89 protein-coding genes (1 of these 89 running past the window's edge) are annotated in these 115,343 nt (G+C 72.6%); 29 read left to right on the forward strand and 60 right to left on the reverse strand.

Going from position 1 to position 115,343, the window contains the following annotated elements; translation table 11 throughout:
• Positions 1–407: 407 nt before the first annotated feature.
• Both ACFZAX_RS27620 and ptsP read left to right on the forward strand, forming a co-directional pair.
• Positions 408–857: a PTS glucose transporter subunit IIA gene (locus ACFZAX_RS27620; RefSeq protein WP_390964984.1), complete on the forward strand. Its 450-nt coding sequence runs from the start codon at positions 408–410 to the stop codon at positions 855–857.
• Positions 858–930: 73 nt separating this feature from the next.
• Positions 931–2,601, forward strand: coding sequence for a phosphoenolpyruvate--protein phosphotransferase (gene ptsP / locus ACFZAX_RS27625; protein ID WP_390964985.1), 1,671 nt, complete (start codon positions 931–933; stop codon positions 2,599–2,601).
• 145 nt (positions 2,602–2,746) lie between these two features.
• On the opposite strand, the gene ACFZAX_RS27630 is transcribed toward ptsP, so the two are convergent.
• Positions 2,747–3,709: a hypothetical protein gene (locus ACFZAX_RS27630; RefSeq protein ID WP_390964986.1), complete on the reverse strand. Its 963-nt coding sequence runs from the start codon at positions 3,707–3,709 to the stop codon at positions 2,747–2,749.
• Positions 3,710–3,857: 148 nt separating this feature from the next.
• Positions 3,858–5,834 (reverse strand): acetoacetate--CoA ligase, encoded by a 1,977-nt coding sequence (locus tag ACFZAX_RS27635; protein ID WP_390964987.1) that lies wholly within the window; start codon positions 5,832–5,834, stop codon positions 3,858–3,860.
• Positions 5,835–6,088: 254 nt separating this feature from the next.
• Between ACFZAX_RS27635 and ACFZAX_RS27640 the strand changes: the two genes are divergently transcribed.
• A complete protein-coding gene (locus ACFZAX_RS27640; RefSeq protein ID WP_390964988.1) occupies positions 6,089–7,816 on the forward strand; it encodes a TIM-barrel domain-containing protein in 1,728 nt (575 codons plus the stop codon).
• A 46-nt stretch (positions 7,817–7,862) separates the two neighbouring features.
• Here ACFZAX_RS27640 and ACFZAX_RS27645 read toward each other — a convergent pair whose 3' ends face one another.
• Positions 7,863–8,399 carry an NUDIX domain-containing protein gene (locus ACFZAX_RS27645; RefSeq protein ID WP_390964989.1) on the reverse strand — a complete coding sequence of 179 codons (537 nt, stop codon included), beginning with the start codon at positions 8,397–8,399 and terminating at the stop codon, positions 7,863–7,865.
• A gap of 59 nt (positions 8,400–8,458) precedes the next feature.
• On the opposite strand from ACFZAX_RS27645, the gene ACFZAX_RS27650 reads away from it, so the two are divergent.
• Positions 8,459–9,277 carry a M15 family metallopeptidase gene (locus tag ACFZAX_RS27650; RefSeq protein ID WP_390964990.1) on the forward strand — a complete coding sequence of 273 codons (819 nt, stop codon included), beginning with the start codon at positions 8,459–8,461 and terminating at the stop codon, positions 9,275–9,277.
• A gap of 101 nt (positions 9,278–9,378) precedes the next feature.
• The gene (locus tag ACFZAX_RS27655) at positions 9,379–9,744 is read left to right on the forward strand and encodes an Mpo1-like protein (protein WP_390964991.1); all 366 of its coding nucleotides are present in this window, start codon (positions 9,379–9,381) and stop codon (positions 9,742–9,744) included.
• A gap of 17 nt (positions 9,745–9,761) precedes the next feature.
• Here the strand turns inward: ACFZAX_RS27655 and ACFZAX_RS27660 are convergent, their stop codons facing one another.
• Genes ACFZAX_RS27660 through ACFZAX_RS27675 form a run of 4 tightly spaced genes read right to left on the reverse strand, consistent with a single transcriptional unit; the run spans position 9,762 to position 13,958 of the window.
• A complete protein-coding gene (locus ACFZAX_RS27660) occupies positions 9,762–10,367 on the reverse strand; it encodes an ATP/GTP-binding protein (RefSeq protein WP_390964992.1) in 606 nt (201 codons plus the stop codon).
• Entirely contained in the window at positions 10,348–10,785 is a 438-nt protein-coding gene (locus ACFZAX_RS27665) for a DUF742 domain-containing protein (RefSeq protein WP_390964993.1), read from the reverse strand. Before ACFZAX_RS27665 ends, ACFZAX_RS27660 begins: the two co-directional genes overlap by 20 nt.
• 9 nt (positions 10,786–10,794) lie before the next feature.
• A complete protein-coding gene (locus ACFZAX_RS27670) occupies positions 10,795–11,238 on the reverse strand; it encodes a roadblock/LC7 domain-containing protein (RefSeq protein ID WP_390964994.1) in 444 nt (147 codons plus the stop codon).
• A complete protein-coding gene (locus ACFZAX_RS27675; RefSeq protein WP_390964995.1) occupies positions 11,235–13,958 on the reverse strand; it encodes a nitrate- and nitrite sensing domain-containing protein in 2,724 nt (907 codons plus the stop codon). Before ACFZAX_RS27675 ends, ACFZAX_RS27670 begins: the two co-directional genes overlap by 4 nt.
• A 514-nt stretch (positions 13,959–14,472) precedes the next feature.
• Here ACFZAX_RS27675 and ACFZAX_RS27680 point away from each other — a divergent pair.
• Positions 14,473–14,895, forward strand: coding sequence for a hypothetical protein (locus ACFZAX_RS27680; RefSeq protein WP_390964996.1), 423 nt, complete (start codon positions 14,473–14,475; stop codon positions 14,893–14,895).
• A gap of 107 nt (positions 14,896–15,002) precedes the next feature.
• On the opposite strand, the gene ACFZAX_RS27685 is transcribed toward ACFZAX_RS27680, so the two are convergent.
• From ACFZAX_RS27685 to ACFZAX_RS27705, 5 genes are all read right to left on the reverse strand, one after another.
• The gene (locus ACFZAX_RS27685) at positions 15,003–19,724 is read right to left on the reverse strand and encodes a hypothetical protein (protein ID WP_390964997.1); all 4,722 of its coding nucleotides are present in this window, start codon (positions 19,722–19,724) and stop codon (positions 15,003–15,005) included.
• A 75-nt stretch (positions 19,725–19,799) separates the two neighbouring features.
• Positions 19,800–20,711, reverse strand: coding sequence for a hypothetical protein (locus ACFZAX_RS27690; protein WP_390964998.1), 912 nt, complete (start codon positions 20,709–20,711; stop codon positions 19,800–19,802).
• Positions 20,712–20,799: 88 nt separating this feature from the next.
• Positions 20,800–22,335: a hypothetical protein gene (locus ACFZAX_RS27695; RefSeq protein ID WP_390964999.1), complete on the reverse strand. Its 1,536-nt coding sequence runs from the start codon at positions 22,333–22,335 to the stop codon at positions 20,800–20,802.
• Positions 22,336–22,699: 364 nt separating this feature from the next.
• Positions 22,700–24,118 (reverse strand): HEAT repeat domain-containing protein, encoded by a 1,419-nt coding sequence (locus ACFZAX_RS27700; protein ID WP_390965000.1) that lies wholly within the window; start codon positions 24,116–24,118, stop codon positions 22,700–22,702.
• A gap of 450 nt (positions 24,119–24,568) precedes the next feature.
• Positions 24,569–24,961: an ankyrin repeat domain-containing protein gene (locus ACFZAX_RS27705; protein WP_390965001.1), complete on the reverse strand. Its 393-nt coding sequence runs from the start codon at positions 24,959–24,961 to the stop codon at positions 24,569–24,571.
• 380 nt (positions 24,962–25,341) lie between these two features.
• Here ACFZAX_RS27705 and ACFZAX_RS27710 point away from each other — a divergent pair, with 380 nt between their 5' ends.
• Both ACFZAX_RS27710 and ACFZAX_RS27715 read left to right on the forward strand, forming a co-directional pair.
• The gene (locus tag ACFZAX_RS27710; RefSeq protein WP_073722514.1) at positions 25,342–25,536 is read left to right on the forward strand and encodes a hypothetical protein; all 195 of its coding nucleotides are present in this window, start codon (positions 25,342–25,344) and stop codon (positions 25,534–25,536) included.
• Positions 25,537–25,575: 39 nt separating this feature from the next.
• Complete coding sequence (locus ACFZAX_RS27715) at positions 25,576–27,180, forward strand: hypothetical protein (RefSeq protein WP_390965002.1); 1,605 nt, start codon at positions 25,576–25,578, stop codon at positions 27,178–27,180.
• A gap of 67 nt (positions 27,181–27,247) precedes the next feature.
• Here ACFZAX_RS27715 and ACFZAX_RS27720 read toward each other — a convergent pair whose 3' ends face one another.
• Positions 27,248–28,747 carry an aminotransferase class I/II-fold pyridoxal phosphate-dependent enzyme gene (locus ACFZAX_RS27720; RefSeq protein ID WP_390965003.1) on the reverse strand — a complete coding sequence of 500 codons (1,500 nt, stop codon included), beginning with the start codon at positions 28,745–28,747 and terminating at the stop codon, positions 27,248–27,250.
• A gap of 101 nt (positions 28,748–28,848) precedes the next feature.
• On the opposite strand from ACFZAX_RS27720, the gene ACFZAX_RS27725 reads away from it, so the two are divergent.
• The 4 genes from ACFZAX_RS27725 (at position 28,849) to ACFZAX_RS27740 (ending at position 32,347) form a co-directional block, all read left to right on the forward strand.
• Positions 28,849–29,514 (forward strand): YitT family protein, encoded by a 666-nt coding sequence (locus ACFZAX_RS27725; protein ID WP_390965004.1) that lies wholly within the window; start codon positions 28,849–28,851, stop codon positions 29,512–29,514.
• Positions 29,511–30,275, forward strand: coding sequence for a glycerophosphodiester phosphodiesterase family protein (locus ACFZAX_RS27730; RefSeq protein WP_390965005.1), 765 nt, complete (start codon positions 29,511–29,513; stop codon positions 30,273–30,275). Before ACFZAX_RS27725 ends, ACFZAX_RS27730 begins: the two co-directional genes overlap by 4 nt.
• 49 nt (positions 30,276–30,324) lie before the next feature.
• On the forward strand, positions 30,325–31,707 hold the full coding sequence (locus ACFZAX_RS27735; protein ID WP_390965006.1) for an MFS transporter: 1,383 nt from the start codon (positions 30,325–30,327) through the stop codon (positions 31,705–31,707).
• A 265-nt stretch (positions 31,708–31,972) separates the two neighbouring features.
• The gene (locus tag ACFZAX_RS27740; protein WP_007262928.1) at positions 31,973–32,347 is read left to right on the forward strand and encodes an RNA polymerase-binding protein RbpA; all 375 of its coding nucleotides are present in this window, start codon (positions 31,973–31,975) and stop codon (positions 32,345–32,347) included.
• A gap of 168 nt (positions 32,348–32,515) precedes the next feature.
• Here the strand turns inward: ACFZAX_RS27740 and fxsA are convergent, their stop codons facing one another.
• From fxsA to ACFZAX_RS27760, 4 genes are all read right to left on the reverse strand, one after another.
• Complete coding sequence (gene fxsA, locus ACFZAX_RS27745; protein WP_390965007.1) at positions 32,516–33,115, reverse strand: FxsA family membrane protein; 600 nt, start codon at positions 33,113–33,115, stop codon at positions 32,516–32,518.
• A gap of 130 nt (positions 33,116–33,245) precedes the next feature.
• Positions 33,246–34,178 (reverse strand): glycosyltransferase, encoded by a 933-nt coding sequence (locus ACFZAX_RS27750; RefSeq protein ID WP_390965008.1) that lies wholly within the window; start codon positions 34,176–34,178, stop codon positions 33,246–33,248.
• Between the two features lie 608 nt (positions 34,179–34,786).
• Positions 34,787–36,433 (reverse strand): amidohydrolase family protein, encoded by a 1,647-nt coding sequence (locus tag ACFZAX_RS27755; protein WP_390965009.1) that lies wholly within the window; start codon positions 36,431–36,433, stop codon positions 34,787–34,789.
• Between the two features lie 144 nt (positions 36,434–36,577).
• Positions 36,578–37,018: an Lrp/AsnC family transcriptional regulator gene (locus ACFZAX_RS27760; protein WP_327174629.1), complete on the reverse strand. Its 441-nt coding sequence runs from the start codon at positions 37,016–37,018 to the stop codon at positions 36,578–36,580.
• A gap of 379 nt (positions 37,019–37,397) precedes the next feature.
• On the opposite strand from ACFZAX_RS27760, the gene ACFZAX_RS27765 reads away from it, so the two are divergent.
• Entirely contained in the window at positions 37,398–37,793 is a 396-nt protein-coding gene (locus tag ACFZAX_RS27765; RefSeq protein WP_390965010.1) for a hypothetical protein, read from the forward strand.
• Positions 37,794–38,274: 481 nt separating this feature from the next.
• Here the strand turns inward: ACFZAX_RS27765 and ACFZAX_RS27770 are convergent, their stop codons facing one another.
• The 4 genes from ACFZAX_RS27770 to ACFZAX_RS27785 form a co-directional block, all read right to left on the reverse strand.
• A complete protein-coding gene (locus tag ACFZAX_RS27770) occupies positions 38,275–39,447 on the reverse strand; it encodes an acyl-CoA dehydrogenase family protein (RefSeq protein ID WP_390965011.1) in 1,173 nt (390 codons plus the stop codon).
• Between the two features lie 292 nt (positions 39,448–39,739).
• Positions 39,740–39,907: an SCO1431 family membrane protein gene (locus ACFZAX_RS27775; RefSeq protein WP_390965012.1), complete on the reverse strand. Its 168-nt coding sequence runs from the start codon at positions 39,905–39,907 to the stop codon at positions 39,740–39,742.
• Positions 39,908–40,158: 251 nt separating this feature from the next.
• The gene (locus ACFZAX_RS27780) at positions 40,159–40,881 is read right to left on the reverse strand and encodes a TetR family transcriptional regulator (RefSeq protein WP_390965013.1); all 723 of its coding nucleotides are present in this window, start codon (positions 40,879–40,881) and stop codon (positions 40,159–40,161) included.
• A 9-nt stretch (positions 40,882–40,890) separates the two neighbouring features.
• On the reverse strand, positions 40,891–42,909 hold the full coding sequence (locus ACFZAX_RS27785; RefSeq protein ID WP_390965014.1) for an NAD-binding lipoprotein: 2,019 nt from the start codon (positions 42,907–42,909) through the stop codon (positions 40,891–40,893).
• Between the two features lie 965 nt (positions 42,910–43,874).
• Here ACFZAX_RS27785 and ACFZAX_RS27790 point away from each other — a divergent pair.
• The 4 genes from ACFZAX_RS27790 to ACFZAX_RS27805 all read left to right on the forward strand — a co-directional run bounded on the left by ACFZAX_RS27790 (position 43,875) and on the right by ACFZAX_RS27805 (position 49,180).
• A complete protein-coding gene (locus tag ACFZAX_RS27790; RefSeq protein WP_390965015.1) occupies positions 43,875–44,537 on the forward strand; it encodes an SDR family NAD(P)-dependent oxidoreductase in 663 nt (220 codons plus the stop codon).
• Between the two features lie 863 nt (positions 44,538–45,400).
• Entirely contained in the window at positions 45,401–46,390 is a 990-nt protein-coding gene (locus tag ACFZAX_RS27795; protein WP_390965016.1) for a helix-turn-helix domain-containing protein, read from the forward strand.
• A 278-nt stretch (positions 46,391–46,668) separates the two neighbouring features.
• Positions 46,669–48,204, forward strand: coding sequence for an FAD/NAD(P)-binding protein (locus tag ACFZAX_RS27800; RefSeq protein ID WP_390965018.1), 1,536 nt, complete (start codon positions 46,669–46,671; stop codon positions 48,202–48,204).
• Between the two features lie 163 nt (positions 48,205–48,367).
• Positions 48,368–49,180: a class II aldolase/adducin family protein gene (locus ACFZAX_RS27805; protein ID WP_390965019.1), complete on the forward strand. Its 813-nt coding sequence runs from the start codon at positions 48,368–48,370 to the stop codon at positions 49,178–49,180.
• A gap of 169 nt (positions 49,181–49,349) precedes the next feature.
• On the opposite strand, the gene ACFZAX_RS27810 is transcribed toward ACFZAX_RS27805, so the two are convergent.
• A complete protein-coding gene (locus ACFZAX_RS27810) occupies positions 49,350–50,897 on the reverse strand; it encodes an MFS transporter (RefSeq protein WP_390965020.1) in 1,548 nt (515 codons plus the stop codon).
• Positions 50,898–51,084: 187 nt separating this feature from the next.
• Here ACFZAX_RS27810 and ACFZAX_RS27815 point away from each other — a divergent pair, with 187 nt between their 5' ends.
• From ACFZAX_RS27815 to ACFZAX_RS27825, 3 genes are all read left to right on the forward strand, one after another.
• Complete coding sequence (locus ACFZAX_RS27815) at positions 51,085–51,711, forward strand: TetR family transcriptional regulator (protein WP_390965021.1); 627 nt, start codon at positions 51,085–51,087, stop codon at positions 51,709–51,711.
• A gap of 188 nt (positions 51,712–51,899) precedes the next feature.
• On the forward strand, positions 51,900–53,018 hold the full coding sequence (locus tag ACFZAX_RS27820) for an LLM class flavin-dependent oxidoreductase (protein ID WP_390965022.1): 1,119 nt from the start codon (positions 51,900–51,902) through the stop codon (positions 53,016–53,018).
• A 2-nt stretch (positions 53,019–53,020) separates the two neighbouring features.
• On the forward strand, positions 53,021–54,400 hold the full coding sequence (locus tag ACFZAX_RS27825; RefSeq protein WP_390965023.1) for an NtaA/DmoA family FMN-dependent monooxygenase: 1,380 nt from the start codon (positions 53,021–53,023) through the stop codon (positions 54,398–54,400).
• A gap of 103 nt (positions 54,401–54,503) precedes the next feature.
• On the opposite strand, the gene ACFZAX_RS27830 is transcribed toward ACFZAX_RS27825, so the two are convergent.
• The 7 genes from ACFZAX_RS27830 to ACFZAX_RS27860 form a co-directional block, all read right to left on the reverse strand.
• Positions 54,504–55,733 (reverse strand): styrene monooxygenase/indole monooxygenase family protein, encoded by a 1,230-nt coding sequence (locus ACFZAX_RS27830; RefSeq protein ID WP_390965024.1) that lies wholly within the window; start codon positions 55,731–55,733, stop codon positions 54,504–54,506.
• Positions 55,734–55,780: 47 nt separating this feature from the next.
• Positions 55,781–56,767 (reverse strand): LLM class flavin-dependent oxidoreductase, encoded by a 987-nt coding sequence (locus tag ACFZAX_RS27835; protein WP_390965025.1) that lies wholly within the window; start codon positions 56,765–56,767, stop codon positions 55,781–55,783.
• Between the two features lie 92 nt (positions 56,768–56,859).
• Entirely contained in the window at positions 56,860–57,351 is a 492-nt protein-coding gene (locus ACFZAX_RS27840) for a flavin reductase (protein WP_390965026.1), read from the reverse strand.
• Between the two features lie 60 nt (positions 57,352–57,411).
• Positions 57,412–59,001 carry an AMP-binding protein gene (locus ACFZAX_RS27845; protein ID WP_390965027.1) on the reverse strand — a complete coding sequence of 530 codons (1,590 nt, stop codon included), beginning with the start codon at positions 58,999–59,001 and terminating at the stop codon, positions 57,412–57,414.
• Positions 58,998–60,215 carry an acyl-CoA dehydrogenase family protein gene (locus ACFZAX_RS27850; protein WP_390965028.1) on the reverse strand — a complete coding sequence of 406 codons (1,218 nt, stop codon included), beginning with the start codon at positions 60,213–60,215 and terminating at the stop codon, positions 58,998–59,000. The genes ACFZAX_RS27845 and ACFZAX_RS27850 overlap by 4 nt, the downstream gene beginning before the upstream one ends.
• 41 nt (positions 60,216–60,256) lie before the next feature.
• Positions 60,257–61,786 (reverse strand): FAD-binding protein, encoded by a 1,530-nt coding sequence (locus ACFZAX_RS27855; protein ID WP_390965029.1) that lies wholly within the window; start codon positions 61,784–61,786, stop codon positions 60,257–60,259.
• Positions 61,787–62,159: 373 nt separating this feature from the next.
• Positions 62,160–62,663 (reverse strand): flavin reductase, encoded by a 504-nt coding sequence (locus ACFZAX_RS27860; RefSeq protein ID WP_390965030.1) that lies wholly within the window; start codon positions 62,661–62,663, stop codon positions 62,160–62,162.
• Positions 62,664–63,122: 459 nt separating this feature from the next.
• On the opposite strand from ACFZAX_RS27860, the gene ACFZAX_RS27865 reads away from it, so the two are divergent.
• Complete coding sequence (locus ACFZAX_RS27865) at positions 63,123–64,265, forward strand: prephenate dehydrogenase (protein WP_390965031.1); 1,143 nt, start codon at positions 63,123–63,125, stop codon at positions 64,263–64,265.
• Between the two features lie 76 nt (positions 64,266–64,341).
• Here ACFZAX_RS27865 and ACFZAX_RS27870 read toward each other — a convergent pair whose 3' ends face one another.
• From ACFZAX_RS27870 to ACFZAX_RS27910, 9 genes are all read right to left on the reverse strand, one after another.
• The gene (locus ACFZAX_RS27870; RefSeq protein ID WP_390965032.1) at positions 64,342–65,415 is read right to left on the reverse strand and encodes an MsnO8 family LLM class oxidoreductase; all 1,074 of its coding nucleotides are present in this window, start codon (positions 65,413–65,415) and stop codon (positions 64,342–64,344) included.
• A 420-nt stretch (positions 65,416–65,835) separates the two neighbouring features.
• A complete protein-coding gene (locus ACFZAX_RS27875) occupies positions 65,836–68,202 on the reverse strand; it encodes a discoidin domain-containing protein (protein WP_390965033.1) in 2,367 nt (788 codons plus the stop codon).
• Positions 68,199–69,218, reverse strand: a complete 1,020-nt coding sequence (locus ACFZAX_RS27880; RefSeq protein ID WP_390965034.1) for a peptidyl-prolyl cis-trans isomerase — start codon at positions 69,216–69,218, stop codon at positions 68,199–68,201. Before ACFZAX_RS27880 ends, ACFZAX_RS27875 begins: the two co-directional genes overlap by 4 nt.
• A 164-nt stretch (positions 69,219–69,382) precedes the next feature.
• Positions 69,383–70,810, reverse strand: a complete 1,428-nt coding sequence (locus ACFZAX_RS27885; RefSeq protein WP_390965035.1) for an alpha-L-fucosidase — start codon at positions 70,808–70,810, stop codon at positions 69,383–69,385.
• On the reverse strand, positions 70,807–70,986 hold the full coding sequence (locus ACFZAX_RS27890) for a DUF6903 family protein (protein ID WP_390965036.1): 180 nt from the start codon (positions 70,984–70,986) through the stop codon (positions 70,807–70,809). Before ACFZAX_RS27890 ends, ACFZAX_RS27885 begins: the two co-directional genes overlap by 4 nt.
• Before the next feature lie 66 nt (positions 70,987–71,052).
• Positions 71,053–71,946, reverse strand: coding sequence for an ABC transporter permease subunit (locus ACFZAX_RS27895; protein ID WP_390965037.1), 894 nt, complete (start codon positions 71,944–71,946; stop codon positions 71,053–71,055).
• 11 nt (positions 71,947–71,957) lie between these two features.
• On the reverse strand, positions 71,958–72,818 hold the full coding sequence (locus tag ACFZAX_RS27900; RefSeq protein ID WP_390965038.1) for an ABC transporter permease subunit: 861 nt from the start codon (positions 72,816–72,818) through the stop codon (positions 71,958–71,960).
• A gap of 283 nt (positions 72,819–73,101) precedes the next feature.
• Positions 73,102–74,427: a carbohydrate ABC transporter substrate-binding protein gene (locus ACFZAX_RS27905; RefSeq protein ID WP_390965040.1), complete on the reverse strand. Its 1,326-nt coding sequence runs from the start codon at positions 74,425–74,427 to the stop codon at positions 73,102–73,104.
• A 651-nt stretch (positions 74,428–75,078) separates the two neighbouring features.
• The gene (locus ACFZAX_RS27910) at positions 75,079–76,095 is read right to left on the reverse strand and encodes a substrate-binding domain-containing protein (protein ID WP_390965041.1); all 1,017 of its coding nucleotides are present in this window, start codon (positions 76,093–76,095) and stop codon (positions 75,079–75,081) included.
• A gap of 95 nt (positions 76,096–76,190) precedes the next feature.
• Here ACFZAX_RS27910 and ACFZAX_RS27915 point away from each other — a divergent pair, with 95 nt between their 5' ends.
• On the forward strand, positions 76,191–78,053 hold the full coding sequence (locus ACFZAX_RS27915) for a beta-galactosidase (RefSeq protein ID WP_390965043.1): 1,863 nt from the start codon (positions 76,191–76,193) through the stop codon (positions 78,051–78,053).
• A gap of 187 nt (positions 78,054–78,240) precedes the next feature.
• Here the strand turns inward: ACFZAX_RS27915 and ACFZAX_RS27920 are convergent, their stop codons facing one another.
• Entirely contained in the window at positions 78,241–79,101 is an 861-nt protein-coding gene (locus tag ACFZAX_RS27920; protein ID WP_390965044.1) for a DUF429 domain-containing protein, read from the reverse strand.
• 1,106 nt (positions 79,102–80,207) lie between these two features.
• On the reverse strand, positions 80,208–81,497 hold the full coding sequence (locus ACFZAX_RS27925) for an ARMT1-like domain-containing protein (RefSeq protein WP_390965045.1): 1,290 nt from the start codon (positions 81,495–81,497) through the stop codon (positions 80,208–80,210).
• A gap of 892 nt (positions 81,498–82,389) precedes the next feature.
• Here ACFZAX_RS27925 and ACFZAX_RS27930 point away from each other — a divergent pair.
• The 3 genes from ACFZAX_RS27930 (at position 82,390) to ACFZAX_RS27940 (ending at position 89,573) form a co-directional block, all read left to right on the forward strand.
• Positions 82,390–83,943 (forward strand): endo-1,4-beta-xylanase, encoded by a 1,554-nt coding sequence (locus ACFZAX_RS27930; RefSeq protein WP_390965046.1) that lies wholly within the window; start codon positions 82,390–82,392, stop codon positions 83,941–83,943.
• 166 nt (positions 83,944–84,109) lie between these two features.
• Positions 84,110–86,881, forward strand: coding sequence for a glycoside hydrolase family 48 protein (locus ACFZAX_RS27935; protein WP_390965105.1), 2,772 nt, complete (start codon positions 84,110–84,112; stop codon positions 86,879–86,881).
• A gap of 274 nt (positions 86,882–87,155) precedes the next feature.
• Positions 87,156–89,573, forward strand: coding sequence for a glycoside hydrolase family 6 protein (locus ACFZAX_RS27940; RefSeq protein WP_390965047.1), 2,418 nt, complete (start codon positions 87,156–87,158; stop codon positions 89,571–89,573).
• A gap of 148 nt (positions 89,574–89,721) precedes the next feature.
• On the opposite strand, the gene ACFZAX_RS27945 is transcribed toward ACFZAX_RS27940, so the two are convergent.
• The 10 genes from ACFZAX_RS27945 to ACFZAX_RS27990 all read right to left on the reverse strand — a co-directional run bounded on the left by ACFZAX_RS27945 (position 89,722) and on the right by ACFZAX_RS27990 (position 100,610).
• Positions 89,722–90,606 carry a branched-chain amino acid aminotransferase gene (locus ACFZAX_RS27945; RefSeq protein ID WP_390965048.1) on the reverse strand — a complete coding sequence of 295 codons (885 nt, stop codon included), beginning with the start codon at positions 90,604–90,606 and terminating at the stop codon, positions 89,722–89,724.
• A complete protein-coding gene (locus tag ACFZAX_RS27950; RefSeq protein WP_390965049.1) occupies positions 90,603–91,925 on the reverse strand; it encodes an ATP-grasp domain-containing protein in 1,323 nt (440 codons plus the stop codon). The genes ACFZAX_RS27945 and ACFZAX_RS27950 overlap by 4 nt, the downstream gene beginning before the upstream one ends.
• A gap of 28 nt (positions 91,926–91,953) precedes the next feature.
• Positions 91,954–92,925 (reverse strand): EamA family transporter, encoded by a 972-nt coding sequence (locus ACFZAX_RS27955; RefSeq protein ID WP_390965050.1) that lies wholly within the window; start codon positions 92,923–92,925, stop codon positions 91,954–91,956.
• A gap of 38 nt (positions 92,926–92,963) precedes the next feature.
• Positions 92,964–94,259 (reverse strand): DUF6421 family protein, encoded by a 1,296-nt coding sequence (locus ACFZAX_RS27960; RefSeq protein WP_390965051.1) that lies wholly within the window; start codon positions 94,257–94,259, stop codon positions 92,964–92,966.
• On the reverse strand, positions 94,256–94,834 hold the full coding sequence (locus ACFZAX_RS27965; protein WP_390965052.1) for a bacilysin biosynthesis protein BacA: 579 nt from the start codon (positions 94,832–94,834) through the stop codon (positions 94,256–94,258). Before ACFZAX_RS27965 ends, ACFZAX_RS27960 begins: the two co-directional genes overlap by 4 nt.
• Before the next feature lie 621 nt (positions 94,835–95,455).
• Positions 95,456–95,596 (reverse strand): hypothetical protein, encoded by a 141-nt coding sequence (locus ACFZAX_RS27970; protein WP_390965053.1) that lies wholly within the window; start codon positions 95,594–95,596, stop codon positions 95,456–95,458.
• Positions 95,597–95,768: 172 nt separating this feature from the next.
• Positions 95,769–97,001, reverse strand: a complete 1,233-nt coding sequence (locus tag ACFZAX_RS27975; protein ID WP_390965054.1) for a cytochrome P450 — start codon at positions 96,999–97,001, stop codon at positions 95,769–95,771.
• A gap of 8 nt (positions 97,002–97,009) precedes the next feature.
• The gene (locus tag ACFZAX_RS27980) at positions 97,010–97,795 is read right to left on the reverse strand and encodes an alpha/beta fold hydrolase (RefSeq protein ID WP_390965055.1); all 786 of its coding nucleotides are present in this window, start codon (positions 97,793–97,795) and stop codon (positions 97,010–97,012) included.
• Positions 97,795–98,826 carry a methyltransferase gene (locus tag ACFZAX_RS27985; protein WP_390965056.1) on the reverse strand — a complete coding sequence of 344 codons (1,032 nt, stop codon included), beginning with the start codon at positions 98,824–98,826 and terminating at the stop codon, positions 97,795–97,797. The genes ACFZAX_RS27980 and ACFZAX_RS27985 overlap by 1 nt, the downstream gene beginning before the upstream one ends.
• Before the next feature lie 32 nt (positions 98,827–98,858).
• Positions 98,859–100,610, reverse strand: a complete 1,752-nt coding sequence (locus tag ACFZAX_RS27990; RefSeq protein ID WP_390965057.1) for an amino acid adenylation domain-containing protein — start codon at positions 100,608–100,610, stop codon at positions 98,859–98,861.
• A gap of 550 nt (positions 100,611–101,160) precedes the next feature.
• Here ACFZAX_RS27990 and ACFZAX_RS27995 point away from each other — a divergent pair.
• Both ACFZAX_RS27995 and ACFZAX_RS28000 read left to right on the forward strand, forming a co-directional pair.
• On the forward strand, positions 101,161–101,838 hold the full coding sequence (locus ACFZAX_RS27995) for a 2OG-Fe dioxygenase family protein (RefSeq protein WP_390965058.1): 678 nt from the start codon (positions 101,161–101,163) through the stop codon (positions 101,836–101,838).
• A complete protein-coding gene (locus ACFZAX_RS28000; protein WP_390965059.1) occupies positions 101,832–103,145 on the forward strand; it encodes an ATP-grasp domain-containing protein in 1,314 nt (437 codons plus the stop codon). The genes ACFZAX_RS27995 and ACFZAX_RS28000 overlap by 7 nt, the downstream gene beginning before the upstream one ends.
• 107 nt (positions 103,146–103,252) lie before the next feature.
• On the opposite strand, the gene ACFZAX_RS28005 is transcribed toward ACFZAX_RS28000, so the two are convergent.
• Complete coding sequence (locus ACFZAX_RS28005; protein ID WP_390965060.1) at positions 103,253–104,644, reverse strand: C39 family peptidase; 1,392 nt, start codon at positions 104,642–104,644, stop codon at positions 103,253–103,255.
• Positions 104,645–104,975: 331 nt separating this feature from the next.
• Here ACFZAX_RS28005 and ACFZAX_RS28010 point away from each other — a divergent pair, with 331 nt between their 5' ends.
• Both ACFZAX_RS28010 and ACFZAX_RS28015 read left to right on the forward strand, forming a co-directional pair.
• On the forward strand, positions 104,976–105,605 hold the full coding sequence (locus ACFZAX_RS28010; protein ID WP_390965061.1) for a uridine kinase: 630 nt from the start codon (positions 104,976–104,978) through the stop codon (positions 105,603–105,605).
• A gap of 297 nt (positions 105,606–105,902) precedes the next feature.
• Positions 105,903–107,861, forward strand: a complete 1,959-nt coding sequence (locus ACFZAX_RS28015) for an AAA family ATPase (protein ID WP_390965107.1) — start codon at positions 105,903–105,905, stop codon at positions 107,859–107,861.
• 77 nt (positions 107,862–107,938) lie between these two features.
• Here ACFZAX_RS28015 and ACFZAX_RS28020 read toward each other — a convergent pair whose 3' ends face one another.
• The 9 genes from ACFZAX_RS28020 to ACFZAX_RS28060 all read right to left on the reverse strand — a co-directional run.
• A complete protein-coding gene (locus ACFZAX_RS28020) occupies positions 107,939–109,051 on the reverse strand; it encodes a CNNM domain-containing protein (protein WP_390965062.1) in 1,113 nt (370 codons plus the stop codon).
• Entirely contained in the window at positions 109,048–110,457 is a 1,410-nt protein-coding gene (locus ACFZAX_RS28025) for a CNNM domain-containing protein (RefSeq protein ID WP_390965063.1), read from the reverse strand. The genes ACFZAX_RS28020 and ACFZAX_RS28025 overlap by 4 nt, the downstream gene beginning before the upstream one ends.
• Positions 110,458–110,717: 260 nt before the next feature.
• Positions 110,718–111,179 carry a PH domain-containing protein gene (locus tag ACFZAX_RS28030; protein ID WP_390965064.1) on the reverse strand — a complete coding sequence of 154 codons (462 nt, stop codon included), beginning with the start codon at positions 111,177–111,179 and terminating at the stop codon, positions 110,718–110,720.
• Positions 111,180–111,228: 49 nt separating this feature from the next.
• Positions 111,229–112,077, reverse strand: coding sequence for an ATP phosphoribosyltransferase (gene hisG / locus ACFZAX_RS28035; protein WP_390965065.1), 849 nt, complete (start codon positions 112,075–112,077; stop codon positions 111,229–111,231).
• Between the two features lie 97 nt (positions 112,078–112,174).
• Complete coding sequence (locus tag ACFZAX_RS28040) at positions 112,175–112,447, reverse strand: phosphoribosyl-ATP diphosphatase (RefSeq protein ID WP_266702246.1); 273 nt, start codon at positions 112,445–112,447, stop codon at positions 112,175–112,177.
• A 34-nt stretch (positions 112,448–112,481) separates the two neighbouring features.
• Entirely contained in the window at positions 112,482–112,967 is a 486-nt protein-coding gene (gene ribH / locus ACFZAX_RS28045) for a 6,7-dimethyl-8-ribityllumazine synthase (protein WP_390965066.1), read from the reverse strand.
• 45 nt (positions 112,968–113,012) lie between these two features.
• Positions 113,013–114,299: a bifunctional 3,4-dihydroxy-2-butanone-4-phosphate synthase/GTP cyclohydrolase II gene (locus tag ACFZAX_RS28050; RefSeq protein WP_390965067.1), complete on the reverse strand. Its 1,287-nt coding sequence runs from the start codon at positions 114,297–114,299 to the stop codon at positions 113,013–113,015.
• Positions 114,296–114,940, reverse strand: coding sequence for a nicotinamide riboside transporter PnuC (pnuC, locus tag ACFZAX_RS28055; RefSeq protein ID WP_390965068.1), 645 nt, complete (start codon positions 114,938–114,940; stop codon positions 114,296–114,298). Before pnuC ends, ACFZAX_RS28050 begins: the two co-directional genes overlap by 4 nt.
• A protein-coding gene (locus ACFZAX_RS28060; protein WP_390965069.1) for a riboflavin synthase crosses the window boundary here: on the reverse strand, positions 114,937–115,343 show its 3' portion. Its footprint extends 247 nt past the window's final position; 407 of the gene's 654 nt are visible here — the last part of the coding sequence; its start codon lies off the right edge, out of view; the stop codon is at positions 114,937–114,939. Before ACFZAX_RS28060 ends, pnuC begins: the two co-directional genes overlap by 4 nt.

Raw genomic sequence — 115,343 nt, forward strand, 5'->3', positions numbered from 1 at the left:
ATCTGTCCGATTCCCGGTCGAAGCGGGTCAAGCAATTTTCGCTTTCCAGTTCTTCGCTTTCGCGTTTCCCTTTCCGGCGAGTCCGACTCTATCAGGCAATTCCTTGCCCTCCGACCAGGCCGCCGCAGGCATGCGGAAGCCCGAATTCGGGCAGAGTTTCGCAGGAGAGTCGCCACCGACCCCGGGACCAGAAGTCGCGGTGGGGCCAGGCAGATCTACGACAGTACAGCCTCGTCGGGAGACGAGGCAAATCGTTCGCGGTGCACTTCTACGTCAGCCAAACGGGACATCTCGCGCGGAATCGTGACTTCCCATGACTTACGCTGCTGAGGAGTGCGCCGCCCCGCGACACCGGGGGATGGCCATCCAGCAGCCAGGCTCCCCAGCTCCACTTCCCGGAGGCATCCATGACCCACGTGACGTCCCCCCTCAGCGGACAGGCCATCGGGCTGGCCGCGGTCCCCGACCCGGTCTTCTCGGGAGCGATGGTGGGGCCCGGCACGGCCATCGACCCCGTCCGGGAGCCAGGCGAGGCGGTCTCGCCGGTCGACGGCGTCGTGGTCTCCCTGCACCCGCATGCGTTCGTGGTGGTCGACAGCGAGGGGCACGGTGTCCTGACGCACCTGGGGATCGACACCGTCCAGCTCAACGGCGAAGGGTTCCAGCTCCTCATCAACAAGGGGGACACCGTGACCCGCGGGCAGGGAATCGTGCGGTGGAACCCGGTCGAGGTCGAGGCGGCGGGGAAGTCCCCGATCTGTCCCGTCGTGGCCCTGGAGGCCACGGCCGACTCCCTCTCGGACGTCCAGGAGTCGGGTGACGTGAAAGCGGGAGGCACCCTCTTCGGCTGGCAGTGACCCTGCCCTTCCGTCACGAGCCAGTCGGACATCCACCGCGGGGGTTCCCGCCGCACAAACGGAGACGGGTGACATGGAGACAACGCTGCGAGGCGTCGGTGTGAGCCACGGGGTGGCCATCGGCGAGGTCCGGCACATGGGGACGGCGGTCCTTGAGCCGCCGGTCAGGCAGATCCCCCCGGAGGAGGCGACGCGGGAGCAGGGACGCGCCCGGCAAGCGGTGGAGGCCGTCGCGGCCGACCTGATCGCGCGCGGGAACCTCGCCGGCGGTGAGGCGCAGGGGGTGCTGGAAGCGCAGGCCATGATGGCGCAGGACCCGGAGCTGATGGCCGACGTGGAGCGCCGCATCGCTGAGGGGAGTACCGCCGAGCGCGGTCTCTACGACGCCTTCGCCGCGTACCGCACGCTGCTGGCCAATGCCGGGGAGTACCTCGCCGGGCGGGTCGCCGATCTCGACGACGTACGCAACCGGATCGTGGCCAGGCTGCTCGGGGTGCCGATGCCGGGGGTGCCGGACAGCGACCATCCGTACGTGCTGATCGCGCGGGATCTGGCTCCTGCGGACACCGCGCTGCTCGATCCGGCGCTGGTGCTCGGCTTCGTCACCGAGGAGGGCGGGCCGACCAGCCACAGCGCGATCCTGGCGCGCGCCCTCGGGGTGCCGGCCGTGGTCGCGCTGCCCGGCGCCGGTGAGCTGGCCGAGGGCGTGGTCGTGGCCGTCGACGGCGGCACCGGCGAGGTGTTCGTCGAACCCAGCACGGAGAAGCGGGCCGCGCTGGAGGGCGCTGCTGCCGCGCGCGAGGCGGCGCTCGCCGCCTCCAGTGGGCCGGGCGCCACCTCGGACGGGCACAAGGTGCCGCTCCTGGCCAACATCGGCGGTCCGGGGGACGTGCCGGCGGCGGTGGAGGCGGGCGCGGAGGGCGTCGGGCTCTTCCGTACGGAGTTCCTGTTCCTGGACGACAGTGAGCAGGCGCCTTCCGAGGAGAAGCAGGTAGCGGCGTACCGCGCCGTGCTGGAAGCCTTTCCCGAGGGCCGGGTCGTCGTCCGGGTGCTCGACGCCGGAGCGGACAAGCCGCTGGCCTTCCTCACCCCGGCCGACGAGCCGAACCCCGCGCTCGGAGTGCGGGGGCTGCGCAGCCTGCTGGACCACCCGGACGTCCTGCGCACCCAGCTGACCGCTCTGGCCAAGGCTGCCGAAGGGCAGCCGGCGCAGTTGGAGGTCATGGCGCCGATGGTCGCCGACCGGGCCGATGCGAAGGACTTCGCCGACGCCTGCCGCGAGGCGGGGCTGTGGGCGAAGGTGGGGGCGATGGTGGAGATCCCGTCGGCCGCCCTGCGGGCGCGCTCGGTGCTGCAGGAAGTGGAGTTCCTCTCGCTCGGTACCAACGACCTCGCGCAGTACACCTTCGCCGCCGACCGGCAGGTGGGCGCGGTGTCCCGGTTGCAGGATCCGTGGCAGCCGGCGCTCCTGGACCTGGTGGCGCTGTCGGCGGACGGGGCGCGCGCCGAGGGAGCGAGCTGTGGGGTCTGCGGTGAGGCGGCGGCCGATCCGCTGCTCGCCTGTGTATTGACCGGGCTCGGGGTCACCTCCCTGTCGATGGGCGCGGCCTCGCTCCCCTACGTACGGGCGATGCTCGCGCAGTACACACTGGCGCAGTGCGAGCGGGCCGCCGCGGCGGCCCGCGCCGCGGACTCCGCGGAGGACGCGCGGAGCGCGGCCCGGGCGGTGCTGGAGGGCGCGTAGCCGCGCCCACTTGCCGGGCGACCTGACGCAGGGGCTCCCCGCAGTGGTCGCGGGGAGCCCCTGCGCGTGCGCGCCCGGTGCGTGGGCCCGGTGCGTTGGCCTGGGGCGTGGGCCTGGGGCGTGGGGCTCCGGGTATGGAGGCGGGTCAGTGGTGGGGCCGGGGCTCCTCCGCTCCGATGTCGAAGCCGGCGCGGTAGTCCACGCCCGGTTCGGGGCCGACCGGCTCGCCGGTGCCGGCGTCGGTGCAGTAGGCGGAGAACACCTCTCCCGCGGTCAGGGGGAGCAGGCTGCCCCGGTCGAGCCGCCAGCCGTGGACCCGGTCCGGGGCGTCGGGGGTGGTGGTGCGCAGGACGACGCCTCCGGGGGCCTCCAGCGCGACGCCCACCGCGAGCACGGTCGCCAGCTCCGTCCCTTCGGCGGCTGAGAGAACGGGCGGGCGTCCCCCGTCCTGGCGGGTGTGGAGGACGGCGAGGAGCCGGTCGTCGGTGGAGCGGATGGAGCAGACGACGTGGTGCGTACCGGTGCCGGCGGTCTCCAGGAGCCGGAGCAGAAGGTGCGAGGCCCGGTCGAAGGCGGCCCCGCCGATGTCCTGGCCGCAGTCCGCGCAGGCCCCGAGGTCCGCCAGGAGCACGGTGGCGTATTCCCAGGTGGCACGGCGTACGACGCGGGAGACGAGAAGCGGGAGAATCCGGTCGAGCGGCTGCCCGGTGTAGGGGACCGTGACGCCGGCGGTCGCGATCTCGGCGGTGAAGCGGGTGCGGGCGTCGGCGCTGTCGGGGTCGAGCCGGTGCTCCGCGCAGAACTCGCCGAACTCCGACGGGTCGAAGAGCGCGAGGCTGGTGTGGAGCCCCTCGGCCTCGAAGCCTTTCAGCAGGCCCTCGACCTCGTGGAGATAGGCGGCGTGGTCCTCGAAGGGGAAGGTGCGGTAGGCACGCATCGCCGCGAAGTCCTGGGGGTCGACCAGGACGCCGACGGTGCCGGGGACTTCGCGGCGCAGCGCTCGGCGGGTGGACCGGGGCCGCCGGTCCGGCGGGGCCCCGGTGCGGCGGGCGCGGCGGGTCGGGTCGGTCGCGCGGTCGGTGCGTCCGTTGCGTCCGGTGCGGTTCATGAGCGGTGCTCCCCCTGAGTACGGCGGTCTGGTACGGCGGTCTGGTACGGCGGTCCGCGCGCGTTCGGCTCGCGGAGACGTACGGTCGATCTGTGCCTACTCAGCGTAATCAGGGGGTCTGACAACGGCCTGCCCGCCGCGGTCCGTCTCAGTGGCGGGTGCGGGCCAGCTCGGCGTAGTGGCGGAGAAGGCCGACGTCGTCGATGGAGCCGGCGTTGACCGCCTGGTCCAGGGGGGTCCCCTGGAGGAGGCGCTTGACGGGGACCTCGATGCGCTTGCCGGTGAGGGTGTGGGGGATGCCGGGGACCTGGATGACCTCGTCGGGTACATGGCGGGGCGAGAGGTTCTCGCGGAGCGTGCGCGTGATCGCGGTGCGCAGGTCGTCGTCGAGTACGGCTCCGTCGGCGAGGTGCACGAAGAGCGGCATCCAGTAGCCGCCGTCGGGCTCTTCGATGCCCACGACGAGGGATTCGCGGATCTGCGGCAGCCGCTCGACGGCCTCGTAGATGTCGGCGGAACCCATGCGCACACCCTGGCGGTTGAGGGTGGAGTCGGAGCGGCCGTGGATGATCACCGACCCGCGTCCGGTGAGGGTGATCCAGTCGCCGTGGCGCCAGACGCCGGGATACGTGGCGAAGTAGCTGTCGTGGTAGCGGCTGCCGTCCGGGTCGTTCCAGAACCGCAGCGGCATGGAGGGCATGGGCGCGGTGACGACGAGTTCGCCGACCTCCCCCAGGTGCGGCGTGCCGTCGGCGTCCCAGGACTGGAGGTCGGTGCCCAGGCACGGGGCCTGGAGCTCCCCGATGTGGACGGGGAGCGTGGCCACGGCGCCCGCGAAGCAGCTGCAGACGTCGGTGCCGCCGCTGACCGAGGCGATCCACAGGTCGTCGGTGACCTCGTCGTGCAGCCAGCGGAAGCCGTCCGGGGGCAGCGGCGAGCCGGTGGTGGCCACGCACTGCACGCGGCTGAGGTCGAAGTCGCGCCCCGGGTGGGCGCCCGCTTTGCGGCAGGCCATGACGTAGGCGGCCGAGGTGCCGAAGAAGGTGGCTCCGGTCTGTTCGGCGACGCGCCACTGGGCGCTGATGTCGGGGTGTCCGGGGCTGCCGTCGTACAGCACGACGGTAGTGCCGGTGAGGAGGCTGGAGACGAGGAAGTTCCACATCATCCAGCCGGTGGACGTGTACCAGAAGAAACGGTCCTCCGGGCCGAGGTCGCAGTGGAGCCCGAGCTGCTTGTAGTGCTCCAGCAGGATGCCGCCCTGGGACTGCACGATCGCCTTGGGCAGTCCGGTGGTGCCGGAGGAGTAGAGGACCCAGAGCGGATGGGCGAAGGGGACGTGCTCGAAGCGGGGTTCGGTGTCGGCGGCGGTGACGTCGGCCCAGGCGAGGGCCCCTTCCGGGGCGGGGGTACCGAGCAGCGGAACGTGGACGACGGCGCGCAGGGTGGGGAGTTCGCGGCGGAGTTCGGTGACGGTGGCGGTCCGGTCGTGCTCCTTGCCGCCGTAGCGGTATCCGTCGACCGTGAACAGGACGACCGGCTCCACCTGCTGGAAACGGTCGAGGACGCTGCGGGCGCCGAAGTCGGGGGCGCAGGAGGTCCAGACCCCGCCGACGGCGGCGGTGGCGAGGAAGGCGACGACGGCCTGCGGGATGTTCGGGAGGTAGCCGCTGACCCGGTCGCCCGGGGTGACGCCGAGGGCGCGCAGTTCCGCCGCGAGGGAGCCGACCTGACGGCGGAGTTCGGACCAGCTCATGACCGCCTGGGCCTGCGTCTCGTCGACGTGGAAGAGCGCGGGGGCGTCGGCGCGGAGCGGGTCCTCGGCGGTACGCAGGGCGTGTTCGGCGTAGTTGAGGGTGGCGCCGGGGAACCACTCGGCGCCGGGCATGGCGCGGCTCGCGAGCACGGTCTCGTACGGGGTGGAGAACCGGATGTCGAACCATTCGGCGACCGCCTGCCAGAACGTGTCGAGCTCCTCGACGGACCAGCGGTGCAGTGCCGGGTATCCCCCCTCGGCGGGCGCGCCGTGGCGTTCGGCCGCCCAGCTCTGGAAGCGGGTGACGGCCGCGGCGGCGACGCGTTCGGGGCCGGGCTGCCAGAGGGGTGTGTCGTCGGCTGCTGAGGTCATCGGGCGGCTCCTGGCTGACGGGTGCGCGGGGTGGGCGTCGACGCGCACGTGCAGGGGGTGGTGCGCGCGAGCACTGAGGACGATGCCATGTGATCGTCCGCCGCACCAGGGTCGGCCGGGCGGGTCCCGGCGTGGCGGCCGTCGGGCCGTCGCGGCGCTCGGTGCGGTGGGGTTCGTGTACGCCTGCCGGGGCCCGGGTGAACGGAGGTTGAACGAAACGCCCGTCAGGTTCGGCTGGTGGCAAGGTGTGCGCCATGGACGGTCATGGCCTGGTGCGCTCGGTGAAGTTGATGGGTTCGGTCGGTGGCATGCGGACGGCCTGGCGGTCGTGGCGCGGGGACTCGTGGGTGTCGCCGCAGCGCGGTCCGGAGCTGGCCAGGGTGCCCGGGGCGTTGCTGGGGGCAGAACCCGGGCCGGGGGGCGGCGTGGTGCGGTTCGCCCGTTCGGAGCTGAGCATCCGGGTGGCGGCGGGCGGAGCGGTGTTCTGGTCGTGGGACGGGGCCGGGGGGCGCCCTTCGCACGGTCTCCCGGGGACGGAGCCGGCGCCCGATCCCCGCGCGCGTCTGGAGCCCGGCACGGACGGTGGCTGGCAGGTGGTGTCGGAGCGTCTGACGGTGTCGGTGTCGCGCGTCGGGGCGGTGGAGCTGCGGACGCCGGGCGGCGTCCGGTTGCGGCGGGAGCTGCCGCCGCGCTGGTGGGAGGCGGCCGGCGGGGGCCCCGCCCGGTGGGTGCAGCGGTCGCAACTCCCTGCGGACGCGCGGTTCTTCGGGCTGGGCGGGCCGCCGTCGGGCCCTCGGTTGCGGAGCGGTGCGTACCCGCTGGTCGTCGCCACGGATGCGGGGCGGTACGGCCGGGGCGGCGGGGCGGGCGGCCCGTCGGCGCCGGTGCTGCCGGTGCAGTTCGTGGTCTCGGACGCGGGAACGCACCTGGTGTTCTACGACAGCACCGGGACGGGGCGGATGACCATCCGGGAGGGTGAGGAGGGCGCGGGTTCGGGGCACGACCGGCCGGGCGGCAGCGAGGTCCGGATGGACGGCGGGCCGTTGCGGTGCTGGGCGGTGGCGGGGACGCCGGCCCGGGTGCTGCGCGGCTGGACCGGGCTTGCGGGTGCTCCGGCGCTGCCGCCGCCGGGGGCGCCGGAGCCCCGGCACGCGGTGGAGGGCGGGGTGGGCGGGGAGCGTGAACGGGACGTGCGGCGGATCGTGTCCGGAGGTGCGGCGGACGGCTGGCCGGGGTTGCGCGCGGCGCTGGCCACCGTCATCGGGCTCGGCCTGTGCGGGGTGCCGTACTCGGGGCCGGAGCTGAGCGCGTTCGGGGACGTGGACTCGTCCGAGCTGTATCTGCGGTGGCTTCAACTGGGTGCGCGGCTGCCGTTGTTCCGCACCGGGGCCGTGGCCCGGAACGGTACCGGGGAGGAGATGCCGGCCTACGGGAGAGCGGCGTTGCTGGAGCGGGAGCGGCTGGGCCCGTACTTCCTGACGCTGGCGCACGTGGCGCGGCTGACGGGCGCGCCGTACGTACGGCCCCTCTGGTGGGACGCTCCCCGTGACCGGGCGCTGCGGGACTGCGAGGACGCGTTCCTGCTGGGCGACGGGTTGCTGGTGGCGCCGGTGCTGGAGCCGGGAACGGTCCGGCGGACGGTTCGGCTGCCGCGGGGGCGCTGGTACGACACGGGGACGGGCCGGTCGTACGAGGGGCCGGGGCGGGTGACGGTGGAGGCGCCGTTGTCGCGGATTCCGGTGCTGGCGCGGGCGGGCGTGGTGATTCCGGTGCGGGGCGACGACGGCGGGACGGAGCTGGAGGCATGGGCGCCGCGGCCGGGGCGGCGGGGCGGCGGGGTGCTGGTGCGGGGCGCCGGCACGGGGCGGGAAAAGCCGGTGGTGGAGCGTTTCCGCACGCGGTGGGAGGACGGGCGGGTGGTGGTGGAACGGGACGGCCACGCCGGGCCGGTGCCGTACCCGGTGCGGGTGCGGGGGGTGTGACCTGGGGCCGCGTGCTGGTGGCCGGTGTCCCGGCGTCCGCCGGGCCTCAGGCGTAACGGCCCCCGAACCAGGCGCGGGCGGCCTCGGTGTGCAGCGGGAACGCCAGCTCCCGGGGTGCGCGCAGCACGTCGTACCCGGCGGTCTCATCGGTCGGTACGGACGGCGGGAGCCGGTCGGCGGGACGGGTGGGAAGGAGGCCGAAGAGGAGGAGGTGACCGTCTCGGGAGCTGAGCGCGTCGGCGAGGGTCACCTCGTCGACGGCGGCCTCGATGCCGGTTTCCTCGCGGAGTTCGCGGACGACGGCGTGCCGCCAGTCCTCCCCGTGGTCGATGAACCCGCCGGGCAGGGCGAGTCCGCCGCGCCGGGGTGCGATGGTCCGGGTGATGACGACCAGGCCGCCGCCCGCGTCGTCGGTGACCGGGAGCAGGGCGACGGCCACCGGGAGCGGGTTGCGGTAGGCGGTCGTGCCGCAGGCGGCGCAGGGACGGGGCCATGCGCCGGCGCGGACAACGGATGCGGCGTACGGGGCTCCGCAGGCGGCGCAGTGGGAGTCGCGTACGGGCGTAGCGAGGGGCTCGGACACGGGCGGACTGTATCCGATCACGCTTCCCCGGGGGGCCGGAACCTGATAGCGATGTGCCCATGACAACAACGACCGCCGCATCCGGTTCCGTGCTCCGCGCCCTCACCGTCGTCGTCGCCGCCCTGCTCGCCGCCACCGTATCCATCCCCTCGGCGCGGGCCCGGCCGGAGCCGAAGGCGCCGGACGGCTTCGTCGCGCTGCGCTCCGTGGACCCCACCATCATCGAGGAGATCCGGTACGCCACGCCGCACACCTTCATGGGCGTCCCGGTGGACGGCTACCGGAAGCCGGTGTGCCTCGTGACCCGCCCCGCCGCCGAAGCCCTGCACCGGGCACAGACCGCATTGCGACACGAGGGCTACTCCCTGAAGGTGTACGACTGTTACCGGCCCCAGCGGGCGGTGGACCACTTCGTGCGCTGGGCGACGGACCTCGACGACCAGACCATGAAGGACGAGTTCTATCCCCGCGTCGACAAGACGCGGCTGTTCGAGGACGGTTACATCGCGGAGAAGTCCGGACACAGCCGGGGCAGCACGGTCGACCTGACCCTGGTGAGGCTGCCCGCCGTACCGACGAGGGCGTACCGGCCGGGCGAGCCGCTCGCCCCCTGCTACGGGCCCCGGGACGCGCGGTTCCCCGACAACTCGGTGGACATGGGTACGGGCTACGACTGCTTCGACACGCTCGCGCACACCGACGATCCGCGGATCCAGGGCGCCCAGCGGGCAAACCGGCAGTTGCTCAGGGGGACGCTCGCCGGTCTCGGGTTCGTCAACCTGGCCGAGGAGTGGTGGCACTACACCTTCACGCCGGAACTCTTCCCGGACACCTACTTCGACTTCCCGGTGGACGGGCGCTCGGTGCGCGGCCTCTGACGGCGCCGGGCGGACGGCACAGGACGGTCCCGGCGGCCGCTCCCCCGCATCTGGCGGGCGGGACCGTTTCCCGGCGGGGCGGGAGCCGATACCTTGCCCCCATGACGCAGCAGACGTTCGATTCGTACGAGGAGTTCTGGCCCTACTACGTCGCGATGCACTCCAGGGCCGCGACCCGCTGGGTCCATCTGACCGGGACCCTGACCGGGCTCGCGATCACCGCCTACGGGCTGGCGCGCGGCCGGAAGCGGTACGCGGCGGCGCTGCCACTCATCGGGTACGGGACGGCCTGGCCGGCGCATTTCCTGATCGAGGGGAACAACCCGGCCACCTTCGGCCACCCCGCCTGGTCGCTGCGCGGGGACGCGCAGATGATCCTGACCATGCTCGCCGGGCGCGACGCCGAGCTGGCGGAGACCGCCGCGAAGTGGCTGGCGGAGAACGCGGACCGGCCCGCCGCCGGGTGACGGCGCGGACGAACCCCTCAGGTGCCGGCCGGCTCCCGGAGCCGCCCGGTCCGGGTCAGCGCGTGTTCGACCAGCTCGACCAGGACGTCCCGGACCGAGGACCGTTCGCGGGCGTCGCACAGCAGGACCGGGATGTCCGGCCCGAGGTCGAGGGCGGCCCGCACGATGCCGGTGGGGTAGGTCTCGGCGCCCTCGAAGCAGTTGACGGCCACCGCGAACGGGATCGCCCGGCGTTCGAAGTAGTCGACGGCCGAGAAGCACTCCTCCAGGCGGCGGGTGTCCGCGAGGACGACCGCGCCCAGGGAGCCCTGGGCCAGTTCGTCCCAGAGGAACCAGAAACGTTCCTGCCCGGGAGTGCCGAAGAGGTAGAGCACCAGCTCCTCGCGGAGGGTGATGCGCCCGAAGTCCATCGCCACGGTGGTGGTCCGCTTGGTCTCCATCCCGGAGACGTCGTCGACGGGCCGCCCCGCCTCGGTGAGGTGCTCCTCGGTGCGCAGCGGTCTGATCTCGCTGACCGCGCCCACCAGCGTCGTCTTGCCCACGCCGAAACCGCCCGCCACCAGGATCTTCAGGGTGACGGGCGCGACGGCCCGCTTGCGGCGGCTAGAGCGCCCGAAGGCCATTGATCACCTCGCGCAGAAGGTTCACGTCCGGCAGTTCGGCCGGCGGAACGGGTCGGGTCACCTGCACCAGCTCCTCCTCGACGAGATCGGCCACCAGGACCCGTACCACTCCCACCGGGAGGTCCAGGCCGGCGGCGAGCTCGGCGATCGACTGGGGCACGGCGCAGCAGAGTTCGACGATCTCCACGTGCTCCGGGGAGAGGGTCGCGTCCCTGTCGGGGTCGTCGGCGGCGGGCTCGGGGACGACGACCGCTATCAGGTCGAGCCGGAGGCTGACCGCGCCGCCGGTGCGCCCGCGGGTCATCGCGTACGGGCGTACGACCGGCCCCGCGTCCGCGTCGAACCAGGGCAGGGGCCGGACGCCGGGGGCGGCGCCCGGCGATCCGGGGACGGTGTCGCGGGCCGGTTCTGCGCTCATGCCATCCCCTCACCCTCCTGCGGACGTACCGGACGTACGGGGCACGTTGACCAGGTGGGCCCCCACGCGCTTGACCATGAGTGTCATCTCGTACGCCACCTGGCCCACGTCGGAGTCCGCGTCGGCCAGTACGGCGAGACAGCTCCCGTCGCCGGCCGCGGTGACGAAGAGGAACGCCTCGTCGAGCTCCACGACGGTCTGGCGGACCTGGCCGGCGTCGAAGTGACGGCCCACGCCCTTGGCCAGGCTGTGGAAGCCTGAGGCGACGGCGGCGAGGTGTTCACCGTCCTCGCGGCTCAGGTCCCGGGAGGTGCCGGTGGCGAGGCCGTCCCTGGACAGAACCAGGGCCTGGCGGATGCTGGACACGCGGTCCACGAGTTCGTCGAGCAGCCAGTTGAGTTCGCCGGACCCCCTGCGTTCGGAGTCGTGTGCGGCGGCGTGCGGTGCGGTCATCGACCGTCCCCTCCCGGTGGTGTTCCTGGGTCTGAGTCGCCCGTGTCGGTCGTCTCGCCTGCGTTCTGCCGGCGTCCGCGCTGCCAGCCGCGCTGGAGCGAGGCCATGCGGTCACGGACGTGTTCGGCCTCGCGCTGGATGTCGTCGCGTTCGATGGCGGGGGGCTCCGGCTCGGTGCGGGCCTCCGTCTCCTCGCGGAGCTGCGGTACGAGGCTCGCCTGGCGGATGCGCCGGGGCAGGCCGCCGACGGTGTCGACGGACCGGATCGTCACCGGCTCGGCGTCCGGCTGCGGGAGCGCGGGCGCCGGGACCGGGGCCGGTGCGGGGACGGGTGCCGGTGCGGGTGCCGGTGCGGGGACCGAGCGGGTCGGTCCGCCGGAGCGGGGGGCGCCGATGCGTCGGCCCTGCTCGGCGACGAGCGCCGGGGGTGTGCGGCGGGGCAGCGGCGCGGGTCCGTCGAACCGCATCGGGCGGACCGGTGACACCGGGCCCTCGTGTTCGTCGCCCGCCTGCTGGTGCTGCTCCGGTCCGTCGCCCCGGCGCGTGTCGCGGGCGCGGAAGAGGCCGCCGCGCTCGCTGTCGCTGTCCTCCAGGTCGCCGAGGCTGCCGAGGACGGGGGCGAGAGCCGGGTCGAGCGCCCGGTCGCGGTCGCGTTCGAAGGCCGCGCGCTCGCGCGGGCCCATCGGCGCCTCCAGCTCGACCGGGCCGTCGATCGGGCCCGGCGGGAGCGAGGACGCCGCACCGGCCGCGTTCTGCTCGGAGCGCGGGCCCGGCAGGGCGCGCTCGGTGCGGCGGTCGAGCCGGAACCCGGTGCCGTGGGTCTCCGGTGCCTCGGTGAGCAGGTTGGCCGGGATGAAGACGACCGCCGTGGTGCCGCCGTACGGGGACTTCTGCAGGGAGACCCGCACCTTCTGGCGCTGGGCCAGCCGGCTGACGACGAAGAGGCCGAGACGGTCGGTGTCGGAGAGTTCGAAGTCGCGGGTCTCGGCGAGCCGGAGGTTCGCGTCCAGCAGGATCTCGGGGGTCATGCCGAGTCCGCGGTCGTGGATCTCGAGGGTGAAGCCGTTGGAGACGCGGTCCCCGTGCACCTGTACACCGGTGTGCGGCGGGGAGAATGCCAGGGCGTTCTCCAGGAGTTCGGCGATGAGGTGGGTCAGGTCGGCGACGGCGGGTCCGCCGACGCCGATGCGCGGGAGTCTGCGGACCTCGATCCGTTCGTAGTCCTCGACCTCCGCGACGGCGGCGCGCACCACGTCCATCAGCTGGACCGGCTTGCGCCACTGGCGGGAGGGGGCGGCCCCGGAGAGGATCACCAGGCCTTCGGCGTGCCGGCGCATACGGGTGGTGAGGTGGTCGAGGCGGAAGAGGTCGGCGAGCTCCTCGTCGCTCTCGGTACGCCGTTCCATCGCGTCGAGCAGGGTCAACTGGCGGTGCAGCAGGACCTGGTTGCGGCGGGCCAGGTTGACGAAGACCTCGGAGACGCCGCGCCGCATGTCCGCCTGTTTGACGGCGGCTTCGACGGCGGCCCGCTGAAGGGTGTTGAGGGCCTGGCCGACCTGCCCGATCTCGTCGGGCTCGTAGCTCAGGGTCGGGGCCTCGGTCTCCACGTCGATCTGCTCACCCGCCGCGAGCCGCCGCATGACGCCCGGCAGGCGTACGCCCGAGGCCTCGTGGGCCTCCTTGCGGAGCCGGGAGAGGTCGCGGACCAGCTCGCGGCCGATGCGTACCGATACGAAGACGGAGACGAGCAGGGCCAGGAAGCCGAGGACCCCCGCGACACCCGCGAGGGCGAGCACCCGGTAGCCGGCGGGATCGGCGCGGTCCTGGAAGCGGTTGGTCATCTCCGTGTAGTCGTTGGCCAGCCGGTCCAGCACGGGGGGCGCGGCCCGTTGCCAGCGCGCCGTGTCGATCCCGGCGCGATCCCGTGCTTCGCCGCCCGCGATGAGGGCGTTCTCGGCGGTGCGCAGGGGTTCGGTCTCGGGGCTGGCCCAGAACCGTTCGACGCGCAGGCGTTCGTCGCTGGGCAGCATGTCCAGGTTGACCTGGTAGAGCAGCTGGCGCTGGGCGACGAGGGCGGCGAGCTGGCGCAGATCGGCGTCGGTGAGCCGGGAGGTGAGGAGGCCGGAGGCGACCAACGCGTCTTCGCGGGACAGGAGTTCGCGGGCCCGGGAGACACCGACGAGCGCGCGGACCTGTTTGTCCAGGGAGACGTGCTCCATGGTGCTCAGGCCGTTGAGGAACCGGTAGGCGGGGTCGACGAGGCCGTCGTAGAAGTCCATCGCGCGCAGCCGGGTGATACCGCGGTTCTCCACGGACTGCCGGAGTGCGGGGAGTCCGTCGGCCGCGCTGAGCACGGCGTCGAGGCGGCCCTGGGCGTCGCTGCTGAGCTCGTCGCGGATGCCGCCGCGGCCGGCGCCGACCCTGATCTCGGCCACCGTCCGGTCGGTGATGGCCTGTTGGCGGCGGAGCAGCGGCAGCGCGTCGGAGGCTCGCGGGTCGGCGAGGAAGACGAGGGTCTGGCGGCGTTCGTCCTGGAGGGAGCGGACCGCCTGCTCCAGCGGGTGGCCCACCTTTTCGACTATGGCGCCCGCGTCCATCATCTGGCTCGCCTGGCGCCCGGTCACGTACGTGGCGAACGCCCAGAGCGCGGTGAGGGAGACGAGGGGCACGAGAAGCAGTGCCGCGATCTTCCTGCGGATGGACTTCCCGCGAAAGCGCATGGCCTCCCCCAGCTCGACCCCCGCACGCGGGGGTGTGTCCGTCGGTCACGCCTCTGCAAACGGCGCGAGCCTACTACTGACACTCTGACAACTCGAAGGACCGTCCGGGCGTTTTTCGGCCTTCCCGAACGGAGTTGACGCGATTCACTCCCGCTTTTCGGCTCGCAGAACTCGGCGTGCGACAGAAATACAGGCGCCGGACACCCGGAAATCCGGTACCGGACACTTGGCCGGAATTACGTGTTTCGTGACCCTTGACCGGGCTGATCGTTGCCAACTCGCGGGAATCTTCGTACCCACGTATTCGTCCGTACGTACGGGGCAGGAGTCACGCCGGAGGCCGGTGCGGCGGGACGGCGGGGGTCCGCCGTGCGGTTGGCCCGGCCGGCCCGCGTAGAACGACGGCGAGCCGGGCAGTCACCCTCAAGTCGGTCAGCGGTGGGGAGTTGAAGGTCCTTTGAGCACTCGGGAACGCCGGGGCGCCGCGTCGTCGGACGCCATGCCGGTGCAGGACATGCGTGTGCCTCGGCAGTTGTGGGTGGAGGAGCCGGCGGTCCGCAGACGAATGCCCGATCCCGTCCGCACGGCGGCGGTGCGCGCCGTGATGATCGTGTCGCTGACGCTCATCCAGGCCATGGTGGCGTTCCTGTGCACCATGGCGGGGTCCTGGCTCGCCTTCCCCATGGTGCTCGGCGGGGTGGCCGGCACGGTCGGGGCGACCTGGTCGGTGCTGGACGTCTGGGTGACCCGCCAGGTGTGGAACCAGCGCCACGGCGTGGTGTCGGTGCCGAGCAGCACCGCCCGGCGGGTGCGGCGCGAGCGTCGGCGGGCCCGCCGCGCGGAGCGCGGGGCCGCGCGCGAGGGCGGGTCGGGCATAGGGGGACAAGGGGAACACAGGCAGGGCAGCACGGGCCGAGGGCGGCTCTCCCGGGTGTGATCCCGGTGGCCGGGCTCTCCCGGGCGTGATCCCGGGGAGTGCCCGGCTTCCCGGGTGTGGTCCCGGGGACGCCGCCGTACGGGCGCGCTCCGTGCCGTCCCGCCGGATCAGGCCGTCGCCTGCTCCGTGCTCCGCCGGAACATCCGGGTGGCCGTGATCTCCCCGTGCACGGTCTCGCCCTCCGGGTCCTGCTGGGGCAGTCCCGGCCGCAGGTGCTCCTCGACGCTGATGTACTTCAGCCCGGCCCGCAGGTCCGCGTCGTTGCGGAGCCTGATCACCAGCGGGAACTCCGCGAGCGCGGTGGTGTCGAACAGCCCGGTCGTGTAGAGGAGCTGGACGCCGAGCGCGTCCGAGACCGCGCGCTGGAGCTCCAGCAGGTACGTGGCGTTGGCACGGCCGATGGGGTTGTCCAGGAAGAGGGTGCCGGCGTGCCGGTGCTTGTCGCGGCCCCGGTCGTTGCTGCGGAGCGCGGCCATGGTGCAGTACAGGGCGATGGCCGCGGTGAGCAGCTGGCCGCCGGAGAAGACGTCCCCCATCTGTCCGACGGGTACGCGTTCGGCGCGGAGCACCGCGTCGGGCTTGAGGATCTCCACGGCGATGCCCTTGGGCCGCAGCGCCGCCTCGACCCCGCGCAGCAGCAGGGACATGCCGTCGCGGCGCAGGTCGGCGTTCTTCTTGAGGGCCGAGTGGGTCGCCTCGTCGATGACCTCGCCGAGGCGCTCGGTCAGGGTGGCCTGGTCGGGTTCCTCGAAGCGGATGCGGAGGAACTCCTGTCCGGACCACTCCCCCAGTCCTTCGGGCAGCCGGGACAGCCGCTGCGCGGAGCGCAGGGTGGCGAGTGAGGATTCCACCAGGCCGCGCAGCCGGTCGACGATGGAGTCGCGGTTGCGTTCCAGCTGGGCGAGTTCGTCGGTGAGGACGCGGAGCCGGGGGGCGAAGGCGTCGGCCCACTTCTGCGCGTGCTCGGGCAGGGCGGAGGCGGGGAGTTCGCGGATCTGCTGGCGGGCGGGGGTGCGTACCTGCTCGTACCGCGTGGAGTTGGCGTGCCGTACGAGGATGTCGCTCGCCTCCCGGACCGCGGCCTCGGCGGCGGAGAGGTCGGCCGCGCAGCCGCGCAGCGAGCGGCGGGCCTCGGCGGCCGAGGTCCGGGCCTCTTCGAGGGTGCCGGGGTGGGGCTCGGGGCCGTCCTCCTCGTCCTCGGGACCGTGGTCGCGCAGGAGGTCGCGCAGCAGGGCGGCGGTCTCGTCGAAGCCGCCCGCGGAGTCCTCGGCGGTGCGGTGGGCGTGCAACAGCTCGGCGTGGGCGGCGCGCGCGGTCTCCAGGGCCGCGGTGGCGGCGGAGAGTTCGCCGGTGGCGGTACGCAGCAGGGTCTGGGCCGCTTCGGCGTCGGCCGGGACGAGATCCTCGGGCAGTTCGGTGTGGTGGGGCGACTCGTCCTCCGGGGCGAGGCGCTCGGCCTCGCCGCGCAGCCGGCCCAGCTGCTCGCTGGCGGTGGAGGCGCGGGTCTCCAGGAGCTGGACGAGCGATTCGGCGCGGGCCGCCGCCGCCTGCCGGGAGGGACCGTCGGCGCCGTCGGTACCTTCGAGGAGCTGGGCGGCGCGAGTGCGCACCTTGTTGCTGAGGCGGTCGAGTTCGGAGAGCGCGGCGCTCTCGTCGCTCTCGGCGCGGGCCTGTTCGGCGCGGAGGTCGGCGCCGACGCCGACCTTCTCGTACAGCTGGGAAGCGGCGCGGTAGGCCTCGCGGAGGGTGGGCAGTGCCTGGCGGGCGGTGTGCTCGTCGGGCTCGGGCAGGGTCTCCGGGGCGCCCGCGATCTCGGCGCGTTCGGCGCGCAGCGCGCGGGCGGTGCGGCGGGCGTCGTCGGCGGCGCGCTGGGCGGCCCGGCGGTCCTCGTCGGCGGCGCGGGCGCGGTCCAGGAAGGTCTGTGCGCGGGCCTCGGACTCGGCTCCCTCGTCGACGAGTTCGCGGAGCCGGAGCTGCCAGCCGGCTCGTTCGCGGAGCCGGTGGGCGAGGCCGGCGAGGACGTCGGCGACGCGGCGGGCACGCTGGGCGGCCTCCTGGCGCTCTTCGCGGACGCGGGCGGTGTCGGCGGCCGCCTCGTCGGCCTCGGCGCGGACGGCCCGGGCCTCGGCGAGGGCTTCCTCGGCGGTCTCGGCCGCCGTCCGGGCGGTGGTGGCGGCGGCGGCGAGTTCGGCGAGCATGCCGGGCGGACAGTCGGAGCGCCAGGCTCCGATCCGGGCCGCCAGCGCGCGGTCGCCGGCCAGCCGGGCGGCGAGGGCGCGGATGTCCTCGTCGCGGTCGGCGGCCCGGGCGCGCAGGGCCTGGCGCTCCTCGTCGGCGGCGAGTTCGTCGTGCATGGCCGGGTTCGGCGGTACGAGGAACACGTCGTCGGCGCCGCTGCCCGCGTCGGGTACCGGGGCGAGCAGCGCGGCGGCGGTGCCGACCGCGACGGTGGAGCGGGGCAGCAGGGCGGCGCCGCCGAGCACCTCGCGGGCCCGGGCATGGGCGCCGGGGTCGGTGATGACGACACCGTCGACCAGTTCGGGGCGGGCGGCGAGGACGCGGGCGTGGTCGGCGGGGTCGACGGCCTGGGCGAGGTAGCGCCAGCCGGGCAGGGCGGGGATGCCCTGCTCGCCGAGGTACTCGACGGTGGCCAGGACGTCGGGGCCGGGCGGCAGCAGCCCGCCGTCGCCGAGGGCGCCGAGGATGCGGGAGTCGTCGGCGGCGGCCGTACGCAGGTCGAAGAGCCGGCGTTCGGCGGTCGCGATGCCCTGGTCGAGGAGTTCGCGCAGCTCGTCGGCGCTCCGGTCGAAGTCCTCGGTCGTCAGCGTCCGGGCGGTGGCGGTGCGACGGTCGGCCAGGGCGACCCGGCGGTCGGTGCCGTGCTGGGCGGACCCGGCGTCACCGGGGGTACGGGTGCCTCCCGGCGCGGTGCCGTGCGGTTCGTCGGGGCCGGTGCCGCTGCGGGGCTGGGGGACGCCGGTGGCGGAGGGCAGGCCGAGGAGATCGGCGAGGCGGCCCTCGGAGGCGAGGGCGTCGGCGGCGGCCCGCTCGTCCTCCCAGGACTGCTCGGCGGCCTTGGCCGCGTCGGCGGCGCGGGCGGCGGCGAGTTCGGCGCGGCTCTCGACGGCGGCGGCCTCCCGGGCATGGTCGGCACTGGCGCGGGCGGCGTCGCGGGCCGTGTCCCAGGCGGCGACCGCTGCCTGTTCGGCGTCGCTGGCGGCGAGCGCGGCGCGGGCCGGGTCGGCGTCGGGGGCGGTGTCGTCGAGCCAGCCTGCCCGGACCGCCTCGGCGGTCTCCTGCTCGACCTCGGCGAGGCGCTGGCGCAGGTGGCCGGCCTCGCTGCGGGCGCGCTGGGCCTCGGTGGCGGCGGTGGTGGCGTCGCGGTGGGCGCGCTCGCCCTCGGCCTGGAGGGTGTCGGAGCGCTCTTCCTCCTCGTTGGCCACCCGCTCGCCGTCCTCGGCGGCGGTGTGCAGGGCGCGTACCAGGTCGGCGGCGGCGGTGGCCCGGGCGGCGAGCGCGGGCGCGGCGTCGCGTTCGGCCTCGCGGATGGCGGCGGCGACGCGCGCCGAGCGGTCGGCGGCGGCACGGTGGCGGAGCACGGCCTCGGCGGCCTGCCAGGCGGAGTGCAGCGTACGGGCGTCGCCCAGCTCGCGGCGCTGGGCGGCGGCGGACTTCTCGGCGGCGGCCAGCGCGAGGGAGGCGTTGCGGTAGGCGAGTTCGGCGGCGACGAGGGCGCGGTGGCCCCGGGCGCGTTCGGCCTCGGTGACGGTGTGGGCGGCGGCGGTGACGTGCTGGGCCAGCTCGGCGGTACGGCCGCGTTCCTCGGCGGCGCGGGCGGAGAGCCTGCGCGCGAGGGTGCGGGTGCGGCGTTCCGCGCCGGCGTGGACGTCGCGGCTGCGGGACCGGGCGGCGGTGGCCTCGACGATCCGGCCGAGGAGGTCGGCGGAGCCCGCGGTGAAATCGCGTTCGGCGGTGAGCTCGGCGCGGCGGCCGAGCTTGTTCCCGAAGCCGCTGACGAGGTCGGCGAGGCCGTCGGTGTCGCGGGTGTCGGTCACGGCCCGCAGCAGCAGGTCGGTGAAGTCGGAGTCCTTCTTGACCGCGAAGAGTCCGGCGGCCTCACCCTCGTCGGCGTTCATCTCACGCTGGTAGCGGAAGAGTTCGGGGTCGAGTCCGAGGTCGCCGAGGTGCTCGTTCCACCGGTCGTGGATCTCTTCCCAGTGCACGTCGAGGTGCTGGTAGAACTTCCCGGCGTCCATCAGGGCGTCGCGGAAGCCCTTCATGGTGCGGCGCCTGCCGCGGGCGCCGGAGGTGCCTTCGGCGGGGCGTCCGACGGCGGTGGCCTCGGCGACGGGGAGGTTGTCGAGGCTGAGCCCCGGTCCGGGGCGGAAGGAGTACCAGGCCTCGGCGAACCGGCGCGGGTCGTTGGAGACCTGGTGGCCGCGCCACTCGCTGACCTTTCCGACGACGACGCATGCGCCGGTGAGGGTGTGCTGCCACTCCAGGGCGACGTGCCCGCAGTCGTCGGCGAGCAGGAACTTGCGGAGTACGCCGGAGCTGGCGCCGCCGAGGGTGTTGCGGTGGCCGGGCAGCATCACCGAGAAGATGAGCTTCAGCAGGACCGACTTGCCGCCGCCGTTCTCCAGGAAGAGGACACCCGCGGGGGCGGGCCGGCGCGGCGGGCCGACCGGCTCGTCCTCGAAGAACTCGGCCTGCGCCGGGGCGGGTTCGGGTACGGGCGCTCCGACGCCGCGCAGATCGAGAACGGTGTCGGCATAGCGCGCACCGGCCGGTCCGATGGAGTAGAGGCGGACCCGGGACAACTCGTACATGGCGGCGGACTCTCGTCGTTCGTGAAGCGGAACGGGCAGAACAGGTGGGGCGGAGCGGCGGGCGCGCCGGGCGCGTCAGCCGTGGAAGGGCAGGCCGGCGTCGGCCGTGAGTTCCAGGTCTTCGGTGTCGCGCGGGGGCAGCAGGGTGGCGCTGCCGTCGGTGACGGGGACGACCCCGAGCTCGAGGAGTTCGGCCATGGCGGCGCTGCCCGCCATGTCGCGGACCTGGAGCTGGTAGCGCGCGGTGGTGCGGTAGGTGCCGCCCGCGTCGTCGCCGGTGCGCTGGAGGAAACCGGAGTCGGTGAGGAAGGCGACGGCCTTGCCGATGATGCCGGTGGTCGATCCGGCGAGACGGCGGGCGTCCTTGGTCGCGCCGGTGGCGCTGCGGCGGGCGTAGACCCGCCAGCCGGCTTCGAGGCCGGGGGCGTCGCTGGTGGGGTCGGTGTTCTCGCCCTGCTCGGCGGCGCGTTCCTCCAGCCGCAGGCACGCCTGGCGGACGAAGGCGTCGACGCCGTTGACGGTGATGCGGCCGATGTAGGCGTCGTCGGCGAGGTCTTCGGGCCGGGGAAACGCCATGGCGGCGACGGCGAGGTGGGCGAGGCCGTGCAGGAACCGGTCGGCGGCGTCGGAGGAGGCGCGGCGGGCGTAGTCGCCCATCCGTACGGCGAAGACCGAGTCCTCGTCGGCGGTGACGGCCATCCCGGCCCGGGTGGAGACCTCCAGGACGACCAGGCCGAGGCCGGTGGCGACGGCGTCCGCGAGCCGCCCGAAGGCGGGTTCCTCGCGGTAGCGGCGGAGCAGGTCGGCGTACTCGGCGTCCCGGGCCGGCACCAGCTTGGGCTGGAGTCCGAAGGAGACCAGGCGTGCGGCGTCGGCGGCGTCGGCCGGGGTGACGGCCGCCTGCCCCGGGGCGGGAGCGGGCTCCGCCGCGGGGGGGACGGCGGGTTCGTCCCACGCGTCGGTGTGCTCGGCGCGGTGGTCGCTCACGGCTGGGGCTCCTCGGTGCGGAGTTGCTTCGGTACGAATACGGGTTCGGGTGCACCCGCGAGGGCGCGTGCGGGGGCGCGCGAGGCGCTCATGAGGCCTCCTTGCGGTCGGCGGCCATGCCCACCGCGTCGAGCAGGGCGGTCCCCACGACGAGGTCGGCGCCGCCGAACTCGGGGTCGTCGAGTTCGGCGCCGTCGTCCACGGCGAACAGCAGGCGCCGCTCCCCCTGGCGGTAGGCGGTGCCGACCGGCGGGCTCGCCGCGTGGACCGCCAGCAGGGCCACCAGGTAGGGCAGTTCGGGGTCGTCCTGGTGGATGGCGCGGGCCTCGGCCAGCAGTCCCGAGAGCCGGCGGGGGGCGTCGTACTCCAGGTCGAGCAGAGCCGTCGCCCGGGCGAGCTGGTCCTCGCTGAACCGGCTGTCGTCGGGGGTGGCGATCAGGTCGGGCTCGGGCATCTCGGCGCCGAGGTGCTCGCGCTCCACGGGTGGGGCCAGGAGCAGGTCGACGAGGTCGCCGACGCGTACGGAGGTGGGGGTGCGCAGTCCGGTGCCGCGGGCGAAGAAGGCGTCGGTGGCCCGAATGGACTGATCGACGGGGAGCGGCAGGATCGGCGCGAGGAGTTGCCCGTAGAGGTCGAGGCCGGTGCGCGAGGCCGGGGTGGCGAAGGCCTGCCGGTCCTGCTCGGCGCGGAAGAGGGGTCCCGCTTCGAGCAGCCGGGACTGGAGCTGGGTGTGGCGGCGGATGCAGTCCTTGACGATGTCGACGAGCTCCGCGGCGCGGCGCTTGTTCTCGGGTTCCTCGGCCTCGTCGCGCGCCTTGCGGATGTTGGTGAGGATCGCGTTCTCGTGGCGGTAGCGGTCGGCGACGTGGTCGAGCGCCTCGGCGATCATGTCGGGGACGGCGTTGAGCCAGTCGACGGCGCGGACGTTGCGGCGGGTCGCCTCCAGCGTGCGGCGGAGCGTCTCGGCGTACTGCACGGTGCGGTAGCGGGCCTGTTCGGCGGCGAGTTGCGCGTCGGCGAGGCGGCCGCGGCTGACCAGCACCTCCAGTTTGACCTCGGCGGCGATCTGGGCGCTGGTGACGTCGGTGTCCAGGGCGCCGACGAGGACGTTGACGGCCTCGTCGGTCGCGCGGAGGAAGACGGTGCCGCCGTGGCCGGGGACCTCCTCGACGAGCTTGAAGTCGTAGTCCCTGCGGACGTACACGCCGTCGGGTCCGAAGGTGCCGTAGACCGCGCGGAAGCCGCGGTCGACGCTGCCGACGTTGATGAGGTTGTCCAGCACCCAGCGGGCGACCCGCTCGTGCTCGGCGGAGGGGCGGTCGGGTGCCTGGGCGTGGACCCGGGGCAGCAGCCTGGTCACTATCTGTTCGTGGTCGGCGCCGGTGTCGAAGTCCATGTTGAGGGTGACCACGTCGATCGCGGCGAGGGCGACCTCGGCCATCGAGTAGACGGTGTACTCACCGGCGAGGTTCGCCTTGCGCACGTCGAGATCGTGCAGCGGCGCGGTGCAGGCGAGCGCGCGGAGCCGCCGCGCGAGCCCCTCGTCGGCGGCCGGGCCGGGTGCGGGCCGCGGGCCCGCGCTGAGCTGGGGCGCGGCGTTGTCCGTGTCGGCAGGCGAAGTCACGCGTCACAGATTAGGTCCTCACCCGGACAACGGTCGAAACGGCGCAGATCCGACCGCCCCGCCCGGACCGCGTCCCCCCTCGTGGGAGGGCTCCGGCGGGCATCCGTCGACAGCCCGGGGCGCCGTTCACCGGCGGTCGCGGACCCGGCCGCCGGCCCCTCGGGACCCGGCCGGAGCCGGTCACGGGCTGTCCCGGTCCGGCTCCCCGCCCACGCACGGTGAGCAGGGGCTCCGCGAGCAGGGGCGGGTCCTGGTCCACCGGGGCGGTACCGGCCGTACGGCGGTCGGCGCGGCGAGCACCGTACGGCGTCGGCGCCCCGGGGGTGTCACGGCCCCCGGGGGCGGTTCGCGCGGACCGGCCGGGTCAGACCCCGGTGGCCTCGGGTTCGATGCGGCTGCGCACCGCGGTCTGCACCTCGGCCTCCTCGGCGGGGTCGGCGGCGAGCCGCCGCAGCCGCTCGGCGACGCGTACGTCCCCGGTCTCCGCGTGCAGGGCGGCGATCTCGCGGGTCGTCTCCTCGCAGTCCCACAGGCACTCGACGGCGAAGCCGGTCGCGAAGGACGGGTCGGTCGCGGCGAGCGCGCGGGCGGCGCGCCCCCTCAGGTGCGAGGAGGGGGTCTCCCGGTAGACGTGGCGCAGGACGGGGGCGGCGCAGGCGATACCGAGGCGGCCCGCTCCGTCCACCAGCGGTCCGAGCCGCAGGGTGTCGGGCCGGCCCGCGCGCACGGCCTCGCGCAGCGCGCCGAGGACGAGGGGGGCGTCGGCGGGGGTGCCGCGGCGGGCGAGGGTGCCGGCGGCCGAGGCGCCCAGCGCGTCGGGCCGGTGCGCCCAGCGGCGGGCCCGCTCGACGGCGGCGTCGCCGGGCATCCGTTCGAAGGCGGCGACGGCGGCCTCGGCGACCGTGCGCGACGGGTCGGCGGCCGCGGCGTCGATCAGGTCGAGCACGGCGGAATCCTGGGCCTCGGCGAGGTAGTGCAGGGCGGCGCAGCGGGCGCCCTCGGGACCGCTGCGGGCCGCTGCCACGATCGCGGGCCGGTCCTCGGCGCCCGCGACGGCGGCGAGGCAGCGGGCGGCGGGCACGTGCAGGGCCTTGCCGCGTTCCAGGGCCTGCTGGGCCCAGTCCAGGACGGCCTGGACGCTCCATCCGGGGCGGGGGCCGCCGGGTGACATCTGCCGTTGCCAGCGGTCGAAGGAGCCTCGCTCGGTGGCGGTGCGGATGCGGGCGCCGACGGCGGCGCGCGGGTCGTCGGCCCAGAGTCGCCAGGGGCGCGGTTCGAACGCGTCGCGTACGGCGGCGGCGAGCTCGGCGGCGCCTTCGGGGGTGTCGGCGAACCGGGCGAGGACGGGCAGCGCGAGGGAGCGCAGGCCTGCGTCGTCGTCGCGCAGGGCAAGCTCGTCGAGCGCCCAGGCCCAGTTGGCGCCGGTGGCGGCGTACGTCCGCAGCAGCGCCAGGGCGTCGCCGCGTCCGTACGAGGCGAGGTGGCCGAGGACCGCGAGGGCCAGGCCGGTACGCGAGTCGTCGGTGTCGAGGTGGTCCTCGGGATGGGCGAGGTGGCGCTCGATCTCCTCCAGACCGCCGTCGAGGTCGATGTAGAGCCGGGCGTAGTACAGGGAGCGGTTCTCGACCTGCCAGTCGTGGCGGGGATCGCTCAGAACGCAGTGGTTGAGTGCCGCGAGCGCCTCGGTACGGGGTGCGGCGAGCGCGTGGAGCGTGCCGTCGCCGCGGCCCCTCTGCAGCAGGCCGAGCAGGGTGCCGCTCGGCGCTATGAATGGATCGAACATGGAGAAAGCCTCACATCAAGCTGTCGACGCAACCGGGACTGTGCAGTTCCTGGGTGGTGTCCGAAGGATCAGGGCCGGGAAGGGCACGGCCCGTGCCGTGGTCCGGGGAACACCGCCTGGTGCCGGAGCACCGGGGCGTGTGCCGAAAGTAGCGCCGTCCGCCCGGAGGGCGGGTCCTGCGGGGTCCGGTGCGTGCGGTCCCGACAACGCGGCGAGCGTGCGTGCCGGGTGTCGCAGGACGGGCGGGACTTTCGGCACACGGCCTAAACCGCGCAGCGACATGATCGGCCGACCGTCGTCTTCTGCCTGGTGTAGAGCATCTTCCTCTGCCTCTCGTCGGTGGTCCGGAGCGGACCCGCGACGTCATGATGACCCAGCCATTTCGCCACCGCGACCACATTTCCGACGGACCGGTCGCCGTGGGTCGCGCCGCCCGTGCGGGCGGCCGTCTCAGCGGGCACCGAAGAGTTCCAGCAGGTCGGCCTTGCCGAACATGCGCGCGGTGTCCACCGCGGAGGGGGTTCCTCCGGCCGGATCGGCGCCCGCGGCGAGCAGCGCCTCGATGACGGCGCCCTCGCCCTTGAACACGGCTCCGGCGAGCGGGGTCTGGCCCCGGTCGTTGGCGCGGTCGGGGTCGGCGCCCCGGGCGACGAGGGCGGTGACGGCAGGCGCGTGGCCGTGGTAGGCGGCGAGCATGAGCAGCGAGTCGCCCCGGTCGTTGGTGAGGTCGGCGGGCACGCCCGCGTCCACGTAGGCGGCGAGGGTGTCCGTCTCGCCGCGGCGAGCGAGGTCGAAGACCTTCGTGGCCAGCTCGACCACCTCGGGGTCGGGGGTTTCGCTCATCGGTCGGACCGCCTTCCTTGACCGCTGTCGTTGCCGTTGTCGTCGCCGCTGCCCGGCCGGGGCGTACGGCCGTGGGCCGCGCGGGTAAACCGACAGGGTACTGCCCCGCAACCGCGCGGGTCCGGGACATCTGGAGGGCCGGGACCGGGGGCGCGGTGGGGCGGGGGCTCCGGCACGTGGCCCTCGGCCCCGGTGCGGTCTTCCTCACATCCGGGGCGGCCTCCGGCGCACCCGGCGTACGGCCGAGTGGCCACCTTTCCTGGACCGGTCGGGTGAAAACACCATCTCCTCACCCGAATGCATCTTTTATCGTATAGATACACCGGGTGAGCCTGGAAGGACTCATGGTGACCGTCCCTCATCACCCAGGAGAACCGCTCATGATCCTTTCCATCTCGGGCGTCGTACTGCTCGGCATCATCGTCTTCCTGTTCTTCAAGAAGGACGGGCTGAAGGCGTCCCACGCACTGATCTGCGCCCTGTTCGGCTTCTACCTCGCCGGCACCGCCATCGCGCCCAGCATCACGGCGGGCGGGGCGAGCCTCGCCGGACTGCTGGGCGGGATCAAGTTCTGACCCTCCAACCGAACCCCCACCCCCGCCCAGGAGACAGACGTGGCCCGGCGACCCCTTCCCCGCATTCTGAGCAGCGGCGGCGCTTCGATCACTCGCGGTCGCGAGCTCGCGCGCACGGCCGCCGACAGCGCCACCGACGTACTCCACCCGCTGATCACGATCACCCGTGGTCTGCGGCTGCTGGCCGTCGCGGGACGGCAGAGATGGGCCGCGACGCCCAAGGACCGGCGCGGTTCCAAGCTGTTCCTCGTCGCGGCCTGCCTGACCGCGGTGGCGCTCGTCCCGCACGGGCCGGTGCTGGCCCTGATCGCGGTGATGGGCGCCGCCGCGTGGAAGGGCCGTGACCGCACCTCCGCGAAGACCGGCCCGGGCGAAGCGGAGGAGACCCGGCTGCGCACCCTGTACGAGGCGCTGGTCCCGTACTTCTCGGTGGCGGACGACCCCGCACCGCTCTTCGCCCACGGCGGTGACTGGGAGCAGTCCTTCGGCGACTACGCCTTCGACGGCGACGGCCGGCTCGTCCGGCTCCGGGTCACCTACCCGGCCTGGTTCACCGACGGCGAGCGCGAGGCCCGGACCCGGATCGAACAGGTGGTGCACGCCAAGTCCGGGCGGGGCCGCGAGTACCACTTCGTGTGGGACGAGGAGGCCAACCAGCTCACCATGGCCGTGCTCGACCCGCTCCCGGCCACGATCGGCGCCCAGCGGTTCGTCACCGCCCCCGGCGAGACCGTCCTCGGCTTCACCGACCCGGGCTCGGTCGGGCGCACGGTGCCGGTCCAGGACGGTGACGCGCACCACGACGCCTCCCCCGTCGTATGGCGGACGGGCCCCCGCTCCGGGGAACCGCATCTGCTCGCCGTCGGAACGCCGGGCAGCGGGACGACGACGCTGCTGCGCTCCATCGCGCTGCAGGCGCTCCGGGACGGCGACGTGCTGGTCGTCGACGGCGGCGGCACCGGCGAGTACGGCTTCCTGGCCGGGCGCGAGGGCGTCCTCGCCGTCGAGAGCGGCCTGGCGGGCGCGCTGGCGACGCTCGAATGGGCGGCGCACGAGACGGAACGGCGGCTCATCGACGCCAACCGCGAACGCCAGGCCGGACGCCCCGCCTCCGAGACCACCGGGCGGCCCCTCTGGATCCTGCTGGACCGCCCGTCCGTCCTCGGACACCTGGCGGCGGCGGACGGGCGGCCCGACCCGCAGGACCTCCTCCAGGTGCCGCTGCGGCACGGCCGGGCGGCCGGGGTCACCGTGGTGCTCGCCGACCAGTTCGACGCCGTGGACGGCCTCTCGGACGCCGTACTGGCCCACACCCGGGCCCGTGCCGTCCTCGGCGCCGCCTCGCGCGAGCAGGTGGCCGCCGTCCTCGGCGCCGGACCGCACACCACGCCCGTGCCCGGGGTGCCCGCCGGACGCGGCTACGCCCGGCTGGGGGCGGGCGAGGTGCTGAGGCTCCAGGTCCCGGCCACTCCCGACCCGTACGACGAGGCCGCCTGCGAGGCGGACCGCACGGCCGTGCTCGCGCTGCTCCCGGAGCGCACCGCCGGGGAGGGCGCCGCCGAGGCACCCGGGGCTACGGCGGACGACCCCTTCGGGAAGCGGGACGCGTTCCGCGCGCCGCAGCCGGCGGTCGCGGAGGGCTGACCCGAGCACGACCGGCGACGTGAAGGGCGGGCGCGGACCAGGAAGTCCGTGCCCGCCCTTCACGTGCTCAGGCCACGAAGGTCCGCGGTGCGTCGGCGCCCGCCCCCGCGCCGGCCCGGACCAGCGCCGCCGCCGCGGCCAGCCGCGCCGCCGCCTCGTCCGCCACCGGCCCGCCCACCGTGAACGGCAGCCGGACGTACCCCTCGAACGCACCGTCCACCCCGAAGCGCGGCCCGGACGGCACCCGCACGCCGACCCGCTCGCCCGCCACCGCCAGGCGCGACCCGGAGAGGCCGCCGGTACGCACCCAGAGGGTCAGGCCCCCGCGCGGCACCTGGAACTCCCAGTCGGGCAGCTCCCGGCGCACCGCGGCGACCAGGGCGTCGCGGTTGCCGCGGGCCTGTTCGCGCCGGAGTCCGACCGCGTCGGCCCAGCCGCCGGTGCGCAGCAGCCAGTTGATGGCGAGCTGTTCCAGGACGGGTGTCCCCATGTCCGCGTAGGCGCGTGCGGAGACCAGGCTGCGGATGGTGTCGGGCGCCGCCCTGACCCAGCCGATCCGCATGCCGGCCCAGAACGCCTTGCTGGCCGATCCCACGGTGATCACCGTGCTGCCGGCCGGGTCGAACGCGCAGACCCTGCGGGGCATCTCCACGTCTTCGTCGAGGGCCAGTTCGTGCATCGTCTCGTCGACGACCAGGACCGTGCCGGCCGAGCGCGCCGCCTCCACCAGGCCGCGCCGCTGCTGCTCGTCGGCGAGGGCGCCGGTGGGGTTGTGGAAGTCGGCCACGACGTAGGCGAGGCGGGGGGCGGCGTCGCGCAGGACCTGGCGCCAGCGGTTCATGTCCCAGCCGCCGAGCCCGTCCCGCATGGCGACGGGCACCAGCCGGGCGCCCGTCTCCCGCATCAGCTGGAGGATGTTGGCGTAGCTCGGCGACTCGACGGCGATGCGTTCGCCGCGCCCGGCGAAGAGATGGCAGATGGCGTCGATGGCACCCATCGCGCCGGTGGTCACCATGATCTGCTCCGGCATGGTGGGGATGCCGCTGTCGGTGTAGCGGTCCGCGATCATCCGGCGCAGGGCGGGCAGCCCGGCGGGGTAGTCGCCGTGCGTGTGGGCATACGGCGGAAGCTCTTCCAGGGCCCCTTGGACGGCCCTGGTCAGCCAGGGCTCCGGGGCCGGCAGCGAGGCGCAGCCCAGGTCGATCATCGCGCCGAGCGCCTCGGGAGGCAGCGGTTCCAGGCCCCGGGCCGGCAGCGGGTTGCCCGCGGGGACGGCGGTCCAGCTGCCGGCGCCGCGCCGTGACTCCAGGAAGCCCTCGGCGCGCAGCGCCTCGTAGGCCGCGGCGACGGTGGTGCGGCTGACGGCCAGGGCCAGGGCGAGCTCGCGTTCGGCAGGCAGGCGCGCGGCGACGGGTACCCGGCCCTCCAGCACCAGCAGCCGCACCCCGGCCGCGAGAGCGCGGTAGGCGGGCGGTTTCCGGGTTCCGGGGAGGCTGCGGCGCGAGAGCGGGGCCTGGAGCTGCCGCGCGAGCTGGGCGGCCCCAACAGTCGAAGTCCACTGAGCCATGAAATCAGTCCACCTTCCTCGGATTGGCCATGGCTGGCGGCCAATCTCCCGCCACAGAGTGACATGAGTCAGTCCACCATCATCACAGCAGGGGGTACCCCGTGTCCGCCACCGCCGTCCCGCACCACTCCTCTCTCCTCCGTCGGCTGGTGCGGCTCTACGCGGGCCTGGTCCTCTACGGCGTGAGTTCGGCGCTGCTGGTCGTCGCCGGGCTGGGGCTGGAGCCCTGGGGCGTGTTGCACCAGGGGATCTCGGAGTTCACCGGCATCGCCATCGGGACGGTGTCGATCGGGGTCGGCGCGATCGTGCTGCTGCTGTGGATTCCGCTGCGGCAGCGCCCGGGACTGGGCACCGTCTCGAACGTCTTCGTGCTGGGCCTGACGATGGACGCCACCCTGGCCGTCGTCCCCGAGGCGCACGGGTGGGTGGTCCGTACCGCGGTGATGGTGCTCGGAGTCGTACTCAACGGAATGGCGACCGGCCTCTACATCACGGCCCGGTTCGGCCCCGGGCCGCGCGACGGACTGATGACCGGTCTGCACCGGGTGACCGGCCGGTCGGTGCGCCTGGCGCGCACGTCGATCGAGGTGGCGGTCGTGGTGGCCGGGTACGCGCTCGGGGGCTCGCTCGGGATCGGGACGGTCGTGTACGCGCTGGCGATCGGGCCGCTCGCCCAGTTCTTCCTGCGCCTGTTCGCCGCCGGGTCCCCGGGAGCGACCGGGGCCGTTGCCGGGCGGTCACCGGAGGCGGCGATACTTCCGCAGTGACCTCAGGACGCCACCCGTACCTCGACCATCCGTCGGCGATCCCGTTCGCCCACCGCGGCGGCGCGGCCGGCGGGCTGGAGAACACCGCCGCCGCCTTCCGCCGGGCGGCGGCGGAGGGATACCGCTATTTCGAGACCGATGTGCACACCACGGCGGACGGCCGGCTCGTCGCCTTCCACGACGCGACCCTGGACCGGGTCACCGACGCCGGCGGCCGGATAGCGGACCTGCCGTGGAGCGAGGTCCGGCGGGCCCGGGTGGACGGGCGCGAGCCCCTGCCGCTCTTCGAGGACCTGCTGGAGGAGTTCCCCGGGGCCCGCTGGAACGTCGACGTGAAGGCGGAGTCCTCGCTCGCGCCCCTCCTCGCGCTGATCCGCCGGACAAACGCCTGGGACCGGGTGTGCGTCGGCTCGTTCTCGGAGGCCCGGGTGGCCCGCGCGCAGCGGCTCGGCGGCCCCCGCCTGGCCACGTCGTACGGCGTGCGGGGCGTACTGGCCCTGCGGCTGCGGTCGCTGGGGATCCGGGCGCCGCTGCGCCGGGGCGCGGTGTGCGCGCAGGTACCGGTGAGTCAGAGCGGCATCAGGGTCGTCGACCGCCGTTTCGTCCGTACCGCGCACGCGCTGGGCCTCCAGGTCCATGTCTGGACGATCGACGAGGCGGCCGAGATGACCGCCCTTCTCGACCTGGGCGTGGATGGCATCATGACCGATCACATCGGAACGCTGCGTACGGTGCTGAGCGAGCGTGGGACCTGGTCCTGACGCGGGTCCGGCCGGACACGAACGGAACAGACCGAGCAGGGGGCGCGGGTTGAGCACCGGAACAACAGGAACGGCGGAGCCGACGGAACCGGCCGGGCGACCGGCGGACGCGGCGGAGGCCGTCGCCCGCAGGCGGGAGCAACGGGGCTGGTACTTCTACGACTTCGCGTGTTCGGTCTACTCCACGAGCGTGGTCACCGTCTTCCTCGGGCCCTATCTGACCTCGGTGGCGAAGGCGGCCTCCGACTCGCGGGGGTTCGTGCACCCCCTCGGCATACCCGTGCGGGCCGGGTCGCTCTTCGCGTACGCGGTCTCCGCGTCGGTGGTCCTCGCGGTCGTGCTCATGCCGATCGTGGGCGCGGCAGCGGACCGTTCGGGCCGCAAGAAGCCGCTGCTCGCGGCAGCCGCTTACACGGGTGCGGCGGCCACGACCGGCATGTTCTTCCTGGACGGCCACCGGTACCTGCTCGGCACCCTCCTGCTGATCGTGGCCAACGCGGCGATCTCGGTGTCGATGGTGCTGTACAACTCCTACCTGCCGCAGATCGCGGGACCCGACGAGCGGGACGCGGTCTCCTCGCGGGGCTGGGCGTTCGGCTACACCTCGGGCGCGTTCGTCCTCGTGCTCAACCTGGTCCTCTACTCCGGGCACGACTCCTTCGGCCTGACCGAGTCGGAGTCGGTGCGCGTCTGCCTGGCCTCCGCCGGCCTGTGGTGGGGCGCCTTCACGGTGGTGCCGCTGCGCCGGCTGCGCGACCGCCGGACGGCGCCGGGCGGCGAGGGGGCCGTCGGCTCCGGCTGGCGGCAGTTGCTCGCCACCCTGCGCGACATGCGGCGCCACCCGCTGACACTCGCGTTCCTGCTGGCGTACCTCGTCTACAACGACGGGGTGCAGACCGTCATCTCCCAGGCGTCGGTGTTCGGCTCCGAGGAACTCGGCCTGGAGCAGACGACGCTGATCACCGCCGTCCTGCTGGTGCAGATCCTGGCGGTGGCGGGCGCGCTCTGGATGGGGCGGCTCGCCCGGGTGTACGGCGCGCAGCGCACGATCCTGGCGTCGCTGGTGGTCTGGACGCTGATCCTGGTCGCCGCCTGGTTCCTGCCGTCCGGGGCGCCGGTCCACTTCTACGTCCTGGCGGCGGCGATCGGTCTCGTCCTCGGCGGCAGCCAGGCCCTCTCCCGCTCTCTTTTCTCGCATCTGGTCCCGCGCGGCAAGGAAGCCGAGTATTTTTCCGCGTACGAGATGAGCGACCGCGGACTCAGCTGGCTGGGCCCGCTGGTGTTCGGCCTGGCGTACCAGCTGACCGGCAGCTATCGGCAGGCGATCATCTCGTTGGTGGTGTTCTTCGTCATCGGTTCGGTGCTGCTCGCCAGGGTGCCGGTACGGGCCGCCGTGGCCGCCGCGGGCAATCCCGTACCGGAACGGATTTAGACGTTGAAGTAAAAGGGCGGTAGTGTACGCCTTTGGCCTGCCCGGAAAGACCGTTACTGCGCGTGGATGACGTCAAACTGTTGGGTGACACATCCGTTCAAAAGTGACAAACCGGGCAGCGGTGGGTATTCAACCCTGATACAGCAGCGGCAAGACGGGCGACGCATGTCCGGCAACGGGAATCTTTACCGCCGAGCGGACGTTGACCGGATGACGACGACAGCGACACCTGTCCTGTGGGCGACAAGCCCGGGAGGCACGATTCATGAGTGAGCGAGCTCTCCGCGGCACGCGACTCGTGGTTACCAGCTACGAGACGGACCGCGGCATCGATCTGGCCCCGCGCCAGGCGGTGGAGTACGCATGCCAGAACGGGCATCGATTTGAGATGCCCTTCTCGGTAGAGGCGGAAATTCCGCCGGAGTGGGAGTGCAAGGCGTGTGGCGCCATGGCACTCCTGGTGGACGGGGATGGCCCCGAGGAGAAGAAGGGCAAGCCTGCGCGCACGCACTGGGACATGCTCATGGAGCGGCGCACCCGCGAGGAGCTGGAGGAGGTGCTGGCCGAGAGGCTGGCGGTCCTGCGCTCCGGTGCCATGAACATCGCCGTGCATCCGCGGGACAGCAGGAAGTCCGCCTGATCCGCGCATGCACCGAACGGACGGTCGCACCGCATGCGACCACGACAGCCGCGGGCCGTGACACACCTTCTGTGTCACGGCCCGCGGCTTTGTGCGTCCCGGTGTTCCCCTACGCCCCTCGGGGGTTCCGTACGTTCCCCGGGACCGGCGCGTTCCCGCCTACGCCCCTCAGGGGGTCAGCGGGGGACGGGGGCCCTGGGGTCCGTCGTCGCCGCGCGGGGGCGGCTGCGTGCCGTCCTCGCGGATGACCTCGCCCTGGACCACCTTGCCGTCCGGGCGGTGCATACGGGCCTGCTGGAACGCGCCGGAGAGGCCTCCCGGGGCGGCGGCGGTCATCCGGCGCTCCAGGGCCCGCTCGGTGACTCCGCCGAGGGCCTTGCGGACGGGCGGCACCAGGAGCAGGAGACCGGCCAGGTCCGAGAGCATGCCGGGGATCATCAGCAGGATCCCGCCCAGCATGAGGAAGCCGTTGCCCCGGGCGGCCGGCTGCGGTTCCGGCGGCTCCGTCCCGCCGCCGGGCTGCCCCGGCGCCTGCCGGAGGGTCTCGGTGAGGTTCGAGAAGGCGCGGCGCCCGGCCTTCTTGACCACGGCCGCGCCGCACACGAAGCCCGCCACCAGGAGCAGCAGAACGGTGAACCCGCCGGCCGCGTCGGCCACCAGGATCAACAGCCAGATCTCCAGCACCAGCCAGGCGGCGATGGCCGGCGGCAGAAATCTGCGGACGCGCGAGCGCCGGGGACGGTTCGGGGGCGGTGTGCCGGTCGTCATGCCCCCAGTGTGCCTGCACGGCGGTACGAGCGGCGCGGGCGGGGGGTCGGCCCCGGGACGCCCCAGGGATCTTGCACCTCGGTTCCACCCAGGTTCCGCCCTCGGTTCCGCGTCCCGGGGTAGGCGCGCGTCAGGAAGGGTCGGTGTCCGGGGCGGTGGCGGCCGGGGCTTCCGGGGCTTCCGGGGCGGCTTCGCCCCGGGTGGCGGCGCTCGGTGCGTCCTCGACCCGGGCGTCCTCAGTCCGGGCGTCCTCGGCCCGGGCGTCCGCGTCGGCGCCGACCGGGCGGCCGGGCTTGCGGCCCAGCACCTTGTCGGTGACCTTGCTGGTCCGGGCGGTGATGCCCCAGCCGGTGACCCGGAACAACGCCTCGACCAGGATGTCGCGGCTCATCTTGGAGTCGCCGACCTCCCGGTCCACGAAGGTGATCGGCACCTCCACCACGTGGAATCCGGCCTCCACCGCGCGGCGGGCCAGATCGACCTGGAAGCAGTACCCCTGGGAGGCGACCTCGTCCAGGCCGAGCCCCTCGAGGGTCCGGGTACGGAAGGCCCGGTAACCGCCGGTCACGTCGCGTACGTCCAGGCCGAGCGCGAGCCGCGAGTAGAGGCTGCCGCCGCGGGAGATGACCTCCCGGCTCTTGGGCCAGTTCACCACCCGGCCGCCCGGCACCCAGCGCGAGCCGAGGACGAGGTCGGCACCCTTGAGGGCGGTGAGCAGGCGGGGCAGTTCCTCGGGCTGGTGGGAGCCGTCCGCGTCCATCTCGACGAGGACGCCGTAGCCGTGCTCGGCGCCCCAGGCGAATCCGGCCAGATAGGCGGCGCCCAGCCCTTCCTTGCCCTTGCGGTGCAGCGCGTGCACGTGGGCGTCCTCGGCCGCGATCTCGTCGACGATCTTGCCGGTGCCGTCGGGGCTGTTGTCGTCGGCGACCAGGATGTCGGCCTCCGGGACCGCGGAGCGCACCCGGTCGACGATCGGCTTGATGTTCTCGGCCTCGTTGTAGGTCGGGATGATCACCAGGACTCTGCCGAGCGGGTCGTACCGCCGCTGACCGCCGTCGTTCACTAACTGCCCCTTAAAGGTCCGTACGCAGGTGCACACCATATCGACCGTCCGGGTCCCGCCGTGCGCCCCGGGCGCACGGCGGCGCCCCGGCCGCGGGACAGACCAGTGGAAGTGAGGACAGATCAGCGCCGGACCGCGGTGGCTTTCCGGTGAACGTGGGGCGAACCCTCCGGCGGGGTCCCGGTCCCCACGCCGACGGCGGTCCTGCGGATCGGGGCCCGGCGCCCTTCGGGCCGACCTGGCGCCCGCTGGCTGCGGGTCGACCGAAAGCCGTTGTCTACTGGACGTCCGGGCCCCACCCGGGTCGCACCCGCCGACCGGCGAAACCTTCCCTCGCCCCCGAGGCGCGGGCGCTGAACCTGGCTGTCAGTGATGGTGGGCCGGTGCGGCTCACCACCCCGTGACCCAGCGGCGTTCGACGACTGCATGGAGGTTCGACCGGTGGACGTCCTGTGGTGGACCCGGCCGAACCTACCGGCCGGTGACCGCTTTCTGTCAACAACGGCCTGACCAGCGGTCTCGTCTCATATTGCCTGGTCAGCGGCGAAGATCCGCAGGTCGCGTGCGACCGCTCCCCCCATCGATCGGCGGTACGGAAGATCGTCTCATCACTCGTTCGGTCGTACGTAGACAGTCTGTCCGCCCACGACGGTGCTCAGGCAGACCGGGAGATGGGCCTCCGGAGAGAGATCGGGCAGGCCAGGGGTGCCGGAGCGAGGGTCGGTGGACCACCGGGCGACCCGGTCGTCGGGCGCCTGGACGACCAGTTCCGAGGTACGCCAGATCGCGTAGTCGGCCGGAGCTCCGGGCACCAGGATTCCCGCGTCGTCGCGGCCCGCGGCACGCCAGCCGCCCCGGGTGTGGGCGGTGAATCCGGCGCGTACGGAGATCCGGTGCTCCGGGTTCCGGTGGAAGGCGGCGGCCCGCACGGTGCCCCACGGGTCGAGCGGGGTGACCGGGCTGTCCGAGCCGAAGGCGAGCGGCACGCCCGCGCGCAGCAGGGCCGCGTAGGGGTTGAGCGTCGCGGCGCGCTCGGCGCCGAGGCGGCGGGCGTACATCCCGTCCTCGCCACCCCAGGCCGCGTCGAAGGCGGGCTGCACGGAGGCGGTGAGGCCGAGTTCCGCGAAGGCGGCGATCGTCTCCGGGGTGAGCATCTCCGCGTGCTCGACGCGGTGGCGCGCGGCCCGGACGCGGGCCAGGCCGACCCGCTCGGCGGCGGCGCGGATGCCGTCCACGACAGCGGTGATCGCGGCGTCGCCGATGGCGTGGAACCCGGCCTGGAGCCCCGCCTCGGTGCAGGCGGCGACGTGGGTGGCGATCCGGGCGGCGTCCAGATGGGCGGAGCCGGTGTGCGGGGCGTCTGCGTACGGCTCGTGCAGGCAGGCGGTGTGCGAGCCCAGCGAACCGTCCGCGAAGAGGTCGCCGGCCGCGCCGACGGCGCCGAGCTCGCGGACGCGCGCGGCCCCCTTCTCGTCCTCGACGTGCTCGGCCCAGAGCCCGAGGACCCGGGGGCCGGGCTCGGCGCCGGCCAGGGCCAGCAGGGAGGTGAAGTCGTCCTCGTCGGAGATGTCGGGGCCGCCGCACTCGTGGACCGTGCCGATGCCGAGCGAGGCGGCGTGGCGCAGGGCGGCGCGCTGGGCGTCGGCCCGCTGCCGCACGGTCACGGAGGCGTGCGCGGCGGCGCGTACCGCGTGGTGGGCGTCGCCGGTCAGCGGACCGTCGGCGCGGTAGCCGGACAGCGCCGTGACCCCCGGCACGCGGTCCAGGAGAGCCGTGGTGACGACCGCGGAGTGGACGTCGATGCGGGTCAGGTAGAGGGCCCTGCCGCCGGCCGCCTCGTCCAGCTCGCGGCGCGACGGGGGCTGCCGCCCGGGCCAGCGGGCGGCGTCCCAGCCGTGGCCGAGCAGGACCGCGTCGGCGGGCCGGCCGTCGGCGAAGGCGCGGACGAGGTCCAGCGCCTCGGAGAGGCCGCGGGCGCCCGACAGGTCGAGCCCGGTGAGCGCGAGACCGGTGGAGGTGGTGTGCACGTGGGCGTCGGTGAAGGCGGGGGTGACCAGGGCGCCTTCCAGGTCGACGACCTCGTCGGCCGCGCCCGCGAACGCGTCGGCCGCCCCCTCCGAGCCGACCCAGGCGACATGCCCCCGTTCGACGACCATCGCGGTGGCGAACGGGTCGGCGGGGCTGTGGACGTCTCCACCGCGCAGCAGCACGGTGCGGTGTTCGGGGGCGCTTCGACGGGCGGTGCTCTGGGTCATGGGACCAGTCTCCCGCGTCCCCTCGCGGCACCGGTCCGCGCCCCCTCCCGTGAACGGGCGCGCCGAAGGAGTCGGCGCGGGCCTGCGTGCGGCCGGCGCGGACCGGCCGGACGGGCGGGGCCGGGCCTCGCACGGGCGGAGCGCTCAGATGCGCGGGGGCCGCGCCTCGTACGGGGTGGACAGGACCACGGTGGTGCGGGTGGAGACCCCGGCCAGCGAACGGATGCGGGTGAGCAGGTGCTCCAGCTCCAGCGGCGTGGCGACCCGCACCTTGAGGATGTAGTTCTCGTCCCCGGCGACGCTGTGGCAGGCCTCCAGTTCGGGCACGCCGGTGAGCCGCTCGGCGATGTCGTCCGGGGCGCTGGGGTCGAACGGTTTGACCGAGATGAACGCGGTGAGGGGCAGGCCGACGGCCTCGGGGTCGACGACCGCGGCGTAGCCCCGGATCACCCCGCGCTGCTCCAGCCTGCGGACACGCTGATGAACGGCCGATGTGGACAGGCCCGTGGCCTTGCCCAGGTCGGTGTAGCTCATCCGCCCGTCCTTGACGAGCAACTCCACGATCTGACGGTCCAGCTCCTCCATGCGGTCAACCTATTGCCCAGGGTCCTGTCCGCAAAGTCCCGCGACACGCCCGCCGGGACCGGAGCGGGGTGCCCGGTGCGCACGGGTGCGGGGCGAAGGATCGTTCACGCGCCGGACATGTGCAGACATGTACGGCGAATCGATGCCCGGGCGCGCCAAGTTCCGCGGGCCGGACGTGACTTTGCGGACACGGCACCGGCCGCTCGGGGAGGGCGGTCCCGAGTAGGCCGGAAGGACCCTTGCGGACCCCGTGTGACCAAGGCCACATGTTTACCGCCTGTTGCCGCCCCCGCCGGTGGTTACAGCGGAGTCGCGGAGGGAAGTGCTTGCTGTGGTCGGGGCCACAGTGCCTCACCGGCCCACTGAGGGGGGACTTCCCATGCAGAGCCTGAAGCTCACCGGTCACAGCGAACCGGAGCCCGTCGATACGGACGAGGACAGAGTGTCCGACGCGTACGACACCTTTGAGATGTACCGGGTCTTCTGCCCGGACTGCGAGCAGCCGATCGCGCTCCTGGCCGACGAGGACGTGTTCCCCGAGCACGCACTCTGCCCGACCCCTTGGAACCCGTTCGTGCTCACCGTCTGCGCCGGCACGGGCCGCGACGCGGCCGAGGCCGAGCCCGCCGACGAGACGCTGGAGGTGCAGGAGCAGGAGACCGCGCTGCTGCTGACGCTCCCCCAGGGGCTCGACTGGCGCATGCAGCCGTTCTCGCACGCCGGGGGACCCGGCTCGCGCCCGATGCGCATGCCGCAGATGCGCCGCGCCGCCTGAGTCACCGAGCCCGCCGATCCCGTACCCGCGCACCGCGACGGCGCCGTCGGCGTGGTGCGGGTACCGGCCCCTGAACCGGCCCGAACACCCGCGCGCATCTTTCGTACGGTGACCCGGCGTCGCCCGGAACGTTGGTCCGGTATGACCATCCCGGACACCGCGGCGGGCCCCGGTCGTCGCCGTCTCGTCGCACCGCCATCCGAAGAATCGGTTACCCGGCCCACGGCACCGCTGCGCCCGGAGCCGGAACCCCGCGTCGCCGCGGGGCGCCCCGGCGTGGGCGCTCCCCCGGCGGGGACGCGTCGCGGGGTCCTACCGCCCGAAGCCAGGACCCCGCCCGCCGCTCCTCCCTCCGATCCCCCCATCTACGTCGCGCTGCTTCGCGACTGGGAGGGGTCCGGGCGCACCCTGCCGGGCGGTCACGACCAGGAGTGGAACCGGATCGTGACCACGCCGGTGTGGTCGGGACTGCCCCAGCGGATCAGTGCGATTCGGGGCCGGCGAGGTGGCGGGCGATGACCATCCGCTGGATCTGGTTGGTGCCCTCCACGATCTGGAGCACCTTGGCCTCCCGCATGAGTCGTTCGACGGGGAAGTCACGGGTGTAGCCGTAGCCGCCCAGTACCTGCACGGCGTCGATGGTGACGCGCATGGCCGCGTCCGTGCAGAACAGCTTCGCCATGGCGGCCTGCCGGGAGAAGGGCTGTCCGGCGTCGCGGAGCCGGGCGGCCTCCAGGTAGAGCGCCCGGCCGGCCTCGATCTGGGTGGCCATGTCGGCGAGCAGGAAGCGCAGCCCCTGGAAGTCCGCGATCGGACGCCCGAACTGCCGCCGGTCCGTGGCGTAGCCGACGGCCTCGTCCAGCGCGGCCTGGGCGACGCCGATCGCGCAGGCCGCGATGCCCAGGCGGCCGGAGTCGAGCGCGGAGAGCGCGATGGCGAAGCCCTGGCCCTCCTCACCGATCCGGCGGCCGTCCGGGACCCGTACGCCGTCGAAGTGCAGCTGGGCGGTGGGCGATCCCTTCATGCCCATCTTCCGCTCGGGGGCGGCTGCGTTCAGCCCCTCCGCGTCACCGGGAACCAGGAAGGCGGTGATGCCCCGGGGGCCGTCGACGCCGGTGCGGGCCAGCACCGTGCAGAAGTCGGCGATGCCGCCATGGGTGATCCACGCCTTGGTGCCGGTGAGGACCCAGTCGTCGCCGTCCTTCACCGCCCTGGTGTGCAGCGAGGCGGCGTCGGAGCCGGACGCGGGCTCGGAGAGGCAGTAGGCACCCAGGAGCCCGCCGGAGAGCATCGCGGGCAGGTGCGCCTTCTGCTGCTCCTCGGTACCGAACCCGGCGAGCCCGTGGCAGGCGAGCGAGTGGACGCTGACGCCGAGTCCCACCGTGAGCCGGGCGGCGGCCAGTTCCTCCAGGACCTGGAGGTAGACCTCGTAGGGCTGATCGCCGCCGCCGAAGCCGGAGTCGTACGGCAGGCCCAGCAGGCCCGATTCGGACAGGAGCGAGAAGAGCTCGCGCGGGAAATGGCCCGACTCCTCCTCGTCTGCCGCCCGGGGCGCGATCTCGTTGGCGACGATGTCGCGGACCAGCGTGAGCAGCTGCCGGGACTCCTCGGTGGGCAGACGGCGTTCCACCTGCTGCGGGGCTCGGTCGGGCATGACGGCGCTCTCCTCCCTGTCGGGCGTGACGGCGGACGGCCCGGGGTGGGTGGCCGCGTCGCCGAGTGGTCCGGGCGGGGCCCGGCACAAGCGGTGCGTGCCCAGCCGATCCTGCCCCTCCGGATCGCGGAAGATGCCGGTCAGCGGCTGTGGCGCGTCGAGTATGCCCGATCGGGGCGCCGCCGTCACGGGGTCGCGGGAGCCGTGATCATCCGTCAGGGGAGTTCGCCCGTCGGCCCGTGCGCGCCGCACCCGGCCCGGTGCGCGCGTCCCGGTCGGCCGTCCGGACGCGTCACATGAGTCCCGCCCGGGTGACGAGGAGGGCGAGGACGACGACGAGGGTCCAGCCGAGGACGTGTTCCAGGACCTTCGGTCCCCTCTCCCCCGGACCGCCGGTACGGGCGCGACGCGCGCGGCGGGAGAGGCGGAGGTGTTCGGCGGCTGCGGTGGTCGCGGTCATGGCATCTCGCTCGGTCGTACGGCAGTGGAGTGTCCCCCGACCGCACCACAGTGCCTGAGAGTCGGCGCCCGGCGGAAGGAGATCCCCGTCACCGTGCCCCACGCGCACCGGCCTCCGGGAACGGACGGACCAGCGGGCACAAGGGGCGGTGCGCCGAGGAGCACCCGGTGCGGGACGGTGGCTGTGCCCGACGCCACAGGCGGTGCGCGCGGTGGGCGCGGTCCGGGAAGAGCCGGCCGGGCGCCCGGGCGTCAGCCGGCGGGGGGAGCGTCGGCGCTGCCGGCCGGCGCTGCGTGCGCGGTGCCCTGCTCCGTCTGCCGCACCGTCTCCTGCGCGGCTTTGAGGGTGGCGAGTCCTCGGCTCAGGAGGGAGAAGGCGTGGTCGGCGTCCGCGAGAGCTACGGGACGCACGTCCCGCGCCGACCCGCCGTCCACGATCCGCTGCCAGTTCGCCATGGCCAGGATGCGCTGGGTGGCGACCAGCTGACCGGCCAGCAGCCGGGGCGTGACCTCCCGGGACTCCGCGCCGAGGGTTTCGGCGAGGGCGCGGGCCAGCTCCTCCTCGGCGCGGGCGAGGTACTGCGCGGAACGCGCCACGAGGCCGGGCGTGGAGTGGAGGAGGCGGTGGAAGGCGAGAACGGCCTCGTGGTCGCTGAGTCCCGTGACGGGGTCGCCGGCTTCCAGACCCTCCACGAAGTGCCGGTGCAGGGCGTCGAGCGGGCTCACTCCGGCCGGGCGGTTCCGCACCACCTCGGCCGCCTCGTCCTGGTGGTCGGCGAACCGCTGGACGACCAGGTCCTCCTTGGTGGGGAAGTACCGGAAGAGCGTCGGCTTGGAGACCTCGGCGGCGGCGGCGACGTCGGCGACGGAGACCTGGTCGAATCCGTGCTCCAGGAAGAGCGCGATCGCGACCTCGGAAATGGTCTCCCGCGTCCGCTGCTTCTTGCGCTCACGCAACCCCATAGACCCGTCCACCCGGCAAGTCTAAGGGCGGCCCTTGCCGAGGGGACCGGCCCGGTGCGTGTCCCGGTACGCGCCCCTGCACGGCGGTCCGGGCAGGGCGGCGGCGCTCCGCGGGAGCGTCCCCACCACGACCACCTGGTCCCCGGCGCTCCACACGCGCCGCTCGCCCTTGGGCGGATTGAGCCGGACACCGTGGTCCGTGCCGGGGGCGGACCGGTCGTGGCAGCGGTAGCCGATCGCGCAGTCGCCCCGGTCGCGGGCGGCTGCGACGACGGTGGCGAAGGTGGCCTCGGTGCCCGTACGGACGTAACTGCCGGCGGGGCGGAGCAGGACGTTCGCGCCGTCGCCGGAGAACAGTTCGTCGAACACCGGTGCCAGATGCCGGTTCTGGGTGATCTGGGCCATCAGCAGTCCGGTCAGTTTGCCGCTGACGATGACGTCGGAGCCGTGGTTGACGGGGGCCAGCGGGCGGTTGCGGTCGTCGGTGAGCTCGGTGACGACGCGCAGTTCCCGCCCGGCGCGCTCCTCCAGCAGGCGCAGGGCCAGCAGGGTGACCAGGGTCCAGTCGTCGGGTCGGTCGGGGCCCTCGTCCGGATCCGGTCCGAGGACGACCAGTCCGTCGTACGGGGTGAGGTCGAGTCCGAGCAGTGCCTCGGGCCGGGACAGTGCGGCGGAGCGGAACCGCACGGCCGCGCCCGCGGAGGTGCCGTTCGTGGACGCGGTCGCCGTGGGTGCTCCGCTCCCGGGCTCCCTCGGAGCGGGGACGGCGCTGTCGGTGATCACGTCCACGACGGAGCCGGGGCGGGCGGTGTCCCTCAGCTGGCCCACGACGAGTGGGGCGCGCCGGTTCCAGCCGAGCACGAGCAGGCGGGTCGGGTCGTCGGGCGGGGGGTCGTCCGTGGTGATCGCGGCGGGATCGACCAGGTGCCGGCAGTCCTCCACCCGTGTGCCGGCGTCGTCGAGGGCGAGCACGATCAGACGGCTGCCCGGCTCGACCGGGGTGCCGGCCGGCGGGTTGAGCAGCGTGCGGCCGTCGGGCGTGAGCAGACCGACCGCGCAGGAGTCCGGGTGGCCCAGCAGGGCCGTGCCGAAGGTGTCCCCGTGGAAGGCGGTCGCGTCGGCGAGGTGGAACTCGTCGCCGGCGAAGTCGAGGAGGTCTCGGAGTACGAGGGAGAGCCCCGGCCTGCCGACGCACTGGGCGATCAGACGGGCGGTGACGGTGTCGGTCTCCAGGACCGTGCCGCGCGGGCCGGCGGCCAGCCGCGCGGGGGCGCGGTACCGGTCGTCGCGCACCGCGGCGAGCACCGGCGGCCCGTCGGTGCCCTCGCCGAGTACGGCGCGCAGCGACAGCAGCACCCGGAGCACCTCGGCGTCCGCCGCCGCTTCCCCCGAGGGCAGCACCAGTACGGTGCTCGCGGTGTGCGGGCTGACGAGCGCGAGCACGTCGGGATCGCTCGCGGGGCCGCTGCGGCAGATGATCCGTCCGCGGGCGGACGGCGGGAGGTGGGCGGCGAGCGCGCGTTCCATCTCCGCCTTGTCCCGGTCGGCGAGCAGGACGACGGCCCGGGGCCGGTGCGGTGCCTGGGCCGCCACCAGCTCGCTCACCACGGTGGTCGCCTGGTCCGACCAGCCGAGTACGACGACGTGCCCGTGCTCCAGGACCCGCGACCGGCCCCTGCTCAGCTCCGCCATGCGGTCGGCGAGGCCGGTGGTGACCACCCCGACCAGGGTCGACACGCCGAGCAGGGCGACCAGCCCGAGCAGAGCCGAAAGGGCCAGCCGGAGCGGGGCGCCGTTGGCCGAGCCCAGGCGGAGCGTCTCCGCGCTGGTCCGCCACACCACGGTCAGCCGGTCCGCCAGCGTCCGGGGCGCGGCCGGGTCGGTCCACACCAGCACCGTGCTCACCGGGACCACGACGGCCAGGCAGATGAGGACCAGCCAGCCCATCAGGGTGCCGGTGGACCGTGCCAGCGTCCGGTCGAACCGGTAGCGCGCCCGGTCCCGCAGCGGCGCCGGTGGCCTCCCCTTGAGTGGTTCCACGGTCACTCCCCTCATGCCCATGCCCGCTCCCGCGCTGCCCGCGCCCGGCGCGGAGGTGACGGCACCACCCGCCCCTTCCGCACCGTGGTGCCTGCACTGTTGGGACACGCCGTATTCGGGGGTAGGTTCACCCTTTCGAGCGGGGCTCCCCGGGCCGGCGGGGCGGCGATCCGGTCCGCGGAGTCGTATCCGGGTCAGGTCCGGGGTCCTACGGCTCCGGCCTCCGGGGCCGGCGCGGGTTCTCGTACGGAGCAGGGGTCGCGCACGGATCCGGGACCGGTCCGCGGCGCGCGTACGGCGCAGGCCGTCCGGGGGCCCATCGGCTTCCGGTCCGCCCGGTCGCCCCCGCTCCTCCCGGTGGCACACGACTGGGCACGCACCTGACGACCGGTGAGCACCGTGGCGAGCGGCCCGGCCGCACCCGGCCCGGCGCCGCCGCGCGCGAGCACGCCGCCCGGGGCCCGGACGCGGCCGGCCACGACCTCGGTCGCGCGGGATTCCCGGCCGCCACCCGGGACGCGCTGCGCTCGGTGCTCGGGCCCGGCTCGCTGAACGGCAACCCGCTGCTCGAACGCCCCCTTTGAACGCGAGCGGGCGTGGGCCCCGTCGGGCCACACCCCACGGGGCCTTCAGCAACCGGCCGCAACGTGCGCACACCTCAACGGAGTTCGTGCTCCGTACGGCGTGCCCGAAAGGTCTCCAGGGCAGAAGCGGGCGCGCACACGGCGGAGTTCGCCCCGCCGGCCGGAACCGAGGTGCCGCACGACCGCATCGGGCCCCCGGTCCCCGTGACGTCGGCGGGCCTGAGCCGTTGGACATCCGGTGCACCGGTCGGTGCACCCCGGCCGACGGCGTCGGACTCCGCAACTCCCGGCGCATCGGGGGGAATGGCGTACCGGCGGCGGGCGTTCGGTCCGGACGTACCGGCGTGCGGGAATGGCCGCCGGACGAACGAAGGGACAGAGATGTCGGCAGCAGTGGTGATCGGGGCGGGGCCCGGAATCGGGGCTTCGGTGGCCGATCGGCTGGCCCGCGAGGGTATGTCCGTGACGGTGGTCGCGCGGAACCGTGAGACCGTCCGGGGGGTCACCGACCGGCTCGAACGGAGCGGTCGAAAGGCGCTGGGGCTGACCGCCGACAGCACGGACGAGGCGGGGCTGCGGGACGCCCTGGACACGGCTGCCGCCGAGAACGGTCCGACCGAACTCCTCGTGTACAACGCGGCGTTGATCCGCCAGGACGCGCCCGGGGAACTCGACGCCCAGGGACAGCTCGACGCCTGGGCGGTGAACGTCGTGGGCGCGCTGACCGCAGCCGCGCACCTGGCTCCCGGCATGGTCGCCCGGGGCAGCGGGACCATCCTCATCACCGGCGGCATGCCCCGCGCCAATCCCACCCGCATCAGCCTGTCGCTCGGCAAGCTCGGGGTACGCAATCTCGTCGAACTGCTGGATGGCGCCTACGGGCCCGCCGGAGTCCACGTCGCGTCGGTGACCGTACCCAACCAGGTCGTCCCCGGCACGGACCACGACCCCGACGACATCGCCGAGCACTACTGGCGGCTGCACCTCCAGCCGCGCGAGCGCTGGCAGCACGAGGTCGTGCACGGCGTACGGCCCGCCGTCTGACGGGAGTCGGCCGCCGGCCGCGTGCGGGCCCGTCCCGCACGCGGCAACCGGAGCGCACGCGGTGGCCGGGGGGCGCACGCGGTGGTCCGGCCCCGTACGCGCCCGGGAGATGTCCCGTCGCCCGTAAGGGATCGGCGCGTCGCGCACCGGCCAGGAGGTGCGGGACGGCCTTGGGGCGTCCGCTCGCGGGAACCGGCGTGCGCGGGCGCGCCCCGGGCCGGGGCGAGTGCCTCTCCGGCCGGGGTCAAGGGCCTCGTTTCGGCCCGACGTACCGCGCGGAGGCCAAAGTGCGTCTTTCCCGGGCCACCCCGGGTGAAGCAGCGTCTTCTGGCGTGACGAGCCATTCGTCCGCGCGCAACATCCCCACGCCCGGGCCCCGGGGAAGGGCCGCTGACGTGCCCACCTGTCCGGCCGTCCGCCCAGCGGACGGACCGGGCGCGGGGCCGTCACATCAGCATGAACTGTTTGTGAATCCGTTCTCCAGGCCAATTGTGACGAACCGTCAGCTGCCTGCTGCGCCCGGCCGAACCGTCCGGTCATGGCGTACTCGCTGCGCCCTTGCCCCGGCCGGGCGGCTTTCCGGTGCGACCGCGCACGGTCACCGAGTGTCATTGTTGCGTGGCGATGATGTCCGAAACGCTTCTGCTCCTCCACCGCGATTTTCTACAGGCTGAAGTGACTGTCGGAGCACGGTGAATCGGGGCTGAATCCATGACTGCCTTAACGCTGCACAATTTTCCCGCGACGGCCACGGCCGGCCGGTCCGGACGGCCGGCGTGCCGCCTCGACGCGGTGGCGGACGCGTCGCAGAAGAACGGCGCCCGGCGCCGACGGCGATTCGCCGTTTCGCGGGGAGGCACCATATGAGTGCGCTCCGTGCGAAACCACCCCGCCGGGTACGGATTCTGCGCACGCTCGAACCCGAAGGAGAGCGGCCCGCGCCCAGTTGGGCCGAGCTGGTCGCCACCACCTGCGGCCCGTTGGAGGTCCGTCCGTCGCGTGCGGACGGGTTCGACGGGACGATCACCTCCGGCCGGTTCGGAGCGGTTCAGCTCGCCTCGGTGAGGGCGGAACCGCACGCGGTCGAGCTGACCGCTTCGCGGGCCGGCGGGGTGGTCTCCGGCGAGCTGTCCCTGACCTGCGTCCTGGACGGCGAGGTGCGGGTCGAGCAGGGAGGCACCAGCGCGGTGGCACGCGGGGGCGGGCTCTTCTCGTACGATCCGGCGCGCCCGTTCACCCTCCGGATGAGGCACCCCGTCCACATGATGTCCGTGAAGTTCGACCACCGGCTGCTCGGTCACTCCTCGGTCGGCGAGCACATGCTGAGGCCGGCGGTCTGGTCCGGACAGGAGGGCTCCGGGGCGCTGCTGGCCGGCCTGCTGCGCACGACAGCCCACCACATGACCGAACTCGACCCGGTTGCTGATCAGTTGGGCAGCAGCGTGGCCAGCCTGGTCAGTGCGGTGTGCGGGGAGCGGCTGGCCGATGCCGACGGAGGTCCCGCAGCGGCACGCAGGGCCCTTCTGCACCGCGTGCAGGCACATGCGAGAGCGCGGCTGGACGACCCGGACCTGACGCCGCAGCAGCTGGCCCGGGCGCACCACGTGTCCATCCGCTACCTCCAGCTGCTCTTCCAGGAGGAGCGGACCAGCCCGGCCCAGTGGATCCGCAACGAACGTCTGGAACGCTGCCGCGAGGAGCTGCGCAACCCCCGCAGCGCCCACCTGACCGTGGCCAACATCGCGCAACGGTGGGGCATGCACGGCGCGTCGCACTTCAGCAGACTCTTCCGGGACCGCTATGGCGTGACGCCGAGGGAGTGGCGCAAGACGGCTTTGCAGCCGACGGGCTGACCGCGCGAACGGGTGGGGTGGCGCCGTGCGCCGAGCGCCTGGGCCATGTGCGCCATCCCGTCAGTTCGCGTGCGTACGCATGCCAGCAACGTCCTTTCCTCCGTACGAGACTGTTCCCGATCGGCAGAGGGATTTCCCCGCCGCAATTGCCGTGCCGGTGTTTCCCCTTATCCGGTGGTCGCCGTGATCGCCGCGACCGCCCGTAATGCTGCCGCTCGATTCGCCATCGATCCGTCTCGCCATGCCCTTCACGCACTGTGACGAACGGAGTTCTCTCCATGTCCACTCCGCCCGGAATCGGGATCATCGGGGGCGGCGCGTCCGCCGTGTGCCTCCTCGACTCGCTGAGCCGTGGCCCCAGAGCACCGGAAGCGGTCACGGTGTTCGACCCGTCGCCGCACCTGTGGCGCGGACGTGCCTACCAGCCCGACAGTTCCGCGCTGCGGGTCAACGCACCGCCCGAGGACATGACGGTCCGGGCGGACGGCCCGGAGCACTTCATCGGCTGGCTGAGCGCCCGTCAGGCCGTCCTCGGCGACACCACCGACCACACCGACCCTCTCTCGGGCATCCCTTTTCCGCCGCGCTCCCTCTACGGGGACTACCTGGAGCAGTCGGCCCGCGGCGCGCTCGGGCGGCTCGCCTCCCGCGGCTGCCGGATCCGCCTGGTGCGCGAGGCCGTGACCGATCTCGTCCCGGACGGCGGGACGTTGACGGCCGTGACCAGCACCGGCGACCGGTACGCCCTGGCCCACGCCGTGCTCTGCGTGGGGACCGGTGTGCCGGCCGATCCGCACGGGCTGGCGGGTGCTCCCGGGTTCGTCGCCGACCCCTACCCGGTGGCACGGCGCCTCGACGGCATCGGCGCCCAGGACCGGGTGGTGGTCGTGGGCAGTGGCCTGACCGCCGTCGACGTGGTCCTGTCGCTGGCGGCGGGCGGACATCAGGGGTCCGTGGTGCTGGCGTCCAGAAGAGGCGTGCTGCCCAGCGTGCGGCAGCAGCCGCTGGAACACGCCCTGCGCCACTTCACGGCCGAGCGGTTCCGTTCGATGGCCGCCCGGGGTGAGACCTGCACCCTCGGCCAGGCCGTCGCGCTGATGGAGGCCGAACTCACCGACGCCGGCTCCTCGATGGCCGCGGTGGACCGGGAGATCAGCGCGGTGGCGGCCGAAAAACCCCTCGACCGGCTCCGTAGACAGCTCGGGTCGGTCCGCGACCGCGACCCCGGACTGCGTATCCTCCAGCGCGCCGTGCCGGACACCGGCCCGGACATCTGGACCCTGCTGCCCGAAGCGGACCGGGTGGCCGTGCTGCGCCGGCACTACCGCACGATCATGAGCCTGTGCTGCCCGATGCCGCCGTCCAGTGCCGAGATTCTGCTGGGGCGGGCGGAGAAGGGGCTGCTGGAGTTCTCCGGCGGACTGGAGCGGATCACCGCCCGGCCCGGCGGGGGGTTCGACGTGTGCGCCACCGGCGGTACGCGGCGTGCGGACGTCGTCGTCAACGCGGTGAACCCCCCGGCGCACCGCGTCCCTCCGGCGGCGGATCCGCTCGTCTCCTCGCTGATCCGGCGCGGCCTGGCCACCGCCCATCCGCGTGGCGGTCTCCACGTGGACCGGGCCACGAGCGGGCTGGTCACCGACGGCGTACCGAGCCGTCGCATCCACGCCCTGGGCGATCTGGCCGCGGGCTCGCTGTTCTTCACGTTCGGGGTGCCCTCCCTGGTCGACCGCGCGGTCGACATAGCGGGCGCCGTCCTCCGGCAGGAGGACCCGGCCGCCGGGCGGCGTACCGGCTCCGTTCCGGCCGTGTGACCGGCGGCCGTACCGTGCCCGCCCGGCGCGGCGCCCGCGCGCCGCCCGCCAGGTCCCGGACACGCCTCGCCGTCATCACTCCCGCATCGGCGCGTCCGCGCATCCGGCATCCGCACATCCCGCATCCCGCATCCCGCATCCCGCATCCCAAGGAGCAGTACGCATGACCGAGAGCGTGACACAGGAACGGGCCGGCTATCTGGCGGACACCCACACCGGGCTGCCGCTGCCGACCGAACCCGTCTTCGCGTCCGTCGACGACGAGCGCAGGCACCGCAAGCAGCGCCTCGCGGCCGCCCTGCGGCTGTTCGGCAAGTACGGCTACGGCGAGGGCATTTCCGGGCACATCTCCGTGCGCGACCCGGAGGATCCGGACCGGTTCTGGGTGAACCCTTTCGGTGTCGCGTTCAGCCGGGTGAAGGTCCGCGACCTGATCCTGGTCGACGGCACCGGCCAGGTGGTCAGCGGGCGGCACCGGGTCAATCCGAGTGCCTTCGTGATCCATTCGGCCATCCACCGCGCCAACCCGGACGCCACCGCCGCGGCTCACGGCCACACTCCGCACTCCCGGGCGCTGGGAGCCCTGGGCCGCCTGCTGGAGCCCCTGGACCAGGAGTCCGCGGCCTTCTACCAGGACCAGGTTCTGTACGAGGAGTACGAGGGGCCCTCGATCGACATCGCCCAGGGCGAGGACATCGCCGCGCGACTGGGCGACAAGCGTGCCATTCTCCTGCGCCACCACGGACTGATCACCGTCGGAGGCTCGCTGGACGAGGCGGTGCACTGGTTCTTCACCTACGAGAGCGCGGCGCAGGTGCAGTTGCTGGCCGCTGCCGCCGGCACGCCGAAGCCGCTGGGCCACAAGCAGGCGCTGGCCGCGCGCGACGGATTCGGTGACCGTCAACTGGGCTGGTTCAGCTTCCAGTTGCTGTGGGACGAGATCACCCACGAGCAGCCCGACCTGCTGGAGGAGTAGCACCTGCGCCCCGCCGGGCGCCGCGATGCCGAGGCCGCCCCCGCGGGGGCGGCCTCCTGGCGTTCCCGGCGTACCGGACTCCTCCGGCACCACCGGGTCCCGGACACGCCGATCCCCCGCCCCCTTCCCCGAACAGCGGCGAAGAGGACGGGGGTTGGCCAGAAGCCTTTCAGCTGACGTGTGTTCCCGCGGGTGACTCCTCGGCCGCGGCCGGAGTGCCGCCGGGAGCGACGGCGGAGGCTTCGCCGGAAGCGGCGACCGGGCCGGCGTCCCGGCGGCGCAGCCGCCCGTAGGCGGCAGCGGCGACGACGGCGAGGGCGGAGAGGGCGGCGATGACGAGGATCACCCAGGTCCCCTGGTGGTATCCGGTGAGTTCGCGGGCGCGGGCCGATCCGGTCCCGTCGTCCCCCATGCGTACGGTCACCACGGCGAGCACCACCGCGGCGCCCACCTGGTAGCCGGTCTGCAGGATTCCCGCGGCCAGGCCCTGTTCGGATTCCGCGACGCCCGCGGTCGCCTGGACGTTGGCTGCGGTGAAGGCGAACGGGAAGCCCACACCGATCAGCACCATGCTGGGCAGCACCACGTACCAGTAGGAGGAGTCGGCGCCGACCCGCAGGAAGAGCGCGAAGGCCACGGCGTAGGCGAGCATTCCACCGAAGATCATCAGGCGGATACCGAGGCGGCCGAGCCATTGGCCGGCGCGCGGCGCGAAGGTGAGGATCATCAGGCCGACCGGCAGGAAGGCGAAGGCCATCTCCAGCGGCGACCAGCCCCGGTAGGACTGGAGGTAGAGGCTGCCGACGAACTGGTAGCTCATGTAGGTGCCGAGAATGGCCGCGGCGATGAGGCTGGCCCCCACGAGGGAGGGGTTCCGCAGCAGACCCAGCCGGAGCAGCGGCTGGGGGGACCGGGTCTCGATGACGGCGAACGCGGCGAGCAGCAGGGCCGCCGCGGCGAATCCGCCCAGCGCGGCACCGGACAGCCAGCCGGTCTCGGGTGCGCGCACGATCGTGTAGACGAGCAGCAGCATGGCGGCGGTGACCGTGACGGCGCCCGCGGCGTCGTAGTGGCGCTTGGATCCGTCGTGCGGGGCGTCCTTGGGGACCAGGATGAGGGCACCGATCAGTGCGGCGAGGGCCACCGGTACGGAGAGGATGAACGTCCACCGCCAGCTGACCTGGGTCAGCGAGCCACCGACCACCACGCCGATGGAGTACCCGACGGCGCCGCAGGCCGTGTAGATGCCCAGGGCCCGGTTGCGCTGCGGGCCTTCCGGGAAGTTGCCGACCACGATGGAGAGGGCCGACGGCGCGGTGAGGGCGGCGCCGACGCCCATCACGAGGCGTCCGATGACGACGACGATGCCGTCGGTCGCGGTGCCGCCCGCGAGGGAGCCGACGATGAGCACGACGAGTCCGACGAGAAAGACCCGCCGCCTGCCGAGGAGGTCCGACATCCGGCCGCCGAGCAGCAGGAACCCGCCGAATCCGAGGACGTAGGCGCTGACCACCCACTGGGCCGCGGAGGTGCTCATGTCGAACTCCGCCTTGATCTGCGGAGTGGCGATACCGACCATGATGTTGTCGAGCGCGTCGAGGGAGAAGGCTCCGCAGACGACGATGAGCATCAGCCAGGCCCGGAGCCCCCAGCGGACGGTCTCCTCCCCCGTCGCCCGTAATGTCCCGTTGGCCGAGGTCTCGTCCGGGATAGCCATGAACAACTCTCCTTGTCATGATGGTCGATCGGGGGTGCCGTGCGCGCCGGTCGGAGCGGGCGCCGCACACGCAAAGGGGGCGCGTCGTTCCGACGGCGCACGGATGCCCCGGGCAGCACACATCCAACTTCTGTACTAACCTCTACATAAAGCTATCGACCGGCTGACCAGCCGTCAAGGAGGTCCTGTGGCACGGCTCGGACGTCCCCGTTCGTTCGATCGCGAAGCGGCTCTGTACACCGCCATGCTGCTGTTCTGGGAGCGTGGCTACGAGACCGCCTCGACCAGCGAGCTCAGCGCCGCCATGGGTATCAACCCACCGAGCCTGTATGCGGCGTTCACCAACAAGGAACAGCTCTTCCGGGAAGCCATCGGCCTGTACGAGCGCACCGAGGCACAGAGCGCGCGCAACGCCATGGAAGCGGCGCCGACCGCCCGTGAGGCGGTGGCCGCGCTGCTGCACCGCAGCGTCGACCAGTTCACCGCCGAGGGCAAACCGCGCGGCTGCATGATCGTCCAGGCCGCCACCCACTGCACCGACGACCACGAGTCCGTCCGCGACTTCGCACTGCGTTGCCGCGCCCGCACCAAGTCCGTCCTCAAGGAACGGCTCGACGCGGCGGTGGCGGCCGGCGAACTCCCGTCCGGCGCCGACACCGACCGGACCGCCGCCTTCTACACCACCTTTCTCAACGGCGTCTCCGTGCAGGCCCGGGACGGCGCGGAGGGCGCCCAGCTGCACGTCCTGGTGGACATGGCGATGGCCACCTGGGACTTCGTCCCGGCGCCGGCGGGGGCGACCGCCGGAAGGTGACCCACGCCCCCCTCGCGAGGTGAACCGGGCGCTCCCACAAGGCGGGTCGACGCGAACGGGGCGACACGTATCGCAGTGTGAGACGGCTGCGGTACGCGGAACAACCTCGCTGCCGCCCCGGTTCGTCCGGACGGCACTCGCGCGCCCGTCCGGGCAGCGCGCTGACCACGACACCCCGTGGAGGCACCGTGGTTCCGTCTCTCCCCCCGCCCTCGCTCCACCTGGCCCTCGAAGCGGACGGCGACGGGGCGCATCCCGCCGCCTGGCGTGCCGCTCCCGGCGCGCCGTCCGCCGTCCTCTCGCCCGCCACCCTGACCGGCGACGTCCGGCTCGCGGAGTCGGCCGGTTTCGCCCTCGTCACCTTCGACGACGGCCCGCTCGCGCCGTACCCGTCGCCGGACGCCGCCGGGCGGATCGAGGCCGGTGTGCGCGCGGCCTTCCTCTCCACCCGGACCGGCGCCGTCGGGCTCGCCCCCACGCTGCACGTCACCACCACTGAGCCGTTCCACCTCGCCACCCAGCTGGCCGGGCTCGACCACCTCTCGCTGGGCCGCGGCGGCTGGGTGGTCGGCGCGACCGACCACCCGCGCGCGCTCGCCACCGTGGGCGCCCCGCCCCGCACGGCCGAGGAGACCCGGCGGGAGACGGCTGAGGTCATCACGGCCGCCCGGCTGCTCTGGGACTCCTGGGAGGACGACGCCGTCATCGCCGACCGCGACTCGGCCCGCTACCTGGACGCCGACCGGGTGCACCGCGTCGGCTTCCGGGGCGAGTTCTTCTCGGTCGTCGGTCCGCTGATCACCCCCCGCCCTCCGCAGGGCCAGCTCGTGGTGGCCGGTGCGGACACCTTGGGGGTCACCGGCCTGCTGGACATCGCGTTCGTCGCCGCGGACGGGCGCGCGGCCCTGGAGGAGCGGGCCGGCCGGGCCCGCCGGGAGGGCGCTCCCCTGGTCTTCGCCGACGTCGACGTGGTCCTGGACACGCCGGAGCGGCCGGCGGACGCGCGGCTGCGCGAGCTGGACGCCTTCACGCCCTGGCCCGGGGACGGGCGGCTGCGCCACACCGGTTCGGCCGAGGGCCTGAGAGACCTCCTGGAGGCGCTGGCGCACACGGTGGACGGTGTACGGCTGCACCCGGCCGTGCTCGCGGTCGACCTGCCCGTACTGGCCACCGGGGTACTGCCGGCCCTGATCGCACGCGGGGCCGTCCGCCCGCCCGTTCCCGGGGCGCGGCTGCGCGACACCCTCGGACTGCCGAAGCCCGCCAACCGGTTCGCCGCCGGGACCACTCCCACTCCGTCGAGGTGACCATGGAAACCGAGTTCCCGCCCTCCGGACTGGGATACGACCCCGCCGCCCAGGTGCACCTGGGGCTGTTCCACACCGGAGTGGGCCCGCAACTGCTGTGGTCGGCACCCGATTCGGCGCCCCATCACCACCGCGACACCTTCCTGAGGGTGGCGCGGACCCTGGAACGCGGCCTGTTCGACGCGTACTTCCTCGGCGAGGGGCTGCGCGTGCGCGAGAAGCGCGGGCGCGTCCTGGAGACCGACGTGGCCGGGCGGCCCGACGCCATCACCCTGCTCTCCGCGCTGGCCGGGGCCACCGACCGGATCGGCCTGGTCGCCACCCAGAACACCACCTACAACCAGCCCGCCGACCTGTCCCGCAGGCTGGCCTCGCTCCACCTGCTCTCCGGGGGCCGGGCCGGCTGGAACATCGTCACCACGGACAACGCCTGGACCGGCGAGAACTTCCGGCACGGCGGCTGGCTCGCGCACGAGGACCGCTACGACCGGGCCGAGCAGTTCGTGCGCGCGGCGAGGGGCCTCTGGTCGGCCTGGCCCGAGGACGCCGTGGCCGACGACGCGAAGGCCCCGTCCTGGGCCCGCCCCAGCGCGATCGGAACGGTCCGGGCCGACACGCCCCTGGTCCGGATGGCGGCGGCGCCGACCCTGCCCACGGGTCCGGACGCGCCGGTGCTCTTCCAGGCCGGTGACTCGCCCGGCGGCCGCGACCTGGCGGCCCGCCACGCCGACGTGGTGTTCACCTCGAACACCACGTACGACAAAGCCCTTGCCTACACCCGCGACCTCACCACGCGGCTGGCCGCGTACGGCCGCGACCGGGAGTCCCTGCGCGTCATGCCGGGAGCGGTGGTCGTGGTCGGGGACACGGCGGCCGAGGCGCGGGAGCGGTACGAGTGGACGCGCGCCGAGGAGTACAACGGCCCCCGTTGCCTGGCCTTCCTGGAGCAGTGGTGGGGCCGGGACCTGTCCGGTTACGACCCCGACGGGCCGCTGCCCGACATCGAGCCCCTGGAGCAGGAGCTCGACCCCTCGCGCGGCACCATCGCCGTGGCCCACCGCACCGGCAAGCTGCAGACCATCGCGCGATGGCGCCGGATGGCCGGGGAACGCGGTCTCAGCATCCGCGGGCTGGTACGGGAAGTGGGCCCCGGGCACGACGTCTTCTGCGGGACTCCCGGCGAGATCGCCGACACCTGGGGCCACTACGTGCGGGAACGGGTGGTGGACGGCTTCAACATCACGCCGCAGGTCGTCCCGGGAACTGTGGACGACCTGGTGGACCGGCTCGTACCCGCCCTCCAGGAACGCGGTCTCTACCGGACCGCCTACGAGGGCACCACCCTGCGGGAGCACCTCGGGCTGGCCCGGCGGGAGGGCTGACGCCACCGGCCCGGGCCCCGAATCGGGGCCCGGGCCGGTGCCGGGCGGTCCTGAGCCCGACGCATGCCGGGTGTCCTCCTGACGGAGACCACCCGGCGGTCCGTCAGCCGGTCTCCTCGCCCTCGGTGATCCGCTTCAGCCAGGAGGCGGTCGCCTCGGGCGACTTGACCGCCTCCCACATCGCCTCCGGGTCGTTGAAGTTGCGGACGAAGGCGTCGGCCACCCGCTGGTCCTCCGTGGCGGTGACGAAGATCTGGCCGAGGTGCTCCGCCGGCGGCCCGATGTTGAGGTTCGACCACCCCACCACCGGTTCGGCGATCCGCCACAGGCGGGCGGCGGCGCGGCGGGCGAAGTCCTCGTCCAGCGGCCCGCCCTCACCGATCAGGTCGGCCAGTTCGAAAGCGCTGCGGGAGCCCAGGTTGGCGCCCTGGCCGGTCAGCGGGTCGTTGACCACCCAGGCATCGCCGAGTGCCAGCGCGACGCGCCCGGAGGGCAGCACGGTCCAGCTCTCCCGGACCACCGGCGTGATGCCCCCCTGGAGGGCGTCCCCGGGCTTGGCCAGGCCGAACTCCCGGGCGTCGACGCGCTGCCGGAGGTCGGGGGCGTACTTCTCGATCAGCCCGAGGAGTTCCGCGGCGAAACCGGCCGGGTCGGCGAGGTGGTCGAACGCGGCGAGCCGCTCCAGCGGTCCGCCGGGCAGGGCCTCGACCACCACGCCGTGCACCGGCCCGTCGGCGGTGAGGATGCGGGTGGAGAAGATCTCGCCGCCCTCGGTGACCTGGAAGTGGATGTGGCCGGGGTCGACGGGGGCGATGCCCCGCAGCAGCCCGGCGGTCAGTACCCGCTGCGGGGTCCGGTACGGCGAGCGGGCCTCGTCGCGGGCGAAGAGCCCGGTGGCGGCCCGGCCCGCGGCCACCACGACCAGGTCGTGGCGGGGCGCTATCCGGTCGATCTCCGCGGGCTCCGGCTTCAGCACCTCCACCCGCCCGCCGCGCTCCAGGTAGTCCGCGGTCAGCCTGGGCAGGTAGAGCCGGAAGTCCACCCCGGACGCCGGCTCGTCGAGCCGGCCGAGGAAGCGGATGTCCGGCTCACCGCCTGCCACGAGGTTGACCCCGTAGGTGCCGTTCTCCCGGCCCTCCCAGTGGGCCACGCCCAGCTCGCGCTCGCGCTGCCGGGTGCGGCCGAAACGTACCGGCAGATGCAGCGGACGGCCCGCCGCCACCTCCTCGGACGTGCGCTCGGCATACAGGGTCGTGGTGACGCCCGCCTGCTGGAGGCGCAGGGCCAGGTGGAGGCCGGAGATGCCCGCTCCGACGATGGCGATGTCTGGCATGGTGCTCCTTCACGATCGGGTTGTACGGGTACGGGGGCGGCCGGGTCCTACGCGAACTGCGGGATGACGTGCTCGGCGAACGCGGCCAGGGAGCGGCGCGCGCGTTCGGCGGGCAGGCCCGGTGCCCGGCCGAAGAAGATGACCCGCTCGACGTCGCCCAGCGGCTTGACGCGCTCGCGGATCTCCTCGGCGACCCGGTCGGGCGGACCGACCAGGAAGAGTTCCCGGGGGAGGTCGTCCGCCGAGGGGATGCCGGGCGCTCCGAACCACTCCTGGAAGGTGTTGAGCAGGTAGTGGTAGTGCTCCTTGATCTCCGCCCAGCCCTCGTCGGCGTCCTCGCAGATGTGCACGCCGGGCGTGACGATCGCGGTGACCGGGAAGAGCGCCGGGTCGTGGCCGTGCGCGGCCAGCGTCTCGCGGTAGATCTCCAGGACCTCCGGCGGAGTGCCGAGGTCCGGCAGGAAGCGCAGTCCGTGGCGGCCGGCCCGGCGCGCCGCGGCCTTGCCGCCGCCGCCGATCCACAGCGGGATGTCCGAACGCCCGGGGACCGGGGTGACGGTGACCTCGTCGAAGGTGAAGTGCTCGCCGCTGTGGGCGAAGGGCTTCCCGGTCCAGGCCTTGCGGAGGATGCCCACCGCCTCCTCGGTGCGGGCGCCCCGGTGCGCGCGCTCGACGCCGAGCGCCGCGAACTCCTGCTCCCGGTAGCCGGGGGCGAGCCCGAGTTCGAGGCGGCCACCGGCGAGCAGGTCGGTGACGGCGGCGTCCTCGGCGAGCCGCAGCGGGTGGACCAGGCTCGCCAGGACCATGGCGGTGCCGAGGCGGACCTGCCGGGTGCGGGCGGCGATGGCGGCCAGCGCGGGGAAGAGGGAGGGCAGGTAGCCGTCCGCCGTCAGGTGGTGCTCGGAGAGCCACACCGATTCAAAGCCCAGCTCCTCGGCGGAGACCGCCAGATCGACGGTCTCCTCGTACACCTGCTCCCAGGGCTGCCGCCAGCGCTCGGGGTTGCGGAAGTCCAGCCAGATTCCGAATTTCACCGGTTCTCCTTGGTGTCGGCCGTCACGCGGTGCGGACGGGTTCGTGGGGTACGGCCGGGCGGTGTCCGACGATCCGCGTCGGACAGGCGGGGTCAGACCCCGCCCAGGGCCCTCATGGCTCCGTCGAGCGCGACCAGCGGGGGCCGCCTGCGGTGGCCGCCGGTGCTGAGCACCTCGCCGATGAGCAGGGTGTGGTCGCCGAAGCGGCGGCTCTCGCGCAGCGTGCATTCGAGCCAGCCGGGAGCGTCGATGACCAGGGCCCCGGTGCGCGGCCCCGGCGAGGTGGAGCAGGTGGTGAGCGCCAGGGCGCGTGTCTCGCGGTCGCCCTCGAAGGCGCGGGCCAGGTCGTCGCCCGCCACGTCGAGGATGGAGACGGCCCACACTCCGGTGGCGAGCAGGTCCGCGAGGACGTCGCAGTCGTCGGGCAGCGTCAGGGAGACCAGTGGCGGGTCCAGCGAGACGGAGACCAGGGAGCCGGCGGTCACCGCGTCGTGCCGGGTCCTTCCGGCCTCCTCGGCGAAGGTGGTGACCACGCACACTCCGGTGGCGAAGGTGCGCATCGTGGTGCGCAGGTCCAGGGACACGTGCGGGACTCCTTGTCGGCGCGGGCGGAAGGGGAGCGGGAGGGGGAAGCGGACGGAGTGTCAGCCAGGCAGCCGGGCGGTCAGCGCCGAGCGGCGCAGTTTGCCGGTGGGGGTGCGCGGCAGGTCGTCCTCGGCCAGTGCTTCCAGGTGGTCGACGGTGGCTCCGAAGTGCTGTCGCAGGTGTTCGCGCACCCGGCGTCCGGCTTCCTCCGGGTCGGTTCCGGCCCGGGGGCGGAAGAAGACGGCGAGCGCTGCGGCCCCGCCGGGTGCGGGGCCGTAGCCGCGCACCACGGTGAACGACGGGTGGACGCAGCCGAGGCGGTCCACCGCCTCCTCGATCTCGTGTCCGTGGTAGCGGCGGCCGCCGGCTTCAATGAGGTCGTCGGCCCGGCCGGTGACGGTCAGCTCGCCGTCCGCGACGTAACCCAGGTCGTCGGTGACCAGCCATCCGTCGTCGGTGAGCGGAGCGGGCCGCAGGCGTCCACCGGTCATGAGGTGCTGTGCCACCGGCACTCCGCGGACCTGGACCCGCCCCAGGTCCCCGCGTCCGAGCAGCTCTCCTTCCTCGTCCACCACGCGCACGGCCACTCCGGGGTGGGGCACGCCGACGGAGACGTAGCGGCGGGGCGGTCCGTCGTGAGGGGTGTAGACGGAGTCCACCACCCCCGAGGAGGTCTCCGGCATGCCCCAGCCGGGATGGAGGGCGCCGGGCGGCAGACCGTACGGGGCGAGGGCCGCGAGGAAGCGCCGGGCCACCCGGTCCTTGACGGCCTCCCCGCCGTTCATGACGTACCGCAGCCGGGTCAAGTCCCAGCCCCGCTCGACCGGTTCGTCCTCCAGTCGCTCGGCGACCCGGGCGAAGGCGTGGTTCGGGGCCCAGGTGGTGTCGATGCGGCCGGTGGACGCCAGGTCCATCCAGCGCAGCGGGTCCTCGCGGACCCACGCGGTGTCGGCGTGCGTCTGGCGGCAGCCGAGGAAGACGTCCCGTACGTGGAACATCACGATGCCGCTCACATGGTCCAGCGGCATCCAGTTGAGGGTCCTGCTGGTCGCGTCCAGTCCTCGGGCGAGTGCGGTGGCCCGGGCCCGGCCGAGGACGTTGCGGTGCGTCAGCGGGACCGCCTTGGGCACGCCCCCGCTCCCCGAGGTGAGGGTGAGCAGCGCCGTGCCGTCCGGCAGGGCACCGGAGTCCGGCACCCCGGCCCCGCCGTGCAGGCCGTCCACCGGACCCAGCGGGCGCAGCCCGGGCGGCAGTCCGCCTGGCGGCGCGTCGCCGAGGAACAGGCGGGCGCCCGCCGCCGAGGCGGCCAGGGCCGTCTCCTCGCGACCGCCCGGGGGTACGGGCAGCGGCAGGGCTCCGGCGAGCACGCAGGCCCAGAAACCGGTCAGCAGCTCGGCCGGGCGTGTCGTCGTCACGACGACGGCGACGCCTCGGTCCACACCGGCTGCCCTCAGCCCCGCCGCCGCCCGCAGCGCGTTCCCGTACAGCCGCGCGTACGGAAGGAGGGTGGCGGCGCCCGTGCCGTCGATCAGGGTGACCCCGTGCGGTCCTCGGGCCGCGCGGACCAGGGCCTCTCCGAGGGTGGTGACCGGGTGGGGCGGCAGCGGGCCGCCGTCCAGCAGGGCGGGCGGCGGCGGGGCTCCGGTCATGCCACGATGCCCAGGCTGAAGCTGTTGTGCGGGGTTCCGCCGAGGATGTGCGCGCCCGCGGACTGGAGCACCTGGTCCTGGGCGATCACGTGTTGGCGCATCGTCGTCAGGTCGCGCAGCCACCGGTCCATCGGTGAGGTGGTGCGGTAGATGGCCGTGGTGGCGACCAGATCGTAGAGCCGGGTCACCACCGAGCGGGCGGCCCGGAACGCGTTGACCCGGGCCAGCACGGTGTCCACCCGGTCATCCGGACCCAACTCACCGGTGTGGCTCAGCAGTTCGGCCTGGCGGCGCAGACTGCCGTAGACGGCGTGCCGGGCCGCTCCCAGCTCCATCTCGGCCTCGGCAATGGCCATCTGCACGCGGTAGGTCTCGGCCCACGGGGTCGCGGCGGCCCGGTCGACGCGGTTCGCGGCGAGCTCCCTGACGTAGTCGAGGGCGGCACGGGCGACACCGAGCGGAACGCCCGGCATATTGCGCAGGATCGCCTCCGGTGTCGCGGAAGAACCCTTGGCGCGAGGAGAGTTGAAGCTGAACGAATGCTCCTCGGGGACGAACAGGTCGTCGGCCCGGTAGTCGCAGCTGCCGCTGCCGGCCAGCCCGGTGGTGCGCCAGGTGTCGATCACCTCGAAGTCCTGGCGCGGCGCCAGCACGATCCGCCAGTGGGCGGGCGACCCGTCGGGGCCCGGCTCGGGTTCGCCCTCCTTGTACACGAAGCACCCGGCGACGACCCAGTCCGCGTGGTTGATGCCGCTGGCGAACTGCCAGCGCCCGGTGACCCGGTAGCCGCCGGGAACGCGCTCCGCGCGGCCCACCGGCAGGATCAGCCCGGCGGTGACGGTGTCGGGGTCGCCGAGTTCGTCCCGCGCCACGGATTCCGGCAGGAACTGGGCGTACAGCGGTGTGTCCATGCCGATCATGGCGCACCAGGCGGCGGACGCGTCACCCCGCGCCAGGAGTTCCACCACCTCCGTCTGCTGCACCGAGTCCAGCTCGGGGCCGCCTCGTTCGACGGGCACCGCCATCCGGAAGACGCCCGCCTCCCTGAGGCGCTCCACCACGGTGGGTGGCAGCCGGCGCGCCTGCTCGATCTCGTCGGAGGCGGCGCGCAGGACCGGGATGAGCTCACGGGCCGACCGGAACAGTTCGTCGGCGCTGACCGCGCGCCGGCCGCCCGGGGGGCGCGGGACGGGTGCCGTCTGGGAAATGGCCATGGTGTTCCCCTGTCTCCTGGGATGCGGTGGGGTGTCGCTGATCAGCGGTAACGGCCCGCTGCTATGGCGTTGTTGGGGTCGATCAGCGTCTTGAGGCGCCTGGTCAGAGCCACTTCGCCGGGGTCGGAGGCGAAGGCCTCGCGCCACTCGGCGTGGTCGATGTCGAGCCGGTAGGGGGCGTAGCCGGCCTCGGCGAAGGATGTGTGGAGCAGGTCCAGCGCGCGGTGTGCCCGCCCGGCCGAGTCGGCGTCCCGGGGGAACTTGACGGCGACCACGCAGTCCACCAGGTCCGGGCCGAGGATGTGCAGGGTCGCCGAGGGGCGGACGCCCGTCTCCTCCCCCGCGCGCCGCAGCAGCGCGTCGGCGTGCGCGACGGCCTCGCCGGTGAAGGGCAGCAGGGGGAGGAAGAACAGGAATCCCGCGCTGTCGTCCACGTGGTCGGCGGTGACGCCCATCTTGGCTTGGAAGATGGCGTCGGAGACGTCCGGGTCGCCGGTGTAGCCCCGCTCCACGAGCCGGGCCGACTCCCGGGCGTCCGCGCCCTCGGCTCCGTCGGCGGCTCCCTCTGCTCCGTCGGCGCCTTCGGTTTTGGTGTCCGAGACGCCGGTGAACAGTCCGGTGCGCCCCGCCTCGGCGGTCAGGAGGCCGGTCAGCGCGGCCACCGACTCAGCGGTGCCGTCCACCGGCAGGTGCACCAGGAACTCGCCGTCGGGGGCGCCATAAGCACGTCCGGCGAGCGGGTCGAAGATCCGCGGGACGCCGTCGACGAGGCCCTGGGCGACCCAGCGGCGTATCGCGGTGGTGGCGTCGGCCAGCACGTCGTGGGTGAACGTCAGGCGCACCACACGCAGTGCCTCGGGGCGGACCGGCAGGCGCACCACGGCGGCGGTGACCGCCCCCAGGTTCGACTGGACGAACAGCGGCAGGGTCGACGGCCCGAGGCCGGGCGCGTAGACGGGGGCCGTGCGGTTCTCGGTGGGCCACCAGCCCACCCGGACCGACGTGCCGTCCGGGAGGGCGACTTCGAGCCCCGCGAGGTCCTCGGTCCGCTGGCGGCGCAGCCCGACGCCCCGGTCGAGCGCGTTGCCCAGGATGCTGGTGGCCGCCGCCGAGGAGGTCACGTTGACCATGCGGGACGTACCGTCCAGCAGTTCGGAGAGCTGCCCCTGGGTGACCCCGGGTTCGACGACGGCCCAGCCGGCCTCCAGGTCGAAGGCCCTGACCCGGTCGAGTCCGCCCAGGTCGAGCACGACCGTGTCGTCCTGGGCGGGTTCGCCTGACCCCAGACCCCAGTTGCGGCCGGTGCTGATGACGTGGAGGCTGCCCGAGTCCGGGTCTCGGCCGAAGAGGGCCACGAGCTCCGGCACCTGGTCCGCGGTGGCGGGACGGATCACGGCGGCGACGCGCCGCTGGCGGAAGAGGCTGGTGTTGGGGCCGAGCGGACCGGGCCGGTCGGCGTCCGGAGCCGTACGCAGCACGCGGTCGGCGCCGAGCAGGCGCTCGGCCTCGTCGAGCGCCTTGTGGAGGGCGGGCCGCCGGGGCGGGGCCGCCTCGGTCGGGTGGTCGGACATGGTGAACTCCCCTGCGTTTTCGGCTGGTTCGTGTTCCGGAAGGAGCGCCGGACACTCGGAGGGCGGGCCGGGCGGCGTCCGGTGCGTGCGATCGCACGGCGGAGGATCACCCGGGTACGGGAGGTACACGGGCGGTCCGACGACGCCGCGAGGTGCCGGGCGCCGTCCGCCCGACGGGACTGGTCGGGCCCGGCCGGGGGGCGGGCGGGTGGTGGCGCGGTGACGACTGCCGTACGGGACCGGGAGTCGGGGCCGGCCGGCGCGGTGGGGGTCGCGCCGGCCGACGGGGTCGGGGGCGGGCCGGGGCCGAGGGGTGTGTCCGGCGGCCGGACCACGGCTGGGTGGCGTCCGGCGGACCATGGCCGGACGTCGCCTAACCGGCCGCCGGGGCGGGGCTCATGACGCCGTTCAGGAAGACCAGACGTCTGCGGGACGGGGTGACTCCGGTGGCGAGCGCCCTCCCGATCACCATCAGGTGGTCGCCGGCGGTGAAGGACTCCGTGAGGGCGCACTCCAGCCAGCCGGCGCCCTCGAACACGAGCGCCCCGGTGTGTTCGCCCGGCGCGGAACGGAGTTCGGCGAGCGCCTCGCTCCGCTTCTCCCGGGGACGGGCCAGCCGGCCCGCGGTCGCCGCTCCGTCCGCCCCCAGGATGGATACGGCCCACTTCCCCGCCTTCAGCAGGTCGGCCAGGAACGCCGAGTCGTGACGCAGGCAGAGCGAGACCAGGGGCGGGTCCCAGGAGACGGGCGCGAGGGAGTTGACGGTCACGGCGTCGTGCCGCCGCCCGCCCCCTGCCGACGGTTCTGGCGTCCACACGCTGACCACGCCGACACCGGTGGCGAAATGCCGCATCACCGTACGCAGATCGGGTTCCACGGCTCCTCCTGGACGAGTGGGTGCGAGTGGGTGCTTGACGTGCCACCGGGTTCACCGGCCCCGGTGCCGCCGGAGCGGTTCCGGCCGGCGAGCTCACGCTAGGGGGCCGTCCGGGCCGGCTGTTGCGTCCGGGCGCACGCCCTCTGCCGCGTTCGCGTAACGGCGGTGCCGACGCCCCGAGGGGGCGGGGGCCGGGACCGGTGTGCGCGTTTGTGGCAGTTCCGGTGCGCCCGCGGGCCGCAACCGGAGCCGGGTTCGTGGCCACACTGCGGCGGACGGCCGGAACATTCCGCGACCACGGAGGGCACAGATGACAGTCAGCGAACCGGCGGCGGTACGCGCGCACTGCGGCTCCTGCCGGGAGCCCGGTTTCGACGCCGGGCCGCGACCGGGGCACCCCCGGCCCCTGCGGTCCCGGCGCCCCGTGGCCCTCCTCGGCCGTACGCGGAGGGGGTCCCGGTGATCCGTACGGTCGCGGTGGTGGGCACCGGGCTGATCGGCACGTCGGTCGGTCTGGCACTCGGCAGGCACGGAGTGCGGGTGCATCTCGTGGACTCCGATCCGGCGGCCGCCAGGGTCGCGGCGGCCCTGGGCGCCGGAACCACCCAGGTGCCGACCGCGCCGGTCGACCTCGCGGTGCTCGCCGTGCCGCCCACCCGGGTGGCGGAGGTCCTGGTCCAGCAGCAGCGGCGCGGGCTGGCGCACGGCTACACGGACGTGGCGAGCGTGAAGTCGGCCACGGCTCAGGCGGTGCTGCGCAGCGGCGCCGACAGCACCCGCTTCGTCGGCGGCCATCCCATGGCGGGCAGTGAGCGGTCCGGTCCGCTGGCCGCCCGCGCCGACCTGTTCGAGGGCCGTTCCTGGGTGCTGACCCCGGCCGAGAACACCTCGCGGACGGTGCTCAACCACACGCTCGCCGTCGTGGCGCTGTGCGGCGCGGTCCCCGTGGTCATGGAACCCGAGGCGCACGACGAGACGGTGGCTCTCGTCTCGCACCTGCCCCATCTGGTCTCGGCGCTGCTCGCGGGGCGCCTGAGGGACGCCCCGCACGAGGTGCTGCGGCTGGCGGGGCAGGGGGTACGGGACGTCACACGGGTGGCGGGCGGCGACCCCGATCTGTGGGCGGACATCCTCGGGTCCAACGCCGCCGCGGTCACGGACGCGCTGGGGGCCCTGGCGAAGGACCTGCTGACGGCACTGGACGCGCTGGAGGGTGTCGGCGACGCGGGTGCCTCGCCGGCCGCCAGGGAGGAGAGCCGTGCCGTGGTGCGCGAACTGCTGGCACGGGGCCGGGAGGGGCGGCGGATCCTGCACGACCGGAGGGATGCGGGGGCTCCTTCGCACTCCTCGACCGTGTGGGTCGAGCTGACGGGCCGTACGGGAGAGCTGGGCCGGCTGCTCCTGGAGACGGCGGAGCTGGGTCTCGCCGAGGACGCGCTCCGGCTGCTGCCGGACGAGGGCCCCGGAGGTCTGACGGCCCGGATCACCGCCCCGTACGCCGAGGCGGAGGCGCTGCGGCGACGGCTGTCCGAGACGGGCTGGCCCGTCCGTCTCCCCGACGGCCTTCTCCCCGGCGCTGTCGAGGCCGCCGCCCCGGCCTGACCGTCGGCCCGGTGCCGCCCCCTGGCCCTCGGCCCCGTGCCGCCCCCGCCCCGGCGCGGGCGGCCCGGGGCCGCCGTCAGTGCGCGGCCCCGCCGCCCGGCAGGCCGTAGGCGTCCGCGATCAGCTCGACGGAGCGCAGGCGCTCCGCGGTTCCGTGAGAGTTGGTCGCGAGCATGATCTCGTCGGCCCCGGTCCGCTTGTACAGCTGGTCGATGCCGGACCGGACCTCGTCACCGGTGCCGTACAGGGCGTTGTCCAGCCAACCACCCAGCACCGCACGTTCCTGGCCGGTGAATTCGTGGGCCGCCGCTTCGTCGGCCGTCGGCACGAGGCCGGGCCGCCCGCTGCGCAGCCGCACCGTCGCCAGCGCTCCGGTCAGTGCCTGGCGGCGCGCCTCCTCGGGGTCCTCGGCGGCGAACGCGAACACGCCGACCAGCGCGTAGGGCCGGCTCAGGAAGGCGGAGGGCCGGAAGCTGCCGCGGTAGAGGTCGAGTGCGGGCAGGGTGTTCTGGGCCGCGAAGTGGTGGGCGAACGCGAACGGCAGTCCCAGCTCGCCGGCGAGCCGGGCGGAGAAACCCGAGGAGCCCAGCAGCCACACCTGGGGCTGTCCGGTGCTCCCCTGCACGGGGCCGGGCACAGCGTGGATACGCCCGTACGGGTGTCCTTCCGGGAAGTCGTCGGCGAGGAACGCCAGCAGCTCCCGCACCTCGGCGGGGAAGTCCTCGGATCCGCCGCGCCGCAGCGCGGAGGCGGTGGCGCCGTCGGTTCCCGGTGCCCGTCCCAGCCCGAGGTCCACCCGGCCCGGTGCCAGCGCCTCCAGGGTGCCGAACTGCTCGGCGATCACCAGTGGGGCGTGGTTGGGCAGCATCACTCCGCCGGAGCCGAGCCTCAACCGCCGGGTGTGGGCCGCGAGGTGGGACAGCACCACGGCGGGGCTGCTGCTCGAGATGCCCGGCATGGAGTGGTGCTCGGCCACCCAGTAGCGGGAGAAGCCTCGTGCGTCCGCCAGCTTCGCCAGACTCACCGAGGTACGCAGAGCCGCCTCGGCCGTATATCCCTGTCCCACAGCCACCAGGTCCAGCACGGACAACGGTACGGGGGCCGTTCCCTGGGCCCCGGCCGGAGCGGGAATGGAGTTCTCGTCAGTCATGGGGCGAGCAAAACCCATCCGGACGGCGCGCGTGAGACCACGCTGTCGTTTCCGGACAGGGTGTGCGGGGGCCTCTTCGGGCGGCGCGTGAACTGCCGGGCCGGGCGGCCGGTACCGCTCGGTGCGCCATCGGCGCAGGTCCGCCGGGGTCTCGGCCCCCGCGCCGCACAGGCCTCGACTCCCGTGCGCGGCCCCAGTGTTGCGGGAGGATGACGGCCGTACGAACAAGTGCGCCCCGGCCGCCGGGAAATCGGGCGGAAACACAGCGGGCGGAGCCGCCCCCGCCCTCGGGTGCGCTGTCCCGCCGCCCTTCCCCCGGCACGCCGACGGCGGGTGGCTGCCGTGGCATCCACCCGCCGTCGGTGCGTCACCCGCGCGGACCCGGCCCGTTCGCCGGGGGCCCGCGCGGGGTCCGCCCTGTTACGCGCCCGCGCGGTAGACCGAGATCCCGGTCAGGCTCGGGGTGTACTGCTCCGTGGCGATCCGGCTGGTGAGGGCCACCCGCAGCTTGGTGCTGGTGACGGTGCCGAAGCCCGTCACCGTGAGGTCGTGCCCGACACCCGTGTCACGGGTGGCGAAGGTGACCCAGGAACCGGTGGCCGCGTCCCAGCGCTGGAGCTCGAAGGACCGCACCCGGGGGTTGGTGCCCGAGTCGGTGTACTCGTCCAGGTAGACCTGGTCGAACGTGGTGTCCGCACCGAAGTCGACGTCGAGCGTGATCGGGTAGGCCGCGTCGTCGGCGGCGGCCCAGCGGGTCGACGGGTCGCCGTCGGTCAGCTTCTCCGCGCCGAGCGAGCCGTTCGCCCCGGGGTGGGTCGAGCCGGCGGTCACGGACTTGCCCAGGGCGAGGTCCACCCTGTTGTCCGTCTCCTCCTCGATCGGGTCGGTGTCGACCGGGTGGGCCACCTTGCGGCCGGACCCGGACTCGGCGATGCCGATGTCCGGGGCGTCGCCGTAGTAGAGGTGGGTACCGAGGAAGTCCTCGGTGCCCAGGTGCGCGTTGTAGCGGCCCGCGTCGATCAGGGGCGAGTCCTTGCGCAGCGCGAAGGGCGCGGCGGCCTTGCGGATCTTGTCGACGCCCGCACCGGTGACGTGGTGGGCGGGGTCGCCGACGAACATCGGGTCGGTCCGCAGCCCGTCCGGGTCGGCCGGCTCCTGGGCGGAGTGGATGCCGGACGCCTCGTAGTAGTCGTTGTTCGAGAACACGGCCTGCCGCAGGGCGCCGGTACGGCGGTACCACGGCGTCGGGGTGGTCTCCGAGGTGTTGTAGAAGATGTTGTTCAGGAAGTAGACGCGGCTCAGGAACGTCTCGTCGTGGACGGTGTTCAGGTCGGCGCCGTCGTAGACGAAGGTGTTGTTGGTGAAGTACGTCGGCGCGTAGTTCGTCGACAGCATGTTCTTCACGAGCACGCCGTTGTCGTCGACGCTGAGGTTGTAACGTGCCACCGAGTTGGAGCTGTTGCCCATGTAGGCCATCCAGCCCGCGGCGTTGTCGTGCGAGTAGTTGTACTGGTAGGTGACGTTGAAGTTGGTGTACTCCAGGTCCCAGGGAGTGCCGTCGTACTCGTTGTCCGGACCGCCGTAGACCTCGTTGTACTGCATGGTCGAGTCGGCGCCGGCCCACAGGTAGAGACCGCAGGAGACCGCGTTGTAGCGCTCCAGGAAGCCGTTGACCTCGTTGTACTCGACCGTCATCCGCTGCGAGTCGGCGAGCTGGAAGGCGCCCTGACCGATGCTCCTGGCGTAGTTGTGGCCGATGTAGACGTCACGGCTGTACAGGTCGCGGGTGCGCACCCAGAGCTGCTCCCAGCCCTCGTGCCACTTGCCGGCCTCGTCGTACTGGCCGGAGTCGGCACTGTCGGCGGCGAACCAGTTGAACGCGAACTGCACCGCGTGCAGTTCGACGTTCTCGAAGGTGTTGTTCTCGATCCGGACGTCGCTGAAGTGGTATCCGCCGGCCGGGTACGCCTTGTAGCTCTTGCTGCCGAAGACCTGGAAGTCGACCGCACCGTAGTGGATCTTCTGCCAGCTGCTCGGGCCGTCGAGATTGTGGACGTAGATGTCCGATATACGGAAGTGGTCCATGACCGTGTCCGCGCCGTCCGGGAACAGGTCGGCGTTGATCGAGACCATGATGCCGTCGCGGACGTAACTGCCCGTGGTGATGTCCGTGGTGAAGTCGTCGTCGTTGGACAGCTCGACGTTGTCGATGTCCCAGTACTGCTGGTTGCGCAGCACGATGGCGCCGGTCAGACCGACGGTCTGCGGGTTCTTCGTGCCGTCGGCGTTGAACGGGCTGGGCACGTTGCCGTTGGCCGCGATGTAGGGCCGGCCGGCGCGCTTGTCGCCGTACGCCGAGATGGTGATCGGCTTGCCCGCGCTGCCGGAGCCCTTCGGCCACAGCTGCTCGTTCTGCCACTGCTCGCCGGCCTTGAGCAGGATGCGGTCGCCGGGCCGGAACGTCGTCGCGTTCGCCTTGGCCAGGCTGCGCCAGGCGTTCTTCGGCGAGGTGCCGGCCGCGGTGTCGTGGCCGAGCGTGGCGTCGATGTAGTAGTCCTTGCCACCGGTGGCGTTGTGCTTGTTGCCGGGCCAGGACTTGCCGGCGGCGGAAGCCGCGGGGGCGGCGGGGCTCTGCGGTCCGGCCGCCGCGTGCGCGGCCGGGGCGAGCGACCCCACGAGCAGCGCGGCGAGCACGGAGGCGAGGCCGGTGCGAACCGTCCGCGTGGTGAGCCACGGGCGCTTCACCGACGTCTCGTCGGCGGGCGGGCCGATGTCGGCAGGTCTCATTGCTGCACGTCCTTCGCGTTGATGGCGGCCACCGCCGAGTTGTCGACGTGCATCGAGGCGTCGTCGGCCCGGCGCTGGAGGTAGGTGGCGTACTTCTTCTCGACGAGCGACTGGCGGATCCGCCCGGAGTACTCGGTGAACGCCTTGTCCTGGTCGGTCTTCACACTGTCGAGCTGGTAGTACGTGATCTGGCCGGTGCCCTTGACGGGCCCGGAGACCTGGCCCCGGTGGAGGTCCCCGAGTACGGAGACGAGGTCCTGGTCGTGGGTGCTCAGCCCGGTCGGGCCGCTGCCGCCGTAGGTGCCGGTGGCGAGCTTCGTGTCCGGCACCCCGGTGACGTCCGCGAGGTGCCCGGCGGCCTTCACCCGGCGCTGGAGGCCGGCGGCGAAGTCCGCGGGGGCGTCGTCCGGCACCTGGACCACGAGTTGCGTGTACGCGTACGTGGTCGCGTTGGCGCTCCAGGAGTCCGGGTCCGCGTCGAAGGCCTCGCGGACCTCGGCGTCGGTGACGTGGAGCGGGCCCGCGGCGTCCTTGCCGAGCAGGTCCTTGAGGCTGGTGGTGAGTTCGGTCAGCCGGTGGGTCCAGTACTCCTCGGGGGAGAAGTCGGTGACCCCGTAGACCGTCTGCCCGGCCCGGACCGCCTGGGCGCGGGCCTCGTTCTCCGCCGTGCGCTCGGCGGAGAGGTCCGCGAAGTCCACGGAGTCGACGAGACCCCGCTGCTGTGCGAGGACGAGGGTGGCCCGGTCCTCCCGGATCTCGTCGAACGCGCTGCTCTCCAGGCGCTGGAGAGCGGTCTTCGCCCCCGCCTTCGCGTTCCAGCTGAACGGGGTTGCCAGGTGGTAGGTGGTGGTCAGCTCGTTCTGCACGGTGGGGGCGAGCCGTCCCATGTGGAAGAGGAGCTCCTCGCGGGTGACCGGGCGCCCGCCCAGGGTGGCGACGTCGTCCCCCCGGTGGCCGCCGGACATCCCCACCGTCGCGACGACCACCGCGACGACGGCGAGTACGGCGCCGGCCACCGCGGCGAGGGTCCGCCGCCACGGGCGCCGCGGTGCCTGTGCCGTGCGGGCGGCGCCGCCGGTGCCGCGCGCGGCGGCCGGCCGACGGGAGCCGGGCCTGCCGGAGCCGGGCCTGCGGGTGCCCGCCGGGGGGCGCGGCGCCCGTGTGCCGGGCGCCGCGCCCTTCACGACCCCGCCCCGATCGCCGCCACCCGCGCGACGACGGGGGTGTCCCGCGTGGCGGTGATCTGGAACTCGACCGTGTCGACCTCGGCGGCCGGGAAGGTGAGGATGCGCTGGTAGCCCACCGCGCTCGTCTCGGCGAGCGTGGTCCACCCGCCTCCCAGGCCGCCGCGGACGACGACGTGCTCGACGCGCTGGCCCTGGGTGATGTCCTCGCCGAGCACGACCGCCTCGATCCGGCGGGGCCCGTCGAAGACGAGGGTCACGGCGGGGCAGGTGTCGGTGCCGTCCGGGCGCCAGGGCGTCTCCGCCTTGCCGGGCCAGGCGGTGGCGACGTCCCCGGGGCTGCCGGAGGTGACCGTCGCGGTCGCCCCGATCCGGCGGGAGCGGAACTCCTCGATGCGTCGGCCGAGTCCGCTCAGGGCTGCCACGTCGGCGTCCCGCAGACGTCCGTCCGCGGCCGGGGGGACGTTCAGCAGGAAGCAGGAGTTGCCGCCGACGGCACGCTGGTGGATGGTGAACAGCTCGTCCACCGAGCGGACTTCGGTGTCCTCGGCCGTGTGGTGGAACCAGCCGGGCCGGATCGAGGTGTTGACCTCGGCCGGGTACCAGACCAGGTCCGACCCGTGGCCGGCGAGCGCGGCCCGGCTGCCCAGGTCGCGGTCGTCGCTGCGCACGAGGCGGGAGAACTCGCCGTCGTCCGCCTGTTGCGAGACGGAGGCGGTCCGCTCGGCGTCCTGGAGGGCGCGCGGGACCACGCTCCACTCGTCGGGGCGGGTCTCGCCGGCCTCGTTGCCGCACCAGCGGACGTCGGGGCCGCACACGTTGATCACCGCGTCGGGCTGGAGCTCGCGGACCACCGCGTAGTAGCGCTCCCAGTCGTAGACCTGGCGCTTGCCGTTGGGGCCCTCGCCGTTGGCGCCGTCCAGCCACACGGAGAACACCGGGCCGTAGCGGGTGAGCAGTTCGGTGAGCTGGGCGACGTAGAAGTCGTCGTACGCGCTCCCGGAGCCGTAGGACGCCTCGGTACGGTCCCACGGGGAGAGGTAGACGCCGAACTTCAGGCCGTGCCGGCGGGCGGCGTCGGCGACCTCGGCCACCACGTCGCCCGTGCCGCCGCGCCACGGCGAGGAGGCGACCGAGTAGTCGGTGGCGTCGCTCGGCCACAGGCAGAAGCCGTCGTGGTGCTTGCAGGTGAGGATGACGCCGGTCATCCCCGCGCTCTTGAGCGAGGCCACCCACTGGTCGGCGTCGAGGCCGGCCGGGTCGAAGAGGGCCGGGGCGTCGTGTCCCTCGCCCCACTCCCGGTCGGTCATCGTGTTCATGCCGAAGTGGAGGAAGCCGTAGAACTCCATCTCCTGCCAGGCGAGCTGCCGCTCACTGGGCCGGACGTCGGCGAGCGCCCGTGCGGACGCGGTCTCGGTGGTCACCGGTACCTCCGGTTGTACGAGGCGAGCAGGGCCATCAGCCCGGCCAGCGCGAGGAGCATGACGCCGAGGTGTCCCCAGCCGATCGTCCTGCGCTCCACCACGACGAGCGCCACGCAGGCCGCCGCGACGAGGGTGCGCACGCCGACGAGCAGCGCCGTACGCGTCGAGTCCTTCATGTCGGTTTTCCTTCCACCGGGGCCGCTCGGCCCGGTCGCTGAGATGTCGGACACGGCCTGGGCCCGTCAGCCCTTGACGCCGCCGGATGCCATGCCCTCGATGAGCCGCTTCTGGATGAAGGCGTAGACGATCAGGACGGGGACGATGACGATGACCATGCCGGCGTACAGGCGTCCGTAGTCCGCCGCCGCCTTCTGTGCCGTGAACAGGTTGAGCAGGCCGACCTGGACGGTCTTCCCCTCGCCGGGAAGCAGGGTCAGCGAGATGATGAAGTCGTTCCAGTAGGCCAGGAAGTTGAACAGGATCACGGTGGTGATCGCGGGCCGGGCCATCGGCAGCATGATCCGGGTCATGATCCGGAACCGGGACGCCCCGTCGATCGACGCGGCCTCCTCGTAGGCGACCGGGATGGACCGGAAGTACGCGGTGAGCAGGTAGATCGTGAACGGGATCGACGTGGCCGCGTAGACGAGCGAGAGCACCGAGGGGTTGTCGAGGAAGAACCCGCCGGGGAAGACGTCGACGAGCGCCTTGTCCCAGTCGACCAGCATCAGGAAGATCGGGACGACGATGTAGTTGACGTTGACGAACAGTCCGCCGAGCAGGAGGAGTTCGACGAAGCCCTTGCCCCTGAACTCGTAGCGGGCGATGACGTACGCGGCCGGCACGGAGACCGCGAGGACCAGGACCAGGCCGAGCACGGTGACGAACACCGAGGTCGCGAAGTACTGGCCCATGTGCGCGTCGGTGAACGCGTCCACGTAGTTCTGCAGGCGCAGCCCCTCGGGCAGCGTCCAGGGGCTGCCGAAGAACTCGCTCTTCTTCTTCAGCGAGGCGAGCAGCACCCAGGCGACCGGCACCGCGATGGCGAGGGCGAGGGCGACGACGAGCAGGTACGTGAGGACGCGGCCGATCCGCGAGCGGGCGGCGGGGGGGCGGGGTGTGTTGATCACGGTCATGGTGTCCGTCCTCAGAACTGAAGGGGCTCGCGCTTGGTCGCCCGGCTCATCAGGAGCGACACGAGGAAGGAGAACGCGAAGATGACGACACCGATGGCCATGCCGTAGCCGTACGAGGAGTTCGTGTACGCCTGCTTGTACATGTAGCTCAGCAGGACCTCGGAGGAGCTGTCGGGACCGCCGCCGGTCATCGCGCGGACCAGCACGAAGCTGAGGTTGACCGCGCTCATGATGAAGAAGGTCAGCGAGGTCCGCAGGTTCTGCCAGATGAGCGGCATCGTGATGGAGAAGAACTGCCTGGTGGCGGAGGCTCCGTCGAGCCCGCTGGCCTCGTAGAGCTCCTCGGGGACGCTCGACATGCTCGACATGTAGAGGACCATGTAGTAACCGAGGGACTGCCAGACCATCGCGATGCCGACGGAGTAGAGCACGACCTTCTGGTCGCCGAGCCAGACCTGCTGCCAGCTGTCGAGGGAGACCAGCCGCAGCGTGCTGTTGAGCAGACCGTTGTTCTGGTCGTAGATGGCGGAGAAGACCGCCGCGATCACGACCACGGAGAGCACGTTCGGGATGTAGAGCACGAACCGGAGGAAGTTGCGGCTGCGCAATTTCTGCCGCGTCATGATCGCGGCGAGGAACAGGCCCATCCCCATCGTCACGGCGGTGACCACGACCAACAGCGTCACCGTGTTCTGGAACGCCCGCACGAACTGCTCGTCGTCGATGAGGTGGCGGAAGTTGTCCAGCCCCACGAACTTCATGTCCGGGGAGAAGCCGCTCCAGGTGTAGAGCGACATCCGGAAGACGTTCACGGTCGGATAGACCATGAACACCGCGAAGAGCACCAGGGCCGGGAGCAGGCAGGCCAGCACGAAGCGGGTGTGGCCGGGCCGGCGTGCCGGGGACGTCTTGCCGCGCCGGGATGCACCGGCGGACGTCCGTGTTTTCGCTACGGGATCCGCTGAGTCTTGGGGTGGGGTGGAGAGGGTCGTCACCGTGCCGGTCCTTCGGTCGTACGAGGCGGTCCTGAGTGGGCCGGGAAGGTCTCCCGGCGGGCGTGCGTGCCGGGCGTCGCCGGACAGGCGGGACGTTCGGCACACGCCCGGGTGGCGGCGCCGGCGGCGGCCCGGGTCGGCCGGGTCGCCGCCGGGCACGTCAGTTGCCCGCCTGGCGCAGCTTCTCGCTGGCCTCGTTCAGCGCGGACTGCCACTTCGCTTCGGTGGTGTCGCCGCTGATGATGCTGTTGGCGGTGTCGAAGAGCGTGGACTTGATGTCGACGCCCTCGACCGGAGAGGTGCTCGCGAAGCCGCCGACGAGCGCGGAGACCGACGGGTCCTCGTAGAGCTTGTAGAACGAGGCGCTCTCGCCGGTCAGGCTGTCGGCGATGCCCTGGATCGGCTGGATCGCGTTCGACTTGGCGAAGATCTTCGCGGCCTCGTCGGAGTACAGGTAGGCGACGAATTCCTTCGCCGCGTCCTTGTGCTGGGCGGCGCTGGGGACCCAGACCGACTCGACCGAGGTCGTCAGGTAGCGCTCGGCCCCGGCGGTGACGGCCGGCAGCGGGGTCAGGCCCCAGGTGAAGCCGTCGGCGCGCGGGGCGTCCGCCATCTCACCGGTGATCCAGGTGCCGTTCGGCATGAACAGCGCCTTGTTGTCCAGGATCGACTGCTGGTTCTTGGTGAAGTCCTGCTCGTTGGCGTAGCCGACGGTGGTCGGCGCGGCGTAGCCGAGCAGCTTGGAGGTGATGTCGAGCGCCTTCTTCGCGTTCGGCGTCTTCCAGACGTCCTTCTTGTACGTCATGACGTCGGTGTAGAACTGCTCCCCGCCGACGTCGGCGAGCAGCGCGAAGAAGTACGAGTCGAGGTAACCGGCGGTCGGGTAGGTGAAGAGGGGTATGCCCGCCTTCTTCGCCTTGTCGCCGAGCGCGAACATCTCGTCCCAGGTGGCCGGGGTCTTCCAGCCGTTCTTCTCGAAGAGGCCCTGGTTGTAGAACAGGCCCGTCGGCGCGTAGTACATCGGCATCAGGTACGTCTTGTCCGTGCCGTACGGGTTGGTGTTCAGGTTGCCGACGATGCCCGGAGTGAGTTTGTCGCCGACCGTCCTGGTCTCGCCGGGGACCTTCGCCTTGAGGACCGGGGTGAGGTCCTCCACGGCCTTGTCCTTGACCAGGGTCTCGGTGAGCGCGGCCTTGCGGCCCTGGCCGAGCACCACGACGTCCGGGTACTTGCCGGCCTTCATGTTCGGGGTGATCTCGTCCTCGATGCTCTTCGAGATCTGGAGCTGGACGTCGACGTCCGGGTGCGTCGCCTCGTAGGCCTTGATGACCTGCGTGTACATGTCCCGGCCGTAGCCGCCTTCGAGGGCCGCGACCTTGAGGGTCGTCCTGCCCGAGTCCGCGCTGTCCCCGCCTCCCGAACATCCGGTGGCGAGCAGCCCGAGCACCGTCACAGCGGTGCCCGCAAAGGCGAGCGACTTCCTCATTCTGGGGGTCCTTCCCGTGGACAACTGCCCACCTGACTGCGAGTGGCAGAGCGGGCCGGGTGAGGCCCCTCTCGGGGGCCGCGTCGCCCGGCGCCGCGCCACCGCAGGGCCGGACCTGGATCCTCGTCGATCCGGCGTTGTTACGGTGGCACCGATAACATGGTGCGTACGATGGCATCGATCACATGACGGCGCAAGGGGTCAGATGAGGTCGATTCGCCGAACCCGTCACATCGGGCCCACGCGGACCGCCGCGCCGGACCCGCCCGGAGCCCCGGACGCGGGCGCGCGGGGTTCGCGATCCCGCGTCAGCGCCCCGTGCGCGCAAGGGAGTTCCGGCGAAGCGTCCGGACGCGCGGGCCGGTCGGCACGCGCACGGGGTACCGGACCGGCGCCCGTGATCCTTTTGTCCGGACCGCCCGGAAGCGGCGCCGGAACCGCGCGAACCACGTGCGAGCGGGACGAAAGGGCACGGTCGGGCGAGCTCCGGACCTCATGAATCCAGGGTGTTCGTGGCTCATGGCGACGCATGGCGGTGAACCGGGCTCCCCCACCGACCGGCGGCCAACGGGCCGTCCGGTGATGCAAGAGGCCGGACACGGGCGAACCGGACGGCCGGAGGTGAGACCCCGGGGCCGGCGCCGCCCGGTCTCACCCCCGGCGCGGCGCGGCGGTGGAGCCACGCACGGACAGGGACGCCGTGACGGCCGAGTCCTCGACGCCGGCCTCCCCCTGGAGCAGCAGCGCGACGGCCGCCGCGCCGTACCCGTAGAAGTCCTGCCGGACGGTCGTCAGGGGCGGCGCGCAGTAGGCCGCCAGCGCGATGTCGTCGACGCTCACGATGGAGACGTCGCCGGGCACCGACCGGCCGCGTTCGCGCAGGGCCCTGATCACCCCGAACGCCATCTCGTCGCTCGCGACGAAGACCGCGGTGATCTCCGGGATCATCGCGATGATCTGCCCCTGCCGGTACCCGGAGTCGGGCGACCAGTCCCCCTCCAGGGGGGTCGGCGGCTCGATCCCGGCCGCGTCCAGGCACTGCTGCCAGCCCTGGCGACGCTGACGCGCCTCGATCCACTCGTCCGGCCCGGCGATGTGCCAGATCTGGCGATGTCCCAGGTCGAGGAGGTGCTGGGTGGCCAACCGGCCCGCCTCCGCCTGGTCGATCCCGAGCACCCGGGCCCCCTGCGTCCGTGACCCGTCGAGGGTGACGGTCGGGATCTCGCGGGTGAGGTCCTCGATCTTCTGCGTCACCGACAGGAGCGGCACGGCGATCACCAGACCGTCGACGCCCTGGTCGGCGAGTTTGGCCAGGGACCGCTCCATCAGACCGGCGTCGAGCCCGGCGATGGTGGCGATGCTCACCGCGTACCCCGCCGCACCCGCGGCCGACTCGACACCGGCGGTGACCGCCGAGCGCGAGTAGTACCCGCCGGATTCCAGCAGCACCAGCCCGATGGTGTGGCTGCGCCCCGAAGAGAGCGCCCTCGCCGCGCTGTTGAAGCGGTATCCGACCTGCTCCACCGCCGCGAGCACGCGCCGGTTGGTGTCCGGAGTGACGTTGGGCGAACCACGCAGAGCGCGTGACACCGTCTGCGCCGACACTCCGGCGATCCGGGCCACGTCGGCCATGCTCGGCTGCCTCGGCCTCGCGATGTCCTCGTTCAAGAGATGTCCTCGCTCAAGACGCTCCATCCTCCGGGATCGGCTGTTGGACTCTACCAAGCTTGTTATACATGTCATCGATAACATACGCTCGCGCCGTGACTGAGTCGCCCACGACACACATCCCCCCGGCACGCCCCACGGACGATGCGGCGGCGAGCCCCGCCACCGCCGCTCTGTCCTGGCGCGAGGGCCGCTTGTACCGCGACGGCGTTCCGCACAGCATTCTGTCGGGAGCGCTGCACTACTTCCGGGTTCATCCCGATCTCTGGCGGGACCGCATCCGCCGGATCGCCGATCTCGGGCTCAACACCATCGACACGTACGTGGCTTGGAACTTCCACCAGCCGCGCGAGGACCGGGCGCCGGGCTTCGACGGCTGGCGCGACCTCGAACGCTTCATCCGCACGGTGGGAGAGGAGGGCCTCGACGTCATCGTCAGGCCCGGCCCCTACATCTGCGCGGAGTGGTCCAACGGCGGTCTGCCCGGCTGGATCACCGGCCGCGACCTCGCCCTGCGCAGCTCGGACCCGCTGTTCACCTCGGCGGTCGGCACGTGGTTCGACGAACTGATCCCCCGCATCGCGGCGCTCCAGGCATCCGAGGGCGGGCCCGTCGTCGCGGTGCAGGTGGAGAACGAGTTCGGCAGTTACGGCGACGACCACGCCTACATGCGCTGGAGCCGCGAGGCCCTGCTCGAACGGGGCATCGACGAGTTGCTGTTCACGGCGGACGGCCCCACCGAGCTCATGCTGGACGGCGGGTCCCTGCCGGGCACCCTGATGGCCGCCACCCTGGGCTCCAAACCCGAGGCCGCCCGCCGGCTCCTCGCCGGCCGGCGCCCCGAAGAGCCCTTCCTGGTAGCCGAGTTCTGGAACGGCTGGTTCGACCACTGGGGCAAGCGGCACCACGTTCGCGGCGTGGAGAGCGCGGTGCACACCCTGCGCGGCATCGTCGCGGACGGCGGCAGCGTGAGCATCTACATGGCGCACGGCGGCACCAACTTCGGCCTGTGGGCGGGTGCCAACGAGACGGACGGCCGACTGGAGCCCGTGGTGACCAGCTACGACTCCGACGCCCCGATCGCCGAAGACGGCACGCTCACCCCGAAGTTCTTCGCCATGCGCGAGGCGCTCGGCGCCGAGGGACCCCTCCGGTCCTCCGAGCGGCTGCCGACGCTCCCGCCCTCCCGCGTGCCGCTCGCGCACCGGGCCGGCCTTCTCCCCGGGCTGCGCGCCGTGCCGCCGACGACCACCAGCACCGCACCGCGTCCCGCCACCTTCGAGCAACTCGGCCTGGACGCGGGCATGGTCCTGTACACCGCGCACCCGCGCATCCCGGCGGGCACGCACCAGCTGACCCTCACCGATGTACGCGACCGCGCGCTCGTCTTCGTCGACGGTGCCTTCCTCGGCATCGCCGACGCCGGTTCCCGTGAACTGCCCGTGACGGGAACCGGCGGGACCGTGAAGCTGGAGGTCCTGGTCGAGAACCTCGGCCGGATCAACTACGGACCGGCCGTGGGCGGGCACAAGGGCCTGCTCGGGCCGGTCCTGGTCGACCGGCGCACGGTGCAGGGCTGGGACAGCGCGCCGGTCGCGCTCCAGGAGTGGTCCGGCGCGGAACTCGTCCAGGCACTCGCCTCCGGCCCCGCGCCCGCCTCCGTTCCCGGTACGCCGGCCACCGGGTTCGCCGTCGGACGGTTCGACGTCGGCACTCCGGCGGACACCTTCCTCGCGCTGCCGGGGTCGCGACGTGGCTTCGTCTGGGTCAACGGGTTCCTGCTCGGCCGCTACTGGGAGATCGGGCCCCAGGTCACCCTGTACTGCCCGGCGCCGCTCCTTCGGTCCGGCGAGAACACCATCACGATCCTCGAACTGGAACAGCTCGGCGAGGAGATCGAGTTGCGTGACCGTCCCGAACTCGGCCCGCCGGAGGAGTACATCGAGGAGTTCGACTGACCGGTCCCCGCGTCCGGTCCGGCGAGCGGTCCGGCATCCGGTCCGGCTTCCGGTCCGGCGAGCGGTCCGGCATCCGGTCCGGCATCCGGTCCGGCTTCCGGTCCGGCGAGCTGGACACGACGGATCGGCGACCGGGACGACGGCGGACAGGCAGGGGCCGGCGGATCGTGCGCGTTCCGCCGGCCCTTCACGACGAGGGCGACGGCGCGATGCGGTGCGGCTCACGGGTCCGCACCCCGTCCCGCACGGCGGAGAGTGGACAGTCCCGCCGGGGCAGGTGCATCCAGCCCTCCACCATGGCCCTGGCACGCTCCTCGTCGGATACCGGCGGGTGGGTCATCCCGCACGCGGCGGCCCGGGCGACCACCGCCGAGATCAGAGCGTCCAGGTCGTGGTCACTGCGCGTGCACCTGTCCCGTACCCGTGCGCCGAGATCGAGGCTCAAGCCGTCGGCGAGACCGGCGAGGATCCGGGCCCGCGCGGCCAGAGCGGCAGGCGTCGATTTCTTGTAACTGCCCTTGCCCGCAAGCCCCCACTGCATCAGCGCGTACGCCGGATAGACCTCCACGACCGAACCCGAACCGTCCCGTGGAACGGCGGACGCCGCCCCCGCCAGCCTTTCCAGGAGATCCACCGCGCGCATGGCGACGACACCCAGCTTGTCGGCGGCCACCGAGAGCGGGCGCTGCCTCCCCGCCCCGGTGCGTTTCCATGCCACGTCGTCGGTCAGCCTGTGCGTGAACCGGCTCAGCCCCTCGCGGCCGTCCGAGCACGGTGCGTACCGGGTCCGTACGGGCAGTTCCGTGCCGGCCCGATGGGCGGCGAGCAGGGACGTGAACTCCATCGGCCATCCGACGGGCGAATCCAGGCCGGTCCTGTCGGCGGTCCGCATCGCCGCCAGCAGATCGTCGTCGTTCCTGGCGTCGAGGAGTTCGACGACCGGTCGTCCCGTCCAGGTGACACGGCAGACGCCGGTTGTTCCGGTGTAGCCGGCCAGGTCGATGCCGACGGTCACCATGGGCGCGTCCGCCACGGGGTCGCCGGGCACACCTGGGTCCGGCACGCACGGGTCCGGCACAGGTGGGCGCATCGCCGCGGTCTCCGTCCACTTGCCCGAGGTCATCTCCCGGCCCCCGCCTTCCGCGCGCCGGACTCCCCGGCTGCCGCTCCGCCACCGCCCGACTCGGCCCCGGCCCCGCACCGCGATGTTCTGGCACCGCCGCGGCTCTTCGTCGTGCCGGGGAAATCCTCGGCCAGTCCACGAACCGGACAGCGGCAGCGGGCCTCCGCCGTCCCGCAGTCCGCCTGCTCCCGGGAGTGATACTGGCACCGCCGGAGGGCCACGGTCCACGCCTCGGGACCGGCTGGATCGGGCAGTCGGCGGAGCAGATCCGATTCGACGGTCGGACCCCGGGCGACCAACAAGTCGGGCTCGTCGTGGTCCGACACCTCCGTCGTACCGCACCACCGGGAGCAAGTCGACCGACGGGTCACTTCGCAGGAACGAATCCGCCGTACACACCGAGCGGAAGCCCGGGCACATCGAGATCACCCGATGCTTGGCGCGCGAGCCGATCAGGAAACAGGATCACACGGACAACGGAATGCGTCACACATTCCCGGTACCGGAGCGGTCCGATCGAATCCTGATTCGAGGCGCCTCCTTTCGTCACGGTCATGAACGAAGCGGCATCCGTCGTACCCGAGACCTTCGAAGGTCCACATCTCGGGCAGGTCACGCCCGGCACGACGACAGGAGAACTCCACCATTCCGCAGTCGACATGCACCCAGGAGTGATACTGCCGCCGACCGGGAACCACGGTCCACGTATCGGGAAAGCCCGAATCGGTACGCCGGCGTAGCAGGTCCGCTTCGACGGTCAGTCCCCATGCGATCGACCGCTCGGGATCGTCGTGCTCCGTCTCCTCGGCCGCACGGCGGGCGTCACCGGTCACTCCGCGAACCGTCGAGACCGGGTCCAGCGGATGGACCTCCTGGACCGGCGGCCCGACGCCAGGGAAGTCGTCGAAGAGTCCTTGAACATGGATCTTCAGCGCCCCACGGCCGCTTCCCGTTCACCGCTCGTCAACGGAGGCCGGCCCGCCCCGTCCGCTCCCGGCTCCCCCGTCCGGCTCCGTCCGGACCGGTCCGGCCTACGGCCGCACCTGGATCAGCGCGTGCGTGCCGCTCGTACGCCAGGAGGCCCCGGACTGTTCCAGGGCGTCCAGCACTCCTTGCTCCAGGCCGACGACGACGTCGGACTTCAGCGTCCGGAGTGCCGCGACGGCCCCCGGGAAGTACGCGGTGAGATCGCCGAAGGAAACGGTGGCCCCCCACCGCCGGTCCCCCACCAGACGACGGTAGTTGAGGTCGCCCTTCAGGATGGTCAGCGTGGCGTCCGCGAGCTCCCGCCGCAGGTCCTGCGGCATCTCCTCGTAGCCGAACGGCGCACAGAAGAACGGGTGGGTACGGATCTCCAGGCTCCCTCCGGCCATGGCGGTCCAGAGCCGGTCCCCCGTCCGGCCCGCCTCTCCGGGCGCCTCGGCCAGGCGGCGGAGGCAGTCGACCACGTCGGCGGTCATCGCGTCGGAGACGAAGTACGGGGACGGCTTGACGTACAGCACGACCCGCTCGGCACGCCCGTGTCCGAGGAGGTGGTCGACGAGGACGAGATCGGGGATCAGCTCGCGTCCCGCGTTGTCGGCCACCACGGCCACGGTGGCCGGGGCGCCGACGGGCAGGAGCTGCCACAGCACGGCGCTGTCGTCGGCGACCAGCGCCGGGTCCACGGCGCCACCCGCCGCCGGCTCCCCCGCCGAGATGCGGAACCCGAGGTCCGCGCGATTGCCCCAGAGTGAGGCGTTGAGCAGCGCCGCGCCCCGCTGGGCGGCCGGAGCGCCGGCGAGCGCGTCCAGGGCCCGCAGCTCCTCCTCGACCGCCCCGCCCCGCAGTTCGGCCCGCTTGAACGGCGCGAAAGGGTCGACTCCGCACCACGGCCCCGTACCGAAGTACCCGACGGCGCCCAGAAGTCTGCGGTAGAAGTAGTTCTCCGCCCAGAGGAACGGCGCGGCGTACCACGAGCCCCCCACGTACTCCTTCCCCCAGGCCGCCCAGTGCTCGTGGTCGGGGTCCGCGGGGTCGAGCGGTCCGACGACGTCGTCGGCGATCTCCTGCAGCAGGGCATCGAGGGCCTCGTGCTGTCGGCGGCCGTACGGGAAAGCGTCCCGTACCTGCCGGATGAGAGCGGGGTGGCGCTCGGCCAGCACACCCCGGGGGAACGAGCCGGGCTCGTCGCTCAGGACGACGGGAGCACGACCGCCGGAAGCGCGGACGACGGGAGCACCACCGCCGGGGGCGGCGTACGGGACACCGACGGGGGCCGCGTGCGGGGCGCCGCCGCGGACAGCCTCTTCGCCCGGGGTGCGGGAGTTCTTCTCTGTCATGTGCCCAGGCCCTTCGCGCGTCGGTCGCTCACCCGGCCATGATCGCAAAGAGCTGTCCGCTGTCGGCCCGGCCCGCCGGGACTCCGACGGGGCGAGAAGGGCGGCAGCCGACCGCGGGTCCGGGGAGGTGAACGACGAGCGCGTGCCGGTCGGGGGGACGTTTGCAGGTGCGGAGGCGGAACGGGCCGTGAGCGGCCGATCGCCACGACCCGGCCACACCCCCGCCCACCGGCGCCCGCGCCCGGGGCGCGGCCCCGACGGGTTGGCGGGGACGGCCCGCCCCGAGGTGCCGCGCCACCCCGTTGGCCAGCGGGAGATCATGACCGCGCCACGGCCACCGGCTCCCCCGGCGCCCCGTACGGACCGCCACCGCCGCCCGCCCGGTGCCACCGGACGGGCTCACTCCCCTTACCTCCGGCCGGACACGGAGCGGTCTTCCGTTACGCGGATGCGAACGGTCCCGTACCGAGGCCGCACACCTCGTCAGGTGTTCACCTCCGGCAGGAAAGGCGCCGCTCCCCATGGCGCGTCCCGCCACTCCCAGCCGTGTGTCGAATTCATTCGACGAGTCACAGCGCGTCGAATGAATTCGACAGGTGACAACGTGTGTCGAATTCATTCGACGGCGACAGGGTGCGTCGAATTTATTCGACGGGTTGCAACCTCACCTGCAACAAAGCCCGTTCAAGGTGTGGTCGCGTTAACGCGCCCGTAAGACAGTTGTGATTCAAGTCTTGACAGGTGCTCGCCACCACGCCACCTTGGGAGCGCTCCCACAGCGATACCCACACAGTCCACTCACCCCTCCCTCACCAGCACCAGGTGGCGGAGGGGGCGTGGCGAGGCGCGCCCCGCCACGCTCCACGCTGCCCGGCAGAGGAAGGCGTTTGTCATGAGCTCGATGAAGCGCTGCAGACACGACCGCGCCAGAGGGATCCCGACCCTCCTGGCCGGAGCGCTCACCCTCGCTCTCGCCCTCGCGAGTGGGCCGGCGACAGCGGCCCAGCAGGGCACGCACCAGGGCACCCTGCATGAACTCGCCGTCGCACAGGGCAAGTACTTCGGCTCCGCCACGGACAACCCCGAGCTGACCGACGCCGCCTACACGGCCCTGCTGGGCTCGGAGTTCGGGCAGATCACCCCCGGCAACTCCATGAAGTGGGACACCACCGAGCCCGTCCAGGGCCAGTTCGACTTCGCCAAGGGCGATGTGATCACCGACTTCGCGGCGCAGCACGACCAGACCGTGCGCGGCCACACCCTCGTCTGGCACAACCAGCTGCCCGGTTGGGTCGGCGCTCTGCCGTCGGCACAGGTCGAGGCCGCGATGACCCGTCACATCACCGAGGAGGCGACCCACTACCGTGGCGCGGTCGCCGCCTGGGACGTGGTGAACGAGCCGTTCAACGAGGACGGGACCTACCGCACGAGTCCCTTCTACACCGCGATGGGCACCGGCTACATCGCCACCGCCCTGCGTGCCGCCCATGAAGCGGACCCGGACGCCAAGCTGTACCTCAACGACTACAACATCGAGGGGCTCGGCGCGAAGAGCGACGCCATGTACGCCCTGGTCACCGAACTGCTCGACGAGGGTGTACCGCTCGACGGAGTCGGCATGCAGGCTCATCTGGCCGTTCAGTACGGCTTCCCGTACCAGATGCAGGCGAACATGCAGCGGTTCGCCGACCTCGGCCTCGACGTGGCGGTCACGGAACTCGACGTCCGTATGCAACTGCCCGCCGATGCCGCCAAGTCCGCCACGCAGTCGTCGTACTACCAGCAGGTGACCGAGGCCTGCCTGGCGGTCGGGCGCTGCGTGGGCATCACGGTCTGGGACTACACGGACAAGTACTCCTGGGTCCCGAGCACGTTCCCGGGTGAGGGCGCCGCCAACCTGTACGACGAGAACCTGCAGCCCAAGCCCGCCTACTCCGCCGTGCGCACCGCGCTGGGCGGCGGGGACGGCGGGGACGGCGGGGACGGCGGCGGACCGGCGGCGCTCAAGGTCCAGTACCGGAACAGCGATTCATCGGCGGGCGACAACCAGATCAAGCCCGGTCTCCAGCTGGTGAACACCGGCGCGGCGGCGGTCGGCCTGTCGGACGTGAAGGTCCGGTACTGGTTCAGCGCCGGCAACGGGGCCTCCACGTACAACACTTGGTGCGACTGGTCGCCGATCGGCTGCTCCGCGGTGACCCACCGGGTGGTCGCCGCGGACACGCCGAAAGCCGGCGCCGACCACTACCTCGAAGTGGGCTTCGGCAGCGTCGGCCTCGCCCCGGGCGCCACGACGGGCGAGATCCAGCTGCGGCTGAACAAGACGGACTGGTCCACCTTCGACGAGTCGGACGACTACAGCTACGGCCGCGGCACCTCGTACGCGGACGCCCCCAGGATCGCCGTGTACGTGGGCGGCGAGCGGGTCTGGGGCATCGAGCCCTGATCCCCGGTCCCACCGGCCGCACCACCCCGCTCCCCTCGACGCCCCACCCCCCTTCCTCACCCCCTGCTCATCCCCTCGCTCACCCCTCGTCCCCCCGACGACACCCCCCAGCGGAGGATTTGTGTCGATTTCACGGAGAACATTCAGCAGCGCCCTGGGTGGCAGCATCCTCGCCGCCGGTATGGCGCAGGGCATCGCCGTCGCCACCCCCGCGTCCCGGGCCGGCTCCGGCGCCGTCGCCACCACCGCCGCGGCCGGGGCCGCGGCCGACGACCCGTACACCCAGGCGTTCCTGACCCAGTACGCGAAGATCAAGGCGCCCGCCAACGGCTACTTCAGCCCGGACGGCCTGCCGTACCACTCCGTCGAGACCCTGATGGTCGAGGCACCCGACCACGGCCACCAGACGACCTCCGAGGCGGTCAGCTTCTGGATGTGGCTGGAGGCCGCGTACGGCAGGGTGACCGGCAACTGGGCGCCCTTCAACGCGGCCTGGACCGTGGCCGAGAAGACGATCATCCCGCAGCACGCGGACCAGTCGACCGCCGACTCCTACAACCCGTCGTCCCCCGCGACCTACGCCCCGGAGCACCCGCTGCCCAGCGGCTACCCGTCCGCCCTGAACGGCACGGTCAAGGCCGGCGCGGACCCGCTCGCCACGGAACTCGCCGCGTCCTACGGGACGATGGACGTCTACGGCATGCACTGGCTGATGGACCTGGACAACGTCTACGGATACGGCAACAAGCCGGGCACCGGTGGCGAGGCCGGCCCGGGCGCCGGTGCCTCCTTCATCAACACCTACCAGCGCGGTGCGCAGGAATCGGTGTGGGAGACGGTCCCCCAGCCCACCACGGACCTGTTCAAGTACGGCGGTCCCAACGGATACCTCGATCTGTTCGTCGGCGACTCCAGTTACGCCAAGCAGTGGAAGTACACCAACGCGCCGGACGCCGACGCCCGCGCGGTGCAGGCTGCCTACTGGGCGTACCGCTGGGCCACGGCCCAGGGCAAGGCGAGCGAGGTCGCGGGTTCGCTCGCGAAGGCCGCCAAGATGGGCGACTACCTCCGCTACGCGATGTTCGACAAGTACTTCAAGCGGGTCGGCGACTGCACCGACCCGGCCTCCTGCCCGGCCGGTTCCGGCCGTGACTCCCAGCACTACCTGCTCTCCTGGTACTACGCCTGGGGCGGCGCCGCGGCGGGCAGCGGCGGCGGATGGGCCTGGCGCATCGGTGACAGCGCCTCCCACCAGGGCTACCAGAACCCGCTGGCGGCCTGGGCGCTGTCCAACGTACCGTCGCTGACCCCCAAGTCGGCCACCGCCAGGGGCGACTGGTCCAAGAGCCTGACCCGGCAGCTGGAGTTCCTGACCTGGCTGCAGTCGAGCGAGGGGGCGTTCGCGGGCGGCTGCACCAACAGCTGGGAGGGCAGCTACAGCAAGCCGCCGGCCGGTACGTCGACCTTCTACGGCATGGCGTACGACTGGCAGCCGGTCTACCACGACCCGGCGAGCAACAACTGGTTCGGTTTCCAGGCGTGGGGCATGGAGCGCCTCGCGGCGTACTACCACGAGACGGGCAACGCGTCCGCGAAGGCCGTGCTCTCCAAGTGGGTCGCCTGGGCCTCGTCCGAGACGACGGTGGGCGCCGACGGCAGCTTCCGCTTCCCCTCGACGCTCAACTGGTCCGGCCAGCCGGACACCTGGAACGCTGCGTCCCCCGGTACCAACGCGGGTCTGCACGTCACGGTGGTGGACTACTCCAACGACGTCGGTGTGGGCGCCGCGTACGTCAAGACGCTCACCTACTACGCCGCCAAGTCGGGTGACAAGAACGCGGCGGCGCTCGCCAAGGCGCTGCTGGACGCGATGGCGCTGAACACCACCACCAAGGGCATCTCGGTGCCGGAGGTCCGGCGCGACTACAACCGGTTCGACGACGAGGTGTACATCCCCGCCGGCTGGTCGGGCAAGATGCCGAACGGCGACGCCATCAAGCCGGGATCGACCTTCATCGGCATCCGCAGCTGGTACAAGAACGACCCGGACTGGCCGAAGGTGCAGACCTACCTGGACGGCGGCGCGGCGCCCACGTTCACCTACCACCGGTTCTGGGCGCAGGCGGCGCTCGCGCTGGCCTTCGCGATCTACGCGGAGCTGCTGGTGGCGGGCGGCGGCCAGCCGAGCGGGGACACCCAGGCACCGACGGTCCCGGCGGGTCTCGCCGTGACGGCGACGACCGCGAACAGCGTCTCGCTCTCCTGGTCGGCCGCCACCGACAACGTCGCCGTGACCGGCTACGACGTGTACCGCAACGGGGTGCTGGCGGGGAACGCCACCACCACGACGTTCACGGACTCGGGTCTCGCCGCGACGACCGCGTACAGCTACGCGGTCGCCGCCCGGGACGCGGGCGGCAACACCTCGGCGCTGTCGGCCCCGGTCTCCGCCACCACGAAGTCGGGCGGCTCGACCGGCAGCGGCGCGGTGAAGGTCCAGTACAAGAACAGCGACTCCGCCGCCACCGACAACCAGATCAGGATGGGCCTCCAGGTGGTCAACACCGGCAGCGCCCCGATCGACCTGTCGACGGTGAAGCTGCGGTACTGGTTCTCCTCCGACGGCGGCGCGAGCACCTTCGGCACGTACTGCGACTACGCCGCGCTCGGCTCGTCCAACATCACCCACTCCGTGGTCGCGGTCTCCAGCCCGAAGACGGGCGCCGACCGCTATCTGGAGGTCGGGTTCACGGGCGGCGCGGGCACCCTCGCGGCCGGCGCGTCCACCGGTGAGCTCCAGTTGCGGCTCAACAAGAGCGACTGGTCCAACTTCAGCGAGTCCGACGACTACAGCCGCGGCACCAACACCGCGTACGCGGACTCCTCCAAGGTCGGGGCCTACGTCGCCGGCGCCCTCGCGTGGGGCACCGCTCCCTGAGCCCTCGCACCGTGACCGGCCGCCGACCGCGCCGGGCCACCCCACCCACTCCCGATGGCGGGTCACCCATCGCCCCGCGGAACCCGCCATCGGGTAGTACCACCGTCCCCCACGACACCACTGTCCCCCACCGACGCACGACGGGCCCCGTCCGAAGCGGCGGCGGCCCGACGGGAGCGGTGAGCCCTGACCCGGCCACCCGCTCATGGTCGGAACCCCATGAACCCGTCCGCGGCGAACATCCGCGGGCGTTCGAGAGGAGCACGGAGCCGCAATGAGTACAAGAGGCACCATCAAGAACGGCTTGCGCCGGAGACTGGCCGCAGTCTCCGCCCTGGCCCTGGGCGCGGCGCTCGCCGTCGCCGTTCCGGCCACCCCCGCTTCGGCCGCCGCCACGGCGCGGGTCGACAACCCCTACGTCGGCGCGACGGCGTACGTGAACCCCGACTGGTCCGCCAAGGCCGCGGCCGAGCCGGGCGGCGCCGCCATCGCCAACACGCCCGCCTTCGTCTGGATGGACCGCATCGCGGCCATCTCGGGCTCCTCCGAGGCGAGGGGCCTGCGGGCGCACCTCGACACGGCGCTGGCCCAGGGCGCGAACCTGTTCCAGGTCGTCATCTACGACCTGCCGGGACGCGACTGCGCCGCGCTGGCGTCCAACGGTGAGCTCGGCCCCACCGAGCTCGGCCGGTACGAGAGCGAGTACATCGACCCGATCGCCGCCATCCTCGCGGACCCGGCGTACGCGAGCCTGCGCATCGTCACGATCATCGAGCCCGACTCGCTGCCCAACATCGTCACCAACGCGGGCGGTACGGCCGGTTCGACCGACGCCTGCGCGACGATGAAGGCGAACGGCAACTACGAGAAGGGCGTCGGCTACGCGCTGCACACCCTGGGCGCCATCCCGAACGTCTACAACTACATCGACGCCGCGCACCACGGCTGGCTCGGCTGGGACAGCAACATGAGCCCCGCCGCGGCGGAGTTCAAGAAGGCCGCCACGTCCGAGGGCGCCACGGTCAACGACGTCACGGGCTTCATCGTGAACACGGCCAACTACTCGGCTCTCAAGGAGCCGAACATCAAGATCACCGACTCGGTGAACGGCACCACGGTGCGCCAGTCCAAGTGGGTCGACTGGAACTACTACGTCGACGAGCTGTCGTTCGCCCAGGCGCTGCGCACCCTGCTGGTGAGCCAGGGCTTCAACTCCAACATCGGCATGCTGATCGACACGGCCCGCAACGGCTGGGGCGGCTCCGCGCGGCCCACCGCCGCCGGTCCGACGACCAGCGTGGACGCCTATGTGGACGGCGGCCGGGTCGACCGGCGCATCCACGCGGGCAACTGGTGCAACCAGAGCGGCGCCGGCATCGGCGAGCGTCCCACCGCCGCCCCGGAGACCGGGATCGACGCGTACGTCTGGGCCAAGCCCCCGGGCGAGTCGGACGGCAACAGCGCCCCCGTCGCGAACGACGAGGGCAAGGGCTTCGACCGGATGTGCGACCCCACGTACACCGGTAACGGCCGCAACGGCAACAGCCTGACCGGCGCACTGCCGAACTCCCCGCTCGCGGGACACTGGTTCTCCGCGCAGTTCCAGGAGCTCGTCCGCAACGCCTACCCGCCGATCACCGGCGGCGGCACCGGCACCGACACCACTGCTCCCACCGCCCCGGCCGGCCTGACGTCCACGGCGAAGACCAGCACCAGCGTCTCGCTGTCCTGGACCGCGTCGACCGACAACACCGCCGTGACCGGCTACGACATCTTCCGCGCCGGAGTGAAGGTGGGCTCCTCCACCACCACCTCGTACACGGACACCGGCCTGACCGCCTCGACCGCCTACAGCTACACGGTCAAGGCCAAGGACGCCGCCGGCAACGTCTCGGCCGCCTCCAGCGCCCTCTCCGTCACCACCTCCGCGACCAGCGGCGGCGGCACCGACACCACCGCTCCCACCGCCCCGGCCGGCCTGACGTCCACGGCGAAGACCAGCACCAGCGTCTCGCTGTCCTGGACCGCGTCGACCGACAACACCGCCGTGACCGGCTACGACATCTTCCGCGCCGGAGTGAAGGTGGGCTCCTCCACCACCACCTCGTACACGGACACCGGCCTGACCGCCTCGACCGCCTACAGCTACACGGTCAAGGCCAAGGACGCCGCCGGCAACGTCTCGGCCGCCTCCAGCGCCCTCTCCGTCACCACCTCCGCGACCAGCGGCGGCGGCACCGGGACGGGCACCCTCAAGGTCCAGTACAAGAACACCGACTCCTCCGCCACCGACAACCAGATCCGGCTGTCCCTCCAGCTGGTGAACACCGGCAGCACCGCGGTGAACCTGTCCACGGTGAAGCTGCGCTACTGGTTCACCCCCGACGCCGGGGCCTCCACCTTCGGTACCGCGTGCGACTACGCGGTCGTCGGCTGCGGAACCGTGACCCTCGGCGTGACGGGCGGCGGTTCGGCGACCGGCGCCAGCCACTACCTGGAGGTCGGCTTCGGCAGCGGCACCCTGGCCGCGGGCGCCTCCACCGGTGAGGTCCAGCTGCGGATCAACAAGAGCGACTGGTCCAACTTCAACGAGGCGGACGACTACAGCCGCGGCACCAACACCTCCTTCGCCGACGCGGCGAAGATCGGCGCCTACGTGGGCGGCACGCTCTCCTGGGGCACCGCTCCCTGACCCGGCCGCCCATGGGCCCGCCGCCGAACTGACGCGGTGACGGGCCCGGGCCGGGTCCCCTTACGACACCGCCCCCCGCCGGACTTCCGGCGGGGGGCGGTGTCGTGCTCCGGCAGCGGGCTGCGTGCGCCGGAGGCCACGGCTACAGCTACGGCACGGTGACGGAACGGGTCAGAGCGGTGTACGCCCCGGCCAGCGCCGCGGTGACCTTTCCGACCTCGTAGGAACGGCCGTCCACGGCGCTCACCGGCTGCACTTCGTACGCCGTGCCGGTGAGGAAGACCTCGTCCGCGCGGTCCAGTTCGCCGGGCTCGACGTGCCGTACGTGGACGGCGATCCCCAGGTCCCGGGCGAGGGCCATGACCGTCTGCCGGGTGATGCCGTCGAGGAAGGTGTCCGCGGTCGGCGTGTGCAGGGCCCCGTCGATCACCAGGAAGAGATTGGCTCCGGTGGCCTCCGCCAGGTGTCCGCGGAAGTCCAGGAGGAGGGCGTCGTCGTATCCGGCCTCCTCCGCCTCGTCGCGGGCGAGGGTGCAGATGTTGTACAGCGACGCCGCCTTGGCCCGTACCGGCGCGGTGTCGGGGGAAGGGCGCCGCCACCGGGAGGTGCGCAGCCGGATGCCGCGGGTGCGCGCGTCGTCGGAGAAGACGTGCGGCCACTCCCACGCGGCGATCGCGACGTGCACGGACGTCCCCGCCCCGGACACGCTGATCTGCTCGCTGCCCCGCCAGGCCACGGGCCTGACGTAGCCGTCGGCGATGTCCCCGTGCCGGATGGTCTCCCGCATGGCGGCCTCCAGCTCCCCGGGGCCGAACGGGACGCGGAAGTTCAGCTCCCGTGCCGAGGCGTGGAAGCGTTCGAAGTGCTCGGCGGCCTTGAAGGCCCGTCCGCCGTACACGCGGATGCCCTCGAAGATGCCGCCGCCGTAGTGCAGCCCGTGGGACAGGACGTGGAGCCGGGCATCGCGCCACGGCACGAGAGCTCCATCCAGCCAGATCACGCCGTCACGGTCGTCGAACGCGGTGGTGGTCACGCCTGCCCCTCGTGGCTGTGGTCGGTGTCGTCGGCGTAGTCGATACGGACGGCGCTCTCCAGGTAGCGATGGAATTCCTCGGTCTCGGCGGTGTTCGCGTGCCGGGACAGGACGAACGCCGGGTAGCCGGTGAAGTCCGGGTAGGGCTTCACGACATCGCCGGGGAAGAGCATCTGCACGACATGGTCGACCCTGGGGTCGTCCCGCAGCTCGTCCAGACCGGAGATCGCGGTGATCCGTCCGTATCCGCCGCAGGGCACGATGTAGTTGGCCGCGGCCCCCACGGGCTCCGACGGCCGTTCGGAGCCCGACAGCGTTGCCGGGCCCGGCGGTTCCGAGCCCAGGGGCCCGGGGGCGATTCCGGCGGCGATCCGTAGTGCCTGCGCCGCGAAGTCGATGCCGGTCACCCCGGAGGCGATGTAGTGGGACACCCCCGACCCCCCGATCCGGGCCCCCATCTCCAGCAGGTAGGGCGTCACGCCTCCGCGCAGCCGCAACTCGGTGTGGGTCGGACCGTCCGTGATGCCGAGAGCCTCGTGGGCGGCGGTCACCTCACGCCGGATGTCGTCCTGGACCTCGTCCGGCAGGGTGGCCGGCGCACGGTAGACGCCCTCCTCGAAGTGCGGCCCCTGGGGGTCGCCCTTGTACCCGATGGACAGGACGCGTACGTCACCGCGGTACGCGAGGGACTCGACGGCGAACTCGGGGCCGTCGACGTACTCCTCGGCCACCAGGCCGTCGACCCTGCCCAGCTTGCTCTCGCTGGTCCGCCACACCTCGTCGACGACGCTCTTCAGACTCCGGGCGGACTCCGCCTTGGTGACACCGAGACTGGAGAAGCCGTGGGCGGGCTTCACCACGACGGGGAAGGTCAGGGCCGCCGCCTTCTCCCAGTCGGCCGGCTCGTCCAGCCGGACGAATCCCGGCACGTTGAGGCCCGCGGCGGCCAGGCGTTCCCGCATGACGCGCTTGTCCTGCGCGCCGAGGGCCACGTCGCGGCCGATGCCGGGCAGCCCGAGCAGTTCGGTGACCTCGGCGACGAAGGGCACGGCGGGGTCGTAGAGAGTGACGACGCCCTGGAAGGGGCTCTCCTCGTACCGTCGCCGCAGGGCCTCCAGCGCGCCGGCCCGGTCGGCTTCGAAGTCGAGCCGCAGGACGTCCACCACGGCGGGCGGCAACCGCTCCTCGGACACCGCCTCGTCGGGCCGGGGAACCAGCACGAGGCCGATCCCGGCCCGCTCCGCGCTCTCGAAGACCCAGGGGAGCGAGGTGCGCTGGTAGACCAGCACCAGGGTCGGTCGGGGACTGTCCGTCGTCATCACAGAATCCTTTGTCATCGCACGTTCCTTACGCTCCATGCCGGGTGCGCTCTCCGGTTCCTTCCCCGGTGTCCGCCCCGGCCTCCGCCGCCCCGGCCCCGGCGCGCCCGGCACCACGGCCACCGGCGATGGTGAGCCACACACCGCCCGCGCAGAGCAGGAGCAGCAGGATCACGAGCGGTCCCGGCGCGGTCTCCCGGCCCAGCGCCCACTCCCCCAGCCGCACCAGGAACGGTACGACGAGCGCGAGCGCGGAGGTGAACAACGGCCCCTTGCGCAGGATCAGTTCGTGCGAGATGAGGAAGACCGGGGCGGTGAGGAGCACCCCGAGGGCCGCGATGCCGCCCCAGTCGGCGAGGGATACGCCGCCGAGCGGGACGAACAGGGCGACCGTCAGCCCCAGCATGACCGTGCCCGCCCCTGTGATGGCGGGCAGGGAGGCGACCGGTGCCAGGTCCGCCATGCGCCGCCGGTAGACGTAGCCGTACACCGCGTAGGTGAAGGTGCCGCCGAGAGCCAGCAGGCCTCCGCTCACCAGAGCGCCGCCGTCCGCCCCGGAGCCCTGGCCACCGCCCGCGGAGCCGTCGGCCAGGGCGTACCCGAAGGCCGCGACCACGGCCAGCGCCGTGCCCAGGACCTTGCGCCGGGACGAGGGCTCGCGGAAGGCGAGGACACCGATCACGAAGGTGATGCAGGGCAGCAGGGAGACGATCAGACCGACCCGCGAGGCCCCGATGAAGCCCGTCCCGAGGAGCGTTCCGGAGTAGTACGCGAAGAAGCCGAGGAAAGCCAGGAGCGCGACGCTCCCGCCCCGGGCGGTGGCGGCCCGGGCCTCGGACCGCATCCGGGGGTGCAGCAGCGCGACGACGGTGATGACCACGAAACTGGACGCCGTGCGCCCCGCCGCGACCGCCAGCGGAGGTGCGCCGTCGACCAGATGGCCGGCGAGCACCCAGCCGGCTGCCAGCAGCAGGACCATCAGCGCCGAGAGGGCGGGCACCGCGAAACGCTCACCCCGGCGGGCGGGGGGTGTGTCCGTCACCATTCCGCGCGCTCGAACTCCAGCGCGGGCATCCTGTCCAGCCCTTGCTTGGCCCGCAGCAGCACCCGCTGGTCCTCGGTGAAGGCGTACCGCTGCCGCGGCGTACCGGCGGGAGCGGGCTCGGGGGCGGGGAGGTGGCGGCGCACCAGAGCCCTGGCCGCCGCACGGTACTCGTCGTCGGTCGTGACCTCCGCCTCCAGCTTCTCGACCGTGGTGACGAACTCGCGCAGCGCGTCGAGGGCCTTGACCCGGTCGAAGCCGAGCAGGGCGCCGTCGGCCGGGGAACCGGTCAGCGCACCGTGCTCGCGCAGCCAGGAGTAGAGGAAGACGCCGGTACCCGAGTCGAAGTTGCGGGTGGCGTCGTCCGCCTGCGGGTAGCGGAAGATCCGCTCCAGCAGAATCATGTCGATCTGTTCGTCGGCGAACGGGACGACGCCGCTGTCCGCGCAGGCCAGCACGGTCCTGGCGTCGACCTTGATCTCCTCGAGCAGTCCGACGAACCAGTTCATCTTCAGCGAGATGTGCTCGTCGAACGGCCAGAGCCCCTGGTAGTGCATCGAGTCGTGCAGATAGCCCCAGATGGCGCGGGCCTCGAAGCAGACGTCCGCGTCCAGACCCGTGGACGCCCGGGGCAGGGTCTCCGGCGTCAGGACGGCCTCCGCTCCGGAGAGCGCGTAGGTCTCGTGGATCTTCCGCATCTTGTTGTAGAAGAACATGGCGTACGGCTGCTCGGTGATCTTGTCGTGAGCGGCCACGTTCTCCGGGAAGAACACCAGGCAGTTGCCCTGCCTGAATCCCGCACTGCCGGTGAGGAGAACCAGCGACTGGCAGTTGTTCTTGGGGTGCGGGTAGGACACGGCGAGATCCGCCAGCGCGGCGGGCTCCTTGCGCAGGGCGAAGAAGCAGTCCAGTCGCTTGCCCACGGGCGGCGCGCTGTTGGTGCTCTGCAGCGGTGCGACGAAGAAGACGTCCGAGCCGTCCTCGGGCACCCGCAGGGCGTCCCGCGAGCGTGCGAAGTGGGGCGGGGTGTCCAGGCCGGCCGCGAGCCAGCCGTCGACGTCGGCCGCCAGGGCGAGCGCCTGGCCGTCCCGGCCTCGGCGCCCGTACCAGGCGCACGCCTCGTCGCGGATCAGGCCGAGCAGCTCCAGGTCCCCTTCGGTCGCCTCGGGGACGGACCCGTCGTCGAGCTGCCGCTGCCGGAAGCGGTCGACCTTCGGGATGAGGGATCCGGTCAGTTCGTCGGCGTCGGCCAGCAGGCCGGCGGGGACCGGGGCGGTGGCGGCGGTGGTCACAGCGCGGCCCCCGCCGGCACCAGCTGGTCGTTCTCGGCGTCGACCGCCAGCACCTGGTGGATGGTGAACACCATGGGTACGGCGCCGAAGTCCCGTACCACGCGCAGTCCGTGGTTCTCGGCGGCGACGTGGGTGGTGATGCAGCCCTCGACCCGGCCCTCGGCGCAGTCGATGGCCGCCTGCGAGTTGCTCAGCACCTCCCGGATCTCCGTGCCGGCGGGTATGAGCCTGGTCGGCGCCGGGTGCGAGGCGACGGTCGCGGGCCGGTCCGCACCGCGGCTGGCGAGCACCATGTGGTGCGTCGGCATGACGAAGCTGTCGACCATGTGCAGGCGGTGCAGGTTGCTGAAGACCAGCGTGTGGAGCGCGGGATAGACCGCGCAGGCGACGAGCGCGTGCTGTCCGTCGTCGGGAACGGCGTCGAGCGCGGACTCGATGGAGGAGTGCAGCTCCACCGTTCCCCGGATGTCGTTCCGCCGGAGCCATTCGTGGGACGCGGCTTCCAGGTTGGTGCCGTGCGGTCCGAGTGTGTGCAGATGCCGGATGTGTTCCGAACCGTTCTTTTCGTTCCCCATGAGCTCCCCCGGTTATCAACGATGAATTCAGTGGCCACGCCAGGTGCTCCCCGGAGGCCTCGTGCAGGAAATCACGCCCCCTGAGAACGATCAAGTTTCGATAAACGAGGTCTCAGACTTCGAGACCTCCCTTGCGCGCACCCGTCCGGGAATTCCTCGCACAAGCGCTCCTTACCAGCGGATTCCCTCGATTCGATCACCGAGGGGTGGCGGCAGCGAAGCGCTCCGAGCGGGAGTTCCGGTCCGCCCACCGGACAGTCCGACGGTCAACCGCATCTCCCAGGAGCGCTGTTGATCACCCGTTCCGTCATGGGGGCCCGCCGGCCGCACCACCGTCGCGGGCCACCCGTACGGAACACGGAGTACGTTCCGGCGTCCGCCCCCGCCCGGAACCCACGGCTTCTGCACCCTTCCGGTCGCCAGCTGTGCCACCGCGCGGAACACGCCGGACAAAATCTCCGAATCCGCTGGTGAGCGCGGAGCGATCCCCGCGGTCACCCCGTCGGTGAAATCGGGGCACGTCTCTCCGGGAAAATGTTCCTGGTGACGGACGAATCCGGTCGTTCGCGACCTGATCGGGGAGACGACAAAAGGGACCTCCCGCAATTCCCGGTCGATGGATCAGGAGGAGACCGGGGCGACGTCGTCGGAAGCCTCCGCGGGCGCCGGGCCCCGCATGCCGAGGTGGCGCAGAGGGCGGACGCCCGCGCGGACGGCCGCGCACCTCAGCCGGACGGCGTCGCCGTCACGGCGCCACGTCATCTCGCCGAGGACCGTCCCCGCCGCCGGCCCGAACGGCGATGGTGCCCCGGGGCCGGAGGCGGTGCGTCGGTCGCGGCCGGTGTCGGCCGCGCGCTCCCCCGCGGAGATCCACGGGGGAGCGCGACGGCCTGCGGGACGTGCGGGCGGGTGCCACCGCGCGGCACCCGCCGGGTCAACCGTCCGTCGGCCGGTCCCGCGGGATCAGCCGGACCGGCAGGTGCTCGATTCCGCCGATGAGGTTGGAGCGCATGCGCCTCACCTCGCCGGTCGGCTCGGCCCGCGCCACCCGCTGTCTGAGCACGTCGAAGAAGATGTTCAGCTCCGTGGTGGCGAGTGCCGCGCCGATGCAGAAGTGGCTGCCGTAGGCGAACGTGAGGTTGCGGCTCACCTCCTGCCGCCCGATGTCGAACCGGTCGGGATCCGGGAAGACCGACTCGTCCCGGTTGCCGGACGCCAGCCACACCGCGATCATGTCGCCCGCCTCGATGCGCCGCCCACCGAGTTCGGTGTCACGGGTGGCGGTGCGCAGCACGTGCATGGCGGGCGTGGTGTAGCGCAGGATCTCCTGAACCGCGGTCGGCAGCACCTCCGGCTCCGTCCGGAACCGGTGCCACTGGCCGGGATTCTCGATGAACGCGAGAAGTCCCCCGATGGTGGCGTGCCGGGTGGTCTCGTTGCCGCCGGAGATCAGCCCGTTGCAGTTGAGGATGATCTCTTCCTCGGTCAGCGGACGGCCGTCGATCCGGCCGTGGACGAGCGCGCTGATGATGTCCTCCTGCGGCTCCCTCCTGCGCAGGCGCATCAGTTCGTCGTAGTAGACGAAGATGTCGGTGTGGGCCGTGGCCATCCGCTGCCGCTGTTCCGGTCCGGGATCGCCGCCCACGCCGAAGGCCGTCATCGTGCGGGACAGCATGTAGTCCCAGTCGGCGCGCGGTACGCCGAGCATGTCGCAGATCACCGACAGCGGCAGGCGGGCCGCCACTTCGGTGAAGTCGCAGCTCTCCCGCTCCAGGGCGTTCTCGATCACCTCGACCGAGATCGTCCGCATGGTCTCCTGGAGCCGCTGCACCATGCGCGGGGTGAAGGCCGCGCTGACGACCCGCCGGATCATGCCGTGCCGCGGGGGATCGGTGATGACCATCATCTTGCCGGTCGCGGCCCTGGTCGCCACCGGGTCGGCGTCGAGCCGCATCCCGCCGGTGGAACTGAACGTAGCGGCGTCGGACAGAACCCGGGTGATCAGGTCGTACGTCAGAACGGCCCAGAACGTCGAGCCGTCGGCCCGGCGTATCCGGCACACCGGTTCCTCCCGCCGCAGCCGCGCCAGGGCCGGACCCGCCTCCCCCCTCTGGTGCAGCAGCGGGTCGGACAGGTCCGGTACGGAGGGCCGTTGGGCCTCCTCCATCACCGTCGTCACAGTGTGTCGCCCCCGTTCGCGATCCCGGCCAGAGCCGGCGACAGCCGGCTCCGCAGCGCTTCCAGCAGCTTGGCCAGGGATTCCTGGAAGTAGAAGTGTCCGCCCGGGAAGACGTCGAAGCTCGTGTCGGCCCGGGTGAGTTCCGACCAGCGGGCCATCTCGTCGGCGGGAGCGCTCGGATCGTCCCGGCCGGCGAAGACCGCGATCGGTACGTCCAGCGGTCCGCGCTCGACGTACGTGTACGTCTCACAGGCGGCGAAGTCGTCCCGCAGGATCGGCAGGACCAGTTCGAGCAGGGTCGGGTTCTCCAGGATCTCCGGCGGAGTGCCCTGGAGCCCCTCGACGTGGGCGAGGAAGTCCTCCTCCGACAGGGTGTGCACGGAGGTACCGGCGCGCGCGTGCGGTGGTACGTAGCCGGAGACCGCCAGGTGGGCGGGCGGCCGGCCGGCCGCGGAGAGCGCGTGGCTGAGGTCGTAGCCGAGGAGCGCGCCCATGCTGTGGCCGAAGAACGCGAACGGCCGCCCGTCGGCCCGTTCGAGGACGGGCCCGGCGAGTCGCTCGGTGAGGGCCGTGAGAGAGCGCTCGGCGGGTTCGGCCAGTCGCGCTTCGCGGCCCGGCAGTTGTACGGGGACCACCTCGACGTCCGGACCCAGCAGTCGCTGCCAGTCCCGGAAGAACGATGCTGCCGCGCCCCCGTGGTGCAGGCAGAACAGCAGGCTGGAAGGCTCGTCGGCGGCCTCGACCGGGTACGGGAACCAGAGGCTGGTGCCGTGCGGGGCCATCAGCGGCTCGCGAGGAAGAGCCGGCCGGTGGGGAAGCCGAGCTCGACGACCTCCACCGAGCTGAACCCCGCGGCGAGCAGCTTGTCCCGCCACTCCTGCTCGGTGAGCAGCTTCCGCTTCATGAACTGCCGGTGGTAGTAGGTGACGATGGCGCTGAACGCCCGCTCCCGGGGGTTGCGCAGGTAGGGGACGGCGTCGGTGATGGCCATGACCCCACCGGGTCGCAGCGCCTCGCGGCACTGGGCGAGGACCTTGTCGGCGACGCTCTCCTCTTCCGGCATCATGTCGTGGAAGACGAATCCGGCGTGGATGACGTCGGCTCCGGCGAGCGGGCCCGGGTCGTCGGCGACGGACTGGATGGGCCGTTCGACGACGGTGAGACGGTCGCCGACGCCCTCCTGCACGGCGGCCTTCTCGGCGGCACGACACGATGCGGGGTCGAGGTCCAGGCCGACGGCGGTGGAGCCGGGGAACGCCTGGAGCACCTCGATCAGCAGGCGGCAGGTGCCCGCGCCGAGGTCCACCACATGTTCCGGTTCGAGGCGGAAGATGGCGTCCAGCGCGGCCGGGTAGAACGCCTGGGCGCCCATCCACTGCGAGCTGATGGCGACTTGGCGGCCGTCCCGGGTGTAGGCGCCGGTGGGCTTGGACTGGTCGGTGAGGTAGGCGCGGGCGTTCTCGATGAACGGGCGGTTCGCGTTCATGGTCCAGGACAGATACCCCGCCTGGTGCTGGATGCGCTCGTAGTCCGCGGCCGTGCGGAACCGGGCGGGCTCGCCGGACGCGTCCACCGCGTCGATGATGCCGGCCGATTCGAGCGCCTCCAGGTATCCCGCCACGCCCTCTTCGGGGAGGTCGGTGGCGGCGGCTATCTCCGCGACGGTGAAGTCCTTGCCCACGGTGATGACGTCCGTCACGCCGAGCCGGTCGCCCATCTCCATCAGTGCGGCGACGGCGGCGAGGGCGGGGGCGGGGCCGCTGGCCTCGACCTCGGTGGCGAGGCTCCGCTGAAGAGAAGTGTCGAATGCCATGTTTCTTCCTCTCTGGGGTACCGGGACAGCCGTCAGGAGAGCTCGACGGCCAGGTCTTCGATCGTGGGATGGAGGTAGAGGGTGCGGGCGGAGACGTTCAGGCCCAGCTCTCGCCTGAGGGCGGCGAGCAGTTGCGCGGCGAGCAGGGAGTGCCCGCCCAGCGCGAAGAAGTCGTCCCTCACCCCCACGGGTTCCACGCCCAGCACGTCTCCCCACATCGCCGTAAGACGCGCCTCGATGTGCGTGCGCGGCAGGGTCAGGGGGGTGGTGAGGCCGCGGGCGACGCGGGTGGCTGCGGGCAGGGCCTTGCGGTCGACCTTGCCGTTCCGGTTGAGCGGGAGCTGGGACCGGAGCAGCACGGCCCACGGCACCATGTGCGACGGCAGCTCCGTGCTCAGAGCCTCGCGCAGGCGTGCTCCGAACTCCGTCCCGTCATAGCCGTCGGCAAGGGCCGCGGCCGGCTCGGGGAGGACGTAGGCGAGCAGGCGCTTGCTCCCGGAGGCGTCCTCCTGGGGGACGACGACCGCTTCGCGTACGTCCGGATGCCGGGTGAGCACCGCCTCGACGTGTCCGGGTTCGACCCGGAAGCCGCGGATCTTCACCTGGTGGTCGACGCGCCCGAGGAACTCGACGAGGCCGTCGGGCCGCCGCCGGACCAGGTCGCCGGTGCGGTACATCCGGGCGCCGGGTTCGGAGGCGTACGGATCGGCGACGAACCGGGTGGCCGTGGCGGCGGGCCGCCCGAGGTACCCCCGGGCGAGTCCGTCGCCGGCCGTGCAGAGCTCGCCGGCCTCCCCGTCCGGCACCGGCCGCAGGTCCGCCCCGAGAATCGCGACGCGGGTGCCGTTGACGGCCCGGCCTATGGGCACGGGCTCGTCCGCTGCGGGCGGGGTGGCCGTGGTCCAGCACGTCGTGAAGGACGTGTTCTCGGTGGGCCCGTAGCCGTTGGTGAACAGCAGCTCGGGGTACGCGGCCATGAGCTGCCGCACGTGGCCGGCCGAGGCGACGTCACCGCCGGTCAGGACGTGGCGGACGCCTGCGAACGCTTCGGGATGCCGGGTCACCATCTGGTTGAACAGGCCGGTGGTGAGCAGCAGTACGGTGACGCCCTCCTGCTGGACCACCTTCGCCAGTTCGTCCAGTTCACCGGTCCGGCCGGCGTGGACCACCAGGCGGGCGCCGTTCACCAGGGCGCCCCAGATCTCGATCGTGGACGCGTCGAAGGCCACGGGGGCGAGTTCGAGGAGGACGTCCTCGGTACCGATCTCCATCCAGTCCGGCGTGTACAGCAGCCGGGCGACGGCCCGGTGGGGAACCCCGACGCCCTTGGGTTCGCCGGTGGAGCCCGAGGTGTAACTCACGTAGGCGAGCTGGTCGGGATGGGCCGGCGGCGGTTCGTCGCCTGCCTCCCGCCGCTCGGCCGGCAGGCTGGTGTCCGGCATGGCCAGCGTGCGGCAGTGCGGTGGGACGCGCCCGGCTTGTCCTTCCTCGGCCACCACCACGCCCACGCCCGCGTCCGCGAGCAGCCCGGCGCACCGGGCGTCCGGGTCGCCGGGGTCGACGACCAGATAGGCGGCACCGGCCTTGAGGACGGCGAGCAGGGTGACGATCAGGGCGGTGGACCGATGGGCCAGTACGCCGACGACGGTGCCGGCCTCCACGCCGTGGGCCCGCAGGACGCGGGACCAGTTGTCGGCCTGTATGTCGAGCTGCTCGTACGTGAGGCTTTCGGATCCGCACACGACAGCCGGCCTGTGCGGGTGTACGACTGCCTGCCGCGCCACTTTCTCATGGATACAGAGCGGATTCTTTCCGGGCTCGTAACCGTCCAAGGCCGTTCCAATCCCTTCGCTTTTCTGCGACCCACTGCGGATGTCATCACGGTAAACCGGCGAGCAAGCTCCGGGTAAGGCCTGGTGGCCGCCACCGAATACCGGAGCAAGAACACCGGCATCAGTTTCGCGGCACCGCCGAGAAAGCTTTCGGCCGAGAGCATACGGGCCTGCCGCAGGAGGTCCACCGGCGCATTCTGGCCAAGATCTGCAGTGGACCGGCGCATGACCGCCCATCAGTCGGTGATACCAGACATCGCGAGCCGTGAGGTACGTTCAGCTGTGCGGCTTTTCCCGCCTCGATTACCGGATGTGCATTCCGATAGTCGAATCACGACGTGGCCCGTTCCTTTCCTTCCCGGGGCTCCGCAGGGAGGCCCCAAGAAACAGAATTTGCCCTTCCGTGAGAGTTCGATGCACCCCACTCACTCTGTGTTGACCGACCCTCGAACGCCGTGTTTTGCTGATGGAGCAGAGCCCGCCGGTACCCCAGGAGGCAGTTATGCGCTTTTCCTTGCACAGCTCGATCGGCCACATATCGGACGCAATGATCGCGAGCTACGCGGAACTTCCTGCCGACCAGTTCCTGAAAGAGGGCGACCATTTCCGCTTTCGCGCTTTCGGACGTGCCGCGATCAAGGGTGACAAGATCGACTGGCTCGACAACCTCTCCTTCTTCCAGGCCAAGAAGATCAACCACTACGCGGGCGGTTTCACCCGGCAGGCCACCCCGCTCGGCCCCGCGGCACGTGACTTCACGGAGCGGCTCGTCCGTGACCCGCGGACCCGGGAGCTGCTGAACTCCGAGGAGTTCGAGATCAACTGCCACCAGATCCGCATCGTCGCCACCGACGACGAGGTCGGCCTTCCCGTGCCCGAGGGCTTCCACCGCGACGGCTACGACCTGGTCTCCGCCACCTGCATCGCGGTCGGGAACATGAGCGGCGGGATCTCGCTCGTCCGGGAGGCCAGGGTGGACGGAGTGGAGAGCGACGAGGGCGACATGCTGTTCGAGCGGGTGATGACGCCCGGCGAAACGCTCTACTTCGCCGACGAGGACGTGGTGCACTACGTCACTCCCATCACCCCGAAGGTGCCGGGCCGGCCCGCTTACCGGGATGTGGTCGTGACGACCTACGACGTCAGTGGACGCGGCGGCCTTGCGGACGAGGAATGCTGAACCACGCCGCCGCCGCGGACAACGGCGACCGCTACCTGTTGCTGCTGGGAGCCGACATCCCCCTGCGGGAGCGTGCCGTCGTCTCGGCGCTGCGCACCTACCCGGGCCCCGTGCTGGGAATGAGCACGAGCCCGGCCACCCCGTTGGGCAACCGGTTCTTCGATCACGTGCTCAAGGCCGACTACTGCAACGCCGGGCAGGCCCTCGCGGCGGTCCTGGAATTCGAGCAGGAGACCGGCCTGCGCCCGGACGCCGTGGTGCCCGTCATCGAGATGAACGTGCACGTGTCCGTCGCGATCGCTCGCCACTACGGCCTGCCCGCCCTGTCGGACGACTGCCTGGAACTCGTCCGGGACAAGCACACGATGAAGCTGGCGTTCGAGAAAGCCGGTGTGCCCTGCGCGCGGCACCGGACGTTCGGCACCTTGGACGAACTGCGGGAGGCCGCCGCCGAGCTCGGCTTCCCGCTGGTACTGAAGCCGCGCGACTTCGCCGGCAACGTCGGCACCGTCATGGTCTCCTCGGCCGGGGAGCTCCCCGCGGCCTTCGACTACTGCCGTGCCTCACTGCTGGAGGTCGCCCCTCTGTACGACTTCTCCGACGGGCGGTACCAGGCCGAGGAGTTCGTGGCAGCCCCGCACGAGGTCTCCGTGGAGGTCGCCAACCTGGGAAGGGAGCGTGCCGTCCTCGCGGTGACGGACAAGTCCAAGGCCGGGGCCCCCTACTTCTCGGAGATGGGCCAGATGGTGCCCAGCGTGGAATCGGAGAACCGGGCCCTGCGCCAAGTGGCGCTGGACGCGTGCGAGGCCCTGCTCATCGACCGCGGTGTCGCGCACGTGGAGGTGCTGATCGACGGGGAACGGCTCAGCGTGGTCGAGGTCGCCGCCCGGCCCGGCGGGGACGGCATCATGGACCTGGTCGAGCGGGTCTACGGCTACAGCCCGTACGACTTCCACATCGCCTCCTACCGTGGCCGGCTCGACCGGCTGCCGGACTTTCCGGCCGTCCCCCGGGGAATCGGTGCCACGGCCTTCCTCAAACTGCCGCCCGGCACCATCACCGAAGTGGGACGGCTGCCCGACACCACGAGCCTGGAGACCGTCCTCCACCCCACGGCCAAAGCCGGGGACCGCTCCCGGCGGGACGGTTCCTACCTGGCCCGCGCCGGGATCCTGGAGTGCTTCGCCCGGGGCACCGGGCACGATCCGCAGTCCTTCCGCGCGGAGGTGGACGCGCTGGCGAAGTCCCGTGCCCAGCAGATCTTCCGCGTGGAGCGCGAACGGGACGACGGTGGGGCCCCGAGCTGACCCGCCCCGCGGGCGCCGGCGCCGATGCCCGGGGCTCCGGTGGCGGACGGAGCCCCGTCCGCCACCGGGCGCGCGGCCACCCGACGCGGCCGCTCGCACCGGCCCGGTCAGACCAGCCCGAGCGCCCTCAGGACGCGGTGCTGGCCCGCCGCCGGGACGACGGGCCAGTAGAGGTAGCAGACCCCGCCCGTGCCGCTGCGCACGTTGCCGTTCGCGTCGTACCGCTTCGTCCGGAGCCAGATCTGCTCCCATTCGGCGCGCGCGTAGATCCGGCGCACCGCGTCGTCGTCCTTGGAGGCGGGGTCGTTGGCGATGACGTCTCCGTCCTCGGTGAAGCCGATCACCGTCATCAGGTGGCCCGAGGTGCCGTAACCGGCGCCCGTCAGCTCCTCCTTGAGGAAGGACTGCGAGGTGATGACGGGAATGCCGGCCCCGACGAGGGTCTCCACGTCGGTGAGCGAGCCGAGGCGGGTGACGGCGGAGGACATGTCCGGGTAGGTGGCGGCGTAGGCGGCGTTGAAGGGCCAGTTGCCGCAGCCGTCGTACTGATAGTCGAACGTGTAGCGCGCCGCGTGGCAGACCTGGGGGTCGGGGAGGCCCGGCTTGACCCAGGCGAGCTGTTCGGCCGTGGGCTTGCGGCCCCAGTACTCGATGATCATCTGTGAGGAGGTGGGGCTGCACCAGGCCTCGCCGCCGTTGTCGTACTCGGGGTACTGCCCCGCGTGGAGGTTCTGCGAGTAGCGCGGCACCGCGAGCTCGTGACCCCGGCCGGTGCCGGGGGTGCTGGCCGGGACGGTGAAGCGGTCCGGGACGTCCGAGGCCATCGCGCCGACGCGCCACACCGTCGGGGTGAGGCGGGTGCCGGGCCTGCGGTGGAGGGTGAGGCGGAGCCGGTAGTGCGTCAGGCGCAGGCCGCTCGCCGCGTCGTCGAGGGAGAAGGTGTCGGTCCAGATGGAGCTCTTCCCGTCCGTCTGGTCGTCCACCGAGGTACGGCGGATGTCCTCGTCCCCGGCCGCCCAGCGGCCCATCACGTACCAGGGGGTGTCCGTGCCGTCCGAGTAGCGGCCGAGCAGTTCGATCTGGATCCAGGTACCGGCGGGGGTGTCGGCGTTCCAGGAGGCGATCACCTCGGTGGCCGGTACGGCGCTGCGGTGCGACGGGGAGGTCCAGGTGGCGTACTCCCACGCGGCGGTCGTGCCGGTGTGCGGGTCGGTGTGGTCGGTGGTCCCGGCCGGGGTGCCGATCACCAGACCGGGCCTGCGCCCGGCGACGGCCCGGGTTCCCGCGGCGGAGCCGGAGCGCCAGTCGGTGTACGTCGTCCAGGAGTGGTTGTCCACTGCGGTGTCCGGGGCCTTGGAGGGGAAGGCGGCGCGGCGGAAAGAGCCGGAGGCGGTGCGTGCGGCGGCGGACGCGGGTCCGGCGGCGGACGCCACAGCGGAGGCTGCGGCGACGGCCGCGAAGGCGGCGAGAACGTTTCTGCGGTGGTGCGGTCCGGTCATGGGGGGGCTCCCGAGTCGTTGGCGGACGAGGGCGTACAGCGGGTGCGGGGGCTTGCGTGTCCAGCGGGTGCGGCGTGCGGGCGTGTCCCGCCGATGCGGTGTACGGCAGGTGCCGCACGTGCACGGCGCGCGTGTCCGACGTCGATCGGTGCGCCAACTATCGCGGGTCCCGGCCCCGCCGGGCCAGTGATTCACCCCGCGCGGACGGAGCAACATTGGACTGGTCCGGTGGCGTCCGCGCGTGCTCCCACCCGCCGGCCGCGAGCCGTCGGCCCCCGCGTGACCTGCGGCGGGCCGGGGGTGGCCAAAGCCCGGCCCGTATTCTGGAGCCATGAACGACCTGGCCGGACACGCCCGCGGCCTCCTGGCCCTCTCCCCCTCCCTGGGTCCGGTGCGGCTCGTGGCGGTCGACGGGCACGCGGGCTCGGGGAAGAGCACTCTGGCCACCCGGCTCGCCGCCGCCCTGGGAGGCGCTCCCCTGCTCCGGCTGGACGATCTGGCCACCCACGAGGAGTTGTTCGCCTGGACCGGCCGGCTGCACGAGCAGGTGCTGCTGCCGCTGTCGCGCGGGGAGCGGGCGTGCTACGCCCCGTACGACTGGACCGCCCGCCGCTTCGGGCCCGAGCGGACGCTGGATCCCGCGCCGGTGGTGCTGATCGAGGGGGTGGGAGCCGGACGCCGGTTCCTGCGGCCCCGGTTGGCGGCGCTGTGGTGGATGGAGCTGGGCCGCGAGGCCTCCTGGGAGCGGGGGCGGCGACGGGACGGACCGGCGCTCGGAACGTTCTGGGACGGCTGGACGGTCGCGGAGGACGAACACTTCGCCGCGGACCCCTCCCGGCCGTACGCGGATTCGCTGGTACGCCAGTTGTCCGACGGCTACGAGTGGCTGGCGGGACCCCGGGCGACTGCAACCGAGGGTCGGAATGCTACGGAGAGTGAAGGCGGCTGGTCATCCGGCTGAGCCCCGGAAATCGCCAGGCGCATGTTCCAACTCGGCTTCACCGGCGGGGCTTACAGGTCTTACGTTCTCAATGTGCGGCTTTCCGGAGCCCCTCCAGGACACGAAGCCCCCGATTGTTCCCCCGTGATCGGGGGCTTCGTTCTGTCCGCAGCCCCCCTCCGTCCGCACCGCACAGGCCCTGCCCTTCACCGTCCGTCACGAACGACACCGTTCCGGTGGTTTCCGGGCTCGGTGCGACACTCGGCGGCTCGGTCAATTCCCGCCCGCGAAACGGTGATTCGGAACGCTTCCGTGGGCATGCTGTGCGGGCGGGACATCCTGGGGCACAGTCGTGTGGGGGACCTGATGGACATCGGCACGCAGGGCGCGCACGCCCCTGCCGAACTGGCCTGGCTGCGGGGCGTGGACGCCTACACGGTGGGCGCCTACCCGCACGCCGAGGAGGAATTCCGGACGGCGGTGGGACTCGATCCCGGCATGGCGGACGCCTGGCTGGGCCTCCACGCGCTGCGCATCGACACCACCACCGCGCTGCTGAGCATGTACAGGCACCGCGACCGATTCGGCGAGCAGCGCACCCGGCACAAACGCACGCTCAACTCCTGGTACTGGCTCGGCTGGTGGGTGCAGCCGGTACTGGAGACGCCGCGCGATCTGCTGCTGGCGCACGCCTCGCACTGGCTGGACGGCCGCCATGTGCCGGAGCTGGACCGGGCGTTGGCCGGGCTCCCGCCGGTCGACACCGACGCGCAGGTGCGCTTCCTGCACGCGTGCCGGGCCTATCTCGCCAAGGACTGGGAGCAGTTGGTCCGTTATACCGAACGGCTGGTCGACGACCCGTTGCTCGGGATCGAGGCGCGGCTCTTCGGCGGGATGGCCAGGGTCCGGCTGGAGATGTACGGGCAGGCCGAGCCCCTGCTCGCCGCGGCGCTGATGCGCTGTCGCAGCGAGCAGCCGCAGCGCAAGGAGCTCCGGTACTGGCTGGCGCGGGCGCACGAGGGGACAGGGCGCAGCGCCGCCGCGCTCCCCCTCTACCGGGCGGTGCACCGGGTCGATCCCTCGTTCATGGACACCTCGGCCAGGCTTGCGGCCATCACCGATCACGACGGGTTCGACGAGCCGGCCGGCCTCGCCCCGGCCGCCAAAAGCGGCTACGGCGCGGACGAGCTGGGTTCCGAATCCCAGCCGGACGGCGACGCACTGCTCGGTACGGACCTGGTGGACGGCGGCCGTGACCCGTGGCTGGGCGTCGATCCGCTCGGTCCCGTCGCCCCGGTGGTCACGACCGCCCCGGAGGGTGCGCGCGCCAAGCGGTCCGGGTCCGGCCGGGCGGGGCGTCCGGTCCCGCCGACCGGGCCGAGCGACCCCGCGCTGCTGGCCGACGCGCTCGCCGAGCTGGAGCGGATGGTCGGGCTCGATCCGGTCAAGCGGCAGGTCAAGGCGCTCTCGGCGCAGCTGAACATGGCGCGGCTCCGGGCCGAGCAGGGTCTGCCGGTCCAGCCGCCCAAGCGGCACTTCGTCTTCTCCGGCCCCTCGGGCACGGGGAAGACGACGGTCGCCCGCATCCTGGGCCGGGTCTTCTACGCCCTGGGCCTCCTCGGCGGCGATCACCTGGTGGAGGCCCAGCGGTCCGATCTGGTGGGCGAGTTCCTCGGCCAGACGGCGGTCAAGGCCAATGAGCTGATCGACTCGGCGCTGGGCGGGGTGCTCTTCGTCGACGAGGCGTACAGCCTCGCCAACTCCGGTTACAGCAAGGGCGACGCGTACGGTGACGAGGCGCTCCAGGTCCTGCTGAAGCGGGCCGAGGACAACCGGGACCACCTGGTGGTCATCCTCGCCGGTTACCCGGAGGGCATGGACCGGCTGCTGGCCACCAACCCGGGGCTCTCCTCGCGGTTCACCAGCCGGGTCGACTTCCCGAGCTACCGCCCGCTCGAACTGAGCGCGATCGGCGGGGTGCTGGCCGCCGCCAACGGCGACCTCTGGGACGAGGAGGCCCTGGAGGAGCTGCGCAGCATCAGCGGCCATGTGGTCGAGCAGGGCTGGATCGACGAGCTGGGCAACGGACGCTTCCTGCGCACCTTGTACGAGAAGAGCTGCGCCTACCGCGACCTGCGGCTCTCGGGGTACGCGACGGCGCCGGGCCGCGCCGATCTGGCGACGCTGCGGCTGCCGGACCTGATGCAGGCGTACGGCGAGGTGCTCTCCGGCCGTGGCCCGGTCGGCCGGGGACAGACGGAGGCTCCCGGCGCTTGAGGACCCGTACGCGACGGTGGGCCCGCCCGGCACGCGCCGGACGGGCCCACCCGCGGGGACGAAGGTACGACCGCCCGTCAGCCGATGTCGGCCATGGCCTTCGGCTCTCCGTGCGCCCGGTGCTCCGGGACCGCGTCGACCGTCCGGCGCGGTACCGAGACGCGGTGGGCGGGGTCGCGGACCTCGCCCACCAGCATTTCCAGTACGTCCTCCAGGGCGACGAGTCCGAGGACCCTGCCCTGCGCGTCGGCGACCTGGGCCAGGTGGGTCGCGGCCCGGCGCATCACGGCCAGGGCGTCGTCCAGCGGGAGTTCGGCCCGTACGGTCGCCATCGGGCGCCAGACGTGCTGGGGCACGGCGCGCTCGCCGTCCTCCAGGTCGAGGACGTCCTTGACGTGCAGGTAGCCCATGAACGGGCCGCCGCGCTCGGCGCGCACCGGAAAGCGCGAGAACCCGGTCCGTACGGTGAGCTCCTCGACCCGGCGCGGGGTGACGGACGGGTCGACCGTCACCAGTGAACCGTTCTCCAGGAGCACGTCCGTGACGGGCCTGCTGCCGAGTTCCAGGGCGTCCTCCAGCCGTTCCTGGGCCTCCGGCTCCAGGAGCCCGGCCTGGCCGGAGTCCTCCACCAGCCGGTTCAGCTGCTCGCTGGTGAAGACGGCTTCGACCTCGTCCTTGGGCTCGACCCGGAAGAGCTTCAGCACGAGCCGGGCGCAGGCGCCGAGCGCCGCGGTGACCGGACGGCAGAGCCGGGCGAAGCCCACCAGGGCGGGGCTGAGCCAGAGAGCCGTCCTCTCCGGGGCGGCCATCGCCAGGTTCTTCGGGACCATCTCTCCGACGACGAGGTGGAGGACGACGACGAAGACGAGGGCGAGGACGTACCCGAGCGGGTGGACGAACCCCTCGGGTACGTGTGCCGCGTGGAAGACGGGTTCCAGGAGGTGGGCGACGGTCGGTTCGGCGACGGCGCCCAGGGTGAGCGAGCAGACGGTGATGCCGAACTGTGCGGCGGCCATCATCTGCGGGAGGTTCTCCAGGCCGTACAGCACCTTGCGGGCGCGGGCCGACCCGCTCGCGGCGAGCGGTTCGACCTGGCTGCGGCGGACCGAGACGAGCGCGAACTCGGCGCCGACGAAGAAGCCGTTCGCGAGGACGAGGAGCCCGGCGAAGAGCAGTTGGACCACGCTCATCGGCCGGCCTCCTGCAGGGTCCGGCCCATGGTCCGGCCGGGGGTCGCGGGAAGGGCTCCGTCCGGATGGTCCGTGCCGTCCGGCTGCCCGGACACGTCCGCGGTGCGGACGAAGCGGACCTGCTCGGCGCGGTAGTGGCCCACCTGGCGGACGGAGATCCGCCAGCCGGGCAGTTCGGTACGGTCGCCTGGGGCGGGGATGCGCCCGAGGAGGTCGGCGACGAGTCCGGCGACGGTCTCGTACGGTCCGTCGGGTACGTCGAGGCCTATCCGGCGGAGGCTGAGGACTCGGCAGCTGCCGTCGGCGTCCCAGGCGGGGCGGCCGTCCTCGCCGGTGACGGAGACCAGCTCGGGCCGGTCGGCGCCCTCGGCGTCGTGCTCGTCGCGGACTTCACCGACGAGCTCCTCGATGATGTCCTCCAGGGTGACGACACCGGCGGTGCCGCCGTACTCGTCGACGACGACGGCTATCGGCTGCTCGTTGCGGAGCCGCTGGAGCAGTTGTTCGACGGGCAGGGACTCGGGGACCAGCAGCGGCGGGACGGCGATCCGGCCGGCCGGAGTGCGCAGCCGCTCGGCGGCCGGGACCGCGAGGGCGTCCTTGAGGTGGACCATGCCGACGACCTCGTCGATGCGTTCCCGGTAGACGGGAAAGCGGGAGAGGCCGGTGGCGCGGGTCAGGTTGAGCACGTCGGCCGCGGTGGCGGTCGACTGGAGGGCGCTGACCCGGACCCGGGGGGTCATGACGTGCTGGGCGGTGAGACCGCCGAGCGACAGGGTCCGTACGAAGAGGTCGGCGGTGTCCTGCTCCAGGGTGCCGGCCTCCGCGGAGTGCCGGGCCAGCGAGACCAGCTCGCCCGGGGTGCGGGCGGAGGCCAGTTCGTCGGTGGGCTCGACGCCCAGCAGCCGGACCAGCCGGTTGGCGAGCGTGTTCAGCGCCGTGATCACCGGGCGGAGCGCGGTGGCGAAGCGGTGCTGGGGGCCGGCGACGAACCGGGCGACCTGGAGGGGCTTGGAGACGGCCCAGTTCTTGGGCACCAGTTCGCCGATGACCATCTGCACCGCCGAGGCGAGCAGCATGCCGGTCACCACGCTGATGGTGGGTACGGCTCCGGCGGGCAGTCCGGTGGCGGTGAGCGGTCCGGTGAAGAGCTGGGCGAGCGCGGGTTCGGCGAGCATGCCGACGACCAGCGAGGTGATGGTGATGCCGAGCTGGGTGCCGGAGAGCTGGAAGGAGAGTTCGCGCAGCGCGTCGACGACCGTGCGCGCGCGCCGGTCGCCTTCCGCGGCCGCGCGTTCCGCCTCGGGCTTCTCGACGGTGACGAGGCCGAACTCGGCCGCCACGAAGAAGCCGTTGGCCAGAATGAGAAGGAATGCCGCGATGAGCAGCAGCAGGGGGGTGGTCATGCCGCCGCCTCCGGGGAAGGGGCGGCGCAGGTACTACCGGACGATCCGTCCATTGCTGGAAGGAGTCACTCCTCGGGTCGCAGGAAAAGCCCCGCCGGTCTGCGGACCGTCTGGGCGGGGCGGGGCGCCACTCGGCGCCGCCGAACCCCAGAGTAGTCAAGAATCGGTGTGTCCGGGCAGGGGCTCACGGCCATCGGCCGGGCGCCCCCGTGCCCGCCCGGGCGGGCGGGCCTGAATTCCCGTCGCCCCCGAGGGCACGTTCAGGCCTGGACGCTGCTGCCGTGTGCCGCGACGAGCCGGCGCAGCTCCCCCGCGTCCCGTACGGCCTGCTGCTTGGAGAGGCCGGGCTGGATACCGAGGGCGGGCAGGCTGGTGCCGTCGCTGAGGCCGAGGAAGAGCCAGGGGTCGCCGGCCCTCAGGTTGACCTGGAGGATCTGCGCCCAGGCGAGCCGCCGGGTCCGGGTGAGGTTGACGACGGTCAGCCCGTCCTCGTCGGCGACGATCTTGGGCCGGGCGAGCATGACGAGGACCCCGGAGAAGAGGGCCGCGAAGACGATGAAGGTCACCCGGTCCCCCGGACCGAGGCTCTCCAGCATCAGCGCCATGACGGTGATGACGACGAAGAGCGCCAGCGCGATGGTGAGCAGGACCAGCCGGGTGAGTCCCGGCCGGAACGTCACCGGGAGGGCCGGCTGTCCGGTCCGGGGCGTGGGGGCGGACATCAGGTTCTGTCCTCTGCTCGGGGTGCTGGGTAGGAGGGCCGGGCTCCGGTCAGAGCCGGCAGGCGTGGATCGCCGTGGTGAGGATGGCGCGGGCGCCGAGCTCGTACAGGTCGTCCATGATCCGCTGTGCTTCGCGGGAGGCGACCATGGAGCGGACGGCCACCCAGCCCTCGTGGTGCAGCGGGGAGACGGTCGGCGACTCCAGGCCCGGGGTGAGGGCGACCGCGCGCTCCAGGTGCTCGACGCGGCAGTCGTAGTCCATCATCACGTACGTCCGGGCGACCAGGACACCCTGCAGGCGGCGGAGGAACTGCTGGACCTTGGGCTCGTCGGCGTCGGCGCCGGTGCGGCGGATGACGACGGCCTCGGACTTCATGATCGGCTCGCCGATCACTTCGAGCCCGGCGTTGCGCAGGCTGGTGCCGGTCTCGACCACGTCGGCGATGACCTGGGCCACACCGAGCTCGATGGCGGTCTCGACCGCGCCGTCGAGGTGGACGACGGAGGCGTTGACGCCGTTGTCCGCGAGGTGCTTGGCGACGATGCCCTCGTAGGAGGTGGCGATCGTCATGCCGTCGAAGTCCTGCGGGCCCTCGGCGGTGCCCGGCTTGGTGGCGTACCGGAAGGTCGAGCGGGCGAAGCCGAGCTGGAGGATCTCCTCCGCGTCGGCGCCCGAGTCGAGCAGCAGGTCACGGCCGGTGATGCCGATGTCGAGACGGCCGGAGCTCACGTAGATCGCGATGTCCCGGGGCCGCAGGTAGAAGAACTCGACCTCGTTGACGGGGTCGACGAGGACGAGCTCCTTCGACTCCTTGCGCTGCTGGTAGCCGGCCTCATGGAGCATCGCCATCGCAGGCCCGGAGAGTGAACCCTTGTTGGGGACGGCGATGCGCAGCATGAGCTCGGGTTTCCTTTGTACGAAGGAGTGTGCGGACGGTTCTGCGGGCGTGCGGGGGTTCCGGCGGTACGGGGCGTGCGGCGGGGAGAGGCGTTGCTCAGAGGTGGGCGTAGACGTCGTCGAGGGAGATCCCGCGCGCGACCATCATCACCTGGACGTGGTACAGCAGCTGCGAGATCTCCTCGGCGGCCGCTTCCTTGCCCTCGTACTCGGCGGCCATCCAGACCTCGGCGGCCTCCTCGACGACCTTCTTGCCGATGGCATGGACCCCCTTGCCCACCAGTTCGGCGGTGCGCGAGGTGGAGGGGTCGCCGTCCGCGGCCTTGAGCGTCAGCTCGGCGAAGAGTTCTTCGAAGGTTTTGTTGGCCATGATGGTCCCTAGAATACGGGGTCCCCGCCCGCCCTCAGCGCCAGGGTTCGCTGACGGTACGCAGCGTGGTGGCGGTGGCGACGGCGGCGGTGACCGCTTCGTGGCCCTTGTCCTCGGACGAGCCTTCCAGACCGGCCCGGTCCAGCGCCTGCTCCTCGGTGTCGCAGGTGAGGACGCCGAATCCGACGGGAACGCCGGTGTCGACGGTGACCTGGGTGAGGCCGGCGGTGACGCCCTGGGAGACGTACTCGAAGTGCGGGGTGCCGCCGCGGATGATCACGCCGAGGGCGACGACCGCGTCGTAGCCGCGACCGGCGAGGACCTTGGCGACGACCGGCAGTTCGAAGCTGCCCGGGACGCGCAGCAGGGTGGGTTCGTGGATGCCGAGTTCGCCCAGCGCGCGCAGGGCGCCGTCGACGAGGCCGTCCATGACCTTCTCGTGCCACTGGGCGGCGACGACCGCCACGCGGAGGTCCTCGCAGTTGCTCACGGACAGTTCGGGTGCGCCCTTGCCGCTCATGTCTGCTCCTACCGTTCTTTCGGTTCTGTGGGTCTGTCCGAGGGATTACTGGTTGCCGCAGGTGGAGGCGGGCACGCCGTCGAGCCAGGGCAGGTCGTGCCCCATCCGGTCCCGCTTGGTACGCAGGTAGCGCAGGTTGTGCTCGCCGGCCTGTACGGGCATGGGCTCGCGGCCGTTGACCGCGAGGCCGTGGCGGACCACGGCGGCGGTCTTGTCGGGGTTGTTGGTCAGCAGCCGGAGGCTGCGTACCCCGAGGTCCTGGAGGATCCGGGCGCCGGCCGCGTAGTCGCGGGCGTCGGCGGGCAGGCCGAGTTCCAGGTTGGCGTCGAGGGTGTCGGAGCCTCGCTCCTGGAGTTCGTAGGCGCGCAGCTTCTGGAGCAGGCCGATGCCCCGGCCCTCGTGGCCCCGGAGGTAGACGACGACGCCCCGGCCCTCGCCGGTGATCCGCTCCATGGAGGCCCGCAGCTGGGGACCGCAGTCGCAGCGCTGGGACTGGAAGATGTCGCCGGTCAGGCATTCGGAGTGGATGCGGACGAGGACGTCCTCGCCGTCGCCGACGTCCCCGTGGACCAGGGCGACGTGTTCGACGCCGTCGGTCACGGAGCGGTAGCCGTAGCCGGTGAAGTCGCCGAAGGCGGTCGGCAGCCGGACCTCGGCCTCGCGGCGGACGGTGGGTTCGGCACTGCGACGGTAGGCGATCAGGTCCTCGATGGAGATGATCGTGAGGCCGTGCTTGCGGGCGAACGGCACGAGTTCGGGGAGCCGCAGCATGATGCCGTCCTCGCCCGCGATCTCGACGATCGCGCCGACCGGGCGCAGTCCGGCGAGCCGGGCGAGGTCGACGGCGGCCTCGGTGTGGCCGTTGCGGACGAGCACGCCGCCGTCCCGGGCGCGCAGCGGGAAGACGTGGCCGGGCCGGACGAAGTCGCCGGGCCCGGCCGTGCCGCCGGCGAGCATCCGCAGGGTGGTGGCGCGGTCGGCGGCGGAGATGCCGGTGGTGACGCCGTACTCGGCGGAGGCGTCCACCGAGACGGTGAAGGCGGTCTTCATCGACTCGGTGTTGTGCTGGACCATCTGCGGGAGTTCGAGCCGGTCGAGCTCGTCGGCCTCCATCGGGGCGCAGATCAGTCCGCGGCACTCGCTCATCATGAACGCGATGACTTCGGGCGTGGCCTTCTCGGCGGCGATGACGAGGTCGCCCTCGTTCTCGCGGTCCTCGTCGTCGACGACCACCACCGGGCGGCCGGCGGTGATGTCACGGATCGCCTGCTCGACGGGGTCGAGCGCGAGTTCGCGGTCGTGGTGCGAAGGGGTGGCGGGCTGGGCTGTCATGCCGTGGCTCCTTCCAGACCGGCGGTGCGCGTACGCAGCCACCAGTCGCGCATGCCCCACAGGACCAGGGCGCCGTAGATGACGTAGACGAATCCGGAGAAGGCGAAGCCGTTGGCGAAGTTCAGCGGGACGCCGACCAGGTCGACCAGCAGCCAGGCGAACCAGAACTCGACCATGCCGCGCGCCTGGGCGTACATCGCGACGATGGTGCCGACGAAGACGTACGCGTCCGGCCACGGGTCCCAGGACAGCTCGGGGAAGGCGGTGAACAGGCCGCCGACGGCGAGGGTGCCGACCGCCGCGCCCGCGAGCAGTACGCCGCGTTCGCGCCAGGTGGCGAACCGTACGGCTATGGAGCCGTCCTGCGCCTGCTGCTTGCCGCGGGTCCAGGAGTACCAGCCGAGCAGCGAGACGACGATGACCACGATCTGCTTGCCCGCGCTGCCGGACAGGTGGGCGGAGGCGAACGCGAAAAGCAGGATCGCGCCGGACAGGAGCTGGGCGGGCCAGGTCAGCACGGACCGCTTCCAGCCGAGGGCCAGGGCTATCAGACCGATCGTGTTGCCGATCATGTCCGACCACTTGATGTGCTGGTCGAGGACGGTGAACGCCTCGGAGTTGAGCCAGTCGGCGGCGTTCACTTCGCGGTCTCCTCTTCGGTGTCGCCCTGGTTGCGGAGGTAGGTGTCGCCCTGGTTGCCGGAACGGCCGCCGAGCAGGCGCTCGACGTACTTCGCGATGACGTCGACCTCCAGGTTGACCGGGTCGCCGACCTGCTTGAGGCCGAGCGTGGTCAGCGCGAGGGTGGTGGGGATGAGGCTGATGGTGAAGTGGTCGGGCCCGGCGTCGACGACGGTGAGGCTCACGCCGTCGACGGTGATCGAGCCCTTCTCGACCACGTACCGGGTCAGTTCGGCGGGCAGCGAGACCTTGACGATCTCCCAGTTCTCCGAGGGGGTACGGGCCAGGATGCGGCCGGTGCCGTCCACGTGCCCCTGCACGATGTGGCCACCGAGCCGGCCGCCGAGCGCCATGGGGCGCTCCA

Origin of the sequence: Streptomyces sp. NPDC008125 (genome assembly GCF_042957125.1) — a bacterium.
Classification (GTDB): Bacteria; Actinomycetota; Actinomycetes; order Streptomycetales; family Streptomycetaceae; genus Streptomyces.

Bases quoted from the DNA above. Each gene is read 5' to 3' on its own strand.
- ribH (WP_390965066.1), bottom strand. From the start codon at position 112,967: ATGAGCGGCAAGGGCGCACCCGAACTGTCCGTGAGCAACTGCGAGGAC.
- ACFZAX_RS27775 (WP_390965012.1), bottom strand. From the start codon at position 39,907: ATGACCGCGACCACCGCAGCCGCCGAACACCTCCGCCTCTCCCGCCGC.
- ACFZAX_RS27620 (WP_390964984.1), top strand. From the start codon at position 408: ATGACCCACGTGACGTCCCCCCTCAGCGGACAGGCCATCGGGCTGGCC.
- ACFZAX_RS27795 (WP_390965016.1), top strand. From the start codon at position 45,401: ATGAGTGCGCTCCGTGCGAAACCACCCCGCCGGGTACGGATTCTGCGC.
- ACFZAX_RS27685 (WP_390964997.1), bottom strand. From the start codon at position 19,724: ATGTACGAGTTGTCCCGGGTCCGCCTCTACTCCATCGGACCGGCCGGT.
- ACFZAX_RS28050 (WP_390965067.1), bottom strand. From the start codon at position 114,299: ATGACAGCCCAGCCCGCCACCCCTTCGCACCACGACCGCGAACTCGCG.
- ACFZAX_RS27905 (WP_390965040.1), bottom strand. From the start codon at position 74,427: ATGAGGAAGTCGCTCGCCTTTGCGGGCACCGCTGTGACGGTGCTCGGG.
- ACFZAX_RS27720 (WP_390965003.1), bottom strand. From the start codon at position 28,747: ATGGCTCAGTGGACTTCGACTGTTGGGGCCGCCCAGCTCGCGCGGCAG.
- ACFZAX_RS27705 (WP_390965001.1), bottom strand. From the start codon at position 24,961: ATGAGCGAAACCCCCGACCCCGAGGTGGTCGAGCTGGCCACGAAGGTC.
- ACFZAX_RS27985 (WP_390965056.1), bottom strand. From the start codon at position 98,826: ATGGCATTCGACACTTCTCTTCAGCGGAGCCTCGCCACCGAGGTCGAG.
- ACFZAX_RS27755 (WP_390965009.1), bottom strand. From the start codon at position 36,433: ATGACCCAGAGCACCGCCCGTCGAAGCGCCCCCGAACACCGCACCGTG.
- ACFZAX_RS27680 (WP_390964996.1), top strand. From the start codon at position 14,473: ATGCGTGTGCCTCGGCAGTTGTGGGTGGAGGAGCCGGCGGTCCGCAGA.
- ACFZAX_RS27845 (WP_390965027.1), bottom strand. From the start codon at position 59,001: ATGACCGGAGCCCCGCCGCCGCCCGCCCTGCTGGACGGCGGCCCGCTG.
- ACFZAX_RS27760 (WP_327174629.1), bottom strand. From the start codon at position 37,018: ATGGAGGAGCTGGACCGTCAGATCGTGGAGTTGCTCGTCAAGGACGGG.
- ACFZAX_RS28000 (WP_390965059.1), top strand. From the start codon at position 101,832: ATGCTGAACCACGCCGCCGCCGCGGACAACGGCGACCGCTACCTGTTG.
- ACFZAX_RS27895 (WP_390965037.1), bottom strand. From the start codon at position 71,946: ATGACCGTGATCAACACACCCCGCCCCCCCGCCGCCCGCTCGCGGATC.
- ACFZAX_RS27950 (WP_390965049.1), bottom strand. From the start codon at position 91,925: ATGACGACGGACAGTCCCCGACCGACCCTGGTGCTGGTCTACCAGCGC.
- ACFZAX_RS27930 (WP_390965046.1), top strand. From the start codon at position 82,390: ATGAGCTCGATGAAGCGCTGCAGACACGACCGCGCCAGAGGGATCCCG.
- ACFZAX_RS27965 (WP_390965052.1), bottom strand. From the start codon at position 94,834: ATGGGGAACGAAAAGAACGGTTCGGAACACATCCGGCATCTGCACACA.
- ACFZAX_RS27740 (WP_007262928.1), top strand. From the start codon at position 31,973: ATGAGTGAGCGAGCTCTCCGCGGCACGCGACTCGTGGTTACCAGCTAC.
- ACFZAX_RS27790 (WP_390965015.1), top strand. From the start codon at position 43,875: ATGTCGGCAGCAGTGGTGATCGGGGCGGGGCCCGGAATCGGGGCTTCG.
- ACFZAX_RS28015 (WP_390965107.1), top strand. From the start codon at position 105,903: ATGCTGTGCGGGCGGGACATCCTGGGGCACAGTCGTGTGGGGGACCTG.
- ACFZAX_RS27800 (WP_390965018.1), top strand. From the start codon at position 46,669: ATGTCCACTCCGCCCGGAATCGGGATCATCGGGGGCGGCGCGTCCGCC.
- ACFZAX_RS27825 (WP_390965023.1), top strand. From the start codon at position 53,021: ATGGAAACCGAGTTCCCGCCCTCCGGACTGGGATACGACCCCGCCGCC.
- ACFZAX_RS27650 (WP_390964990.1), top strand. From the start codon at position 8,459: ATGACAACAACGACCGCCGCATCCGGTTCCGTGCTCCGCGCCCTCACC.
- ACFZAX_RS27830 (WP_390965024.1), bottom strand. From the start codon at position 55,733: ATGCCAGACATCGCCATCGTCGGAGCGGGCATCTCCGGCCTCCACCTG.
- ACFZAX_RS27925 (WP_390965045.1), bottom strand. From the start codon at position 81,497: ATGACAGAGAAGAACTCCCGCACCCCGGGCGAAGAGGCTGTCCGCGGC.
- ACFZAX_RS27655 (WP_390964991.1), top strand. From the start codon at position 9,379: ATGACGCAGCAGACGTTCGATTCGTACGAGGAGTTCTGGCCCTACTAC.
- ACFZAX_RS27875 (WP_390965033.1), bottom strand. From the start codon at position 68,202: ATGAGACCTGCCGACATCGGCCCGCCCGCCGACGAGACGTCGGTGAAG.
- ACFZAX_RS27890 (WP_390965036.1), bottom strand. From the start codon at position 70,986: ATGAAGGACTCGACGCGTACGGCGCTGCTCGTCGGCGTGCGCACCCTC.
- ACFZAX_RS27940 (WP_390965047.1), top strand. From the start codon at position 87,156: ATGAGTACAAGAGGCACCATCAAGAACGGCTTGCGCCGGAGACTGGCC.
- ACFZAX_RS27660 (WP_390964992.1), bottom strand. From the start codon at position 10,367: ATGGCCTTCGGGCGCTCTAGCCGCCGCAAGCGGGCCGTCGCGCCCGTC.
- ACFZAX_RS27855 (WP_390965029.1), bottom strand. From the start codon at position 61,786: ATGTCCGACCACCCGACCGAGGCGGCCCCGCCCCGGCGGCCCGCCCTC.
- ACFZAX_RS27670 (WP_390964994.1), bottom strand. From the start codon at position 11,238: ATGACCGCACCGCACGCCGCCGCACACGACTCCGAACGCAGGGGGTCC.
- ACFZAX_RS27635 (WP_390964987.1), bottom strand. From the start codon at position 5,834: ATGACCTCAGCAGCCGACGACACACCCCTCTGGCAGCCCGGCCCCGAA.
- ACFZAX_RS27700 (WP_390965000.1), bottom strand. From the start codon at position 24,118: ATGTTCGATCCATTCATAGCGCCGAGCGGCACCCTGCTCGGCCTGCTG.
- ACFZAX_RS27850 (WP_390965028.1), bottom strand. From the start codon at position 60,215: ATGGCCATTTCCCAGACGGCACCCGTCCCGCGCCCCCCGGGCGGCCGG.
- fxsA (WP_390965007.1), bottom strand. From the start codon at position 33,115: ATGACGACCGGCACACCGCCCCCGAACCGTCCCCGGCGCTCGCGCGTC.
- hisG (WP_390965065.1), bottom strand. From the start codon at position 112,077: ATGCTGCGCATCGCCGTCCCCAACAAGGGTTCACTCTCCGGGCCTGCG.
- ACFZAX_RS28005 (WP_390965060.1), bottom strand. From the start codon at position 104,644: ATGACCGGACCGCACCACCGCAGAAACGTTCTCGCCGCCTTCGCGGCC.
- ACFZAX_RS27870 (WP_390965032.1), bottom strand. From the start codon at position 65,415: ATGACTGACGAGAACTCCATTCCCGCTCCGGCCGGGGCCCAGGGAACG.
- ACFZAX_RS27810 (WP_390965020.1), bottom strand. From the start codon at position 50,897: ATGGCTATCCCGGACGAGACCTCGGCCAACGGGACATTACGGGCGACG.
- ACFZAX_RS28030 (WP_390965064.1), bottom strand. From the start codon at position 111,179: ATGTCCGCCCCCACGCCCCGGACCGGACAGCCGGCCCTCCCGGTGACG.
- ACFZAX_RS28010 (WP_390965061.1), top strand. From the start codon at position 104,976: ATGAACGACCTGGCCGGACACGCCCGCGGCCTCCTGGCCCTCTCCCCC.
- ACFZAX_RS27770 (WP_390965011.1), bottom strand. From the start codon at position 39,447: ATGCCCGACCGAGCCCCGCAGCAGGTGGAACGCCGTCTGCCCACCGAG.
- ACFZAX_RS27630 (WP_390964986.1), bottom strand. From the start codon at position 3,709: ATGAACCGCACCGGACGCAACGGACGCACCGACCGCGCGACCGACCCG.
- ACFZAX_RS28025 (WP_390965063.1), bottom strand. From the start codon at position 110,457: ATGACCACCCCCCTGCTGCTGCTCATCGCGGCATTCCTTCTCATTCTG.
- ACFZAX_RS27640 (WP_390964988.1), top strand. From the start codon at position 6,089: ATGGACGGTCATGGCCTGGTGCGCTCGGTGAAGTTGATGGGTTCGGTC.
- ACFZAX_RS27665 (WP_390964993.1), bottom strand. From the start codon at position 10,785: ATGAGCGCAGAACCGGCCCGCGACACCGTCCCCGGATCGCCGGGCGCC.
- ACFZAX_RS28020 (WP_390965062.1), bottom strand. From the start codon at position 109,051: ATGAGCGTGGTCCAACTGCTCTTCGCCGGGCTCCTCGTCCTCGCGAAC.
- ACFZAX_RS27980 (WP_390965055.1), bottom strand. From the start codon at position 97,795: ATGGCCCCGCACGGCACCAGCCTCTGGTTCCCGTACCCGGTCGAGGCC.
- ptsP (WP_390964985.1), top strand. From the start codon at position 931: ATGGAGACAACGCTGCGAGGCGTCGGTGTGAGCCACGGGGTGGCCATC.
- ACFZAX_RS27970 (WP_390965053.1), bottom strand. From the start codon at position 95,596: ATGACGTGGCGCCGTGACGGCGACGCCGTCCGGCTGAGGTGCGCGGCC.
- ACFZAX_RS28040 (WP_266702246.1), bottom strand. From the start codon at position 112,447: ATGGCCAACAAAACCTTCGAAGAACTCTTCGCCGAGCTGACGCTCAAG.
- ACFZAX_RS27675 (WP_390964995.1), bottom strand. From the start codon at position 13,958: ATGCGCTTTCGCGGGAAGTCCATCCGCAGGAAGATCGCGGCACTGCTT.
- ACFZAX_RS27765 (WP_390965010.1), top strand. From the start codon at position 37,398: ATGCAGAGCCTGAAGCTCACCGGTCACAGCGAACCGGAGCCCGTCGAT.
- ACFZAX_RS27995 (WP_390965058.1), top strand. From the start codon at position 101,161: ATGCGCTTTTCCTTGCACAGCTCGATCGGCCACATATCGGACGCAATG.
- ACFZAX_RS27710 (WP_073722514.1), top strand. From the start codon at position 25,342: ATGATCCTTTCCATCTCGGGCGTCGTACTGCTCGGCATCATCGTCTTC.
- ACFZAX_RS27805 (WP_390965019.1), top strand. From the start codon at position 48,368: ATGACCGAGAGCGTGACACAGGAACGGGCCGGCTATCTGGCGGACACC.
- ACFZAX_RS27975 (WP_390965054.1), bottom strand. From the start codon at position 97,001: ATGGAGGAGGCCCAACGGCCCTCCGTACCGGACCTGTCCGACCCGCTG.